At 53.4% G+C, this 115343-nt stretch carries 103 protein-coding genes, 2 pseudogenes and 1 riboswitch (2 of these 106 cut by a window edge); of the genes and pseudogenes, 49 read left to right on the top strand and 56 right to left on the bottom strand.

The genetic code is table 11. The annotated features are described in order from the left end of the window. The 3 genes from NYE92_RS00790 to NYE92_RS00780 all read left to right on the top strand — a co-directional run. Positions 1-113: the end of a flavin reductase family protein gene (locus tag NYE92_RS00790; protein WP_078829115.1), read on the top strand. Its footprint begins 472 nt before the window's first position; 113 of the gene's 585 nt are visible here — the last part of the coding sequence; its start codon lies beyond the left edge, outside the window; its stop codon occupies positions 111-113. Between the two features lie 12 nt (positions 114-125). Then, positions 126-1142, top strand: a complete 1017-nt coding sequence (locus NYE92_RS00785) for an NAD(P)-dependent alcohol dehydrogenase (RefSeq protein WP_078829116.1) — start codon at positions 126-128, stop codon at positions 1140-1142. A 112-nt stretch (positions 1143-1254) separates the two neighbouring features. Next, complete coding sequence (locus NYE92_RS00780; protein WP_013027996.1) at positions 1255-1782, top strand: sterol desaturase family protein; 528 nt, start codon at positions 1255-1257, stop codon at positions 1780-1782. Here the strand turns inward: NYE92_RS00780 and crtB are convergent. From crtB to NYE92_RS00750, 6 genes are all read right to left on the bottom strand, one after another. Further along, positions 1721-2650: a 15-cis-phytoene synthase CrtB gene (gene crtB, locus NYE92_RS00775; RefSeq protein WP_013027995.1), complete on the bottom strand. Its 930-nt coding sequence runs from the start codon at positions 2648-2650 to the stop codon at positions 1721-1723. The two genes, NYE92_RS00780 and crtB, sit on opposite strands and share 62 nt — an antisense overlap. Next, positions 2647-4125, bottom strand: coding sequence for a phytoene desaturase (locus NYE92_RS00770; protein ID WP_019105891.1), 1479 nt, complete (start codon positions 4123-4125; stop codon positions 2647-2649). The genes crtB and NYE92_RS00770 overlap by 4 nt, the downstream gene beginning before the upstream one ends. An 11-nt stretch (positions 4126-4136) precedes the next feature. Continuing rightward, on the bottom strand, positions 4137-5285 hold the full coding sequence (gene crtY / locus NYE92_RS00765) for a lycopene beta-cyclase CrtY (RefSeq protein WP_078829117.1): 1149 nt from the start codon (positions 5283-5285) through the stop codon (positions 4137-4139). After that, positions 5269-6564, bottom strand: coding sequence for a glycosyltransferase (locus NYE92_RS00760; protein ID WP_210487672.1), 1296 nt, complete (start codon positions 6562-6564; stop codon positions 5269-5271). Before NYE92_RS00760 ends, crtY begins: the two co-directional genes overlap by 17 nt. 9 nt (positions 6565-6573) lie before the next feature. Then, complete coding sequence (locus NYE92_RS00755; protein ID WP_014333254.1) at positions 6574-7482, bottom strand: polyprenyl synthetase family protein; 909 nt, start codon at positions 7480-7482, stop codon at positions 6574-6576. Positions 7483-7724: 242 nt separating this feature from the next. After that, positions 7725-8255 (bottom strand): YtfJ family protein, encoded by a 531-nt coding sequence (locus NYE92_RS00750; protein ID WP_072137422.1) that lies wholly within the window; start codon positions 8253-8255, stop codon positions 7725-7727. 167 nt (positions 8256-8422) lie between these two features. Between NYE92_RS00750 and NYE92_RS00745 the strand changes: the two genes are divergently transcribed. Next, the gene (locus tag NYE92_RS00745; RefSeq protein ID WP_259018375.1) at positions 8423-8641 is read left to right on the top strand and encodes a hypothetical protein; all 219 of its coding nucleotides are present in this window, start codon (positions 8423-8425) and stop codon (positions 8639-8641) included. Positions 8642-8701: 60 nt separating this feature from the next. Here the strand turns inward: NYE92_RS00745 and NYE92_RS00740 are convergent, their stop codons facing one another. Both NYE92_RS00740 and NYE92_RS00735 read right to left on the bottom strand, forming a co-directional pair. Then, on the bottom strand, positions 8702-10438 hold the full coding sequence (locus tag NYE92_RS00740; protein ID WP_259018374.1) for a DUF2534 family protein: 1737 nt from the start codon (positions 10436-10438) through the stop codon (positions 8702-8704). 63 nt (positions 10439-10501) lie between these two features. Beyond that, complete coding sequence (locus NYE92_RS00735) at positions 10502-10906, bottom strand: DUF2946 domain-containing protein (protein WP_259018373.1); 405 nt, start codon at positions 10904-10906, stop codon at positions 10502-10504. Between the two features lie 209 nt (positions 10907-11115). Here NYE92_RS00735 and NYE92_RS00730 point away from each other — a divergent pair, with 209 nt between their 5' ends. Then, on the top strand, positions 11116-12057 hold the full coding sequence (locus tag NYE92_RS00730) for a D-2-hydroxyacid dehydrogenase (protein ID WP_105083222.1): 942 nt from the start codon (positions 11116-11118) through the stop codon (positions 12055-12057). A gap of 1 nt (position 12058) precedes the next feature. On the opposite strand, the gene glsB is transcribed toward NYE92_RS00730, so the two are convergent. Next, positions 12059-12979 carry a glutaminase B gene (gene glsB, locus NYE92_RS00725; protein WP_014598235.1) on the bottom strand — a complete coding sequence of 307 codons (921 nt, stop codon included), beginning with the start codon at positions 12977-12979 and terminating at the stop codon, positions 12059-12061. 258 nt (positions 12980-13237) lie between these two features. Here glsB and clcA point away from each other — a divergent pair, with 258 nt between their 5' ends. Further along, on the top strand, positions 13238-14656 hold the full coding sequence (gene clcA / locus NYE92_RS00720) for a H(+)/Cl(-) exchange transporter ClcA (protein ID WP_024471503.1): 1419 nt from the start codon (positions 13238-13240) through the stop codon (positions 14654-14656). A gap of 77 nt (positions 14657-14733) precedes the next feature. Next, positions 14734-14931: pseudogene (locus NYE92_RS00715) on the top strand (VasL domain-containing protein); the annotation flags it as partial. A 326-nt stretch (positions 14932-15257) separates the two neighbouring features. Here NYE92_RS00715 and NYE92_RS00710 read toward each other — a convergent pair. Further along, positions 15258-15431 (bottom strand): GhoT/OrtT family toxin, encoded by a 174-nt coding sequence (locus tag NYE92_RS00710; RefSeq protein WP_014333244.1) that lies wholly within the window; start codon positions 15429-15431, stop codon positions 15258-15260. A gap of 368 nt (positions 15432-15799) precedes the next feature. Here NYE92_RS00710 and NYE92_RS00705 point away from each other — a divergent pair, with 368 nt between their 5' ends. After that, the gene (locus NYE92_RS00705; RefSeq protein ID WP_013027961.1) at positions 15800-16336 is read left to right on the top strand and encodes a YbhB/YbcL family Raf kinase inhibitor-like protein; all 537 of its coding nucleotides are present in this window, start codon (positions 15800-15802) and stop codon (positions 16334-16336) included. A gap of 60 nt (positions 16337-16396) precedes the next feature. Here NYE92_RS00705 and proP read toward each other — a convergent pair whose 3' ends face one another. Next, on the bottom strand, positions 16397-17872 hold the full coding sequence (proP, locus tag NYE92_RS00700) for a glycine betaine/L-proline transporter ProP (RefSeq protein ID WP_013027960.1): 1476 nt from the start codon (positions 17870-17872) through the stop codon (positions 16397-16399). 362 nt (positions 17873-18234) lie between these two features. Next, positions 18235-19437 (bottom strand): MFS transporter, encoded by a 1203-nt coding sequence (locus NYE92_RS00695; RefSeq protein WP_014598266.1) that lies wholly within the window; start codon positions 19435-19437, stop codon positions 18235-18237. A gap of 325 nt (positions 19438-19762) precedes the next feature. Here NYE92_RS00695 and NYE92_RS00690 point away from each other — a divergent pair, with 325 nt between their 5' ends. Further along, positions 19763-20272 carry a lysophospholipase gene (locus NYE92_RS00690; RefSeq protein ID WP_246871536.1) on the top strand — a complete coding sequence of 170 codons (510 nt, stop codon included), beginning with the start codon at positions 19763-19765 and terminating at the stop codon, positions 20270-20272. 21 nt (positions 20273-20293) lie between these two features. Continuing rightward, positions 20294-20473 carry a hypothetical protein gene (locus tag NYE92_RS00685; RefSeq protein WP_105079898.1) on the top strand — a complete coding sequence of 60 codons (180 nt, stop codon included), beginning with the start codon at positions 20294-20296 and terminating at the stop codon, positions 20471-20473. A 5-nt stretch (positions 20474-20478) separates the two neighbouring features. Here the strand turns inward: NYE92_RS00685 and NYE92_RS00680 are convergent, their stop codons facing one another. Together NYE92_RS00680 and NYE92_RS00675 are read right to left on the bottom strand one after the other, a co-directional pair. Next, complete coding sequence (locus NYE92_RS00680; protein WP_014604678.1) at positions 20479-21264, bottom strand: CDP-diacylglycerol diphosphatase; 786 nt, start codon at positions 21262-21264, stop codon at positions 20479-20481. Between the two features lie 296 nt (positions 21265-21560). Further along, positions 21561-22463 (bottom strand): LysR family transcriptional regulator, encoded by a 903-nt coding sequence (locus tag NYE92_RS00675; RefSeq protein ID WP_013027955.1) that lies wholly within the window; start codon positions 22461-22463, stop codon positions 21561-21563. A 99-nt stretch (positions 22464-22562) separates the two neighbouring features. Here NYE92_RS00675 and NYE92_RS00670 point away from each other — a divergent pair, with 99 nt between their 5' ends. Both NYE92_RS00670 and NYE92_RS00665 read left to right on the top strand, forming a co-directional pair. Next, on the top strand, positions 22563-23627 hold the full coding sequence (locus tag NYE92_RS00670) for an SDR family oxidoreductase (protein WP_014333237.1): 1065 nt from the start codon (positions 22563-22565) through the stop codon (positions 23625-23627). 87 nt (positions 23628-23714) lie between these two features. Continuing rightward, positions 23715-24368: an SDR family oxidoreductase gene (locus NYE92_RS00665; RefSeq protein WP_105082620.1), complete on the top strand. Its 654-nt coding sequence runs from the start codon at positions 23715-23717 to the stop codon at positions 24366-24368. A gap of 52 nt (positions 24369-24420) precedes the next feature. On the opposite strand, the gene fumA is transcribed toward NYE92_RS00665, so the two are convergent. Together fumA and NYE92_RS00655 are read right to left on the bottom strand one after the other, a co-directional pair. Next, positions 24421-26067: a class I fumarate hydratase FumA gene (fumA, locus tag NYE92_RS00660; protein WP_259018365.1), complete on the bottom strand. Its 1647-nt coding sequence runs from the start codon at positions 26065-26067 to the stop codon at positions 24421-24423. Between the two features lie 156 nt (positions 26068-26223). Next, positions 26224-27732 carry a DASS family sodium-coupled anion symporter gene (locus NYE92_RS00655; protein WP_116584854.1) on the bottom strand — a complete coding sequence of 503 codons (1509 nt, stop codon included), beginning with the start codon at positions 27730-27732 and terminating at the stop codon, positions 26224-26226. Positions 27733-28322: 590 nt separating this feature from the next. On the opposite strand from NYE92_RS00655, the gene NYE92_RS00650 reads away from it, so the two are divergent. Both NYE92_RS00650 and NYE92_RS00645 read left to right on the top strand, forming a co-directional pair. Next, positions 28323-31100: a flavocytochrome c gene (locus NYE92_RS00650; RefSeq protein ID WP_259018362.1), complete on the top strand. Its 2778-nt coding sequence runs from the start codon at positions 28323-28325 to the stop codon at positions 31098-31100. 66 nt (positions 31101-31166) lie between these two features. Further along, positions 31167-32135, top strand: a complete 969-nt coding sequence (locus NYE92_RS00645; protein ID WP_110286873.1) for an FAD:protein FMN transferase — start codon at positions 31167-31169, stop codon at positions 32133-32135. On the opposite strand, the gene dcuR is transcribed toward NYE92_RS00645, so the two are convergent. Together dcuR and NYE92_RS00635 are read right to left on the bottom strand one after the other, a co-directional pair. Further along, the gene (gene dcuR / locus NYE92_RS00640; RefSeq protein WP_013027948.1) at positions 32129-32848 is read right to left on the bottom strand and encodes a two-component system response regulator DcuR; all 720 of its coding nucleotides are present in this window, start codon (positions 32846-32848) and stop codon (positions 32129-32131) included. The two genes, NYE92_RS00645 and dcuR, sit on opposite strands and share 7 nt — an antisense overlap. Next, complete coding sequence (locus NYE92_RS00635; protein WP_259018359.1) at positions 32845-34485, bottom strand: sensor histidine kinase; 1641 nt, start codon at positions 34483-34485, stop codon at positions 32845-32847. The genes dcuR and NYE92_RS00635 overlap by 4 nt, the downstream gene beginning before the upstream one ends. A 259-nt stretch (positions 34486-34744) precedes the next feature. On the opposite strand from NYE92_RS00635, the gene NYE92_RS00630 reads away from it, so the two are divergent. Together NYE92_RS00630 and mqo are read left to right on the top strand one after the other, a co-directional pair. Beyond that, positions 34745-35677, top strand: a complete 933-nt coding sequence (locus tag NYE92_RS00630; RefSeq protein WP_110015511.1) for an Rpn family recombination-promoting nuclease/putative transposase — start codon at positions 34745-34747, stop codon at positions 35675-35677. Between the two features lie 380 nt (positions 35678-36057). Beyond that, positions 36058-37707: a malate dehydrogenase (quinone) gene (mqo, locus tag NYE92_RS00625; protein WP_014598277.1), complete on the top strand. Its 1650-nt coding sequence runs from the start codon at positions 36058-36060 to the stop codon at positions 37705-37707. A gap of 80 nt (positions 37708-37787) precedes the next feature. Here the strand turns inward: mqo and NYE92_RS00620 are convergent, their stop codons facing one another. The 5 genes from NYE92_RS00620 to NYE92_RS00600 all read right to left on the bottom strand — a co-directional run bounded on the left by NYE92_RS00620 (position 37788) and on the right by NYE92_RS00600 (position 42985). Further along, entirely contained in the window at positions 37788-38075 is a 288-nt protein-coding gene (locus tag NYE92_RS00620) for a VF530 family DNA-binding protein (RefSeq protein ID WP_064352076.1), read from the bottom strand. A 220-nt stretch (positions 38076-38295) separates the two neighbouring features. Further along, positions 38296-38766 (bottom strand): DUF1203 domain-containing protein, encoded by a 471-nt coding sequence (locus NYE92_RS00615; RefSeq protein ID WP_019105907.1) that lies wholly within the window; start codon positions 38764-38766, stop codon positions 38296-38298. A gap of 304 nt (positions 38767-39070) precedes the next feature. After that, positions 39071-40537: an aspartate aminotransferase family protein gene (locus NYE92_RS00610; RefSeq protein WP_259018358.1), complete on the bottom strand. Its 1467-nt coding sequence runs from the start codon at positions 40535-40537 to the stop codon at positions 39071-39073. A 14-nt stretch (positions 40538-40551) separates the two neighbouring features. Continuing rightward, the gene (locus NYE92_RS00605) at positions 40552-41934 is read right to left on the bottom strand and encodes a diaminobutyrate--2-oxoglutarate transaminase (protein WP_014598279.1); all 1383 of its coding nucleotides are present in this window, start codon (positions 41932-41934) and stop codon (positions 40552-40554) included. Positions 41935-42400: 466 nt separating this feature from the next. Beyond that, positions 42401-42985, bottom strand: a complete 585-nt coding sequence (locus NYE92_RS00600; protein WP_259018356.1) for a TetR/AcrR family transcriptional regulator — start codon at positions 42983-42985, stop codon at positions 42401-42403. Positions 42986-43079: 94 nt separating this feature from the next. Here NYE92_RS00600 and NYE92_RS00595 point away from each other — a divergent pair, with 94 nt between their 5' ends. After that, a complete protein-coding gene (locus tag NYE92_RS00595) occupies positions 43080-43970 on the top strand; it encodes an ABC transporter six-transmembrane domain-containing protein (RefSeq protein ID WP_259018354.1) in 891 nt (296 codons plus the stop codon). Positions 43971-44057: 87 nt separating this feature from the next. On the opposite strand, the gene NYE92_RS00590 is transcribed toward NYE92_RS00595, so the two are convergent. Next, on the bottom strand, positions 44058-45074 hold the full coding sequence (locus tag NYE92_RS00590; RefSeq protein WP_105077536.1) for a lipoate--protein ligase A: 1017 nt from the start codon (positions 45072-45074) through the stop codon (positions 44058-44060). Positions 45075-45540: 466 nt separating this feature from the next. On the opposite strand from NYE92_RS00590, the gene NYE92_RS00585 reads away from it, so the two are divergent. The 4 genes from NYE92_RS00585 (at position 45541) to NYE92_RS00570 (ending at position 50830) form a co-directional block, all read left to right on the top strand. Then, on the top strand, positions 45541-46044 hold the full coding sequence (locus NYE92_RS00585) for a sugar dehydrogenase complex small subunit (RefSeq protein ID WP_022622846.1): 504 nt from the start codon (positions 45541-45543) through the stop codon (positions 46042-46044). A gap of 24 nt (positions 46045-46068) precedes the next feature. Next, entirely contained in the window at positions 46069-47673 is a 1605-nt protein-coding gene (locus NYE92_RS00580) for a GMC family oxidoreductase (RefSeq protein ID WP_259018350.1), read from the top strand. Then, entirely contained in the window at positions 47666-49024 is a 1359-nt protein-coding gene (locus tag NYE92_RS00575; RefSeq protein WP_014333217.1) for a cytochrome c, read from the top strand. The genes NYE92_RS00580 and NYE92_RS00575 overlap by 8 nt, the downstream gene beginning before the upstream one ends. Positions 49025-49288: 264 nt before the next feature. Then, on the top strand, positions 49289-50830 hold the full coding sequence (locus tag NYE92_RS00570; protein WP_259018347.1) for a sensor domain-containing diguanylate cyclase: 1542 nt from the start codon (positions 49289-49291) through the stop codon (positions 50828-50830). Positions 50831-50890: 60 nt separating this feature from the next. On the opposite strand, the gene NYE92_RS00565 is transcribed toward NYE92_RS00570, so the two are convergent. Then, a complete protein-coding gene (locus NYE92_RS00565) occupies positions 50891-51631 on the bottom strand; it encodes a nitroreductase family protein (protein WP_029569646.1) in 741 nt (246 codons plus the stop codon). A gap of 317 nt (positions 51632-51948) precedes the next feature. Between NYE92_RS00565 and NYE92_RS00560 the strand changes: the two genes are divergently transcribed. After that, positions 51949-52581, top strand: a complete 633-nt coding sequence (locus tag NYE92_RS00560; protein ID WP_013027933.1) for a LysE family translocator — start codon at positions 51949-51951, stop codon at positions 52579-52581. 194 nt (positions 52582-52775) lie between these two features. Here the strand turns inward: NYE92_RS00560 and NYE92_RS00555 are convergent, their stop codons facing one another. Next, positions 52776-53333: a GNAT family N-acetyltransferase gene (locus tag NYE92_RS00555; protein ID WP_014333214.1), complete on the bottom strand. Its 558-nt coding sequence runs from the start codon at positions 53331-53333 to the stop codon at positions 52776-52778. A gap of 341 nt (positions 53334-53674) precedes the next feature. Here NYE92_RS00555 and NYE92_RS00550 point away from each other — a divergent pair, with 341 nt between their 5' ends. Beyond that, positions 53675-55339 (top strand): methyl-accepting chemotaxis protein, encoded by a 1665-nt coding sequence (locus NYE92_RS00550; protein WP_158150435.1) that lies wholly within the window; start codon positions 53675-53677, stop codon positions 55337-55339. Positions 55340-55790: 451 nt separating this feature from the next. Here NYE92_RS00550 and NYE92_RS00545 read toward each other — a convergent pair whose 3' ends face one another. Together NYE92_RS00545 and NYE92_RS00540 are read right to left on the bottom strand one after the other, a co-directional pair. Beyond that, positions 55791-56723, bottom strand: a complete 933-nt coding sequence (locus NYE92_RS00545; RefSeq protein ID WP_013027930.1) for a DMT family transporter — start codon at positions 56721-56723, stop codon at positions 55791-55793. Then, the gene (locus NYE92_RS00540) at positions 56723-57310 is read right to left on the bottom strand and encodes a TetR/AcrR family transcriptional regulator (RefSeq protein WP_013027929.1); all 588 of its coding nucleotides are present in this window, start codon (positions 57308-57310) and stop codon (positions 56723-56725) included. The genes NYE92_RS00545 and NYE92_RS00540 overlap by 1 nt, the downstream gene beginning before the upstream one ends. Positions 57311-57811: 501 nt before the next feature. On the opposite strand from NYE92_RS00540, the gene NYE92_RS00535 reads away from it, so the two are divergent. From NYE92_RS00535 to NYE92_RS00515, 5 genes are read left to right on the top strand one after another with little or no spacing between them, the layout of a single operon-like run. Then, positions 57812-58915 carry an ABC transporter ATP-binding protein gene (locus NYE92_RS00535; protein WP_014333208.1) on the top strand — a complete coding sequence of 368 codons (1104 nt, stop codon included), beginning with the start codon at positions 57812-57814 and terminating at the stop codon, positions 58913-58915. Between the two features lie 25 nt (positions 58916-58940). After that, positions 58941-60218 (top strand): ABC transporter substrate-binding protein, encoded by a 1278-nt coding sequence (locus NYE92_RS00530; RefSeq protein WP_072139163.1) that lies wholly within the window; start codon positions 58941-58943, stop codon positions 60216-60218. 4 nt (positions 60219-60222) lie between these two features. Beyond that, positions 60223-61140: a carbohydrate ABC transporter permease gene (locus NYE92_RS00525; protein WP_259018345.1), complete on the top strand. Its 918-nt coding sequence runs from the start codon at positions 60223-60225 to the stop codon at positions 61138-61140. Further along, complete coding sequence (locus NYE92_RS00520) at positions 61137-61955, top strand: carbohydrate ABC transporter permease (RefSeq protein WP_013027924.1); 819 nt, start codon at positions 61137-61139, stop codon at positions 61953-61955. Before NYE92_RS00525 ends, NYE92_RS00520 begins: the two co-directional genes overlap by 4 nt. Positions 61956-61966: 11 nt before the next feature. Next, a complete protein-coding gene (locus tag NYE92_RS00515; RefSeq protein WP_259018343.1) occupies positions 61967-62875 on the top strand; it encodes a metallophosphoesterase in 909 nt (302 codons plus the stop codon). A 280-nt stretch (positions 62876-63155) separates the two neighbouring features. Here NYE92_RS00515 and NYE92_RS00510 read toward each other — a convergent pair whose 3' ends face one another. Further along, positions 63156-64034, bottom strand: a complete 879-nt coding sequence (locus tag NYE92_RS00510) for a LysR substrate-binding domain-containing protein (RefSeq protein ID WP_110286865.1) — start codon at positions 64032-64034, stop codon at positions 63156-63158. 100 nt (positions 64035-64134) lie between these two features. On the opposite strand from NYE92_RS00510, the gene NYE92_RS00505 reads away from it, so the two are divergent. The 6 genes from NYE92_RS00505 (at position 64135) to NYE92_RS00480 (ending at position 68318) form a co-directional block, all read left to right on the top strand. Next, entirely contained in the window at positions 64135-64449 is a 315-nt protein-coding gene (locus NYE92_RS00505; RefSeq protein WP_013027921.1) for a carboxymuconolactone decarboxylase family protein, read from the top strand. Positions 64450-64458: 9 nt separating this feature from the next. Next, positions 64459-64866 (top strand): tautomerase family protein, encoded by a 408-nt coding sequence (locus NYE92_RS00500; RefSeq protein ID WP_259018340.1) that lies wholly within the window; start codon positions 64459-64461, stop codon positions 64864-64866. A 10-nt stretch (positions 64867-64876) separates the two neighbouring features. Continuing rightward, positions 64877-65413, top strand: coding sequence for a DUF4865 family protein (locus tag NYE92_RS00495; RefSeq protein WP_210487733.1), 537 nt, complete (start codon positions 64877-64879; stop codon positions 65411-65413). A 213-nt stretch (positions 65414-65626) separates the two neighbouring features. Then, complete coding sequence (locus NYE92_RS00490; protein ID WP_014333199.1) at positions 65627-66190, top strand: peroxiredoxin; 564 nt, start codon at positions 65627-65629, stop codon at positions 66188-66190. A gap of 23 nt (positions 66191-66213) precedes the next feature. Beyond that, positions 66214-67449, top strand: a complete 1236-nt coding sequence (locus tag NYE92_RS00485; protein WP_013027917.1) for a protein-disulfide reductase DsbD — start codon at positions 66214-66216, stop codon at positions 67447-67449. Between the two features lie 176 nt (positions 67450-67625). Beyond that, on the top strand, positions 67626-68318 hold the full coding sequence (locus NYE92_RS00480; RefSeq protein ID WP_014604652.1) for an aspartate/glutamate racemase: 693 nt from the start codon (positions 67626-67628) through the stop codon (positions 68316-68318). Between the two features lie 35 nt (positions 68319-68353). Here the strand turns inward: NYE92_RS00480 and NYE92_RS00475 are convergent, their stop codons facing one another. Continuing rightward, positions 68354-68710, bottom strand: coding sequence for a cupin domain-containing protein (locus NYE92_RS00475; protein ID WP_013027915.1), 357 nt, complete (start codon positions 68708-68710; stop codon positions 68354-68356). Between the two features lie 533 nt (positions 68711-69243). Here NYE92_RS00475 and NYE92_RS00470 point away from each other — a divergent pair. Together NYE92_RS00470 and NYE92_RS00465 are read left to right on the top strand one after the other, a co-directional pair. Next, the gene (locus NYE92_RS00470) at positions 69244-69507 is read left to right on the top strand and encodes a hypothetical protein (RefSeq protein ID WP_116584843.1); all 264 of its coding nucleotides are present in this window, start codon (positions 69244-69246) and stop codon (positions 69505-69507) included. Positions 69508-69844: 337 nt separating this feature from the next. Further along, positions 69845-70078 carry a hypothetical protein gene (locus tag NYE92_RS00465; protein ID WP_029569653.1) on the top strand — a complete coding sequence of 78 codons (234 nt, stop codon included), beginning with the start codon at positions 69845-69847 and terminating at the stop codon, positions 70076-70078. Between the two features lie 122 nt (positions 70079-70200). Here NYE92_RS00465 and NYE92_RS00460 read toward each other — a convergent pair whose 3' ends face one another. Continuing rightward, positions 70201-70860 carry a DUF1345 domain-containing protein gene (locus tag NYE92_RS00460; RefSeq protein WP_013027911.1) on the bottom strand — a complete coding sequence of 220 codons (660 nt, stop codon included), beginning with the start codon at positions 70858-70860 and terminating at the stop codon, positions 70201-70203. Positions 70861-71449: 589 nt separating this feature from the next. Next, positions 71450-71548: riboswitch (guanidine-I (ykkC/yxkD leader) on the top strand. Positions 71549-71603: 55 nt separating this feature from the next. On the opposite strand from NYE92_RS00460, the gene NYE92_RS00455 reads away from it, so the two are divergent. The 6 genes from NYE92_RS00455 to uca all read left to right on the top strand — a co-directional run bounded on the left by NYE92_RS00455 (position 71604) and on the right by uca (position 79369). Beyond that, positions 71604-72662 carry a putative urea ABC transporter substrate-binding protein gene (locus tag NYE92_RS00455; protein WP_014598306.1) on the top strand — a complete coding sequence of 353 codons (1059 nt, stop codon included), beginning with the start codon at positions 71604-71606 and terminating at the stop codon, positions 72660-72662. A gap of 24 nt (positions 72663-72686) precedes the next feature. Continuing rightward, entirely contained in the window at positions 72687-73502 is an 816-nt protein-coding gene (locus NYE92_RS00450) for an ABC transporter permease (protein ID WP_013027909.1), read from the top strand. After that, positions 73499-74281: an ABC transporter ATP-binding protein gene (locus NYE92_RS00445; RefSeq protein ID WP_041457892.1), complete on the top strand. Its 783-nt coding sequence runs from the start codon at positions 73499-73501 to the stop codon at positions 74279-74281. The genes NYE92_RS00450 and NYE92_RS00445 overlap by 4 nt, the downstream gene beginning before the upstream one ends. Then, positions 74278-75006 carry an urea amidolyase associated protein UAAP1 gene (locus tag NYE92_RS00440; protein WP_013027907.1) on the top strand — a complete coding sequence of 243 codons (729 nt, stop codon included), beginning with the start codon at positions 74278-74280 and terminating at the stop codon, positions 75004-75006. Before NYE92_RS00445 ends, NYE92_RS00440 begins: the two co-directional genes overlap by 4 nt. Positions 75007-75016: 10 nt before the next feature. Next, a complete protein-coding gene (locus NYE92_RS00435) occupies positions 75017-75652 on the top strand; it encodes an urea amidolyase associated protein UAAP2 (RefSeq protein ID WP_014333187.1) in 636 nt (211 codons plus the stop codon). A 111-nt stretch (positions 75653-75763) separates the two neighbouring features. After that, positions 75764-79369: an urea carboxylase gene (gene uca, locus NYE92_RS00430; protein ID WP_259018330.1), complete on the top strand. Its 3606-nt coding sequence runs from the start codon at positions 75764-75766 to the stop codon at positions 79367-79369. A 168-nt stretch (positions 79370-79537) separates the two neighbouring features. Here uca and NYE92_RS00425 read toward each other — a convergent pair whose 3' ends face one another. Beyond that, positions 79538-80683: a lactonase family protein gene (locus NYE92_RS00425; RefSeq protein WP_116584841.1), complete on the bottom strand. Its 1146-nt coding sequence runs from the start codon at positions 80681-80683 to the stop codon at positions 79538-79540. A 367-nt stretch (positions 80684-81050) separates the two neighbouring features. On the opposite strand from NYE92_RS00425, the pseudogene NYE92_RS00420 reads away from it, so the two are divergent. Continuing rightward, a pseudogene (locus NYE92_RS00420) lies at positions 81051-81197 on the top strand (hypothetical protein); the annotation flags it as partial. Positions 81198-81519: 322 nt separating this feature from the next. Here the strand turns inward: NYE92_RS00420 and NYE92_RS00415 are convergent. Further along, positions 81520-83184 (bottom strand): methyl-accepting chemotaxis protein, encoded by a 1665-nt coding sequence (locus NYE92_RS00415; protein WP_014333172.1) that lies wholly within the window; start codon positions 83182-83184, stop codon positions 81520-81522. Positions 83185-83465: 281 nt separating this feature from the next. Beyond that, positions 83466-84401 carry a flagellin gene (locus tag NYE92_RS00410; protein ID WP_013027894.1) on the bottom strand — a complete coding sequence of 312 codons (936 nt, stop codon included), beginning with the start codon at positions 84399-84401 and terminating at the stop codon, positions 83466-83468. 616 nt (positions 84402-85017) lie between these two features. Here NYE92_RS00410 and NYE92_RS00405 point away from each other — a divergent pair. Together NYE92_RS00405 and NYE92_RS00400 are read left to right on the top strand one after the other, a co-directional pair. After that, positions 85018-86562, top strand: a complete 1545-nt coding sequence (locus NYE92_RS00405; RefSeq protein ID WP_014333169.1) for a methyl-accepting chemotaxis protein — start codon at positions 85018-85020, stop codon at positions 86560-86562. Next, entirely contained in the window at positions 86555-86884 is a 330-nt protein-coding gene (locus NYE92_RS00400) for a hypothetical protein (RefSeq protein WP_024472083.1), read from the top strand. The genes NYE92_RS00405 and NYE92_RS00400 overlap by 8 nt, the downstream gene beginning before the upstream one ends. Positions 86885-87422: 538 nt before the next feature. Here NYE92_RS00400 and NYE92_RS00395 read toward each other — a convergent pair. Both NYE92_RS00395 and NYE92_RS00390 read right to left on the bottom strand, forming a co-directional pair. Continuing rightward, a complete protein-coding gene (locus NYE92_RS00395; RefSeq protein ID WP_014333167.1) occupies positions 87423-88169 on the bottom strand; it encodes an amino acid ABC transporter ATP-binding protein in 747 nt (248 codons plus the stop codon). A gap of 1 nt (position 88170) precedes the next feature. Beyond that, positions 88171-88821 (bottom strand): amino acid ABC transporter permease, encoded by a 651-nt coding sequence (locus tag NYE92_RS00390; protein WP_013027890.1) that lies wholly within the window; start codon positions 88819-88821, stop codon positions 88171-88173. Positions 88822-89091: 270 nt separating this feature from the next. Between NYE92_RS00390 and NYE92_RS00385 the strand changes: the two genes are divergently transcribed. Genes NYE92_RS00385 through NYE92_RS00375 form a run of 3 tightly spaced genes read left to right on the top strand, consistent with a single transcriptional unit; the run spans position 89092 to position 91838 of the window. After that, entirely contained in the window at positions 89092-89844 is a 753-nt protein-coding gene (locus NYE92_RS00385; protein WP_014333166.1) for an ABC transporter substrate-binding protein, read from the top strand. A 45-nt stretch (positions 89845-89889) separates the two neighbouring features. After that, positions 89890-90495, top strand: a complete 606-nt coding sequence (locus NYE92_RS00380) for a cupin domain-containing protein (protein ID WP_116584840.1) — start codon at positions 89890-89892, stop codon at positions 90493-90495. A gap of 14 nt (positions 90496-90509) precedes the next feature. Next, the gene (locus NYE92_RS00375; protein ID WP_116584839.1) at positions 90510-91838 is read left to right on the top strand and encodes an FAD-binding oxidoreductase; all 1329 of its coding nucleotides are present in this window, start codon (positions 90510-90512) and stop codon (positions 91836-91838) included. A gap of 401 nt (positions 91839-92239) precedes the next feature. Here NYE92_RS00375 and NYE92_RS00370 read toward each other — a convergent pair whose 3' ends face one another. The 4 genes from NYE92_RS00370 to NYE92_RS00355 all read right to left on the bottom strand — a co-directional run bounded on the left by NYE92_RS00370 (position 92240) and on the right by NYE92_RS00355 (position 96584). Then, on the bottom strand, positions 92240-93130 hold the full coding sequence (locus NYE92_RS00370) for a sugar phosphate isomerase/epimerase family protein (protein WP_022622872.1): 891 nt from the start codon (positions 93128-93130) through the stop codon (positions 92240-92242). A 129-nt stretch (positions 93131-93259) separates the two neighbouring features. Next, on the bottom strand, positions 93260-94429 hold the full coding sequence (locus tag NYE92_RS00365) for a Gfo/Idh/MocA family protein (protein ID WP_024472086.1): 1170 nt from the start codon (positions 94427-94429) through the stop codon (positions 93260-93262). Between the two features lie 11 nt (positions 94430-94440). Next, complete coding sequence (locus NYE92_RS00360) at positions 94441-95346, bottom strand: sugar phosphate isomerase/epimerase (protein WP_259018325.1); 906 nt, start codon at positions 95344-95346, stop codon at positions 94441-94443. A gap of 215 nt (positions 95347-95561) precedes the next feature. After that, complete coding sequence (locus NYE92_RS00355) at positions 95562-96584, bottom strand: LacI family DNA-binding transcriptional regulator (protein ID WP_259018323.1); 1023 nt, start codon at positions 96582-96584, stop codon at positions 95562-95564. Between the two features lie 398 nt (positions 96585-96982). On the opposite strand from NYE92_RS00355, the gene NYE92_RS00350 reads away from it, so the two are divergent. Continuing rightward, positions 96983-99040, top strand: coding sequence for a bifunctional diguanylate cyclase/phosphodiesterase (locus NYE92_RS00350; protein ID WP_013027882.1), 2058 nt, complete (start codon positions 96983-96985; stop codon positions 99038-99040). Positions 99041-99222: 182 nt separating this feature from the next. Here the strand turns inward: NYE92_RS00350 and NYE92_RS00345 are convergent, their stop codons facing one another. From NYE92_RS00345 to rutA, 16 genes are all read right to left on the bottom strand, one after another. Further along, positions 99223-100140, bottom strand: coding sequence for a LysR family transcriptional regulator (locus NYE92_RS00345; RefSeq protein ID WP_014333158.1), 918 nt, complete (start codon positions 100138-100140; stop codon positions 99223-99225). 474 nt (positions 100141-100614) lie between these two features. Continuing rightward, positions 100615-101439: a M55 family metallopeptidase gene (locus NYE92_RS00340; protein WP_259018319.1), complete on the bottom strand. Its 825-nt coding sequence runs from the start codon at positions 101437-101439 to the stop codon at positions 100615-100617. Next, positions 101436-102479: a P1 family peptidase gene (locus NYE92_RS00335; protein WP_029571358.1), complete on the bottom strand. Its 1044-nt coding sequence runs from the start codon at positions 102477-102479 to the stop codon at positions 101436-101438. Before NYE92_RS00335 ends, NYE92_RS00340 begins: the two co-directional genes overlap by 4 nt. A gap of 2 nt (positions 102480-102481) precedes the next feature. Beyond that, positions 102482-103366, bottom strand: coding sequence for an ABC transporter permease subunit (locus NYE92_RS00330; RefSeq protein WP_013027878.1), 885 nt, complete (start codon positions 103364-103366; stop codon positions 102482-102484). Next, a complete protein-coding gene (locus NYE92_RS00325; RefSeq protein WP_014333154.1) occupies positions 103363-104295 on the bottom strand; it encodes an ABC transporter permease in 933 nt (310 codons plus the stop codon). Before NYE92_RS00325 ends, NYE92_RS00330 begins: the two co-directional genes overlap by 4 nt. An 83-nt stretch (positions 104296-104378) precedes the next feature. Beyond that, complete coding sequence (locus tag NYE92_RS00320) at positions 104379-105920, bottom strand: glutathione ABC transporter substrate-binding protein (RefSeq protein ID WP_014333153.1); 1542 nt, start codon at positions 105918-105920, stop codon at positions 104379-104381. A gap of 21 nt (positions 105921-105941) precedes the next feature. Beyond that, a complete protein-coding gene (locus tag NYE92_RS00315) occupies positions 105942-107807 on the bottom strand; it encodes an ABC transporter ATP-binding protein (protein ID WP_013027875.1) in 1866 nt (621 codons plus the stop codon). Between the two features lie 15 nt (positions 107808-107822). Beyond that, a complete protein-coding gene (dgcA, locus tag NYE92_RS00310; RefSeq protein ID WP_072139151.1) occupies positions 107823-108788 on the bottom strand; it encodes an N-acetyl-D-Glu racemase DgcA in 966 nt (321 codons plus the stop codon). Between the two features lies 1 nt (position 108789). Beyond that, the gene (dgcN, locus tag NYE92_RS00305; protein WP_014333151.1) at positions 108790-109797 is read right to left on the bottom strand and encodes an N-acetyltransferase DgcN; all 1008 of its coding nucleotides are present in this window, start codon (positions 109795-109797) and stop codon (positions 108790-108792) included. Positions 109798-110094: 297 nt separating this feature from the next. After that, on the bottom strand, positions 110095-111441 hold the full coding sequence (rutG, locus tag NYE92_RS00300; RefSeq protein WP_014333150.1) for a pyrimidine utilization transport protein G: 1347 nt from the start codon (positions 111439-111441) through the stop codon (positions 110095-110097). A gap of 33 nt (positions 111442-111474) precedes the next feature. Beyond that, positions 111475-111990 carry an NADH-dependent FMN reductase RutF gene (rutF, locus tag NYE92_RS00295; protein WP_088900766.1) on the bottom strand — a complete coding sequence of 172 codons (516 nt, stop codon included), beginning with the start codon at positions 111988-111990 and terminating at the stop codon, positions 111475-111477. 69 nt (positions 111991-112059) lie between these two features. After that, positions 112060-112650: a malonic semialdehyde reductase gene (locus NYE92_RS00290; RefSeq protein WP_013027870.1), complete on the bottom strand. Its 591-nt coding sequence runs from the start codon at positions 112648-112650 to the stop codon at positions 112060-112062. Beyond that, positions 112647-113474, bottom strand: coding sequence for a pyrimidine utilization protein D (gene rutD, locus NYE92_RS00285; RefSeq protein WP_014604634.1), 828 nt, complete (start codon positions 113472-113474; stop codon positions 112647-112649). Before rutD ends, NYE92_RS00290 begins: the two co-directional genes overlap by 4 nt. 35 nt (positions 113475-113509) lie before the next feature. Then, on the bottom strand, positions 113510-113896 hold the full coding sequence (gene rutC, locus NYE92_RS00280; RefSeq protein ID WP_013027868.1) for a pyrimidine utilization protein C: 387 nt from the start codon (positions 113894-113896) through the stop codon (positions 113510-113512). A gap of 25 nt (positions 113897-113921) precedes the next feature. Further along, complete coding sequence (gene rutB / locus NYE92_RS00275) at positions 113922-114671, bottom strand: pyrimidine utilization protein B (RefSeq protein WP_014598332.1); 750 nt, start codon at positions 114669-114671, stop codon at positions 113922-113924. Further along, positions 114671-115343, bottom strand: the 3' portion of a protein-coding gene (rutA, locus tag NYE92_RS00270) for a pyrimidine utilization protein A (RefSeq protein ID WP_014604632.1). The gene runs 419 nt beyond the window's last position; 673 of the gene's 1092 nt are visible here — the last part of the coding sequence; its start codon lies off the right edge, out of view — the gene reads right to left on this strand; the stop codon is at positions 114671-114673. Before rutA ends, rutB begins: the two co-directional genes overlap by 1 nt.

Here is a 115343-nt window from a genome sequence, read left to right as displayed (position 1 = left end):
ACGGTCGCTGGCATTTCGATGACAGCAACTCAGCGCTACACACTTTACATCATCTTGGCGGCGGTCAGTTCGTGACAGTTGCAAATACGCTGACCGCCAAAACAACGCGTTAAATGAGGTACAGAATGACAATTAAGAGTTACGCAGCCATGCAGGCGGGACAAGCACTGGAGCGTTACGACTATGATCCCGGCCCGTTAGACGCTGAAGATGTAGAAGTTGAAGTTGAATACTGCGGCGTATGCCACTCAGATCTGTCGATGATCGATAACGAATGGGGAATTTCAGCATATCCCGTTGTTGCCGGTCATGAAGTAATTGGACGCGTGGCTGCGCTTGGCGAAAGTGCCAAAACGAAAGGCCTGAAAGTGGGACAGCGCGTGGGCATCGGCTGGACAGCCAAGAGCTGCCAGCATTGCGATCCCTGCATCAGCGGCGATCACGTCAACTGCGCCAATGGCACCACAACCACGATTGGCAACAATGGGGGCTTTGCTGACAAACTGCGCGCCAACTGGCAGTGGGTTATCCCATTACCTGAAAAGCTGGATGCGGCCACGGCCGGCCCTCTGCTGTGTGGTGGGATTACCGTCTTTAAACCCTTACTTATGCATAACATTACCGCGATGAGCCGCGTTGGCGTGATCGGTATTGGTGGTCTGGGCCACATCGCCATTAAGATTCTACACGCGATGGGCGCAGAAGTTACGGCGTTCAGTTCTTCAGCCAATAAGAAGCAGGCTATTCTGGACATGGGCGCCGATCATGTGGTGAACAGCCGCGATCCGGAAGCTTTAAAAAGCCTGGCGGGCCAGTTTGACCTGATTATCAGCACGGTCGCCGTCGATCTCGACTGGCAACCCTACTTTGCGGCCCTGGCGCCTCGCGGTAAGTTCCATACCGTGGGTGCCGTACTGAAGCCGTTTGATGTGCCGGCTTTCAGCCTGATTTTAGGCGACCGCGCCGTGACGGGTTCTTCAACCGGTTCACCTGCGCAGCTGCGTTCACTGCTGAAGCTGGCTGGCCGTAGAGATATTGCGCCGACAGTGGAGTACTTCCCGATGTCGAAAATCAATGATGCACTGGACCATGTTCGTGCAGGTAAAGCCAACTACCGTGTGGTTCTGAAAGCCGACTTCTAATCCCTGGCGCGCCTTTCTGGCGCGCCTTTTTCCCTTCCCGCCGCCAGATCGGCTAATCTCTGTTAAAATTGAATCCTTAAGCCTGCTGCCAGACGTCTCTACCGGAGAAATTATGTTGTGGATTTGGAATGCCCTGATCGTTTTCGTTACCGTGATTGGCATGGAAGTGGTTGCTGCACTGGCACACAAATACATCATGCACGGCTGGGGTTGGGGATGGCATCTTTCACATCATGAACCGCGTAAAGGTGCGTTTGAAGTTAACGATCTTTATGCCGTGGTTTTTGCTGCATTATCGATCCTGCTGATTTATCTGGGCAGTACAGGAATGTGGCCGCTCCAGTGGATTGGCGCAGGTATGACGGCGTATGGATTACTCTATTTTATGGTGCACGACGGGCTGGTGCATCAACGTTGGCCATTCCGCTATATTCCACGCAAGGGCTACCTCAAACGGTTGTATATGGCGCACCGTATGCATCACGCCGTCAGGGGCAAAGAAGGTTGTGTTTCTTTTGGCTTCCTCTATGCGCCGCCCCTGTCAAAACTTCAGGCGACGCTCCGGGAAAGACATGGCGCTAGAGCGGGCGCTGCCAGAGATGCGCAGGGCGGGGAGGATGAGCCCGCATCCGGGAAGTAAGGGCCTGACCAGAGGCGGCCAGCAGCAGCGTTAATTTTTCGGGCGTGGTCGTTGACTGCCGCTGATCCCAGGCTTGCTGACCGGCCTGTTCAACTTTTACACCTATTTTCCGGTAAACCTGCTTCGCCGTAGCGATTGCCCAGGCCGAACGCAGGGGCAACCCAGCCAGGCCCGCTGTGGCAGACAAATAGTAAGGTTCTGCTTCCTGCACCAAACGACGGGCGATACGGCTCAGCGCCTGTCGGTTTTCAGGTGCCGCATAATTCTCTTTGTTCAGACCTTCATGCTCCAGCCAGCTTGCCGGCAGATAACAGCGGCCCGCATGCGCATCGTCCACAATATCGCGAGCAATATTGGTCAACTGAAATGCCAGCCCAAGGTCACAGGCGCGGTCCAGCGTGGCGTTATCCCGCACGCCCATGATTTGCGCCATCATCAAGCCGACAACGCCTGCAACGTGATAGCAATAGCGCAGCGTATCGTCCAGTTGGCTGTATTGCGCTTCGCGTACATCCATGGCGAATCCTTCCAGATGATCAAACGCGTAAGCCGGGGCGATATCATGAGCCATAGCCACTTCCTGAAAAGCCGCAAACGCCGGTTCGTGCATCTGCGATCCTGCATAGGCCTGGCGCGTTTTCATCTCAAGTTGCATCAGACGTTGTTCGGGCGTTTGTAAGGCAGGCTGCCGGGCCTGGAAGCCCAGCGTCTGATCGTCAATAACATCGTCACAATGGCGGCACCAGGCGTAGAGCATCAGTACGCTGCGCCGGGTTTTTGCATCAAATAACTTTGAGGCTGTCGCAAAACTTTTCGAGCCAACTGCCATCGTTTCGACCGCATGATTGAGTAACGACGGATTATTCAAATCAGATCCTCCAGCATCAAACCTGCTGTCGCTTTTGCCGAGCCGATGACGCCAGGAATGCCTGCGCCGGGATGCGTGCCTGCGCCGACCAGGTAGAGATTAGTAATGGTTTTATCGCGGTTATGCGGCCGAAACCAGGCGCTCTGGGTAAGAACGGGCTCCACAGAAAAGGCTGAGCCCTGATAGGCATTAAGCTGGTCGCGAAAATCAAACGGCGTAAACATCCGGTGCGTGACCAGCTGACTCCGTAAGCCAGGCATGTAATGCTGCTCAAGGTACTCAAAAATACGGTCGCGTAGTTTTGGCCCCTCAACCGTCCAGTCGAGGTTCGCGGTGCCTAAATGCGGCACCGGCGCCAACACATAGTAACTGCCGCAACCTTCAGGCGCCAGTGACGAATCCGTGACACAGGGCGCGTGCAGATAAAGTGAGAAGTCCTCTGCGAGGCCATCGTGATTAAAAATCTCGTCAATCAGTTCGCGGTAACGCGGGCCGAAACAAACCGTGTGATGCGCGAGCTGATCATGATGGTGATTCAAACCAAAATAGAGCACAAACAGAGAGTTACTCATACGCTTAGTCTGCAGTTTGTTGGACTGCTTAACCGCGGCAGGGTGCTGGCTTAACAGGTCGCGATAGGTATGAACCACATCTGCATTTGACGCGACGGCTTGCGTCAGGAACCTGCGACCGTCCTCTAAATGCACGGCTTCAATCTTGTTTCCTGTCGTTTCCATATGGCTGACTCTGGCGTTTAACACGACTTCACCACCCAGATCCTGAAACAGCTTTATCATCCCCTCAACTAATGCGCCGGTGCCGCCACGCGGAAACCAGACGCCCCACTCACGCTCCAGCGCGTGTATCAACGTATAAATGGATGAGGTGGCGAAGGGATTGCCGCCCACCAACAGCGAGTGGAAAGAAAACGCCTGGCGCAGATGTTCATCTTCGATGTAACTGGCAACCTTACTGTAAACGCTTCTCCATGCCTGCAGTTTCGCCAGTTGAGGTGCGGCGCGAAGCATGTCTCTGAACGATAAAAAAGGGACAGTACCGAGCTTCAGATAGCCTTCTTTAAACACCGCGCGTGAATAGTCCAGAAACTGACGATAACCTTCGACATCGCGGGGATTAAACTGCTGAATCTGCGCTTCGAGCCGGGTTTGATCGTTATCGTAATTAAAGACCTTCCCTGACTCCCAACACAGGCGGTAAAACGGCGTAACCGGCAGCAGTTCGACATACTCTTTTAACTGTTTTCCTGCCAGTGCAAACAGTTCTTCAATGGCACTGGGATCGGTGATAACCGTCGGGCCTGCATCAAAGGTAAACCCCTGATCCTCGTAGACATAAGCCCGACCGCCGGGTTTATCGCGTTGTTCAAGCAGTAAGACGGGGATCCCCGCAGCCTGTAGACGAATTGCCAGTGCCAGGCCACCGAAGCCTGCACCAATTACCGTAGTTGGTTTCATGTAGTCGCTCTTTAACGATGAGTCGTCATAATGGCTCGCAATGCTGCTAATACCGGAACAGGCGGCTTGCCGCTCAGAATACGTAGCCGATCGGTCAGCGTGAGTTTTCCCGCATAAAAACGGGCAATTAAATCTTCAGGTAAACCATAAAAACGTTGCATAACCCGCCAGCGTGAATCGGCGGGTCCGGCTAAAAACAGCATGCGATTCAGCATGCGGAAAAAGCGCTGCTGCTGCCAGCGCTCGCGGGCAAAATGCGTAATGGCCTGGTGAATTGAGGCCGACGTAAAGACATCAAGTGCGCTCAGGCGGTCGGCCACGGCAACCGCCAGCGGCAGTGAATAGCCGGTGGTAGGATGGAACAGACCGGCACGTAATCCACTACAGGCCAGGGGGCGCTGCTGCCAGAATGCGTCGGCATTGCCCGACAGGGTGATGGGTAAGGCGCCCTGTTCTTCACGCAGCAGAGTCTGAAGCTGCCAACCCTGTTGCGCGGCATAGTCGCAAATATTTTGCCGCGCGCGTTCAGGATCTAATGTCGCATTATCGATATAGTGCGTGTCTTCAATTAACAATCTGGTCGGCGAGAGCGGCAGGCTGTACACGAAGCGATAACCATTTTGCTGATCGACCGTGGCATCCATGATAATGGGAGACGATAAACCATGCGGTTGGCTCAATCGCCATTCCTGGCCAATAAACGCCTGGAAGCCCACGCTCAGTGCTGAGTTTGCCGCATAACCCCGCCCGTCAATCACCGCGCGGGCACCGATAACCTGACCCTTTTTCAACCGAACAGATTCCGCATTAACCTCTGCGACCGCGGTATCCATCCACAAGTGCGGGCCAAACTGTCGCTGTAAAACCTCAGCGAAACGCTGAGAAGGAATACAGAAGTAGCCGCTGTTCAGCTTACGACGGCGTGTGGGAAAGCGCACCTGATAGTCGGGCCAGTGATGAACCACCAGCGGCGCTATCCAACGATGTTGGCTCTCAGTCAAATCATCGTGGTGAAATGACCACGTATGATTTCCGCCCGCCTGGGGTGCGGCGTCGATAAGCAAAATACGCATATCAGGTTGCTGCTGCTGAAGACGCAGGGCGATAAGGCCATTCGCGAGTCCAGCCCCCACGAGAATCAGATCATAATGCGGTTGCATAGCCGCTCCCACTTAAGACAGGCTGACCGGTGCGCATAACCTGCTCAATGATATCGGCAGCGGCCATGGTGCCCCCTGCCAAGCGAAGGGCGGTCTGGATCTTCGCCATGCGCTGCTGAAAGTCGACGTTGGTCAGCAATGAACGCATCTGACGAGCCAAAGCATGGCTGGTGGTAAAGCGGGAAGCACGCTTGCCGATGCCGTGATAAACGATGCGTGACGCGACGCCGGGCTGATCAAAGGCCAGTGGAAGCGCTAAAAGGGGCGTCCGGTAATTAATCGCGTCCAGTACCGTATTCATGCCGCCGTGGGTGATCGCCAGCTGCGCCTGTGACAGCGCGGCTGACTGATCGGCAAAATCCACCACCTGTGTATGACGGCTTCGCGCCAGTTCTTCACTCTGAGAGTCCGTAAGACGACCACAGTGGGCTAACAGGAGCTGACCGTCAATTTCTTCACAGGCTTTCACTATCGTTTTAAACAGCCCATAACGGTGTCCCTGGAGCGTGCCCAGCGAGGCGAAAATCCGGGGTTTTTCTGAGGATGTAAAATAACGGGATGAAGACGTTGATGGTGCGTACGTTTCGCGCAGAGGCCCGACGGCATGAAAACAAGCCGGTAACGCTTTGCGGGGAAAATCCAGTTCAGGAACAAGCTGGCTGATTTGCGCCAGTGGCGAAAAACACTGGTGAAGCTTTTGCCGGGGGGCTAAGCCCATTCTGTGGCTGTGTTCGGCAATGACGCGGTCATGACGACGCATTAGCCAGTCATAAATTTTTTCACTGGCGGCATAACGTTCGCGAGCCGCGTCGCTGGTCCCGTATTCGAAAGGCATAACCGCCAGGGGCATATCCGGTTCACGATTGAGAGGCAGCGCGCAGGCTACGGAGATAAACGGCAGTCCCAGTGCTTCAGCAACGAGCGCGCCTGCCGGTTCCATTTGATCAACAATGACGCCATCTATCGCCAGATCGTTAAATGCCTGGGGGAGTTCGCGGCACAGCATATCGGTGGTGCGCGCCATTTCATTGATGAGCTTCAGCATTGACGGCCCCAGAGGATGAGCCGCCAGGTGTAGCACGCGCGTTAACGCGCCGGGGGGATGGCTGTCTGTCCCGACGGCATGAAATCCAATGGTTTCGCTATCGATCAAGTGTTTAATATCGTATTGCTGAATAAAGGTCACCCGATGACCGCGCGCGACCAGTTCCTGAGCGAGATTCTGTAATGCGCGAACATGGCTGTAAAAAGGCGGTGCGATCGCCGCGAAATGGCTCATGCAGCATCCTTAACTGACGGCAGCGAGTTTTTTGTCAAACCAGGCCTGAATAAAATGTTGAGTGGCGTGCCCGTGTTGGCAGGCCGCAGAGAGATGCTCACTGGCAAGATGAAGATGTTGTCTCAGACGTTCTTCAACCGCCCTCGGGCCTAACAGATTGACCAGCGTCGATTTACCGGCGTCCTGATTGCTATCCTTACCGGTGTCGGTCATGCCATCGGTCAAATCGTCCAGCAGTTGAAATGCCTGACCAAGATCAAGTGAAAAACGATGCAGGCAATCACGCGCTTCGCTGGAGGCATTCGCAACAATCGAGGCCATCTGCATGGAGGCACAAAACAGCGTGCTGGTTTTAAAGTGATTCGTCATCAAAATAGCTTCAGCGCTGCGCGGCTTATCCCCTTCAGACAGGTCCTTGAACTGACCCTGAACCAATCCTTGCATGCCGATGGCGTTTGACAGTTCAGAAACCGCCCGATTTTTTGCCAGCGGCGTGAGGCCATCTGCATCGGCAATTACGCCAAAGGCTTTACTCAGCAAGGCAACCGCCGCCAGTATTGCCACATGCTCTCCGTAATGAGAATGAATGGTAGGGCGTCCGCGCCGCAGCTTCGCATCGTCCATGCAGGGCATATCGTCAAGGATCAGCGAAGCCGCGTGGACCATTTCCACCGCACAGGCCAAATCCAGTAATCCGTCATGGCTGACAGCGCAACCCAGATCGCGGGCGGTCAGCAACAGCAACATGGGGCGAATACGTTTTCCCGGTGCCAGCGCACCTTCACGCATCGCGGCACCCACAACATCCCGTTCTCCCTCCACGGGCAATAACTGATCAAGGCGTCGATCAATATCAGCCAGTAACTGCTCCGCAGCATCGCGAGTGAGATGAACGTGTTTTTTTGCGCAGACCGTCATTCGGGCTGTCCTTATAAACGGATACATTTACGGCAACGCGAAAGATGCGGTGCCCTTCAAAAAGACGCTTAATCTGCCATAACATGGTTGGCAGGCTTACCCGTTATTTTACATTTAGGGTTACAGGTTTTTTTTGCTAAATCCACATCGTTAATACTAGTTGAGCTTGTGGAAAAGGTGGAAAATTCATAAACCTCCGTCGGATTGGCAGACCGTGCGGTACCTTTACCGGGTTGCCAGGATCAGCCTGTCAGCGCACGTAATGTTGCAATGACCTGAGAAACATCATCCGCACTGAGCGCCGTGTCTTTCGCAAACTTTACCTGACCATAAGGGTCCAGCACGATGACAGCGGCACCTTCTGGCTTAAGCTGCCAGCGATGTTGTGCCACGCCGCTACTGTCGATAATAAATTGTTGCCATGGTGAGGCTTTTTTACTGGAGCGGATACTGTTAATCACAAACAGACTGCTGCCAGGCAAAGTATCATCTGTATTCACGATGGTTGTGGTCTGGAACCGGTCTTGTGGCAGGTTGGCGCGCTGCAGGGCCGCAATAAGCGGGGCGGATTGCTCTTTGGCCGACAATCGTCCTGCAACATGAATAACTAAACGTGTCCGACCCGGAAGAGACAGGCTGTTCCATTTTTGATAGTTAACCTTGCCGCTATCCAGCCGCATTTCACCTTTATCCGCAATAAAAACCGACGGAAGGGGCTGCCCGATGACGATGTCATGCGCGCTGGCCCAGCAGGAAACGAGCAAAAGCGCCATCAATCCATAACGTTGCACAGTCTTATCCCTGTTTTTAGGATCTGAGTTACCAGCTTAGCAACTTTATTCACTTTCAACTGTTTTATGCCCAATCCTGTTTGAGATCAATATAGCCGGGGGAGGGCTGAACAAAAATGCATCAGCAAGTGAAGATCAGGAGGTGAAAAATGCACTCAGATCGTATGACATTATCTGAAATGGCAGCCTATATAGGGGTTTCGCAGGCAACTCTGGTCAGGGCGCTTTGTAATGAGGGGGCGTTAGATGGTGTGCCGCTTCCCGAAGGATTGGATCATCTGCCTCTGGCGCAACGGCACTGGTTAAAAGAGGATGTCAGCCAGTTAAAACACGCGTTGCAACGCGTTCACGATATCCATCATGATTAAAGACACGGCTTAGCATGCATTTTGATTCATCAAACGCCCGCATAATGCGGGCATTTTTTATTACTTGCCCTGCTCGTCACTTTCACCCAGGAAAAAATACCAGAGTGGAATCGACATTAAGCCGGTAAATACGGTGGTATAAAGCAGAATCATCATGGCCTGAGTGATATACATCATTATCGTCCAGTCGCTGAACGGAATATTGTATTGCTCAATTACGCCACTCACCATGGCGCGTGCCATAACGGTTCCCACAATAATTGCCAAAATGACCACGCTACGCAGGAAATAACGCATCTCTTTACGCTTAACGGCAAATCGGGATTGAACAATCGCCAATGGAGACTGCTTATCCAGCGGCGTGACAACCTCCTGACGTGAAGCACGCTGTGCTTTCCGCCAGCGCTGGATATCAAGCAGTAAGAAGGCCAGTAAACTCACGCCCATCAACGGCAGCGCATAACCGAATGCGAGAGCCAGGATCAGGCTGGCCCCCTGCTGATAGCGCGGTAAGACCTGCCATGCTGCCAGCAGCGTTTGCGCGGGATTGGCCTGCGGTAATGCCGGGCGGCGAATCCACCACATGCGATAACCCAGAACGATCATCGCACATAACCCCGTACCAAACAGCGCCAGGATGAGTTGGTTCGGTAGGCCAAACAGCACGCCCATATGTGCATCTACGCCCCAGCGTGTCAGCTTCGCGACCAGCGGAAAATGGGCAAACTCCACGTGATCGACAATGCTGAAGTCATCAGGATTAACGGAAACCGAATCGACCTGACTTGGCCAGCGGCGATCGATCTCACTCACTGTCCATGCCTGACCGGCACTTTTCGGCTGGCGTAATTCAATTTTTGCCGCCTTGATACCTGCGCTACGTGCGGCCACCTCAACCCTGTCCCAGTCAGCATCAGGCTGATTAAGGATAACGGGTTTGTCGGTCTTATGACCCGGCATGCTGGGCAGGGTGCCGCCCATTGCCATACCGTCCATCGTGGCATGATGTTCGGCATGAGGATCGGCAGCCACCACCGGTGCATCGCCATTTAGCGCTGTTCTGACCTGAGGCGTCAACCAGCCAAAATCGCTGCGCATTTTATCAATATTACTGCCTGCCCACTGTGACCAGGTTAATCCCGTTACCGAGAAAAAGACCAGACCAAGGGACAGGACTAAGCCGAGCGTAATATGCCAGGAACGCGTTAATAAAAAGCCAGAACGCGGCTGTCTGACTTTGCGCCGCGGACGCGTCCCCAGCCACAGCAGAATGCCACCCAGTGCCGCAACCCATAACCATGACGCCGCCAGTTCGCTGTAATTACGGCCAACATCGCCCAGCAGCAGACCGCGATGAACCTGATCGAGCCACATGCGAAGAGGTAATACGCCGCTGGTGCCATAAACCGTCATGTCCCCTTTTACAGCGAGCGTATAAGGGTCGATAAAAACAGAACGTGATTCTGAAGGGCCTGACTGCGGCTCTGAAAACTGCACACGCGTCGTGTCGTGTTTGCCCGGAGCGGGCCTTACGGCATAAATCCGGGCATTACCGGCATAACGCCTAGCCGCACTAATTTGATCGGAAAGCGGCTTTGCAGTGCCCTGGGCGTTGGTGGTGAGTGCATCTTTATAAATCAGGTTCTCTAACTGCGGCGTAATGACATACAGCGTGCCGGTTAATGCCGCAACAAAAATAAAGGGCGCAATAAACAGGCCAATATAAAAATGTAAACGACGAAGAACATTCAACATCGCCCCGCGTTGAGGAAGATTGTTTTCCCGTGAAAAAGTCATAGCGATTCCATATTTTCAGAATACCGGGCTTTTCCTCCTGCGCCATGGCGTAAGAAGAAAAGATCACATCAAGGAAATAAACAACCGGGGCAACGGTGGTGCGCGGGGTCGATAAATACCGTTCAGGCGCGGTAACGCCAGGCGCGCAATGTGCCGGGGCGGAGGAGCGCGACAGGTCAGGCAGATCAACCAGATGAAGGGAATAAATACCCACAACATTAACGGAACATGCACCAGCAGATCGCAATAACCGCAGGCGAGGCCGTCGTTCATCATACTGTGATCGGTCATCGCCATATCGCTGTGATGATCCATCATCGGCATATCCGCACTCATGCCTGACATCGTCATCGCATCATGGCGTTCAGCAAGATTTTTTGATACCACAGGTGCAATAAACAACAGCATTACAGCCAGTATCGCAATACAGGCGCTCAGTCGTTGTTGTTTACAGCGGGTGGATTTCATTATCAGAACAGGATAGTTATTCACAATTTCAGGGCGGCAGTGTAACGCGACGGAGATAAAAGGGTTAAAAAAAATGGCATTTAAGCCATCGAAAGTCGCACCTTTTGAACACCTTCACTCAAATTGGCTTTGAAATTAACTTTATCGTTACTCATGCCGTACATTTGAATAACATTATTTGTCGGTGATATCGTAATAAAGGAGATCTAATGAAAATCGTAACACTCGATGGCGACACATTGCCCCTGCCACCGACTCAGCCCGCCTGGTGTAGTGACTGGCAATTTCGAACGGACACGGCCGAAGACGAGATCGTTACAGCGCTAAAGGGGGCGACCATTGCCATCACCAACAAGGTGCCCTTACGTGCGGCGACGCTGGCACAGCTCCCCGACCTGCGATACATCTGTGTCACGGCAACGGGCTATGACTGCATTGATATTGCAGCCTGCAAAGAACGTGGCATTGTGGTGAGCAACATTCCGGGTTACTCAACGCAAAGTGTTTCGGAAGGGGTGATAGCCTTTATTTTTGCCTTGCGGCGCCAGATCGTGGAATACGCCAACAGCACGCGTCACTCCTGGCCTGAATCCTCTCATTTTTGCCTGCACCGGGCGCCGATTCAGGATATTGCTGGCGCAACGCTGGGTATTGTTGGAAAGGGCGACATCGGCAGCGCAGTCGGCAGGCTGGCACAGGCCTTGGGAATGCGTGTGCTTTATGCCGAACGCAAAGACAGCAGCAGGATCCGTGACGGCTATGTCAGCTTTGATGCGATGCTGGCCTCCAGCGATATCATTTCACTGCACTGCCCTCTTAGCGAGCAAACCCGTCATCTGATCGATCGCGAGACGCTGGAAAAGATGAAACCCCAGGCGTTGCTGATTAACACCGCGCGGGGCGGCCTAATTCACGAGGCGCAACTGGCAGATGCCCTGCGGAATGGCACCCTTGCCGGTGCAGCGCTGGACGTTCTCAGCAGTGAACCCCCTGCGCGGGATCACCCTCTACTCCAGCCCGATATCCCCAATCTTCTCCTGACACCGCACATTGCCTGGGCGAGTAACAGCGGCATGCACAATCTGCTTCAGGGACTCATGGTGAACCTGGCGGGATTTGAGCAAAACCGGCCCGTGAATGTCGTGAGCTGAATCAGAATATCGAACGGCCGAGTTTGTCAGTCAGGCACTCCAGCGCGGCGGTGCCGGCTAACGAATTGCCCGCGCTATCCAATCCGGGTGACCAGACCGCGATGCTCATTTCACCGGGAATGACGGCAATGATACCGCCGCCAACCCCGGATTTGGCGGGCATGCCCACCCGCCAGGCAAATTCGCCAGCCCCGTCGTACATACCGCTGGTAATCATTAGCGCATTGATCTGCCGCGCCTGGCGGGACGAAATCAGGGACGCGCCATCCAGGGTTTTTCCCTGATTAGCCAGATAAATAAAACTGCGAGCCAGTTCAATACAGTTCATGGACAATGAGCAGTAGTGAAAATAAGTCTGCATAACGCTGGTGACGTCGTTGTCAAAATTACCAAATGACTTCATCAGCCAGGCGATAGCCGCGTTGCGGGCAGAGTGTTCGTATTCAGAACGGGCGACGTGACGATCGTACTGAATATCCGATTGCTGACTGAGCTGACGGATTATTTCCAGCATACGCTGACGCGGTGCTGTCAGCCGGGTTTCAAGCAAATCGCAGATCACCAGCGCCCCGGCGTTAATAAAGGGATTACGGGGTTTTCCCTGCTCCAGTTCAAGCTGAACCAGCGAATTAAAAGGCTGACCGGAGGGTTCTTTACCCACTCGCCGCCATATCTCCGCATCCTCATAACGCGTCAGCGCGACGGTGAGAGAGAGCACTTTCGAAATGGACTGGATCGAAAAACGTGTTTCAGCATCGCCTGCCTGAAAAACTGTGCCATCACGTAAACAGACCGCTATACCCAGATGGTCGGCCGCGACGTCAGCCAGCGCCGGAATGTAATTAGCGACTTTGCCCTGATGAACTAACGGACGGACCTGCTCAAGAACGGCTTCAAGCAGTGAATTACTGAGAGTGGTCACACACGCGTCTCCAGAAAGATCGTTGATGGCGCAGGATGATGAGCGTCCTCAGGCTGCAAATCAATGGCTTGCAGATAAAATTGCCAGACGAGGCCTGAAATTTTATCAGGCATGATGATTACCCCACATCATCCCTTATGCAGCAGCAGGTTGCTGATTTAGTAAAATTCGGAGATAAATAAAAGCGAGGAATTATGGCGGGGATGCGATAACCTCTGGATTTAATTTGCATTGTTGGTGCTGTTCAGCACGCTAATTTTGAGGTCAGGCATGCGCGCTTTTGTCTCAAACCGACCCGGTCTTTTTCGCCCCCGTCGGCTACGGTTGTTACAATATCTTATTCGGCGAGATAAAACGCCGGTTGCCTTATTACTGCTCGCCGCGCTGGTGGGCGTATTAACAGGCCTGACGGCGGTGGCATTCGACAGAGCGGTAAGCTGGGTCATACATTCCCGCCTCCACTGGCTGAGCCAGTTTGAAAACAATGCCTTGTTAATGGGCTTGTTTGCCTTTATTTTTTCCGCAGGGCTGGCAGCGTCAGGCTATTTTCTTGTCAGGCGATTTGCGCCTGAAGCGGGTGGATCGGGCATTCCTGAAATAGAAGGTGCGCTGGAGGAGTTAAGGCCCGTACGCTGGTGGCGAGTTTTACCGGTGAAGTTCGTTGGGGGGCTGGGCGCGCTGGGCTCGGGCATGGTGCTTGGGCGAGAAGGGCCGACAGTTCAGATTGGCGGTAACATTGGACGCATGTGTCTGGATATCTTCCGCATGCGGTCTTCTGAATCCCGTCATACTATTCTGGCTACCGGTGCTGCTTCAGGCCTGGCCGCCGCCTTTAATGCCCCGCTGGCAGGCATTCTGTTCATCATTGAAGAAATGCGCCTGCAGTTTCGCTTTAGCCTTATTTCTATCAAAGCCGTGTTTGTTGGGGTCATTACCTCAAGCATTGTTTTTCGCGCGCTGAACGGTAACGAACCCATCATTAACATCGGGCAACTGAAAGATGCGCCGATACAAACCCTGTGGTTATATTTGCTGTTAGGGATTCTATTTGGTGGCTGCGGTGTGGCCTTTAATCGTCTGATATTCACGCTGCAGGATCTGTTTCAGACTCTTCACAAGGGCCAAACCTCGCGTTGGGTGCTGGGCGGTGCAGTGTTGGGCGGATTATGCGGTCTGCTGGGGCTGGTACTGCCTCAGGCCGTCACTGGCGGTATTACGTTAATTCCCGACTTTTCAGCCGGTACATATACCTCCGCCGCTTTACTCTCCCTGTTTTTTCTTCGCGCGCTGACCACCTTGCTGTGTTTCGCATCCGGGGCGCCAGGCGGTATTTTCGCGCCGATGCTGACGCTCGGCACATTACTCGGCATCAGCGTCGGTCAACTCTGTGTTGCGATGTTTCCGGCGTATCATCTTGAAGCGGCAACCTTTGCCGTTGCGGGCATGGGGGCGTTATTTGCGGCCTCGGTACGCGCACCCTTGACCGGCATTATTCTGGTGCTGGAGATGACGAATAATTATCAGCTTATTCTGCCAATGATTATTACCTGTCTTGGGGCTACCCTGTCCGCGCAATATTTCGGCGGAACGCCGTTGTATTCAACGCTTCTCGCCCGGACTCTGGCAAAGCAGCAACAAAGTGAGGCGGAGGCCAATGCAACGCACGATCGGGCCTGAGTGAGCAGGGCGAAATTGCGCAGATATTAACGCTAGGAATCTGGCCTGAGGTCGGACGGCAATCATTCTTGAAACGGGTCAGCGAGCTGAAATCAGTGGTTTTTTCCACTATGCAGTCCTTTAACCAATCCATACCGGTTGAAGAGCAACTGCGGGCATTGTCACAACATCCTGCGGGCGAACCTTTACCTGCCGCTGCCCGGTCTCAACTGGAAATGCACCTGAAGCAACTGACGGCCCGTTATGCTGAAATAACACACCAGGGTTCACAATAAAGGTGGGGTAAAAACTTCACGAGGTTCAGTCTGTTACCCTACGATTTTCCCTTTCGGTAGCGGGCGATCGCGCGCTGCCAAAACAGGTATCTTGCGACGTCAGCAAGTCAGTGAGTGCGGTGTATGACAAAAGGCGTCTATCGGAACGGCACGCTGTGGCGATGATTGCAGCCATCGCTTGCAAGAAAAAGCGGGTTTTGCAGAACAGTACAGGGCAGCGGTTGCGCCAAGGGAAGGTTATGCAAAATTGTCTGGTGAAGGTGTCTTATTGCAGTGTGAAGACCGCCCAGCAGGTAGCGATGTATCTGACCTACAGGAGAGAAATTTCAAAATAGCGCGAACATTAATGCTACCGGAAAACTCATAGGCCAGGTTGCACCAACCAGAAAAGCACTCAACAGTTTGATGCTGAGCTTGTCTTTGGCGATAAAGAAGGTGATGAGTGCCGCTACCGAGGCAACAATGCCATAGAAGACCAGCATGTGTTGATAAAGTGTCATTTTTGCCTCAATACCTGTTTAAATGTTTGATGCAGATCATGCGGATTTTTGTGATTCAGATCAAGTATCAGGCCTTTTGTGTAAATAAAAAAAAGGCGTCAGACCGGTTTGCTACCGGCAATCTGGCGCTAAATACTGGCGATTTCACCCTGAAAGATGACAGTAAAATAAGCCTTATTCCCCTTCACAGGCCGATCCTTAAGGCCTGTCGCCCCTGGCGAACTGCCGTTTTTATTTCTCTTCTCCTCTCTTCTGTGGGCTCCTGTCTCACTTCTCTGTCGGGTTTTGAGACATATACTGTTTCACTGTGGATTGGATGAATTTCGCTCTCGTCCCAGGATAACCTCTCGATAACACAGGAGTATCAGGTGAAAAAATTTCCTTATCTGTTGTTAATCTTTTTATGTCCTGCTGCATTGGCTTTAACCCTGCAGTCGAAAGACTTCAGCGATAATGGCTTGTTAGATAAAAAATTTGCCGGTGCGAATAAAAGTAATGCGGCCTGTACCGGCGAAAACGTATCACCCGAACTTAACTGGTCAGAGAGTCCGGCCGGTACCAAAAGCTTTGCCTTACTGATGACCGATCCCGTGGGGGCTAAAGGTCTCGGGGTGAGTCATATGGTGGCTTACAACATTGCTTCTGAACGCAGTGCTTTTGCTCAGGGTGAACTGACAACGGGGAAAGGTTACACGGGTGGGAAAAACTCACCGGGCACCGCCCATTACTACGGCCCCTGTCCGCCTGTCGGTTCAGGCATTCACCACTATAACTTCGTGCTGATTGCCACGGATCTTGCACCCTCTGCGCTTGAACCGGGTTTGACTCATGACGAGCTGTTGAAGAAACTCAAAGGACATGCCCTGGGTGCGGCCAGCACGGTGGCCCGGTTTGGTAATGACTAGACTGAATGTACACATAAAAAAACACCCTGCGGACAGGGTGTTTTGGATGAAAACGGCGGGTTATTTCGCGTCAGCTGGCGCGGGTCGATCGGATTCAGCCTTTCTGTCCATTTTATTAATCAGGCTTTGGGCTTCGGCTTCGCTTGCGACAGCAGGAGAAGAGCCGGTTAAGGGCTTACGGGCCGTTTCACGTACCGTCAGAATCGTCAGTAATCCCACCACCCCTGCAACCATCATGTAGTACGCCGGCATCATGGTATTTTGCGTGGTATCAACCAGCCATGCGGTAAGTAAAGGCGTGGTGCCGCCAAACAGTGAAACCGAAAGATTGAAGCCGATCGCCAGTGCACTGTAACGAATATCAGTGGCAAAAAGCGCGGGTAGCGTTGAGGGCATGGTGCCACTGAAGCAGGTGTGCAGAATACCCAGTATGAGCAGGCCGGCAAAGACTGCCCACATATTATGTGAACCGATCAACATAAAGCTGGGGATAGCGAGCAGGATCAGGCCCACTGCACCGAAACCAATCACCGGGCGACGACCAATTCGATCGGTCCAGCGGCCCCACATCAGCGTTAACGGCATCATGACAAACATCACGATCATTACCAGCAGCAGCCCGCTGAGCTCAGGTAAACCCAGTACGCCGGTAAGATAGCTGGGCATATACGAGGTCAGCATGTAGTTGGAAACGTTAAACAATAAGACCAGCCCGATACACTTCATCATGGGCACGCGGTGCTTACTTAACATCTTGAAGAGCGTCAGGCGCGGTTTACTCTGCTCCAGCTCCTCCTGCTTCTGCATATGTTGTTTAAAAGCCGGTGTTTCCTCGAGTTTCAAACGCACATACAGGCCGAACAAGCCAAGGGGCGCGGCAATAAAGAAGGGCACGCGCCAGCCCCAGGACATCATGGCTTCTGATGAGATAAAGCTCGTCATTACGGTCACCAGACAGGCACCCAGCAGGTAGCCGCCTAATGTACCGAACTCCAGAAAGCTTCCCATAAAACCACGACGTTTATCTGTCGAATACTCTGCGATGAAGGTTGCTGCACCGCCATATTCGCCACCGGTAGAGAATCCCTGAACGAGTCGGGCCACCAGCAGCAGGATGGGTGCCATGATGCCGATTGAGGCATAGGATGGAATGATGCCGATGCAAAATGTGCCTATCGACATCATGATCATGGTGATGGCCAGCACTTTCTGACGTCCGATTCGGTCACCCAGCGGACCGAATACCAGACCGCCCAGTGGGCGGACTAAAAACGCCGCTGCAAAGGTACCAAAGGTCGCGATCAACTGAATTGCCGTATTGGCATCGGGGAAAAAGACCTTACCAATGATAACAGCCAGGTAGCTGTAGACGCCAAAGTCAAACCACTCCATGGCATTACCCAATGCGGCGGCACCGACAGCGCGTTTTAACATGTCATTATCGATAACGGTTATGTCATCAACCGTGAGTTTTTTTTGCTTTTTATTCCAGAAATGTTTTTTAGGCCTGGGTGACGATGAACGGTTTGTATCCATATTTTCCTCAAACTACTTAAATGAAGACGACCTATAGCTTTCGCAGCCAGTCAGCGAGGTTAACGGAAATAAAGGAAGAGAAAGCTATAAGAGGCCAGTGACATTAATGATAGAGCGTTCTTAACCGCAGCGAGAAAACATAGTACATGAATGTAATTTTTTGCAAGTAATCAGGAAAAAAGAGTGATTAATAAGTGAGATAGACATAAATCATTTTTTACCTTTGTTTACATTTTGGCACATTTGATGGTGCCTGAGTCCCTTTTAAACGGTATTCAGGATGGCGGATTCGCCTATTGCATGCGGTATTCAGGGGCAAACCAGAATCCGCCAGCGTGAGATTGCTGGCAGATTACCCTTAATTATGCCGGTTCAGCCGCCGGCGTTCGTCCGGTGCTCCACCACAGCAGTAAGGCCACCAGGGCGATACAACCCAATGCGCTAAAGGCAATACTGTAGGAATAGCGAGCCACAATCAGCCCCGTCATCGCCGGGCTCATGGAGGCACCTACGCCTTGCATTAGCATCACCACACTCTGGCCCGCATTAACGTGCCCGCTGCCGCGCAGCAGGGAGACAATGTAGCCAGGCACGGCAACGCCCAGTATTCCTGCCGCAATGCCATCAAGCACCTGGACTGGAATAACGAATAGCGTCTCTGGAAATTCTGCCGCAATAAGCGCCCGAAGCGGCATCATTAACAGGGCCGTCATGATCAAATAGCGATAGCCAATTTTATCCACACGGCGTGAAACGTAAATCGCGACAGGGATCATCACCAGCTGAGAAATAACAACCGTTGCCGCAGCATACAAACCGGGATCGACCGCATCTGGCCCGGTTGATGAGGCAACGCGCATACTCAGCATGGGCAACAGTGCGGCGTTGGCCAGATGAAACAGCAGTAAAGTCAGACCGGTTACCAGCAGTGCGGGTTTGCGCGCCAGGATCCACAGGCTCAGAGTCGGCTTTTGAGACTGATTGTCTTCTAATCCGCGGGCAACCTCATGATTGATATCCTCTCCACGTATCGCCAACGTCGCGATGGCGGCAAAGACGGCCATTATCATCATTAAAATGAAAACGGCGCCGAGCCCCCATTTCCAGGCTGCGAATCCTGCCAGTACAGCCGCCAGGGTGTTTCCGGCATGGTTGTAAGCCTCGTTCCGCCCCATCTGGTGGTTGAACCCTTTTTGCCCCGTCAGGCCCAGCGTTATCCCTGCTACGGTCGGGCCAATAAAGGCGGCAGCAATACCGGCAACGATCTGTGAAATGATCGCCGTCCAGGACTGGTTGCTGTACCAGAGTAATAAGGTCGCAACGGTAATCACGATGCATCCTGTCAGGATGACAAGACGTTTATAGCGCGTTGCATCCGCCACCACGCCTGCGGGCAACGTTGAGAGGAGCCCTGCAATGCCGCCTGAGGTCATGACCAGGCCTATTTCATCCGGGCTCCAGTGGCGTTCTGTCAGAAAAATACCTAAAAACGGTCCCAGACCGTCTCTGACGTCGGCCAGAAAAAAACTCATCAGACACAGTGCCTGAAGTGACCGTTGTGACATGTGATTTTCCCTGTAGCAATAGTAAGGTTTGGGTGACCAACACATTTCAATAAGTAACGCAATGAATCATGGCAGCAAAAATACCAAGTAACACAACGTTAAAGTTACAAAATGAAAAAATTCACTTTTTATGTAATCTGGTCTAGCGGCGGTGAGGTCTTAAGGCCGTTCTGTGGTGAGAGGTATCCATGCAGGGCCACACTGTTGTCCACATTCTCTGGCGGTGTCGACAACTGTCCCGTTTAAGACTTTCCAGAATCAAAATTTTCTGCTGTGAGCCCGGTTAGACTCAGAGGACGTGAGAGGCTGAAGAAGGCGAAGCCCTATGTTAAACACACGAAGCCATGTGCAGGGCATTCCTTGCGTTCACTGGGGTAATCGGGCAGGCGGTAAGCTTATCCTTGCCGTACATGGCTATTTTTCCCATAAAGAAGATCAGTGCATTGAGATTCTGGCATCTGAGGCTGTGAAAGCGGGATATAGCATACTGAGTTTCGATCTTCCTGCTCATGGTGAAAGGCGTCATGTAGAGTCTGAATGCCATGTAGCACAAGCCGTTGATGACATTAAAATCATGCTTGCTTATGCTCAGAAACGATTCAGTGCAACGGCACTATTTGCCTGCAGCATTGGTGCCAGTTTTAGCATGATTGCAGCTCAGAAAATAAAAATATTTCAGGCATTATTTCTCTCGCCTGTTATCGATCTCGACAGTCTCATCAGAAAAATGATGGTCAAGGCTGATGTTGATGAAACCCGGCTCAATCGCGAGAAGGTCATCATTGCTTCTGACGGCACGGTTTTTCGAGCCGATTATCTTGCGTATGTCCAATAGCACCGGGTTTCGGGAGAAAACTTGTCCCTGAATATTATGGTTGCAAGCCAGGACCAGATTGCCGATTTCAGTGCGGTTGTCACCTTTGCACACCGCCACAAAGCGGTACTGACGACGGTGCAAGGAGCCGAACACTATTTTCATCATCCTCGGGAACATCAGGCGTTGAGGGCGTTGGTTCAGCGCATTTTACATAAGTGAGTTAATTATCTAAAGCGTAAGGGTTTTGCGGATCCCGAACCCAGAATGTCACATCGCTTATCCAGTAAAGACTCAACGGAGGCGCGATTGCCTTTATCCCAGCCGCGACGGGTTGCCAGCAGGATGAACCCTTTTTCACCCGAGAACGTTGTCGGCACTAACGCGACGCCATATTCAGCCAGCATAGGCGGCGTCAGGCGAAAGTAGTGAGCAACGGATGCGATAGGGTAAATGCCCATCGCTGTAGGTTGAAGGACACGGCGAGCGTAATAAGTATGCGTTAAGAGCTTATCGGGCAGGGGATGCCACGCATCTTGAATATAGGGACGTTCAGCCCTTAACTGCCTGTAAACATCTTCTCGCAGGCAGGTGAGGTGGATATGTAGCTGATTCTGACTGCGGCCCCAGGCCGAGTTGATTGCCATGCCCAGCATGTCCTCCGGCACAGGCCTGCCGTATTGAGACATCAACTGATAACGCATCAGCCAGGCGTAGCCGAAATAATCTGGACGGCCAGGCATGAATAGCCACGGGCTTTCAATACCGGATACCGGAATCGTGGGAACCAGAATGAAATGATAGGGATAACGAGGGTTTTGAATAATGCTAAAACCCTGCCGTTTGCCCTCTGGAATATAGATTTGCTGACAGGGTGACGGGTGGCCAGTGTAGTGATAGTTCACCATGCAAACGTTGTCTGTCACCGCCCATAATGCATCTGAGCGTGCGCATCCCGCCAGCGTAAGTGCCATTATAGTCAGTACCATCAGGCGAAAGAGCAGACTTAGCATAAACGCAGCCGTTCACTTTCAGGTACCGGCAACGTTTCACAACCTTTGATTTTTTTAACGCTCACCGCCCTTGCTGCCATATCGCCTTTGTCCCTACGCCTGAGCGGATTGGAATGCCTCTACGTTAGCGCCACTCCGTTATAAACACCATTGGGTTGACCAGAAAGTACTGAAATATTATGACCTAACCTGCCCATCCGATTCTGGCAGCACAGGCATAAACGTTATAATGACGTTATATTATCCGCCATATTCCATTACTCACCCTGTGAAAAAGCGATTAAATTCTCTCGCAATCAACGAATGGTTAACTGCGTTAGCGTGGTTAATAAAACATCCACTTTAGGCAGAAGCTGCTTACGCCGGGGCCAAATCACACTGAGTGGCAGCCCCTCGGGTTGCTGCTGCGGCAGTAAGATTTCCAGTTCACCACTGTCAACGGCGTTCTGTACCAGCCACGAGGGCATTTGTGCAACGCCTAATCCGGCAATTACTGCCTGTAGTTGTGCATCCACATCAGCCAGCGCCATGCGAAAGGGAACGTCCCGCCAGTACGAATGACCGTCTTTACCACTAAATAACCAGGGTTTTGGCGTGTTATCGGCCCGTTCATACAGAATGGCCCGATGCTGCATGAGTGCCTGTTCATTTTGCGGCCTTCCTTCGCGTTCCAGCCACGCTGGCGAGGCACAAAACACCATGCGTTCACGACCAATATGACGGCAGCCCATTGATGCGGGTAAATCATCTGAGCCGCCAATTCTGACCGCAACGTCAATGCCTTCATCAAACAGATCGATGAAGCGATCTGAAAAACTCATTCTCAATTCAAGCTCGGGATGCTGCTGACAAAACGGAATCAGCAACGGCATCACGTTCAGCCGACCATAAGTATGCGGCACGGCCAGTCTCAGACGGCCGGAAGGAATAATCCGTTGCGCAGCCAGGACGGCTTCTGCTTCGGCCAGCTCTTCCATGATGCGTAAGCAGGTTTGGTAATAGGCGCTGCCCGCATCCGTCAGTTGCAGTTTTCGCGTTGTGCGTTCGAGCAGGCGCGAGCCCAGTCGCATCTCCAGTCGGCTAACGCTTTTACTGATGGCAGAACCCGTGACATGTAAACGGGCAGCCGCAGCGGTAAAACTCCCGCTTTCTACACTGGCCACAAAAGGAACAATGTCTTTAAGACGCTGATCGTGCATGATTGATGAACTCAGGTTGATAATGATGTGAATTATTACCCAAAATAGGAATGAAATTCTCTATTACGCTTAGCATTACGCAAAAAGAGGAGAATTAACATGCAAAAGCAGGCTTTGATTGTTGGAATCAGTGGTGTGATTGGTCGAGCGTTAGCAGAAAGGCTAAATAACGAAGGCTGGCAGGTCAGCGGGTTGTCACGTGGCCGCAGCGCGGTACCTGAGGGCTGCAGCAACCTCACCGCAGATTTAACCGATCCTGAAGCGGTAAAAACGGCATTGAAAGCGGTCAAACCTGATGCAGTATTCTTCAGCGTCTGGGCGCGCCAGGACAGTGAAAAAGAGAATATCCGCGTCAATGGCGGCATGATCCGCAACGTTATTGAAGCGCTTGGCGAACGCCTCCAGGGCGCACATGTGGCGCTGGTGACGGGCCTTAAGCACTATCTGGGGCCATTTGAAGCTTACGGCAAAGGCGCTGTGCCGGTCACGCCCTTCCGCGAAGAGCAGGGTCGTCAGCCGGTAGACAACTTCTATTATGCCCAGGAGGATGAAGTCTTCGCTGGTGCCGAAAAATATGGCTATCGCTGGAGCGTCCACCGTCCGCATACCATCATTGGTTATGCGCTCGGAAATGCCATGAACATGGGGCAGACTCTGGCCGTTTACGCCACCTTATGTAAAGAAAAAGGCTGGCCGTTTATCTTCCCAGGCTCACCCGAGCAATGGAATGGCGTGGTGGATATGACCGACGCCGGTCTTCTGGCTGAGCAACTTGAGTGGGCGGCGACCAGCCCGGCCGCGGCAAATCAGGACTTCAACGCGGTAAACGGTGACGTTTTCCGCTGGAACTGGATGTGGCCAAAACTGGCGGCATATTTTGGTCTTGAGGCTGCCGCTTATCCGGCGAAAATGATGCCGCTTGACGGGCGTATGCAGGAGGCGGCCAGCGTATGGCAGGCGCTTGCTCAGCGTGAAAACCTGCGTGAACAGGATATCACGCGTCTGGCCTCATGGTGGCACACCGACGCGGATCTGGGGCGACCCATGGAAGCCTTCACCGATATGAGTAAAAGTCGCAAGGCGGGCTTTACCGGCTACCGGAGCACTCTGGATTCCTTCACTCAGCTTTTCGATAAGCTGAAGCATGAGAAAATCATTCCTTAATCATGTCCTGGAGCGCCCCGACGGGCGCTCATTACCGCTGCGCTTAATGTCTATACTGATATCTGACTTTTTCAAAGGAGCAGGACGATGACGACATGTTTTATTATTGGCGCGGCGGGCAACGTTGGCTCTCATTTGACGAAACAGCTCAGCGCTAAGCAACATGCGGTTTCTGCACTGCATCGTAAATCTGAGCAGGCCGAAGCACTTAAATCCGCCGGAGCGGTTCCCGTGGCGGGGGATCTCCAGCAGCTGACCGTGGATCAACTGGCGCAGGAAATGGCCGGCCACGATGTGGTGATTTTTAGCGCTGGTGCGGGAGGCGCGGGTATTGAGCTGACCAACGCCATTGACGGCGAGGGGTTGTCCCTGGCGGTTGCCGCAGCCGAAAAGGCCGGTGTGAAGCGGTTTTTGCTGGTTTCAGTCTTCCCGGATGCCGCACGTGGCGAAGAGACATCTGAAGGTTTCGAAAATTACATGCGCGTGAAGCGGCTGGCTGATGTTCGCCTGGTCGAAAGCCAACTCGACTGGGTGATTCTTCGTCCCGGTACGCTAACCAATGTGGCGGGGCGCGGCACCGTACGTGCAGATTTTGCCATTCCTTACGGGTCGGTCCCGCGTGAGGATGTGGCCGCCACGCTGGTGGCTCTGGTCGAAACACCGCAAATTTCGCGCAAAATTATTGAGCTGACCGAAGGCGACGAAAGCATAAGCGACGCCATGTTCCGTCTGCAACGATGATAAAAAACGGCCCCTGTAACGGGGCCGTTTCATCATGTTTACCGCCGCGTGTTTATTTCACACAGCGCGAGCAGTGCTCACGTTCGATATGCTGGAAGAAGTCATTTCCTTTGTCATCCACCAGGATAAAGGCCGGGAAATTTTCGACCTCTATTTTCCAGATAGCTTCCATCCCCAGTTCGGCATACTCCACGCACTCCAGACTCTTGATGCTCTGCTGCGCCAGAACGGCAGCCGGACCACCAATGCTGCCTAAGTAAAAACCGCCGTGCTTGTGGCAGGCATCGGTGACCTGCTGGCTACGGTTACCTTTTGCCAGCATGACTTTGCTGCCGCCATTTGCCTGCAGAAGATCGACATACGAATCCATGCGGCCTGCCGTCGTCGGGCCCAGTGAGCCAGATGCGTAACCCTCCGGTGTTTTGGCCGGACCCGCATAATAGACAGGGTGATCTTTAATGTACAGCGGCAAGCCTTCGCCGTTATCAATGCGTTCTTTTAGTTTGGCATGGGCAATGTCACGCGCAACGATGATGGTCCCGGTCAGGGACAAACGTGTCGAAACCGGGTATTCCGAAAGCTGGGCAAGGATGTCATTCATCGGGCGATTCAGGTCGATGTGAACCACTTCGCCTTCACCTTGCTTGCGCAGTGCTTCAGGGATATAACGCCCAGGATTGGCTTCCAGTTTTTCAATCCAGATACCCTCGCGGTTGATTTTAGCTTTGATATTGCGGTCAGCGGAGCACGAAACCCCCATGCCAACCGGGCAGGATGCGCCGTGGCGAGGCAAACGCACTACGCGGATATCATGTGCAAAATATTTGCCGCCGAACTGTGCTCCCAGCCCAAGCTGCTGCGCCGCTTCCAGTAACTCCTGCTCAAGCTGAACATCACGGAACGCCTGACCATGCTCGTTACCTTCTGTAGGTAAACCATCATAGTAGTGAGTCGATGCCAGCTTGACGGTTTTCAGTGTACTTTCGGCAGAGGTGCCGCCAATGACAAAGGCGATATGGTAGGGAGGACAAGCCGCAGTACCCAGCGTACGCATTTTATCGACCAGATAATTTTTCAGCTTGCCGGGGCTGAGCAGTGCTTTGGTTTCCTGATACAAATAGGTTTTATTGGCGGAACCGCCGCCTTTGGCGATGCAAAGGAATTTGTATTCATCACCGTCCACGCTGTAGAGGTCAATCTGCGCCGGAAGATTGGTGCCGGTGTTCACTTCTTTATACATATCCAGCGCGGCATTTTGGGAGTAACGCAGGTTATCTTCAATATAGGTATTGTAGATACCTTGCGACAGCGCGGCTTCGTCACCGCCACCGGTCCACACTCGCTGGCCTTTTTTGCCCATGATGATGGCGGTGCCGGTGTCCTGGCAGGTTGGCAAGACACCTTTAGCGGCGATCTCGGAGTTTCGTAAGAACTGCAGTGCGACGTATTTATCGTTATCGCTGGCTTCAGGGTCAGCCAGAATTGACGCAACCTGCTGCTGGTGGGCCGGGCGCAACATAAAAGACGCATCATGAAAGGCCTGCTGGGCCAGCAGCGTCAATGCCTGTGGGTCTACTTTTAATATGGACTGGCCGTCAAACTCAGCCACGGAAACGTGGTCGGGGCTAAGCAAATAGTATTCGGTGTCCTCGTGGGCAAGAGGAAAGGGGTTCTGATAAAAAAAAGGTTTGTTCGACATAGTATCTCACTTAATGACGTGCTGGCTCCGTTAACGCAGGCTGACAGGAGCAACATCAAAGGCGAATGAGTTGTTTATTATGCTTGCCAGCCATAAGCACAGGCTGGCAAGTGTTGGCATGTTATCGTATGACGCGTCGAATTGCATTTGACACAATCAGAACATCCACACCATCCAGGGGTAGGCGATGAGCATCATAGCAATCAGGAAGATAGCGCCAAAGATGGTGCCCAGACGCCAGTAATCTTTCGTAGGTAAATAGCCGCTGCCGTAATAAATAGGGCTTGGGCCGGTACCGTAAGGGGTGATAATCCCCATCACACCCAGTGAAGTACACAGCATCAGGCAAAACACGGGCATGTTAATACCTGGAATGGAAGCGGCAATGGTTAACATCGCAGGCAGCAAGGCGGTCGTATGCGCAGTGGTACTGGCAAACAGGTAGTGCAGCAGGAAGAAGGCAATCAACAGCACCACAGCCGACACTTGAGGATCGTATCCCTGCAGTAACATTCCCCCTTCTTTGCCCAGCCAGGCGATAAAGCCTACGCGGGCTAAACCATCGGCCAGCGCAACCAGTGTGGCAAACCAGGCAAAGGTGTTCCAGGCGGCTTTATTGCTGGTGATGTCGTTCCAGTTAAGTACCCCGGTCCACAGCATCAGAATAATCACCAGCAGAGCGGCCATGGCCGGTTCGATCCAGGCAGTGGCAAAAATCCACATCAGTAGCGCACAGACAACAAACACCAGTAACAGGATTTCATTGCGGGTCAACTTACCCAGTTTTTCCAGCTCAGCAATCGCCCAGCGAGGCACTTCATCATTCACCTTCACTTCAGGCGGATAGAACCAGTACGCCAGCAGCGGCATGGTCAGAATCAACAGCAGGCCCAGTGGCAAAAAGGCAAGGAACCAAATTCCCCATGAAATATCAAAACCAATGACGCTTTTAACCAGCGCAAGGGCGAGCAGGTTGGGCGCCAGGGCGGACAGGAACATGGAGCTGGTGATACAGGCAGCGGTGATAGCAACCCACATCAGATAAGATCCAATTTTACGCGCGCTGGGGTCATTGGGTTTTGAACCATAAAGCGGCGGCAGATTGGCAATGATGGGATAAATGGTACCGCCACTGCGGGCCGTGTTCGACGGGGTGAAAGGGGCCAGCAGCAAATCCGCGAAGGTGATGGCATAGCCGAGGGTTAAACTCCGGCGGCCCAGGTATTTCACCAGAATTAATGCCAGACGGCGGCCGAACTGGGTCTTGTCATAGCCCGCAGCGAACATGAATGCGCCAAAAATCAGCCAGACGGTTGAGTTACCGAAGCCGCTGACCGCCCATTTAAATGACTCACTCGCCACTTTAAATTTGGGGTTGGCCAGTTCTGCCGGGCTAAAGAGCAGGAACTGGCTGAACAGGGCGATGACGACGACGCCGGTCAGACCAATCACTGCGCCGGGCAAGGGTTCAAAAATCAGCCCGACGATGACGCCGACGAAGATGGCAAAGAAGTGCCATGCATAAGGTTCAAGACCCGCTGGCACGGGGACGAGTAACAACAGGACGGCGACCAAAACCGTCAAAAGGAGCATAAGTGCTTTATTTTTGCCCGCAGCTGCAGGGGCTGCTTTTGGAGGCTCTTTGACGTTTGAGAGTGTTTTCATAGTATTTTTCTACGTGTTAAGGATAATTCGAGCAGCGTCCCGGCAATTCGTCCATAGGGACTTCTTTATTCTAAATTATGAGAATAAACCGTGATGCCTTATAATTTTTTAACTTGTCCTCTGGTGCGATGGAGGCATTTATAAAAGATCATGTGGATATGATGCGATTAATTAAAAACAGAATATTGATCCAGATCAAGTAAGTTAAAATATACGATTAAATTTTTAACAACTAAATTATTAATAACCTAGAGCCAAATATTTAAACTGCAAGAATAAGGGTTTTAAGCTTCACTTTGGGAAGGGCGAGCAACAAAATTATATGTTTAAGCTATTGTTTTTATTGTATTATTTTTAATTTCCCAATTCTCATTGATTTTCTTTAACTATTGATTAACAATAAATATACATCACGATCCTGCTTTAATCAAATAGTAAACCTGAAATATTTAAAAGTTAAAAAACTAAAATTAAAACTTATGAAACTAAAATAATTGGTATATTAGCGTTATGACATCGGACCACTTATTTATTAATAAAAAAGCGTCCGCACAGAATTCCCGAGTTTTGAATTTTTGGAGTTAATCGCAATGAATACACTCACCCCCATTCTCAATCCCATTACGTTGCCGCGTGGCGCGGTTTTAAAAAATCGCCTGATCATGGCACCCATGACAACCTGCACCGGTTTTTATGACGGAACGGTCACCAGTGAACTGGTTGAATATTATCGTGCCCGTGCTGGCAGCATCGGAACGGTCATTGTTGAATGCTGTTTTATCGATCCAAAAGGTCCCGCGTTTCCAGGGGCTATAGCCATCGACAGCGACAACAAAATTCCGGGCCTAAAGCGAATTGCTGACGCCATCAAGCAGGAAGGTTCGACAGCGATTTTGCAGATCTATCACGGCGGCCGCATGGTTGAGCCTGAGCTGATAGGGGGAAAAACCCCTGTCGCCCCAAGCGCCATTGCCGCACCTCGTGAAGGTGCCACGACGCCGCGCGCGCTAACGGCAGAAGAAGTGGATACCATGATCACTAAATTTGGTGACGCCGTTAACCGCGCCATTAAAGCCGGATTTGATGGCGTTGAAATTCATGGCGCAAACACCTATCTGATACAGCAATTTTACTCACCCAATTCCAATCAACGCGATGACAAATGGGGCGGCAGTCGCGATAACCGTGCCCGCTTTCCGCTGGAAGTCCTCGAAATTACCCATAAAATGGCCGCGCGATTTGCACATAACGGGTTCATCATCGGCTATCGTTTTTCCCCTGAAGAACTTGAAGTCCCGGGCATCCGTTTCGATGACACCCTGTACCTACTGGAAAAGCTGGCGGCACGCGGGCTCGATTATGTCCACTTTTCTGTTGGGCAGCTTATGCGCCCCTCTATCGTTGATACCACCGATCCAACCCCGCTGATTGAGAAGTTTATTAACATGCGGTCCCCAACGCTGGCGAAAGTGCCGGTCATTGGCGTTGGCGGTGTGGTAAACAAAGAAGATGCGGAAAAAGCGCTGGAAAAAGGCTATGACCTGGTTGCGATTGGTAAAGCCTGCATCGCTTATCCCGACTGGACAGATCGCATTATCAATAATGAGCATCTTAAACTTTACATCGACAGTAACCAGCGTGAAGCGTTATTGATCCCTGAACCGCTGTGGCGTTTCTCGCTGGTTGACGCCATGATTCGCGATATGAGTGAGTCGGGACGCAAATACAAAGCCGGTGTTTATCAGGAAAAAGTTGAGGCTGAAGCGCTTAAGCTGAAGATCAACGTCACGCTGGATACCGACCGTATTACAGATATCTCGCTGGTACCGGACGACACGCTGGACGTTGACTTCACTACCACCTTCGAAAGCCTGCGTAATCGTATTCTGGTGGCTAACAGCCCACACGTTGATGCTATCACCGGCGCGACCACGCAGAGTGAGGCCCTGAAAAAAGCAGTATCGCGTGCAATGACCACTTCAAATAAAGCCCATGTGATTGAAGAGGGCGGTAATCCCAATGCACCGCAACAGTATGATGTGGTGGTCGTGGGAAGCGGCGGTGCCGGTCTGGCCGCGGCCATTCAGGCGCATGATGAAGGTGCCAAAGTGGTTGTCATTGAGAAAATGCCCACTATCGGCGGTAACACGATCAAAGCATCCGTAGGGATGAACGCCGCCGAGACGCGTTTTCAGAAACTGAAAGGTATCGAAGACAGCAAAGAACTGTTTTATGAGGAAACGCTCAAGGGCGGTAAGTACAAAAACAACCCGACCCTGCTGCGCGAGTTCGTTGATTTGGCGCCTGAAGCCATTGACTGGCTGGCCAATCACGGTATCGAACTGAATGACATCACCATCACCGGCGGCATGAGCATTGATCGTACGCACCGTCCTGCCGACCGCTCGGCCGTTGGCGGCTTCCTGATCAGTGGGTTAGTGAAAAATATCAATAACCGTAATATTGACGTCCTGCTTGAAACCGCCGTAGAGGAAATTTTGTTCGACAACGGCGCGGTCAGCGGTGTCAAAGTGGTGGATGAATACAACGACAGCCGTATTCTCAATGCGAAAAGCGTCATCGTCGCAACAGGTGGCTTCAGCGCCAACCGGGAAATGGTGGTGAAATACCGCCCTGAGCTGGATGGCTTTGTCACCACCAACCATAAAGGGGCCACTGGCGCAGGCATTGCGATGCTGCAAAAAATTGGTGCAGATACCGTGGATATGGGCGAGATTCAGATTCACCCAACGGTTGAGCAAACCACATCCTATCTGGTGTCAGAGTCTATTCGTGGCGGTGGGGCCATTCTGGTCAGCCAGGCGGGACAGCGCTTCTGTAATGAGATGGAAACCCGCGATAAAGTTTCTGCGCAGATTATTGCACTGCCGGAGAAAAGCGCCTGGATTGTCTTCGATGAGCAGGTTCGTATGAATAACAAAGCGGCCGATGAGTATATTGCCAAAGGATTTGTCATCAGCGCGCCAACCGTAGGCGAGCTGGCGGTGAAACTGAATATGGAACACCGGACGCTGGAAGAAACGCTGCATCGCTATAACGGCTTTGTGATACAGCAGAAAGACGCGGACTTCGATCGTCAGACCGCGCTGCGTCATCCGTTGAACGAGGGCCCTTTCCATGCGATCCGCATCGCGCCCGGTGTTCACCACACAATGGGTGGCGTCACCATTGATACCACCACAGCCGTGCTCGACAGCCATAAACAGCCAATCCACGGTGCCTGGGCGTGCGGTGAAGTTGTCGGCGGGATCCACGGTGCAAACCGTATCGGTGGTAACGCGGTTGCGGACATCATCATCTTTGGTATTCTGGCAGGTGCCAACGCTGCGGCGTTAGCCAAACGCTAGTCGTCACCGCCGGCATCTGCCCGCATGCAGGTGCCGGTTTTATTCCCTCCCAGAGCGGTGTCGCTTATGCAAACCGAGTCGCAAGTCTTTGCTTATTCCGCCGTCCTGATGGGATCGCCCATTCTGCTTAAGCTATTCGAGCACGACGAAAAGCTTGCGGCACAGGCTTTCAGATTAATCAAACAGTACGAAAATCTGCTGACGGTTAACCGGACGCACTCCGAAGTGATGGCGATTAACCATGCTGCCGGTCAGCATCCCGTGAGCGTCAGTCAACCCGTCTTTGATTTAATTCAGCGCGCACTTAACGTCAGTCTGTTACCAGACAGCAGTTTTAATCTCACGATTGGCCCGCTGGTGAAATGCTGGAAAATTGGCTTTCAGGGTGACTGCGTTCCTGCGCGGGAGACAATACTGGCAACGTTGCCCTTAACCTGTCCTGAAAATGTCCAGCTTGATGCGGACACGCGTTCGGTGTTTCTGAACAAAACGGGGATGGAAATTGATCTGGGTGCCATCGCCAAAGGCTACATTGCCGATCGGGTGCAGGCTTTTTTGCAGCAGCAGGGCGTCGATAGCGCGTTGATTAACCTTGGCGGCAACGTGCAAACGTTAGGCGCACCTCGTGATGCGCCGCAGCAGGGATGGGCAATCGGTCTGAAAACCCCTTTTGCGGCCCAGGATGCCCTGATTGGGGTCATTCATGTTGTGAACAAATCCGTTGTGACGTCCGGGATCTACGAACGTTACTTCGAACAGGATGGCGTCTGTTATCACCATATTCTTGACAGACATACCGGCTATCCGCTGGATAATGAGCTGTATAGCGTGACTATTATTTCCGACCAGTCGATCGACGGTGATATTTATACCACGCTGATTTATGGCATGGGCGTTGAGAAGGGCATTGCGTATCTGAAAAGCCATCCTGATATTGAGGCTGTCTTCGTGACGCGCGACAAGCAGGTCATTTGCTCGTCACAACGTCACTTTCACTTCACCTTACTGGATAACCGCTTTCAGCTCCGTCATTGACAGTACTGGCGTAAAAGCGTGTGGTACTCCGGCTGCAGACGATAGCGATACACCGGACGTCCCGTGACGCCGTAGTGAATACTGGTAAACAAAATATTGCTCTGCGCTAGCCAAATCAGGTATTTACGGCACGATACGCGAGAAATATTCACCTCAGTGGCCAGCTCATCGGTAGAAAACTCGGTACCGGGGTGCGCATCAATCCACAAACACAGCGTACGTAATGTCTGCGGCGTCAGCCCTTTTGGCAGGCGTTTTGTCTCGCTGGCATTGGCCTGATTACCATGCAGCAGTTGATCCACATCGGCCTGCTGATAAAACTGATGATTATCCATCAGCCGTTTTTTCTGACGCCATCCGGTCAGCGCCTCTTCAAAGCGGGAAAACTGAAAGGGTTTTATCAGATAATCCACAACGCCGTAGTTCAGCGACGTTTTAATGGTCGCCGCATCGGCAGCGGATGAGATGATAATGACGTCAACCGGACGCCCCGCACTGCGCAGCTCTGGCAACAGGTCCAGTCCGTTTTCCTGCTGCATATAGATATCCAGCAAAATAAGATCAACGGGCGGATCTGTCTGCAACAGGCGCTCTTTGGCTTGCTGTAAGGTGGACGCGGTACCACAGCAGGTAAAACCGTCAATCTGCCCGATATAGCATCGGTTCAGTTCGGCCACCATGGCATCATCGTCTACGACTAACACATTGATCATTCGCTAATATTCCCTCTTTCCCACGGAAGCTGAACCAGAAACTGGGTATAAACGCCCGGTTCTGATTCCACGCTGACGTTACCGCCCAGACTTTCCGTTTGTTGCTTGAGTAAAAACAGTCCAACGCCACGATCTTCACCTTTGGTAGAGACGCCGCGTTCGAAAATGGCGGCGAGCTGATCGGCAGGAATACCGGGGCCATCGTCACTGACCTCGCACGACAGCCAGCCGTTTTGATAATGCAGCATGACATGGATTTCCCCTTCCATCTCCGGATCAAGCGCTTCCAGCGCGTTTTCAATCAGATTGCCCAGTACCGTGATAAGTGCTGCGATTTGCTGTTCACTGCCGTTGTCGGGCAGATAGCTGGCTTCGCTCAGGATCAGCTGGTGGCCTTCATCTGTTACGCGGTTAATTTTGCTCAACAGGAAGCCTGCAATAACAGGCGACTTAATCTTCTGTAGCAGCGAACCTATTTCCGTTTGATAGTTATTGGCCGTTTTAAGGATGTACTCTTCCATCTGCGCATAGTTTTTCATGTGCAGCAGACCAAGAATCACATGCAGCTTGTTCATGAATTCATGGGATCGCTCCCGCAGTGCATCGACATAGTTTACCATGCCGTCGAGACGCTGCATTAGCTGGCTGATTTCTGTTTTATCCCTGAATGTGCTCACTGCCCCAATAATACTGTCACGACTGCGCACCGGCACGGTGTTACTGATCAGTATTTTGCCACGTACGTTGAGCTCTTCGTCATAAGAGGTTTTGCCTTCGTGCAATGCATCGCGTAAATGCGTCAGCATCTGTGCATTTTCCGGCACGCGGTCACCGCTCAGAAACGCTTCGCGGGTGGTTTCTTTTAACAGCTGCTGCGCAGCCTGATTAATAAGGCTGACGCGGGATTGATCGTCAACCGCAATCACACCTTCTTTAATCGAATCGAGAATAGCCTGACGCTCTTCAAACAAGCTGGAAATCTCATACGGCTCTAATCCCAGTAAAATGTGCTTTAAGCGTTTCACTAAGATTAATATGCCGAGCATGCCAACCAGTCCGCCAAACAGCACGGTCCAGAGAATATTCCAGCGGCTTTTCGCAATTTGCGCCGCGACGTCATTCACCGAGATCCCAATTGCCACCACGCCAATTTGCTGATGCGCCTGATTGAAAACGGGCGTAAATACCCTGAGCGCCTCAACCAGTACGCCATGATTCACCGCGACATTCTCCCTGCCGCGTAACGCCGGTTTAATATCGTCCCCGACAAAGTGCTGATTAACCACTTCAGGGTTCGGGTGAGACAAGCGAATACCGCGCATGTCGGTGACGACGACAAACAGCAAATCGTTACGTTTTCGCGTTGCCTGCGCGATCGGCTGAATGATGGTGCTTCCGTCTGGCCGCGTCAGGGCCTGCTGAATCTCCGGGCTGTCGGCCAGAGTGCGCGCCACTGCCATCGCTTTATCTTTCAAATGCGAACGGGTGAAGTTATCGATCTGGATGTAATAAAGCAGATGGACGCTTAATATTACGGTCATCAGCACGGCCGCCATCATCAATGACGACAGGGTGCTGAGCTTCATTGGGCGCTTCTTTAACGATCGTTGTGGCCGGGAGTCATTCATAGTCAGCATCAGATGTGTTGAGGTACGCGTTGCAACATACGCGAAGTCGTCGCACCAGTACAGTTTGCGCCTGAAATCCAGTAAATTAAGCAGGTTAGCGTGCTTTTAACCGTTGATATCTGGCATGATGACGGACAACGCCTGTAAATCATACTGACAGCATGGCAGGTAAATCAGAGAGTGCTGGACAAAATGTATGTGTGAATCGACATATTCGTTTTCGCGCCGGTAAGCATTACGCCAGGTTGCGCTTGCAGAGTCAGGACAGATGAAGAAAAAAAACAGTACACCCACGCCTCACGATGCCACCTTCCGCCAGTTTCTTACGCAGCCAGAGATTGCGCGTGATTTTATGGAATTGCACCTGCCTGCGGAATTACGGGCCGTGTGCGATCTCAGCACGTTAAAACTCGAATCCGGATCTTTCGTTGAAGATGATCTTCGCCAATATTTCAGCGACGTGTTGTACAGCCTGAAAACCGCACAAGGCGATGACGGCTATGTTCACGTCCTGATTGAACATCAGTCCTCACCGGATAAGCACATGGCATTCAGGCTGCTGCGTTATGCCGTGGCGGCGATGCAGCGCCACCTTGAAGCCGGCCATAAAAAATTGCCGCTGGTCATCCCTGTCTTGTTCTATACCGGGAAACGTCGTCCTTATCCTTATTCCACGCGCTGGCTGGATGAATTTACCGATCCTGCGCTGGCCAACCGGCTCTATAGCACGGCTTTTCCGCTGGTGGATGTCACGATTATTCCTGACGAGGAGATTGCAGAGCACCGCAGTATGGCCGCGTTAACCCTGCTTCAGAAACATATCCACCAGCGCGATTTAGCGGAGTTGGTTGATAAGCTTGTCCCGGTCTTACTGGCGGGCTATCTTTCTTCATCACAGGTCGTATCGCTGATACACTATATCGTGCAGGCGGGAGAAACCGCCGACGCCGAAGCATTGGTAAGAGAACTGGCACATCGCGTGCCGCAACACGGAGACGCACTGATGACCATTGCGCAGCAACTCGAACAAAAAGGCATGGAAAAAGGCATCCAACTGGGTCGCGAAGAAGGCCGCTCAGAGGGAGAGCGCGAAGCGACGCTGAAAATCGCCCGTACTATGCTTCAAAGCGGTCTTGACCGTGAGACGGTTATGAAGATGACCGGCCTGAGTGAAGACGAACTGGCGCTGATTCGCCACTAATCCGTGTCCCTGAAGGCGTATCGTTCAGGGACGTCAGGTTGCGTGTACTGCCCATACTTTTTCGCCAACCGCCTCATCCTGTTCCGTGCATGTTAATGCACGTTTGCCGCAGTAAATAACCCCACTTTCCGGTCAGGCGCCGCCATTTCCGTTTATTCATCGCACAGAGAATATTTGTGTTAGGGCATTGTATATTTCGAAACGCCCCTTTATTGTGTGGTTAAAATATATCGATAACAAAGTTAATCTTTTGTAACTAAATTAACTGCTAAACCCTGTCTTTTAATTTTTTAACTATTTTCATATTAACTACGAAATAACAATATTTTAAAGTTTCGGAACTTTTTTTAACTAGTTCTCCACGAAATCGTAGATCCCTAATGATTAAATCAACTAAATTTGTACCTGCACTGTCGCTTGCAGCGTTACTCGTTTCTTCAGTGACCCACGCTGAAAATTCACCAGAAAAAACAGATGTTCTGCTGATTGGCGGCGGTATCATGAGCGCCTCTCTGGGCACCCTGCTGGAAGAGCTGCAACCGGGCTGGAAACAGATCATGGTTGAGAAACTTGATGGCGTAGCGCTGGAATCGTCCAACGGCTGGAACAACGCCGGTACCGGCCACTCAGCCAACATGGAACTGAACTACACGCCAGAGCGTGCAGACGGTTCTATTGACGTGACCAAAGCGCTGGAAATCAACGAAGCCTTCATGATTTCTCGTCAGTTCTGGAGCTCTCAGGTTAAAGACGGCGTGTTAAATAATCCGCGTTCGTTCATTAACTCAACGCCGCACATGAGCTTTGTCTGGGGCGATAACGTTGATTATCTGACGAAACGCTATGCCGCACTGCAGAAAACTGTGCTGTTCCAGGGCATGAAGTTCTCAACCGATCACAAGCAGATCGCGCAGTGGGCGCCGCTGGTTATGGAAGGTCGCGATCCACAACAAAAAGTGGCTGCTACCTGGACGCCAGTAGGAACCGACGTTAACTATGGTGAAATCACCCGTCAGTTAATTGGCAGCCTGAAGAAGAACGATAATTTCCGCCTGGAAACCTCTTCGGAAGTGACCGATTTTAAACGTAACAGTGATAATTCCTGGCACGTTACCATTAAAGACGCCAAAAATGGCGGCGAACGTACCGTAGACGCGAAATACGTCTTTATCGGTGCAGGTGGCGGTGCGCTTAAACTGCTGCAAAAAACCGGTATTCCGGAAGCCGACAATTACGCAGGTTTCCCGGTAGGGGGATCCTTCCTGGTGACAGAGAATAGCGCCATTGCCGATCGCCATCTGGCAAAAGTGTATGGTCAGGCTTCCGTGGGTGCGCCACCGATGTCGGTTCCGCATCTGGATACCCGTTACCTTGATGGTAAGCGTGTCGTGCTGTTTGGACCTTTCGCAACGTTCTCAACCAAGTTCCTGAAAAATGGTTCGTTGTTTGATTTACTGAGCACAACGACCACGCACAACTTTATGCCGATGACCCACGTAGGCATGGATAACTTTGACCTAGTCAAATACCTGATCGGTCAGGTTATGTTGAGCGATGATGACCGTTTTGCCGCGCTGAAAGAGTACTATCCTGAAGCGAAGAAAGAAGACTGGAAACTGATTCAGGCCGGTCAGCGCGTGCAGATCATCAAAAAGGATGCGGATAAAGGCGGCGTGCTGAAACTGGGTACGGAAATTGTGACCGATCAGCAGAAAACCGTTGCCGCATTGCTGGGTGCATCGCCTGGCGCATCCACGGCTGCACCTATCGCAATCAATGTGATGCAGAAACTGTTCCCTGAACAATTCAAGTCAGCAGAATGGCAGGAAAAAATCCGTAAAATCGTTCCTGCTTACGGCCAGAAACTGAACGACAACCCTGCGCTCACGCAGCAGGTCTGGGATGAAACGGCAGCAACGCTGCAGCTGACCAAGCCGCCGGTTATTCAGATGGGCAATCAGCCAACTGAAGCGCCCGCTGCTAACAGCGAAAAAGCCCCAGCCTCGGCGAAGCACGATATGGCGCTGTAATACGGTCATCTGAACGAAACTAAGCCCGCGCCATCCGTGACGCGGGCTTTTTTTTTGTTTAGAAGGGCGTTAACACGTTTTCAGGTTTTATCTTCGCGCCAGTTAGCCCAGGGATCATCACTGGGTGGGGGCGCAGAATCCGGCTGAGATTCACTCAGCGAAGTCAGATAGAGCGCTTCCACTTCTGCCCGCGCCCACGGCGTACGGCGTAAAAACTTCAGGCTGGACTTCACGCTGGGGTCGTTTTTAAAACAGTTAATATTGATGCGCTTACTCAGTTCAGGCCAGCCATACTGTGCGACAAGGCTGTTGACCTGCATTTCAAGCGTAACGCCATGCAGGGGATCTTTAGAGGCGTGAACGGTCATAGTCTTTCCGATAAATGCGGTAAAAAACCGATCCTGCAGTATGGTGCCTCAGGGTGCAAGCGCTGACTGAACATATTCGCTGTCTGTTCTGAAAATCTGCTGCACGCATTCCTGGGCTATCTGAGCGCGCTGTATCATTTCACTCTCTGCGCCTCACCGACTTCGGGAACAAAACAGACGAAGCGCACCTTTCGCCTTCCCCCGGTCACTGCCGGGCCCGTTACTCACAACGATCTACCCGGCAGGAATAACATCCCTGCCTGGCGTTATGGACCTGGATATAGCGCACCGTCGGGTGGCTAAAAAAGTGCGTTATCATTTCGTCTGCTGCTTTTCCTTCGCAGACGTCTGCCTGGATCAGTAAATCTTGCGCATCAAAGCCCCGTAACGAAAGAAGCCGGTGCGTCATGACCGGGGGTAATGCATTAATGTAAATGCCCTGTTGGGTACAGTGCTCCCAGAGGTAGATCGCATGAGAACCATAATAAGGCGTTCGGGCCGGTTGATAGAGATGATTAATCAGCAGCGCGGTTTCACCCGCCGGGATATCACGCAGTGAAATTCTGTCGGGATAGCCAGGAGCGTTTTCTACTTTCAGTCTCATTACGCCATGTTGTTTTAAATAGCGCTCATTCTGTCCGTAAAGGTGAGTGAAAGCATCGGCTTTCAGGCCTGAGATTTGATAGGTCATTGTGATCCTCCGGTTATCAACAGAAGGACGATAACGTTTCTGCGTCAGCCGTTCTCGCTGTTTTTGGCCACGGAGATGATCACGCCAGTGCTGCGCGATATCCCATAGGTGCTGCGCTTTTCTTCGCCTTTAAGAGACCTGCAAACGGCAAGTCCAGCAACGCCGTGACGTCCAAACAGATGATAACCTGTTGATTAAAGGGGCAGGGAGGCATTCAGAGGGAAGGTGCAGCGGACTCATACGCCAGCAGCATGGGGAATAAGAGCGCCATGCCGGTGACACTGTCACCGGCATGATGAAGCATTTAGCGTAATGACTGAGCTGTTTTCTCAAGCAGTGCCAGCAGGACGGTAATATCTTCCAGCGTCACGGTTGGATTTAACAACGTCATTTTCAGACAGGTAACGCCGTTATGCTCGGTCACGCCAACGTTGGCGCGACCTGATTCCAGCAGAGCATCGCCAATACGCTGATTGAACAGCGCAACGTCGGCATCGCTCCACTCCGCCATCTGTTGTGGACGATAACGGAACAGGACGCTTGCCAGTTGAGGTTTCATAACCAGTTCCAAGGCGTCGTGCTGCTCAACAAACTGCGCCACCTGCTGAGCCAGCGTTACGCCATGGTCGATAATGGCGGCGTACTGCTTCTGACCGAGGGCTTCCAGTCCCATCCACAGTTTCAGCGCATCAAAACGACGGGTGGTCTGCAACGATTTCGAAACCAGATTCGGCACGCCCTGTGCTTCATCAAACTCAGAGTTCAGGTATGCCGCCTGATAGCGCATCAGCTCATAGTGACGGGCTTCTTTTAACAGAAAAGCACCGCAGCTGATGGTCTGGAAAAACTGTTTGTGGAAGTCCAGCGTAACGGAATCCACCAGGTCCAGCCCGTCCAGATAATGACGATACTTCTCTGACAGCAGCAATGCACCGCCCCAGGCCGCGTCAACGTGCACCCAGATTTTCTGCTCTGCGGCCAGTTTGACGATATCACGCAGCGGATCGATAGCACCGGCGTCGGTGGTGCCTGCTGTCGCGACAATGGCCAGCACCTGTTCATTATTGGCTTTCGACTGTGCCAGTTTGTCAGCCAGATCGGTCATGTCCATGCGTGCAAACTCATCGCATTTCACTAACGTCACGGACTGGTAGCCCAGGCCGAGGAGCGCCATGTTCTTCTGCACGGAGAAGTGGGCATTCTCTGAACAAAAGACTTTGATCTTTCTGAGATCGCCGATCAGTCCGTCCTGCTGAACAGAATGGCCCTGACGGGCAAAGAAGGCATCACGCGCCAGCATCAGCCCCATCAGATTGCTCTGGGTGCCGCCGCTGGTGAACACACCAGCATCGCCTGCCTGATAACCCACCTGTGAACGCAGCCATTCAATCAGCTTCATTTCAATCAGGGTGGCAGAAGGCGCCTGATCCCAGGAATCCATACTCTGGTTCGTCGCGTTAATCAGCACCTCGGCAGCCTGGCTAATGACCAGACTCGGGCAGTGCAAATGCGCCACACACTGTGGGTGATGGACCGACAGACTGTCTTTCAGGAAATACTCAATCGCGCGCTCAATGGCGGCCTGGTTGCCCAGGCCATCGGGATTAAAGTCCAATTGGATACGTTCGCGCAGTTCAGCAACTGTTTTACCCTGATACATTTCAGGCTGTTCAAGCCACTTAACCACTGCCGCACTGCTTTGTGCGATAGCCTGCTGGTAAGCCTCAGTGCTTTGCGCTGAGGACGCCAGAATCGGATTTGACCGTGACATCGAATTTACTCCACTCAAACTGCTTCGACGCCAGCGGCAAGCAGGGCGCTTTCGAACTTATCCAGGAAAACCTGCATTTCGTCATGATTGATCAACAGGGAAGGCAGCAGACGCAATACGCAACCGTGACGTCCCCCGCGCTCAAGGATCAGACCGTTTTCAAAGCATTTCTTCTGAACCAGAGCCGATAAATCGCCATCGGCCGGGTAGCAGCCCATATGATCCTGCGCTTCGTTCGGCTTGACCATTTCAATACCGATCATCAGGCCAAGACCGCGAACGTTACCGATGGCAGGATAACGTTTCTGCAGTTCGGCAAGTTTGCCTTTCAGCCACTCACCTTTTTCAGCGACGCTGCCAGCGATGTTGTTTTCTTTCAGCAGCTTCAGCGTGGTCAGGCCGGTTGCCATGGCCAGTTGGTTGCCACGGAATGTCCCGGTGTGGTGGCCAGGTGACCAGGCATCAAACTGCTTTTTGATCCCCAGCACGGCAAGCGGCAAACCGCCGCCGACGGCTTTTGACATTACAATGATATCGGGCTCAATACCGGCATGCTCGAACGCAAAGAATTTACCAGTGCGGGCAAAACCTGCCTGAACTTCATCCAGAATCAGCAGAATACCGTGTTCTTGGGTAACTTTACGGATGCGCTGCAGCCATTCAGCCGGGGCAGGGTTCACGCCGCCTTCACCCTGAACTGCTTCGAGGATCACGGCCGCAGGTTTGCGCACACCACTTTCAACGTCGTTGATCAGGTTTTCGAAGTAGTAGGTCAGCGCTTTTACGCCCGCGTCACCACCAATGCCCAGCGGGCAACGGTACAGGTGCGGATAAGGCATAAACTGCACTTCAGGCATCATGCCGTTAACGGCTTCTTTCGGTGACAGGTTACCGGTGACAGAAAGCGCACCGTGCGTCATGCCGTGATAACCCCCAGAGAAGCTGATCACCCCTGAACGGCCAGTATGTTTCTTCGCCAGCTTGATAGCGGCTTCAACGGCATCCGCGCCGGAAGGACCGGTGAATTGCAGGCAGTATTCTTTGCCCTGACCCGGTAACAGGGAGAGCAGGTATTCTGAAAACGCATCTTTGAGTGGCGTGGTCAGATCCAGAGTATGTAACGGCAAGCCGCTGGTAATGACATTTTGGATGCTTTGCAGTACGTCAGGGTGATTATGACCTAACGCAAGCGTTCCGGCACCGGCAAGACAGTCAAGATACTGTTTGTTCTCGACGTCTGTGATCCAGACACCATTAGCTTTGGCAATCGCTAATGGTAATTTACGCGGATAACTTCGAACATTTGATTCAAACTCGGCCTGGCGGGCCAGATAAGACTCATTGTTACCGTTTAATGTATTCGCATTCAAACTATCAATACGGACTTTATCCGTCATCATATCTCTCCTACAACCGGGCGTGGCATCACGCTGCAGTTGGATAAGTGAATAAAATTTAGAGCTAGTGTTAAAAACGCGGCCAATATATTGGTTTTTATCACAGGACTCAATGATTAATTTTATGAGGATTTGTTAATGTATTTACTTTATAAACCAGCGACTTAGACCCAAATTAACGGCCAGGGCAGCCACTTATATCAAAACCTGTAAACAATAAAGCGCCAAAAAACACCTGCTTATCGCATTTCAGCATCAGTCTGGGCGAGAAAAATAAAGTGTGTTAGCAAGCATTTCTGCGCGAATAAGCGATAAAATTTGAGATTAATCAAGCCACAAAATGTAAAGCGCGCGCCATTTGAATGACACATTTAAAGCGTACTGCACATCATTCGTATAACTTCTATTTAACATTTAATTAATGGCAATAAAGAAGAAAACGGCGCTTTACTGACTTCCCGCTCCGTTAACGCATAAATTGCACAAAGTGGTGAATGTCGGCCAGCGCCTGCTCAATTCGCGCGGGTGAAGACGTAATACTCAGCAGATCGGCGTAGCCGTTGAGCAAGGCGTTAAGCTGGCGTGCGCTGCGTGCCACATCATCCGTATGCAAGCACCCTTGTTCAACGCCCGCGCGAATAATCTTGCAGAGCAACGCATCCCAACCGGCGATAATCTTGGCGGCCAGTTCAGCGTAATCGGCATTATGGCTGGCCATTTGCCAGAAGGAAGCATAAAGCCGCCAGACTGAATCTGATGTGTCAGGAATGTGGCCTTCAATCATAGAGTGTAGTTGCTGCACAGGATCCAGCGCGGCCAGCTCAAGGGTGAAATCATCCAACTCGCGCTGCATAAAGTGCTCCAGCGCAGTCAGGGTGAGCGTGTGCCAGTCAGGAAAGTAGTGATAAATATGGCTGCGTGAAATACCCAGCGATTCCGTTAAGTCACGTGTCGTGGTTTTTTCAATTCCCTTCTCGATAAACAGCGCGATGGCGCCCGCAATAATCGTCTCTTTGCGTGTTTCTCCAGATGTTGCCGTTGATGCTTTCATTGTGACTCCTGGATTGACTTTGAGCAATCGCTCAAATACGATGCGCCGGCTATTGAGCGACCGCTCAATTTTAACCGTTTACCAAAAGAAAATCATGTGTTCTCACAAAACAATAACGCCGGAGACGGCGCCGCAAAATGCCATTGCCACCCTCAAGATGCTGGGACGTCGTCACAGTAAAAAGCTCTTTCTTACCCTGCTGTTAGTGGTGGCGGAAAACGTTACCTACCTGCTTTATCCGCTGTTAGCCGGGTTTGCCATTAACGCCATTGTCACCGGGCAGGCGCTTCATGCTGTGCTTTATGCGGTCATGGTCTTTGCAATGTGGGCAATAGGCGCCGCAAGACGCAGCGTTGATACCCGCACCTTCGCCCGTATTTATGCCGAACTGGCCGTGCCGGTTATCGTGGCACAACGTCACGAGAAGCAAAATGCTTCCACTATCGCCGCTCGCGTGACATTGTCACGTGAGTTTGTCGATTTTTTTGAGCTGCATCTGCCAACGCTGATCACCTCTCTGGCATCGATTAGCGGCGCAGCCATTATGCTTCTGGTAATTGAGTTCTGGACGGGCGTGGGCTGTCTGATCATTTTGTTGATACTTGCCTGCTTTCTGCCGGGCTTCTCGCGCAAGAACGAAGCGCTGTTTGGCCGTCTGAATAACCGGCTTGAAAAAGAGGTTAGCCTGGTCACCGTTGCCCAGGCACCCGCTCTGGCGAAACACTACGGCGTACTGGCGCGATTACGCATAGGGCTATCCGATCGCGAGGCGCTAGGTTTTATAACGATAGGTACAGCAGCGGCGCTGCTGTTTGCCTCTACCATCCTGTCCATGACCCGTAAAGGGATGGGTGACGCAGGGCACATCTATTCGGTCATGACCTATCTGTGGATGTTTGCCATGAGCCTGGATGACGGACCGCGATTGCTTGAAAAATATTCGCAACTGAAAGATATCGGCAAACGCGTCAATACGGGAAGCTAAGTTGAACCTGGGCAGCCGCAGGCAATCGTCTGACGCGGCACATTTCTGCTGCTGGGCCGGGCAAACGCTACCTCGCTCACTGGACTGTCAGCGGAGACTTGTCACCAGCCATTGTGCAAGCTCATCCAGTTCGTGCTGCTGCAGCGGATAGTCCGTTTTCAACGTTTCTACATGCTGAGCCATAACGTCAGGCTGATAGGCTGCACCCTGTAAGCGGGAGGCCAGCACCTCCAGTGGCGCAGGGTTCAGGCTGTCGCTAAATATCTGACAGCGGCTAATAGCGCCCCGTTCAACATCAAAATGTATCTCCACGCCGCCCCATACAAAGCGATGATCCAGAAGATGCGAAAAGTCTGGCGCCTGGCCAAAATTCCACGCCCAACTGCTTTGACGGGCAAACTGTTGTTCAAAGCCCGGCAGATCCGGCAGGTTATCAGGAGAAATAACATCGGGTTCACAGCGAGTGGCAAAGTGTTCAAAACAGGCTTCCGTGATGGCATGGCAAAGGCGTTCGTAGCTGATATTGGGCACCAGCGTTTGCAGGTTTGTCACGCGTGCTCGCACGGAGGCGATGCCTTTCGCCTGTAACTTTTTCACGTCGGGATTAAGATAATCAGCCAGGCGCGACAGATCGGCATTAATTAGAACTGTGCCGTGATGAAAGCCACGGTCGGGCGTTTCGCGATAAGCAGAGCCGGATATTTTGCGCACGCCGTCACCGGTGTCGATCACCAGATCGTTTCGTCCTGAAGCCTGCGCATTGACGCCCAGCGTTGCCAGTGCCTGCAGGATGATAGCGGTTGAGACACTTTTATCGTAACCTGGCTTGCCCGCCATAAAGGTAAAGCAGCAGTTGCCCAGATCGTGAAACACCGCGCCGCCTCCACTGCTGCGTCGCGCCAGCTTAATACCGTCCTCTGCCATACGACGTGTATTGCACTCTTTCCACGGGTTCTGCGCCCGACCAATGACCACCGTTTCCGCATTACGCCACAAAAACAGTACGCGCTGGTTAGCCGGCATCTGGCGAAAAATACACTCTTCTACCGCCAGGTTAAACCAGGGATCGCTCGATTCTGATAACAGTAAACGTAATGGGGGCATGATCAACTCCGTTTGCTTGAGAACGTATGCCGCTGCAGCAGGGCAGAATGGCAGTTTACTTCACTCCGCTTCAAAGACAACGATCGCCCTCCATAGCCTGAAAATGCCACATGGGCCAGCGCGCTCTGAGTTCCGCTTCGTATCAAATTTGTTTAATATCGATTTAATATATTTATAACCCAAGCAACTATCTGGTTTATCCTCAGCGGATTGTTAACATTTAGTTAATTACCAGTGGATCATTGAGAAAGAGACGTTCATGATCCCGCAGACTGAAAGCGGCAGATGGCAGACTGATCAACCATTATGCTGTTGAATTGGCGCTTAACCAGCGGCTTCAGGTGCGAACGCGGCAGGGAATTGCTGTGAATCCTGGCCCAAATATTATGCGCGCTGCCAGCATAATAATCCGTATTACGCAGGCTGATTTGCTGCCAGCGACAGGTGGCTTTTACTGGAAGATATGATGAATCACTATTCACGCCGACGCGTGCTGAAGATGGTCGGTCTGGTTGCTGTAACCAGCGCTGCCGGACATCTGCTCCCTCTTGCTCGCCTCAACGCCGCCCAACCCGATGCCCAGACAGATGAGCTGGATATCTTTATGCAGGTTTCTCAGCAGCTTACCCAGCAGGATGAACTTAACGAAACCGTGGGTGCTGCGCTGTATGACACGTTGAGTCAGACCCAAAAGAATTTCTCCTCTGCGCTTTTGCGTTTGAGTAACCTGCTGACCCATCAGCCCGATCTGTTGCAACAGGAACGCCTGCCGTTTGCTGAGAGTGACGCAGGTAGCGCGAAGCTCGCGGGCACTATCCTGAGCGGCTGGTACACCGGGGTTGTGGGCAAAGGCAAAAATGCACGCTACATCACCTACATTAACACGCTCGCGAATCAAATTGTGAATGACAAACTGGTACCGCCGAGCTTCTCCTATGGCGTCTGCGGCAGCTGGTCGAGTCAACCGTGATCCTTTTTATGAGTAATGTCATCAATGAAGAAGAATGAGTCGGCGGATGTCGTTGTGATAGGCGCGGGCGTAAATGGCGCTTTGCTGGCCACCCGACTGGCCAAAGCGGGTAAATCCGTTGTATTACTTGAGTCCGGGCCGAAAATTGGGCGCGATGAACTGGTCGAGCGCTTTCGCAGTTCCGCCTTTAAGTCTGACTTTATGTCACCTTATCCCTTTTCTCCCATGGCACCTCAGCCACGCTATACGCCTGAGCCTAATGATTATCTGCAACAGCTCGGTCCGCAGGCGTTTAATGCGCAGTACATCCGTATTTTTGGCGGCACCAGCTGGCACTGGGCTGCTCAGCTGTGGCGCTTTGTGCCAAATGATTTTCAGCAGCATACCCTTTATGGCGTGGGCAAAGACTGGCCGATCGGCTATCAGGATTTGGAGCCCTATTACTATGAGGCGGAGGTCATTGCCGGCGTCGGCGGTTCACCTGATAACGGCTCGCCACGCAGTAAACCGTTTCCGATGGCGCGCGTGCCGGCTTCATGGCTTCAGCAACGCGTCACGGCCAGACTGGCACCCGACTTCAGCGTGCTGGACGACAGCACGGGACGCAACAGTCGCAGTTACGATGGTCGCCCGGCCTGCTGCGGTAACAACAACTGTATGCCGGTGTGTCCGATTGATGCTCAGTATCACGGCGGTCTGGCCGCTCAGCAGGCTGAGGACACAGGCGTTCAGGTGATCACCGAGGCGGTCGTGTATAAGCTTGAGCATGACGCGCAGGGCAGGATTGTTGCCGCCCACTATTATGACTGGAATAAAACCAGCCATCGCATTACGGCACAGACATTTGTTCTGGCGGCCAATGCGATTGAAACGCCAAAGCTTTTACTGATGTCGACCAGCGATAAATTTCCGCACGGGATTGGCAATGCCCGTGACAATGTTGGTCGTAATCTCTGCGACCATCCCGCCATTGGCATCACCTTCGACGTGGATGAAGAGATTTGGCCCGGACGCGGACCTGTCAGTCCCTGTTCAATAGGGCAGTTCAGAGACGGCGAATTCCGCCGCGAACATGCGCCATTCCGTCTGGATATCTCCAATGCATCACAGGTGGCGGCGGTGACGAAGGAAGTGCTGGAAGAGGGGTACTTTGGTAAAAAACTCCAGGAGCAGGTTCGTTTTCGTGCGGCCCGCCGACTGAGCATTAAAAATGCGCTGGAACAGCTCCCCAATCCCGATAACCGCGTGACCCTGAGCAGCAATAAAGATGCATTAGGATTATCCACGCCTGCGCTCTTCTGGGATGTGGATGACTATGTGCAGAAGGGCACGGAAAAAACGCGAGAGTGCTACGATGCGATAGCGGCAAAACTGGGTGCGACCAATATCCGACACAGCAAAAGCGGTAAATTTTCGAACCGTCAACATATCATCGGTACGTTGTCGATGGGACTCGATCCGGCAACCAGCGTAACCGATGTCTGGGGACGGGCGCACGATCATGAAAACCTGTTTATGGTCGGTACCGGCGTGATGCCAACGGTCGGCACCTGTAATGTCACGCTCACCGCCATGGCACTTGCGCTGCGTACCGCTGATAAGATTTTGCAGGAGACACAGCATGGGTAAGCGATTGAGCCGATTGCTGCCCGCCACGCTGCTAATGCTGACTGCAACTCAGAGTAGCGCGTGGGCGGAAAGCCAGACTGACCTCATAAAACGAGGGGAATATCTTGCCGTGGCTGGGGATTGTGCGGCCTGCCACACAGAGGAAGGCAAAGCGCCGTTCAGCGGCGGCCATGCCATCGGTAGCCCTTTAGGCATTATTTTTAGCACCAATATCACGCCCTCGAAAACAGCCGGTATTGGTCACTACACTGAAAAACAGTTTGCCGATGCGCTACGCAGGGGCATTCGTGCCGATGGCAGTCATTTGTATCCGGCTATGCCTTACACCGCCTATGCCAAAGTGAGTGATAGCGATGTGTCTGCGCTTTATGCTTACTTTATGCATGGTGTGAAAGCGGTCGATAGCCAGCCAGAAAAAACCGATTTGCCGTTTCCGTTTAATCTTCGCTTTAGTATGGCGGCGTGGAATTTCCTCTTCCTGGACACAAAACCCTTCAAGCCCGATCCCAGCCAGTCCGCGGAATGGAACAGGGGGGCTTACCTGGTCGAAGGGCTAACGCACTGCAGCACCTGCCATACGCCGCGCAATTTTTTAATGGCTGAGCAGCAGAGCAAATCGTTACAGGGCGCCTCTTTAGGGACGTGGTTTGCGCCTGACATCACCGCCAATACCTTACAGAGTGACGATCAGTGGTCACGGGAATCGCTGGCAGCTTATCTGGCGAGCGGTCACGCCGATAACGGTGCGACGGCGGCGGGGCCGATGCTTGAAGCGATAGACAAGAGTTTTTCGCGTATGACGCCGGAAGATCGGGCGGCCATAGCAACCTACCTGATGCCTGCCGCCGATCAGGAAGAAGGCGAGGCTGACGCGGATTCAGATGTTCAGGAACCGGCTAGCGGACTCACGCCGGTGACCGGAGATGATACGCCAGACATGCTGTCCGATTTAACGGATGGCGAGCGCGTATACCGCAACAACTGTGCCGCCTGCCATAACCTTGAGGGACAGGGCCTGAATGGTTTACCTGCCCTGAGTAAACATCCGATCCTGGAAAAGCCTACGGCCGATAACGTTGCCATGGCCGTGCTTGAAGGTGTCTGGCCCGCAAACGGTCAGGGCATGATTGGTTTTGCCCATACGCTGGATAATACGCAAATTGCCGACGTCACGAATTATGTCATGCAGGATATAGGCAACAGTGCCGTGCGCATTACCCCGGAACGGGTGAAATCACTGCGTCAGGGCGGCGAGCCGTCACTGCTTTTACCGATAGCCCGCGCAGGGTTGGCAGTAGTTGTGCTGACGATCGGACTGCTGCTGTTTTGGTGGTGGCGCCGCCGACGTTAACCTCTCCTTCTCCATGTCATGGATGACGTGGAGGCTGCCGCGACATCTGCGAGTTCCCCGATACGCCCGACCGGTGAGGCTGGCACCATCAGACTGCTATCAGAGCCTGCTGCCTGTACTCTGAACAGGCGCAAGGCGAGGCTGGCGTTCCTGTCTTAATCTAAACTGAAAACAGCAGATATAAATGGCCTGTCAGGATGTTATTGATAACACGTTGTTTCTGATATGTTGCATTATCCCGTGGCGAGAGAAGGGTTAACCAGCATGGAATTACGTCGAAAAAAAGATGCGGCGATGATGCGCCTTTCACCACTGCTCAGAAGCATTACCCTGGCGGGAAGTTTATTGACGATTGGCGTTATTGTGATCAATGTCTGGACGCTTTACCAGGACTGGCAAAGAACGGTTCGTATCACTGAAGAACGCGCCATTGATCTTTCTTTGGCTCAGGCCCGTCAGGCCGAAGATACTTTTCTGCAAACGGAACTGTCGCTGCGTGAAGTCCAGCGTGAAATCGAGTCTCAGGCAGAGACGGGCGGAGATGTCTCAACCCTCAACGACATCATGCGGACGTTACAGAGCCGCCTGCCGCAGCTGGAGGGTATTTTCTATTACGATGCGCAGGGGCGATGGGTCGCCAGTTCGTTAATGCACTCGTTTTCAGGAAATAACGCCGACCGGGAGTATTTCAGCTATCATCGCAACAATCCACGCAACAGCCTGCACGTGGGGCCTGCATTACGAAGCCGCAGTTCGGGCCGCTACGTTATTCCTGTTTCGCTGCGCGTCAGTGATAACTACCAGGGATTCCGTGGTGTACTCCTTGCCACGGTGAGCATCGATTACTTTCGTCACTACTACGATTATTTTGTTATTGGTCCAAAGGACTTACTGGCGCTGATGCTGGCAGACAGCACCGTGCTCTATGCTCGTCCTTTGTCGAACAGCTACATCGGTAAAAATCTCTCCTCCAGCCCGCTTTTTCACCAGCTGTTAGCCAATGCCGAACGCGGCAGCGGCCAGTGGAAAGCGAAGGTTGACGGCGTAACCCGCATTTTTGGTTTCGCCAGTTCTAGCCGTTACCCCTTGGTTGTCGCTGCAGGATTTGACAAAGATGGGCTTTTGATTAGCTGGGCCGAAAGCCGGGTTCAGGGCGTAGTATTAAGCATGGTGCTTCTGATGGCGATCATTCTGCTGTGGATGTTGATACGGCATGAAGCCAAACGTAGCTTACGCTATCAAATTGAATTAACCCATCTCAGGGATGAACTGACCGAAGCGAATCATTCACTGGAGAATCTGGCAAACGGCGATGGGCTCACGGGGCTGGCTAACCGCCGGTACTTTGACCACTTTCTGATAAAAAGCCTGCTGCACGGCCGCAGTAGCGGTGGGCCGGTATCATTAATCCTTTTCGATATCGATTATTTCAAACGCTACAACGATACCTACGGCCATGTCGCGGGTGACGCCTGTTTACAACAAGTAGGACGCTTACTGAAGACGTTTGCCCAGCGCCGCATCGATATCGCCGCACGCTATGGCGGAGAAGAATTTGCCATCGTGTTAGCCGACACCTGCGCCGCGGATGCGTTAAAAATAGCCTCAAGCGTGGTTGAGGCCGTCAGGAAGTTAGCGATACCGCACAGCTCGACAGGGCTGGAAACCGGGTGCGTCACGCTGAGTGCCGGCGTGGCAACAACGGTGGCAGGGGAAGGGCCAGAAAGGGCGGAACGATTAATTAAACGGGCGGATGAAGCGCTCTATCGTGCTAAACACGAGGGGCGAAACGGGGCAAGGGGTTAGCCTGTGAGAGTTGAGCCAGAGGGAAAGACATCGCCCGGGCATTGCCCGGACGAATGACGGTTATTTGTCGCTACCAAATCCCTGTTTGTGCAGTGCAGGCAGGACTTTTGGGAAATAGATGTGCTGATAGTATCCGCTCACGCTGTCGCTCCAGCTTTCGCCGTCAGCTCGCCCGGTGGCTTGCCAGTGCTGAACCATTTCGGCATTGTAAGCGGCGATCTGCTGTTCCAGACCTTCGGTGTGATAGCTTTCTTCGTGACGGAAGGTCTGCAGAGGCAGGCGCGGCTTCTGGAAAGCGGGCTGGTCGACGTAACCGATAACGACGCCCGCGACAGGGAAAGTATATTCCGGCAAATTAAGCAGTTCGATCATCGCGTCCGGGTCGCGGCGAATTCCCCCGATGGGCACGATGCCTAAACCTTCCGCCCGCGCAGCGGCCATAATACTGCCTAGTGCAATGCCTACGTCAGTCGCGCCAGAAACAATACTTTCAATGCTGTCCTGAGCAACCTGCTCTTTGCCCACAGCCGCCATGGCGACCCGGGATTTATGCATATCGAGAACGACGGTGATAAAAACGGGCGCTTTGGCAATCCAGGGCTGTCCACCGGCAATCTCTGAAATGGCCTGACGTTGAGCGGCATCCCGCGTAACGACCAGTGAAACCTGTTGTGAGTTAACGGAGGTAGGGGCGCGATAGGCGGTGCTGATAATGCGATCAAGGATGGCATCGTCAACAGGTTTATCGGTAAAGCTGCGCTCACTTTTATGGCTGGTGAACAGATTAATAATATCGCTCATTATTGCTCCAAAAAGGGTAACCCAAGAATTCGTTTCCCAAGGATAGCAAATACAGACTGGCACCTCTTTAACCGCACTGGCTTTAAGCTGCCGATTAATAACAAATTTAACAGGTGAGTCAGGCTGTTCGTGGGTAACCAGCAAAGGTATTAAACAGATGCACCTGGGTGGTGAGCGATGAACGATGGTGACGAGCAAGAAGCTGCTTCAGCGGGCCTGTTTCGTTTTCGAATCCCGGAGACAACACAATCCACCCTGTGAAAACGGATCATTTCCTTTAGAATAGCCGCTCTGATTATTCCCTACCGAGGTCCAGGATGTTGATTTCAAGCCTTATGGCAATTGCTGCCGTTCTGATTATGGGGGTGATAAGCCCTGGCCCAAGCTTTATCTATGTTGCCAGAAATGCTGTTGTGCATTCTCGTCTTCACGGAATCGTGACCGCTTTAGGCACTGGCGTTGGTGCTGCGATTTTTGCCCTGGTCGCGATGCTTGGGCTACAGAGGCTGCTACTTTTGGTGCCGGAACTGTTTGTGGTTATGAAGGTGGCGGGCGGGTTTTACTTATTATGGCTGGCTTTTAACATCTTCAAAGGTGCATCTCAGCCTGTACACCTCGCGTTGAATGGACAAAATGGGCACAGCAAGACATGGCTAAAAACATTCAGAGATGGGTTGTTAACACAACTGAGCAATCCCAAAACAGCCATTATCTTTGCCTCTATTTTTAGTGCCCTTTTGCCTAAAAATATCCCGCTACTGTTTTATGTCGTCATCCCTCTGATGAGCTTTTTGATCGATTTTGTCTGGTACTCCATCGTTTCTGTCGCGCTGTCTGCCGAGAAACCGCGTCAGGTATATTTACGTATCAAGACGTCAGTTGATCGCGTCTCCTCAGCGGTTCTGGGCATACTGGGTATCAAACTAATCTCCTCATCATTCACCAAATAAGCAGCCTGACTGTTTACCCTGGGCGCGCTTAATCATCCGTTCTTTCTTCTGTGGCTCGCCGGAGAGGGAAACCGTGGGTGAGAGGACACAGATGGGTTGATTTGAGGGTAACGACCCGTCCCGGCATAAAGCGGACATGCGTAACAGTCTAGAGCCGCGCTCAGCGAAAGGCTGACTTCACAGGATGGGGAGAGTCAACCGCCATATCTGTAGATCAAGGTATCGTCAGTCATTCCCATGCTGTCGAGGCGCTCGTTAACCAGTCTGGCTTCCAGTTTGAAACCGCATTTTAATGCAACGGACTGACTCCGCACATTACGTCCCGCGACACGAATTTCAATTCTCTTTGCGTGCAAAAAATCGGAGGCTATTTTAGTGGCCAGTTTGCACGCTTCGGGCATGATGCCTTTGCCCAGTGCATTGGTTGCAAGCCAGTAGCCGATTTCGACGTAAGGGATAGCCTGATTGCGGATGAACAAGCTTATGCAGCCTAAGAGTTCATCTGACTTGCGTTCAATGATTAAAAACTTATATTCGTCTCTGTCATTCAGGAAGTTATCTGCGGCATCTGCCATGTTTTTCTCAACTGAATCAATAGAGTGAAAACCCGGAGACCAGAGTAAGAACTCATGATGAAGTGAGCTGAACGCATTCAGTTTTCGTTGCATTTCTTCTGCACGGCCCAGGTCAGGCGCTGTCAGATAAAGCATGTCATGCTGCCGAAAAGAAGAAGGAATATCATCCAGATACATAAAAACCTCCTTAGTGCGGGTTATCTTTTTTATCATAAGCGATGAAAAGCTGCATTAGCCTAACTGAGTGAAAAGGGTGAGCCGTGCCCATTCAGGCAAAAAACAGCCAGCTTATTGCGCAATGTCCACATTCAGCAGAAAGCGAAACTTGAGCAGCCTTTCGCGGCTTTGTTAGCCCTGGGTTTTACGCGATATTCACGTTTATGTTCAGGCCCTGCACATTCTCACTCTACTCATCTCCATAACTCACCAGCCTCTCTCTAAAAAAATCAAATTTTCGTTGATTTCGACGATTTACTAAGCGTTGGTTTTTTATTTTTTAAATACACACAGGGTGAGTTATGACAATTTCACAGCGACTTTATCTTACGTTTTCTCTGCTCTCAGCTTCTCTCGTTTCTATGGTTATTATTTCCATCGTGGTCGTTACTGGCTTCCAGTATCGCTTTCACTATGTTCAGATTAACGCCATACCTTCGATCATCGACTTAAACGTACTGATTGATGAGAACAATGAACTTCTCATTAAGCTATACGACTATCAGGGCGCAAAAGACCCTGCCAGGCAGGGGCAAATTGAATCAGAAATGAACAAAACGGTTGAGCGCCTTAATACCCTCAATCAGCATTATCTTGAGAATGATATATCCAGCGACGAAGATCTGCGGCTGACCAAAGAGGCGTTCGTCATGATTAAAAACATTCATGACAGGCTGCTGCCTTTCCTGCAGACCAACAGGATTCCCCAGTCATCATCGACGGCGAACTCAGATGAAAGCAGTAAAAATCTGAGTGAAGCCATTCGCACGCTTACAAGCAGTTACCGTAAGCAACTGCAGATAAATATTGATATCGGCACTCAACTGGATGAAACCAATACCCATATCTACTATACGACTCTATGGGGACTGATTGCCGGCTCTGGCGCCGTCATCCTTGTATTGGGTTTTTTCACGATCAAAACCATCATGTCTATACGCCGTCAGTTGAACGGCATGCGTCAGACCATGGAAGAGGCCAGTGAAAAACTCGACCTGACTCTCAGGGTTGATGAGTCACGTCATGATGAAATCGGCCTGACGGCAAGGGCCTTCAACCATCTGATTGAGAATGTTTCAGATTCACTGTCTAAGGTGGAAGCTTCTGCTCAGTCGGTAAGCTCTGCTTCTGCACAGATTTCGGCGGGTAATGAAGACCTGTCCTCCCGTACGGAAGAGCAGGCGGCCTCCCTGGAGCAGACAGCAGCGAGTATGTCCGAGCTTAGCGAAACCGTCCGTCAGACCGCTGAAAATACGCGTCTTGCCAGTCAGTTGGCGAAAAACGCCCGGGATATCTCAGAAGACAGTGCTGGTCGTGTCCGCACACTACTGTCCACTATGAGTGACATCAGGGCAAGCTCAGCCAAAATCACTGACATCATTGCACTCATTGAAGGGATTGCCTTCCAGACCAACATCCTGGCGCTGAATGCCGCCGTTGAGGCTGCACGTGCTGGTGAGCAGGGGCGGGGATTTGCGGTGGTGGCGGGTGAGGTTCGTAATCTTGCACAGCGCTCATCCTCTTCAGCTCGTGAAATCAAGGAGTTGATTGAGTCATCAATGGGCTTTGTCGAGGCCGGTTCTGAGCAGGCGGAAGGGGTAGGCTCTAACATGTCACGCATGAATGATGCGGTGCGGCAGGTCACTGATCTGGTGGATGAAATATCCGTAGCCGCCGGAGAACAGTCGCAAGGCATCAGCCAGGTCCATCAGGCCGTAAATCAGATGGACGGTGCGACACAGCAAAACGCCGCACTGGTTGAGCAGGCCTCCGCAGCATCGCGTTCTCTGATAGATCAGGCCTCCACGCTGGGTCATTTAGTGGGTGCCTTCACGATTACGCTTGCGGGTCAGTTATCCAGTAATAATCGGGAGCAAAACCGCGCCGCAGCGGTATCGTCGCCGGTTTTTAAGAAACCGCAGACCGCAGTGGTTGGCGGACAGGATCAAAACTGGGAGCAGTTCTGATAAAAGTAGGCCATAAAAGGTTCTGATAAGGATCGAAATCTGGCAGCTTTTAAACGCCTGATGCCTTGCAACAGGCGTTTTATATTTGATAAGGGCAGACCGAGAGGGCTGAGACATCGCTGCTGATGTTGGTAATGTCAGCCATGAGCAAAAAGCGAAAGGTATCGTCCCGCCTGAACCCTCGGAGACGCCAGGCAGCAGAACATTCGATTTCTCTGGTCCTGTCTTCATCGTATCCGGATTGACTATGCAGATTACCCTGGGGCCCTGTAAATCCTGGGCGTTATCGTTGATACAGGCGCCACAGGACACCTCTGCTCAGGTTCAGGGACGGAGTCAGTTATCAAGGCGGGTTTTGCTTTCCTCAAGCTTAATGAGAGCGCCCGTGCGTATGTCGAGAGCCCAGAATGCATCGAAGGCCGCTTTTTCCTTCCTTTTTCCTGTCCCCAGATTAAAGGTTATCAGCCCGGCGCTGGGCTGAAGGGGAGGCGCGCTTGCCCGCTGGAAAGGTGATCACACCCAGGCAGGCAATAATGAGTCCTACACCGGCCCAACCTGAAAGCGGCAGCCTTTCCCCGACAAGCAGAATGGCCAGCAGAGCGGCGACGACCGGCTCCAGCAGCGTGATCGTGGTTGCCATGCTGGCCGGGATGCGCGCCAGTCCGTAGCCATAGCAGAGATATCCCAGAAACATTGGAACCAGCGCCATATAAATCCCGACGGCGGCATTATTCCAGGTTTCCAGAAGCGGTGCGCCGGTCATCAGAAGGACAGGGACAAGCAGGATACCGCCCGCTCCAAAGGTCGCCCCCATTGCCGCGCGTGGAGCTATGCCGCCCTGCATTAACCGCCGCGCAGACCACGAATAAAGGGCATAGGTAAAACCAGCCAGCAGCCCCAGCGTAATGCCCGTCATTGCAGAACCTTGTCCAGTACTGTGCCCACCGCTTTCCGCAAGGCAAAGCAGGATCATGCCGGCAAGCCCTGTAGCGGCACCGCCTGCCCACTGCTTTGTGAGGCGTACGCCTTCAAGACGGTACTCAATGAGGGCTGACAGTAGCGGGGCAGAGCCGATGGAAATGACAGTGCCGACAGTGACCCCGGCATAGCGCATAGACGCATAAAAAGCGAGCGGATAAACCGCCACTGCGAGGGCGCCCGTCAGCAGAAAAGGCCAATGTCGAAAAATCAGTCGCCGCTGTCGAATAAGCGGGGTTGCAGCGATAAGTCCCTGGAACAGTCCACCGATACCCATTGCCACCGAGCCCACGGCTAGCGGGCTTAAAGCCGGGGCAAAGGTGGCTGCTGTACCGGTCGTTCCCCAGAGCACAGCCGCGATAATGACGGCCGTTGCGCCACCCGTTTGGTGTCCGGATGCAGGCATCAGTATGCCTCCATCAGTTGTTCAGCAATCATACCGGCCTGACTCACGCAGTCGCTGTTACCTTCCAGCCCGGCTCGTGAAATACTGCCTTCCAGTAGAAAAGCGAAGTGCCGTGCCATCTTGCGCGCGCTTTCTGCATCACCCATCATCAGGTCTGTCAGATGCGCGGTCAGAATCGCCTCCACTTCCTCCTTGTGCTCACGAACGGCCTGTCGTCCCGGCGCGCTGGCGGGCAACTCTGCCGCTGCGTTCAGCAGGCCACATCCGCGAAACCCGTTTTCATAGGCAAATTCAGCATGGTCCTCATAAGCCGCGAATACGGCCAGTACCCGTTCTTTCGGCGTCATGGCAAGGTCCAGACGATTTTTGTACAAGGCAAGCCATTCCTCGTGACGAACCCTGAGATAAATCGCGACCAGCTCATCTTTAGAGGCAAAGTTGTTATATAAGCTTTTTTTGGCGACCCCGGCCCGCTTTACGATGGCATCGATACCTGTCCCGTTAATGCCGTGGTTGTAAAACAGCACGCGCGCCGCACTGAGCAACTTATCATAAGCAGTTTCTGCGCTGGCAGATTGAGTTGGCATGACGATAACCTTTGTTAGTGGTGTGTATGTATACCAGTCTACCTACTAAGCGGAAATATTCAACCTGTGTCTGTTTCCGGCAGTGAACAGTCGTTGCAGCCCTTTCTCTGTGGCTGCAGCGAGGATTCCGAGACGTTGTGTGAGTCTCTGGCGCTTTGCACGCGTCTGGTCATTTCTTATAGCATCCGGGGTGCCGCCGAACGTATTACGTTAGCCCTGGCCCTGTCGTGCAGCAGAATCGCATGCAGTCTCGGCTGGTCAATCAAGACGTTCAACGTCACTTATGGGCACGACAGGTTGTCAGGATGCCGCTTTCTGCGTTCATTCGCTGTCAGGAACAAGAGGAAAAGCTCGGTCGCGACGGCGGCCTGGTAAGGCAGGGAAGGATAAGCCCGCATGATTAATCAATGGGTGCATCTTTTTTCTGTCATTTTTCAGCCATAAATCGTTCATTTTTCTCGGCTAGCTTACTGCAATTCTTATTTGCAAAGCGGCGCATGTATGAGCCATCTGGCGCTTCATCACATCACCAAGAGCTGGGGCGAGAAAATCGCACTGGATAATATCCATTTTGACGCCGCCGAAGGGACGTTCGTTGCTCTGTTGGGGCCTTCAGGCTGTGGTAAATCGACGCTGCTGCGCACTATTGCCGGCCTGGAGACGGCCGACACGGGTTCGGTGAGTTTCAATCATGTGGATATCACCCATTTGCCCCCCTCCCAACGCAAGCTCTCCATGGTGTTTCAGTCTTATGCGCTTTTTCCTCACCTGAGCGTTAAAGAAAATTTGTTATTTGGCTTAAAAGCCCGCGGTGAAGATAAGCTCACGTTTGCCGATCGTCTGAGTCGGGTCAGTAAGTTGATGGAACTGGAGGCGTTGCTGGATCGCTTGCCGTCCCAGTTGTCCGGTGGTCAACAACAGCGGGTGGCACTGGGGCGAGCCGTTATCGCCAACAATACGCTCTGCCTGATGGATGAACCCCTTTCTAACCTTGATGCCAAGCTACGCCAAAGCATGCGCCGTGAGATCCGTGCCTTACAGAAGAAGTTGGGTCTGACAATGATCTATGTCACCCACGATCAGACAGAAGCCATGAGCATGGCGGACAGCATTATTTTGCTGAACGCGGGACGAATTGAGCAGCACGACACACCTGATAATCTCTACAACAACCCTGCCAGCGTGTTCGCGGCACAGTTTATTGGCGCACCGCCCATGAACATCCTGCCGCTCGCCTGCCACAACGCGAACCACTATCTGAGTCCGCTCAGGGAGCCTGTCGTCGAAGGTTTCACCGCCGGCGCACTCAGTCTGGGCATTCGGGCTGAAGATATTCAGCTTATTAACGCTGATGGCGCGGTGCTGACGGCCAGCGTGGTGAGTTACGAATATATGGGGGCTGATACCTTATTAATGTGCCAGCTTGCTCACAGCCACGAAACATTAACGGTGACGGTAGCAGGAATGAAACGGTTCAGTGAGGGAAGCCTGGTGGGGCTGCAATGGCCTGCTGATAAGCAATACCTGTTTTCCACCGATAGCGGTAAACGCTGTTTGCATGCAGAACAGCTGATGTCTGTTTCGTCCAAAAAATACGCGGTTTAACGATCTTTTTACCTAAGGGAAAATCATGTCTGCTATTCGTCTGTCACATCTGCTTCCTGCATTGCTTATCGCAACCAGCGCGTCAGTTTTTGCTGCCGATCCGGTAAAACTGCAAATGTATTATCCCATCGCAGTGGGAGGCGCGATCAGCCACACCGTTGAAGCACTGGTTGCCGATTTCGAAAAAATTCATCCCGAAGTCAGTATTCAGCCGGTCTATACCGGTGACTACGCCACGACGGTGACCAAAGCATTGACCGCTTTTCGTGGCGGTAATGCGCCACAAATGGCCGTTATTGGCGATATCGAAGCTTATTCACTGATGGATGCGGGGGCGATTGTCGCGGCCAGCGATCTGGCCAAAGACGATGAGGGTAAAAAATGGATCGACAGTTTCTATCCTGCTTTCTTACGCCATATCAATGGAAAAGTCTGGGGCGTTCCTTTTCAGCGCTCGACCGTGGTGCTGTACTGGAATAAGCAGGCGTTTGAAAAAGCGGGTCTGGATGCTGATACGCCGCCTGCGAACTGGCAGCAGGTGGTGGACTTTGGCAAAAAGCTGGTCGTGAAAGACGGGCAAAACGTCAGCCAGTGGGGCATCGAAATCCCGACTACGCCAAATGGCTATTGGGTGTTTCAGGGGTTTGCTGCGACCAATGGCGCGCATCTTGATAATGGCAAGGGCACGGCCGTGTATTTTAATACGCCCGGGAACATTGAAACGCTACAGTGGCTAACCGATCTCGGTCAGAAAGAGGGCGTTTCACCTAAAGGCGCCGTGGCATGGGGCACCACGCCACAAGATTTTTTGAGTGGCAAAACCGCGATGATGGTGACCACCACGGGTAATCTGAGCGTGGTGCGTAAAAATGCGACGTTCCCGTTTGGTGTCGCGATGCTTCCTGAAAAGACACAGCGTGGAAGCCCGACCGGTGGCGGTAATCTGTATGTCTTCAAAAATGCATCTCCGGCACAGCAGAAAGCCGCCATGGCGTTTATCCGTTGGGTCACCGCCCCTGAACAGGCTGCTCGCTGGAGTATTGCTACCGGTTATGTCGCGACTTCACCCGCCGCCTGGGAAACGCCAGCCATGAAAGACTATGTGAAACAGGTTCCGCAGGCGCTGGTGGCACGTGAGCAACTTAACTATGCCCAGCCAGAACTCTCGACCTATAACAGCGTGCAAATTCAGGAGGCGCTGAACCACGCCATTGAAGCCGCGATAACCCAGACGAAAACACCGGCAGAAGCACTGGAAGCCGCCCAGAAGCAGGCCGATCGTTTGCTGAAGGCTTACCAGTAATACGATGGCGATGAACACACTTGCAACAGCATCCCCTGCTTTACGTTCAGGCGTCGGATCATTACAGCTGTGCGGCTATTTGCTGATCTTACCGGCACTGGGTTTTTTATTGCTGTTTACCCATTATCCTGCTCTGGCGACGGTGTGGGAAAGTCTGTTCAGCGCCTCACGTAACGGTCATCCGGCCCAGTTTGTTGGGCTGGATAACTACGCTGCGCTGCTGGATGACGATGTGTTTATCCGGTCGTTGTGGAACAATCTGCTCTATGCCCTGGTCACTATCCCTTTGGCGGTGATGCTGGCTCTGCTCATGGCATTGGCCGTTAACCGACGACTGGCGGCTAACGCCGTGATACGTGCGGCTTTTTTTATTCCCTCTCTTCTGCCAATGATTGCGATTGCTAACCTGTGGCTGTTTTTTTACACGCCACAGTTGGGCTTACTGAACAAACTTCTGTCGCTGTTTTCCATTGATCCGGTTAACTGGCTTGGCGAGCCGGGCACCTCCCTGTGGTGCCTGATGGCGGTCTCCGTCTGGCGTGAGGCCGGTTTCTTTATGATTTTCTATCTTGCTGCCCTGCAGCAGATTGATCCGCGCCTGCGTGAAGCGGCGGAAATCGAAGGGGCATCAAAGGGCTATTTCTTCCGGCGCGTCCAGTGGCCATTGCTGATGCCGACCACGTTATTTGTCTTGATCAATGCATCCATGAATGCGTTTCGCATCGTCGATCAGGTTATTGCGATGACGAACGGCGGCCCGGACAACAGCAGTAGCCTGCTGCTGTTTTACATCTATCGCACAGCATTCAGTTACTGGGATTTACCGGCAGCGGCGGCCATGACCGTGGTGTTGCTGCTGATTTTGGCGGCGATTGCGCTAGTTAAATTTAAGTTGATGGATAAACGAGCCCATTATCAATGAAGCCTTCCTTTTCTGTTGGCCGCCTCGGCCTGAATCTGATTATCTGGTTAGCGGCGCTGCTATGGCTGCTCCCTATCCTGGTGGCGCTGTGGGTTGCGGTGCATCCCGCGGCAGAGCAGGGCAGCTTCCGGCTTTTTGCGCCGCTGACGCTGCAAAATTTTATTAACGCCTGGCATGCTGCCCCCTTTGCCCGTTACTTCATGAATACGATTTTGCTGGTGATGATGATCGTTACAGTCCAACTGGTGTTGGCCACGATGGCGGCTTACGCACTGGTCCGTTTTCGCCTGAAGTATTCGGGCATGTTGTTTGCCCTTATCCTGTTGCAGCTCATGATCAGCCCCGATGTGCTGATCCTGAATAACTATAAAACCATTGGCGCACTGGGCCTGCGCGATACATTGACCGGCATTGCCTTACCGTATTTTGCGTCTGCCTTTGCCATCTTCCTGCTGCGCCAGACGTTTAAAAGCATCCCCTTAGTGCTGGAAGAGGCGGCGATCGTGGAAGGCGCCAGCCGGTTTTATATCTTACGTAAGATCTACATCCCGCTGGCCAGACCGATTTATATCGCCTTTGCGTTAGTCTCTGTCAGCTTTCACTGGAATGATTTTCTCTGGCCGCTGGTGATTACCGACTCGGTTAAGGTACGGCCCTTAACCGTCGGGCTGCAGCTATTTTCCGCGCCAGAGCAGGGCGTGCAGTGGGCGCTTATTGGTGCAGCAACATTGATGACAACGCTGCCGCTTTTGCTGCTCTTTCTGATATTTCAGCGTCAGTTTATTCAGTCTTTCATGCGTGCCGGTATACGTTAAGGTGAACGCCAATGTTAACGCCTCACTCGCTTAGCCTGCAGCAGCGCGAACTGCTGGCGGAGGTCGTACCGCTGTATCAACCGCCGTTGCTGCGTCCCTTAGCTGCGCGGAACAACTTTGTTCGTTTTGGTTTGATCGCCGACCCGCAATATGCGGATATCGAACCGGATGTTGACAACCATCTTTACTATCGCAACGGACTACAAAAACTGCACCAGGCCATCACGGCGCTCAACGCGCAGCCGCTCGATTTTGTGGTGACCCTGGGCGATCTCGTCGATCGCGACTGGTACAGCTATGCTGCGGTATTGCCGGTATATCAAGAATTAAAGCATCCCCATGCCGTGGTGCTGGGTAATCATGATGCGCAGACGATTGCCACACGACTTGAAGGTAAGGTTCCCCTACCCAAGAGCTATTACGCTTTCCGTTTTAACGGCTGGCGCTTCATTGTCTACGATGGCAATGATATGAGTCTTTACTGCAATGCGCTCAACGGCACCGATCGCCAACAGGCGGCAGCGTTGCTGGCCCGGCTGCAACATGAGCATCAACCCCACGCGCAGCCCTGGAACGGTGCCGTGGGCGCGCAACAGTTGGTGTGGATAGAGCAGCAGTTACAGGCGGCACAGCAGTGCGGAGAAAGCATCGTGGTATTCGGGCATTATCCGCTGGCTCCCGGGAATACGCATATGTTAATGAACGCCGACGCGCTGGTGAATTTATTCACCCGCTACCGGGTGCGCGCCTGTTTTGCCGGACACGATCATCGCGGAGGCTATGCCCGTATTTTGGACACCGACTTTTTTATCATGAAGGGCATGCTCGACGGCCCTCTAGACGTGCCCTTCGCGTGGGTGGAAGCAGACGGTGATACGCTCAGCGTACAAGGCTATGGTGGAGAGATAAGCCGGGGGTAAACAGCAGTGGCGATGAATGTCACAAAAGTGTGAGCACAGTATCTTCTGTAACGATTTTAGTTACATCATCCTGTAAGTGATCTTACTCAGGTGCCCGCGACAGGATTAGCGCAGCAAGCAGGAGAGGTGCCAAAGCCGGGCCGGACAAAAAGCAGGGCGTTGCTTAAACGACCACAATCTGACAGCCCTGTGCTCAGCCTCAACCGCCAGAAATACCTGCCTGTCCGGTCATCGATTGATGCTGTCTGTTGGCTGGATTTCTTCAGTCGCGGTAGTTGGCTTATGTGCCATGAAAGTGCGTTTTTATCATCTGGCAAAGCGAGGCTGCTGCGGCTGATACTTTTTTTTCAGACTGATGCAGACGAACGCCAATCGCGCCAGTATCTGGCAATTTTTGCTGGTCAAATATCGCGAGTGATGACGGCATGCCCGTTTGTGTTCGCAACGTCATTCCGAGCCCGGCCGCCGCGGCCGCCCATATCCCACTCAGGCTTCTGCTGGTAAACGCAATGCGCCAGGGGATATTCATGCTGTCCAGGGCCGCTGTCGCCGCGCTACGCATCAGACAGGGTGCTTCAAAAACCAGTAACGGCAGAGGTCGGTTCCGATCGATAAATGCGCCGATATCGAAATCTTTTGCGCCAATCCAGCAGAGTGGTAATGAACCGAGCGACTCGCTGTAGGCGGTGCTCTCGTCACCCTGCCAGCTCAGGGCAACATCAAGTTCATTGTGACGTATTGCATCCAGCAGAGGCTTGTTGCGGGTCACGGTCGCGGAGACCTGTACGTCGGGGTGCGCACGTGAAAATTGCCCAAGAAGAGAGGGGAGAAGTGATTCTCCAAAATCTTCCTGCAATCCCAGCCGAACCTCGCCACGGATGCCCACCGATTTCACTGCCTGGTAAGCTTCGTCGTTGAGACTCATCAGCCTGCGCGCATAGGCAAGCATCATTTCCCCCTGGGCAGTAAGGACCAGATGTCGTCCTGACTTTTGCACCAGCGCGGCGCCTGCCTGCTGCTCAAGCTTTTTAAGCTGAGCGCTTACCGCCGATGTTGAACGCCCCAGGCGCTCTGCAGCAGCAGCAAAACTACCCAACTCAATACCGGTGACAAAGGTTCGTAATGTTTCAGCATCGAACGTAACGGGTCTTTTCGCCATTTTTCATCCCGTTTTATGGGATTCAGGGTCCCAATATTTCTGATTTTATAGATCGTCAAAGCATCCTATCTTTCTACCACATCCTCAAGGAGAAACAAAAATGAACACGATAAAGGTGAGTCGGGAGAATATGGCCGGGATAGCACCGAAGCTGGCACGTCTCAGTGAAGAGGTCTTATTTGGCGATATCTGGCAGCGGGACGGGCTTTCACCGCGGGACAGAAGTCTGATTACGGTCAGCGCCCTCGTTGCACTGTATCGAAATGAACAGCTGGGCTGGCATCTGGAATTTGCTCGCCAAAATGGCATTTCAGACGATGAAATTATCGAAGTAATAACGCATCTTGCCTTTTATTGCGGCTGGCCCAACGCCGTTTCCGCGTTGACCGTCTTCAAAAACACACAGCCTGAGTGAGGGATACCGATGCCTGTAAGCCATATAGCCATCTCAACAGCGCGTTTTCAGCAGTGGCGAGAGAAAATTTCTGCTGCGTTACAGCAATCGCTTGAAGCTTCATTTTCCGTTCCGCGCGGAGACTGCTTTCAGTTTTTTGATTGTTATGACGCGCACAGCCGGATTTTTGATCGGCATTATCTTTGTGGTGCTGAGGCGGGCCGCAGCAATGACTTTCTTCTGTTTACCATTACCGCAGGTAAAGCGCGTAATACGCAGCAGAAACAGGCCTTTTATCAGGATCTCACCCGCCGTCTTGAAAAATCGATGGGTATAAAACCCCATGATGTCATGATCGTTCTTCATTTCACTCAGTCAGAAGACTGGTCTTTTAGTCATGGGAAGATGTTTGACCTGGCGGATATTCCCCAACTTTAAGGAGAAAACCATGCTTGCTATGCAATACCGTTTTGTTCTTCCCGCCGATTACGACATGACGATTATTCAACGCCGGATTGATGACAACGGATATAAGATGGCGGGATTTCCTGGTCTCATATTCAAAGCCTGGCTTTATGCGTGCAAAGCCAAAGGTCCCACAAACACGGATGAAAATGTGTATGCGCCCTTTTATCTTTGGCAGGACGCAGAGAGCATGCACTGTTTTTTGTCTGGGGCAGGTTTTAAAAAGCTTACTGAGGATTTTGGCTGGCCGCAGGTGCATACCTTCCCGGTCTTATCGGCCAGGCTGTCGCCAGAGATGGGTCAAGCCGGTTTTGCTTCCCTGAACGTCAGCACCGTTCCTGCTTACGCCGATCTCGCCGGGTTAACACAGCCCCCAAAACAAGCCGGGGCGTTAGCACGCGTATCGGCTCTGGATACCTTTCACTGGCGCCACATAGATTTTTGTCTCTGGACAACGGCGCCCGCGCAAGATTCGGGCCATTTTCAGCGTTATCAGGTAGGGCATCTCTCTGTTCCCTGAATATTTACCGTCTGACACAAAATTATCGCCTAACCGCATATCTAAATGATCGGTTGTAAGACTATCTTACTGTAGATGCCAGACACGTTTGCATTAACGCTCTGGTGACGCTATCGCGTTATTCCATGACGCAAACTTTTTCATTTTTAGTGAATGAACCTAGTATTAACGTGCAAGGGGCACTTATGCCTGCTTGTTGACGGAGAAAAGAGAATGCGTATCAAGAATCACCTGAAAATGCTGACGGCTGCATCATTACTGGCACTGAGCCTTCCAATGACCTCCGCGTTCGCGGCACTGCCGGTGGGTGCAAAGGCGCCGGATTTCAAACTGGAAGCCGCACTGGCAGGTAAAGAAACCACCTTCTCTTTACAGCAGGCACTGCAAAAAGGCCCGGTCGTTCTATATTTTTTCCCGGCGGCGTTTAGTGCAGGCTGTACCTTAGAGGCGCATGCCTTTGCAGAAGCGACAGATGACTTTAAAAAAGAGGGCGCAACGGTAATCGGCGTCACCGCAGGTAATACTGACCAGATTGAGAAATTTTCTAAACTTGAATGCCGCGATAAATTCACCGTTGCTGCCGATCCGGGCGCAAAAGTGGCTGCAGAATACAAAAGTACGATGGAGATGAAAGGTAAAACGCTTTCCGATCGTACGTCTTATGTTATTGCACCGGATGGCAAAATCCTGCTGAGTTATACGGATAAAAATCCAGAATCACACATTCAGAAAACGCTGGATGCCGTGAAAAAATACCGCCAGGCCAACCCGGCTTAATTCCCGATCTGGACAGATAAATCATGTTGACTGCTATCGCCGCCGCTTTTCTGGGCGGCATCATACTTAATCTCATGCCCTGTGTGTTCCCGGTCATTTCGCTCAAGGCATTGAGTCTGATACGGCATCACGCCAGGCCCGCACAGGCTCGTGCAGAAGGGCTCGCTTTTCTGGCTGGCGTAGTGGTCACCATGATGTTACTGGTTGGTCTGCTGTTGCTGGCGAGATTCGGTGGGTCATCAGTGGGCTGGGGTTTTCAACTGCAGTCACCGCTGGTGATTGCGTTGCTGGTTCTGGTGATGCTGGCATCCGCACTTAATCTGTTTGGCCTGTTCGAGGTGGGATTATCACTTCAGCGGGCCGGCGAAGTCGGGGGCGAGCGGGGGGGATTGACCGGGTCCGCGTTAACGGGGGCGCTGGCGATTGTTGTTGCTACCCCGTGTAGCGCGCCCTTTATGGCCAGCGCCATAGGTTATGCGCTTGTACAGCCCCCCGTTATCAGCTTTATTATCTTTCTTTCTCTGGCGTTGGGCTTTGCTGCGCCTTTCACCTTGATTTCCTTTTTCCCTGTCGTTGCCCGAATACTGCCGTCGCCGGGTGCCTGGATGATCACCCTAAAACATGGCCTGGCGTTTCCGATGCTGGGTGCGGCGGGTTGGTTAATCTGGGTGCTGGAACGGCAGGCTGGCTCGACGGCGCTGGCAGCGATACTGACCTGTTGCCTGCTGCTGGGTTTTGCCGCCTGGCTGTATGGCCTGGCTCAGAAGCGGCAGATGATGGGAAGGCGGCACTGGGCTCTGCACATCGCCACAGCTGTTGTAATTATCCTGTTGGTACCACCGTTATTTACGCTGAAAACCTCGACGGCAGCCCCTGATTCTTCGGATGTTGTGGCAGCGGCTGCGGTGGCATGGTCTCCCCAAAATGTGGACGCTATAAAAGGCCAGGGTAAACCGGTTCTGGTGAATTTTACCGCCTCCTGGTGCATTACCTGTCAGGTTAATGAACGTACCTCGCTGTCAACCCAGGCAGTAAAGACGGCTATGGCGCGCACCAACACCATTTATATGATTGCTGACTCAACAAAGTACAATCCTGACGTTGAGCAGGCACTCAGTGATTTTGGCCGTGGCGGTTTGCCGCTGTATGTGGTTTATCCTGCTGACGGCGGAAAACCCGTTGTCCTGCCTCAGGTGTTAACGCCGGGCATCGTCATCACGGCATTACAGCAGGCGAGTGAAAAAGGCAATAAAACGTGATGGTAGATCCCTGCCGGGCATTGGATTTCCGCTGCCCGGCGGCGGCCAGAACTCGGCGGTAACGGGTTAGCGCAACGCCTGAAAACACGCGGCTAACCCGTCATAATTCTTTCAGGCAACGCGCAGTTTTATTATCCTCGACAGGCTTTGGCAGTGATGTATTTCAAAGGAGAGTGATGAAAACAATCGGCCTTATAGGCGGCATGAGCTGGGAATCAACGCTTCCTTACTATCGGTTGATCAATGAGGGAATCAGAAGCAAATTAGGCGGTTTACACTCGGCAAAGCTGCTTCTGCACAGCGTGGATTTTCATGAAATTGAAGCCTGCCAGCGCAGTGGCGACTGGGATCGGGCTGGTGAACTACTGGCTGAGGCGGCCGTGGGTCTGGCGGGTGCCGGTGCAGACGCAATCGTCTTATGTACCAACACGATGCACAAGGTTGCCGGGGCGATTGAATCTCGCTGTCATTTGCCTTTTTTACATATCGCGGATGCGACGGGCAGGGCGATAACGAGCAAAGGCATGACCCGAGTAGCCTTGCTGGGCACGCGTTATACCATGGAGCAGGACTTCTATCTGGGCCGCCTGAATAAACAATTCTCAATTGCTACCCTGGTACCACCTGCAGAACAGCGTAACGTCATCAACCAAATCATTTTTGATGAACTCTGCATGGGGAAATTTACGGAAGGCTCCCGCCAGTTTTATCTTGAGGTGATACAGGAACTGGCTTCACAAGGTGCAGAAGGAGTCATATTTGGCTGCACGGAAATTGGTTTGCTGGTTTCAGAAGCACAAAGCGCGCTACCGGTATTCGATACAACGCGCATTCATGCGAACGATGCCGTCGATTTTATGCTGTCCTGATTCATCCTCAGTGGGATGAATCAGTGATCGAACTTTTACAGGGTGTCGAAAATCACATAAAGCTTGCGCATGGTGGTCTCCATGACCCATGTCCCTTCTGTATTCGCTTCAAAGAACAAGGTATCGCCAGGTTTGAAATGCTGTGGTGCTTCGCCATCCGCTGTGAAGGAACCCGTTCCTGACAGGAAATGCATCATCTCTGCTTGCTTAACGCCGCGACGATAACTGCCCGCCGTACATTCAAAAATGCCCATATCTGTATTCTCATGACCGGGGATCACCGTCTGCAGCCCGGCCAGTGCAATCTCGGGCGATCCCGGAAGGCCCTCAACGGTCCCCCATGATTCCAGCGTCTTGATTGAAGCGGGTTGATCAAGTTTTTGTACTTTCATTTCATGCTTCCTGAGCAGTCGTTAACGATGCAGCGTGGTCTGAATTGATACGTCAGCGTATACAAAAACAGAAAAACAAAGCGCGTCTTAAACGCTTCGGCATGAAAGTTATGCGCAGAATACATTGCCCTAAAAGCATGAAATTTCTGGCCGCAGCCTGCACAGGTTTTTGAGTATGGTGCTATCGATGCCAGGTTTAGACAGTTTGAGAGAAAGTGCAGCCAGTTACCACTCATCCGCTCGTCATTGGTTAATGCTCTGCTCAGTCAGGATCTGAAAAATGTGTAAGTAAGGGGGGATGTTGCAATATCAACGAGCAGAATGAGGTAAATAAGATAATGATTTTAATCTTTATTATTTCCCTACGCCTGGAGTTCTCTGCATCAGGCTGGCAAGGGTTAATCTGATTTATCAGGTCCGTATTAAAATGGAAATATAAAGATTCTATTTTCACACTGCTGAGTTTGAATACAGCACAGAGCAGAACGGCTAACCGTTCTGTCCTTCCTGGCGTAATCTCTAAAGGGCAAGTTATGAAAATGTTATCCGTAAAAGTGGCACTGCAAACAACGGCGTTCACCATCGCGACCTTGATTACCTTTCAGAATGCGGCACTGGCTGTATCTGTACATGAACAACAGTCAGCTTCTACGCTGCCAAAGAACAATGCGGGCAGTGCGGGGAACATCAAACTTGCTGCTCATCAAAAGCCTTCAGGCGGTTTGCGCATTAATCCTGCCTGTGATGACACCGGCGAACCTTGCCCACACGATGAAACTCAGGATGATATGTCCTGAACCTGCTCGGTTTTACATCCTGAACTGATTGTTTAGCCTTTTAATTATGCTCAACCCCCTCAAAGAACTGCACCTCAAAAGCTGGACGTCTTACTGAGTAAGGTGCAGTTTTTTATATTCTCTTACATCTCCTTCCCGTCGTTATCGATAAGCGTTAAGGACTGAATATTGTGCTAAAAAGCGCCTGTTATGATATCGCTATCACTCCCGGAACGTTAAATGCTTAACGGCGGGTAAACGGTTTCAAGATTTACTGACTTCGGCCAGCAGAAGCGACCTGATTAACTATGCTCAGTAGACATTAATGCGTATTCGCTATTTATCAGGGAGTCATTCGATGAAAAAATTGTCAGTTGTTCTTGTTACCGCGGGTCTGCTCATGGCGATGAGTTCACAAGCTGAAGCCAAAGGCTGTCTAAAGGGCGCGGCCGTGGGCGGCGTGGCAGGGCATGTTAAACATCACGGTGTCGCTGGGGCCGCAGCAGGCTGCGCTGTTGGACATCATATGGCCAAAAAGAAACAGAAAGAAGCGGCCAGTCAACAGCAAGGGCAACAGCAGCAGGGCGGTTAATTTTTCTCGCAGTCTCTGCACCCTCTCAAAGAGGGTGCAGCTTCCCGTCGCACAGGCTTTAAGCGGTAAATTCCCGTAACAGTCAATGCGCTTCTCTGCTGGCTATCGTCGCAGGCAGACTCTCAACTTAACAAACTGGCTGCCACATTCACGGACAGTCCCAGAATCGCCAGATTAAAAATAAAAGAGATAACCGACTGCAACAAGGCGATCTTGCGCATTTCTGTCGTGCCCGTCGCCACATCCGCCGTCTGGGATGCCACCGCGATGGTGAAAGAGAAGTAGAGAAAATCCCAGTAACCCGGATGCGTCGGTTTCTCCGGAAAGATCATCGGCGTGATACTGTTGCTGCGAAGCAGGTAATGCTGATGGGCATAATGCATGGCAAATGCGCTGGGTAGTAAGGCCCATGAGGCGATGAGCGTCATGGCAGTCAAAAGCAGATGCAGGGCCCGCGACGAGCCCGTCAGGCTTTTTAACGTGGGAAGCTCGCTCATGATGGCCACCATACTGATCATACAGGCCACGATGACCAGCCCCAGCACCAGCGCGGCACTTTGATCCTGCATCTGGGCGATTCGTTTAATCTCATCTGGCGCGGTACGCAACATGCGAAACCAGATAAACCACAGATAGAGCCATGCCAGCACGTTCCAACTGATTAACAGTCTCTGCATTTGCCCCAGATGCTCAGGCAGTAAAACATAGCAGACGAGACCTGCCACCACAGAGATCAGCAGGCGCAACCGGGCAAACAGATTTGAGCGAAGGGAAGAGGACATGGTTATGTTTTTGCTGGTTACTGAGTCAGTTAACTGTAGTGCAGGCCGGATGACCCTGCTGCAAAAAACGCGCGACGTTTATGGTGGGTTAAAGAACCGGCAGAACGCGAAGCCAGTCTCTGTGTAGCACGCCACTGCCATACCCGCGTGCGGGCATCTAAAGCAGTAATGGAGGGTCAACAAACGAGAAGTGCGGATGGTCACCGTTAAAAGCGTGTACGTTCCCTTAAGCTACAAGGATGGCTATCGCGTAATAGTGGCTCCCCTTTGGCCGCGCGACATCTACAGGATTAAAGCACCTCGCGCCGTCAGCGGTATTGCGTCAGGCGTTATACCGTTACGCCTCGTCAGGATGGACACTACCGCTGCAACGTCGCCCAGAAACCGCGCTGATGCTTATGATGTAAGGACTGCACAGCATATTTCGTGTTCCAGTCGGCACTGATTGTGTGCAATGCCCCTCGGTCACTCATCATTCTGGTGCTTCGTCACCAGGAATAATGCTAAATCACTGATTTTTATTGTCATTAATTCTGGCACGTCAATTGCAAAAACCTGATCGGTAAGCAGCGCAACACATAATCTGAATTAAATAGCTGGCTAGGGTTCCGGTTCACGCAGGTGAATGTCTGGTCCGAGAGCTGGCGACCTCTGAGAGGTTACACGGCGGGACAAAAGCCCGGGAGACAGCAGCACCGTCAGGTGTCGCGCTGCTCCTTTTTTGTGCCAACCAGAGGTTAACCATGAAAACAACGCCGTTCATCCGCACGCTTTTGCTGTCACTCACCTTGCTGATCAGCTTTTCTTCCTTCGCCACGGTTAAAAAAGAGTTCAACATCTGCTGGACGATCTATGCGGGCTGGATGCCTTGGGGCACCATCAGCAATGAAAAAATTATTGATAAATGGGCCAGCAAATACGGCATCAAAATCAATATTGTTCAACTCAACGACTACATCGAATCCATCAACCAGTACACGGCAGGGCAGTTTGACGGCTGCACCATGACCAACATGGATGCGCTGACTATCCCGGCGGCAGGTGGGGTAGATTCGACAGCACTCATTACCGGCAGCTATTCCGATGGCAACGACGGCGTCGTGCTAAAAGGGGTGAATAAAAAACTCAGCGATCTGAAAGGTATGTCGGTTTATCTGCCCGAACTCTCGGTATCGCACTATCTCCTGGTTCGCGGGCTGGAAAAAGCCGGACTGCAGGAAAAAGATGTGAAAGTGGTTAATACCTCCGATGCGGATATCGTCTCGGCCTTTGGCACCAGCAATGTGCGGGCAGCGGTAGCCTGGAACCCGCAGTTGTCCGTCATCAAAAAGACGCCACAAACCACCGAAGTGTTTAGCTCCACCCAAGTGCCCGGCGAACTCATCGACATGATGGTCGTGAACACCCAAACGCTGAAAGATAACCCCGCCCTCGGCAAAGCGCTGACCGGTGCGTGGTTTGAAATGATGGCAAAAATGCAGGCGGGTGATAAACAAGCGCTGAGTGCAATGGCGGCAGATTCCGGTACCGACCTCGCGGGCTATCAGGCTCAGCTTAAAACAACGCATCTGTTCTGGACGCCTGCTGAGACATTGGCCTTTATTTCTTCGCCTGATCTGCCAAAGACCATGCAACGCGTGGCGAACTTCTCGTTTGACAAAGGTCTGCTGGGTCAGGGCGCACAGAGCGCTGATTTTATCGGCATGACATTCCCGGGCAACGTCACCGTTGGCGATAGGGCTAACAGCAAACTGCGCTTTGACGACAGCTATCTTAAGCTGGCCGCTGCGGGCAAGTTGTAACCACTGACCACGGGAGTTCATGTCATGCGCTACATCAACCGCTATCCCCGCCAGGGCATGCGCCTGACGCTAATGCTGCTGCCCTTCGTGCTGATCATCGCCGCCTGGTTTATCGGATCAGCGGTGCGGCTGGAGGCCAATCCGCAGGACAAACTGCTGCCCGGACTGTCGCAGATGATTGAGGCGATTGATCGGATGGCCTTCACGCCAGATAAGCGCAGTGGTGAATACCTGCTGTGGGCCGATACGTTTATCAGCCTGAGCCGTCTGCTCATGGGGCTGGCGCTCTCCTCGCTGATTGGTCTGTGCCTCGGCATTGCCGCGGGCGTTTTTCCGATGTCCCGCGCCGCACTGTCACCCCTGATGACGGTTGTCTCAATGGTGCCGCCGCTGGCGATTCTGCCCGTGCTGTTTATTGTTTTCGGCCTGGATGAGCTGTCGAAGGTCATGCTCATCGTCATTGGCATTACGCCGATGCTGGCACGCGATCTTGAACAGCGGGCACGGGAAATTCCGGCGGAACTGTTAATCAAAGCGCAAACCCTGGGAGCCAATAGCTGGACGGTCGTGCTGCGGGTCGTGCTGCCGCAGCTGTTATCACGGCTTATCACCTCGGTACGGCTGCTTCTGGGATCGGCCTGGCTGTTTTTAATTTCCTCCGAAGCGATTTCGGCGACCGCCGGGCTGGGCTATCGCATTTTCCTGGTGCGTCGCTACATGGCGATGGATGTGATTATCCCCTATGTCATCTGGATCACGCTGCTGGCCTGGCTGATGGATCTGGGCCTGCGCAAGCTGCACAACGCCTGTTTCCCATGGGCGGAAGGAGGCCGGGAATGAGTTTTATCAGTATCAACAATATCTGGCAGGAGTACGGCGACCACGTGGTGCTGGAACGCATCAATTTGCAGGTTAAGGCGGGCGAGTTCTGCTCTATGGTCGGTGCATCGGGCTGCGGGAAGTCGACGTTTTTGCGCCTGCTGCTGGGTCAGGAAAAACCCACCCGGGGAGAGATCACCCTGGATGGTAAGGCACTGGCGACAGAACCCAACCGCAGCCGCGGCGTCGTGTTTCAACGCTATTCCGTGTTTCCCCATCTCAATGTACTGGATAACGTCGCGATAGGGCTTGAACTGCCTGCTTCGCCCTTGTCGGGTCGCCTGTTCGGCGCCCGAAAACGCGCGGCCCGGCAGCAGGCACGACAGATGCTGGACAAAGTGGGGCTGGGAAATGCGCTGGATAAATATCCGGCACAGCTCTCCGGCGGAATGCAGCAAAGGCTGGCAATTGCCCAGGCTTTTATCATGCAACCGCGAGTGCTGTTGTTGGATGAGCCCTTTGGCGCACTGGATCCCGGTATCCGCAAAGACATGCACGCGCTGCTGCTTCAACTGTGGAGTGAAACCCGAATGACGGTCTTTATGGTCACCCACGATCTTACCGAAGGCTTCAACCTGGGTACGCGGCTACTGGTATTTGACAAAGTCCGCCACGATCCCCAGGCCCCTCATGCCTGGGGGGCGCGTATCACCTATGACATTCCGCTGAATGAGGCGCGAATGGCACAGCTGATGACAGACAGTAAAGACAACGTTTATGCATTAAGGAGACAGCAATGACGGCACGTTTTCACTCAGCGCCCAGCCTGCGCGAAGAGCGGCTTCCCGGCGGGGCGCACACCTCATTCATTCTGCGCAAAGGGCACATCCTGCGCCTGACCGATATTGATGGCGGCGCGAACGTCAGCATGATGATGCTCAATCCGCATGAGAAAAGTGAACGCCTTAATCTACCGGATACGCTGAAGGGCCAGCATACGGCCCGGCTCACTACCGGCCACTGTTTTTATTCCGATATGGGCCGCGTACTCGCCGGGATCGTGGCGGACAGTTGTGGCTGGCACGACCCGTTTGGTGGCGTACTTAACGCGGCGGAAACGCGCGAAAAATATGGCGCAGGGCGCTATCAGGAGCTGCGGAATGGGTTTTACCGCAATGGAGTCGATAATCTGCTGGTCGAGATGGGCAAATGGGATTTGGGTCTTGAAGATCTGCTCATGGTCGTTAACTTCTTTAGCAAAGTCACCGTCGATGAAGATGGCCGCTTCCGCTTCGATACCGAACATAGCCGCGCAGGGGATGTTGTTGAGCTGTTTGCCCCAATGGACGTGCTGATCGTCCTGACCGCGCTCCCCCATCCAATGGATCCTGCCCCTGACTATGCACCGCGTCCCATCCAGCTGAGCTGGTATCAGGCCGATGACGCACAGGCTACCACCGAAGCGCTGTTCATCCGCGATGAAAATCAGCGCGCAATACATAACACCCAACTTTTTGCCCTGTAAGGAGTCAGCGATGATGATTATTTCCAGCGACCGCCGCCCAGAGGATGCGGTTTACCGTCATGTGATTCCGGCGGGCGAACCCTGGCTGTTTGAGGTCAAACAAGGGCAAACATTGCGTCTGCTCGACCTGGAAGGGAATCAGGCGATCGATACGCTGTTCTACAACGCAGATAATCCGCGCGAGCGTTACGATCCCCAGCGTACGCTGCGCCGTCAGGGTAATGCTTACCTGACCACCGGCAGCGTACTTTACTCGAATATGGGCAATCCGCTGCTGACTATTGTCGCCGATACCTGTGGCCGCCACGATACGTTGGGCGGTGCCTGCGCGCAGGAAAGTAACACCGTACGTTATGCTCACGACAAGCGCTATATGCACAGCTGCCGGGATAATTTTCTTTGTGCCTGCCTGCATGACGGTCGCCTGCATAAACGCGATATCGGCGCCAATATCAACTTTTTTATGAACGTTCCCGTCACGCCGCAGGGTGGACTGACCTTTGAAGACGGTATTTCCGCCGCCGGCAAATATGTTGAACTGCGCGCCGAGTGTAATGCGGTGGTCTTAATCTCAAACTGTCCGCAGCTGAATAACCCCTGTAACGGCTGGAATCCCACGCCCGCCGAGGTATTGGTATGGAACTGAGCCTGGTGCGACTGAACAATACGCACGCCTGAAAAGGAGAAGCCCCGGGGACGGCCCCAGGGGACATGTCGACTTTCTGCGGGACGACCCGCTTTCCTGAGAGTTCCGCTTATGTTTGATACCTTACTGATTGCTAACCGCGGTGCGATCGCCTGCCGCATCTTGCGCACCCTGCGCGCCATGCAGGTCAAGGGGGTGGCTGTCTATGCCGAGGCCGATCTGGGCAGCCTGCATATTCGTGATGCCGATGAAGCGTTGTCCCTTGGCGACGGCCCGGCGGCACAAACGTATCTGGCCGCTGAAAAAATTATTGCCGCAGCGCAGCAAAGCGGTGCACAGGCGATTCACCCGGGCTACGGTTTTCTCTCTGAAAACGCCGGGTTCGCTGAGGCCTGCGAGGCCGCAGGGCTGATTTTTGTTGGCCCAACGCCACAGCAGTTGCGGACTTTTGGTCTGAAGCACACGGCCCGTGCTCTGGCGAAAGCTGAAGGTGTGCCCTTGCTGGAAGGCAGCGAATTACTGGCCGATGCCGCCGAAGCCTGCCGCGTCGCCGAGACCGTTGGTTATCCGGTGATGCTGAAAAGTACGGCGGGTGGCGGCGGGATTGGCATGCGCGTTTGTCGCGATTCGCATGAACTGACGGAAGCGTTTGATACCGTGCAGCGGCTGGGGCAGAACAACTTTAGTGATGCCGGCGTGTTTCTTGAGAACTATATCGAACGCGCACGTCATCTTGAGGTGCAGATCTTTGGTGACGGGCAAGGAGACGTTATCGCGCTGGGCGTGCGTGACTGCTCGGTGCAGCGGCGTAACCAGAAGGTCATCGAAGAAACACCTGCCCCCAATTTGCCTGAAGGCATGGCACAGGCGCTCTGCGAGGCGGCAGTTGCGCTGGGTAAAGCAGTGAACTATCGCAGCGCGGGCACCGTGGAGTTTGTCTATGACAGCCTGAACCAACAATTTTACTTCCTGGAGGTCAACACTCGCCTTCAGGTCGAGCATGGCGTAACAGAACAGGTCTGGGGCGTTGACCTGGTGAAATGGATGATTGAACTGGCTGCGGACACCTTGCCGCCCCTGCGCGAGCTGGCTGCCGGGCTTGCGCCACAAGGCCATGCTATCCAGGCACGCATTTATGCGGAAGATCCGGGACGGCAGTTTCAGCCTTCACCGGGCCTGCTGACAGACGTTGCCTTTCCCGACCAACAGGATGCTCGCCTGCGCATTGATCACTGGATTGAAGCCGGTTGCGAAGTGCCGCCCTTTTTTGATCCGCTGCTGGCGAAAACGATCGCCTGGCGGCCCAGCCGCCCGGAGGCCATTGCCACACTGGCGCAGGCGCTGGCAGAAACGCGTTTATACGGTGTTGAAACCAACCGCCTCTATCTGCAGCAAATTTTAGCGTTTGCGCCCTTTGTTCAGGGAGAACCCTGGACCCGTTGTCTGGAACAGCTGAGCTATCAGGCAGCGACGGTTGAGGTGCTAGGCGCCGGTACGCAAACCAGCGTGCAGGATTATCCGGGCCGTCTGGGCTACTGGGCGGTCGGCGTACCGCCATCGGGGCCGATGGACGACCGCGCCCTGCGTTCAGGCAATCGGCTGCTGGGCAATGACGAGGGGGAAGCCGCACTGGAAATGACCCTCACCGGACCCACTCTGAAATTCAATACCGCCATCCAGGCCGTCATCTGCGGTGCACCACTGAGCGCTACCCTGGATGGCCAGCCCGTGCCGATGGATTGTGTTTTTACCCTTTCCGCCGGGGCGACGTTAAAGCTGGGTGCTGTGAGTGGGGCGGGCGTGCGAAGCTATCTCTGCCTGAGCGGCGGCATTCAGGTGCCAACGTATTTAGGCAGTAAAAGCACCTTTACGCTTGGCCAGTTTGGCGGCCACGCCGGACGCGCACTGCGTAGCGGCGATGTGCTGCACCTGGCCCCACAGACAGCAACGGAAGCTGGCGCGGCACTTTCTGAGGCATTGCGCACGGATCTCCCGCAGATCCGCACCCTACGGGTAATTTATGGTCCACACGGTGCGCCGGAGTTCTTCGCGCCGGACTATATCGCCACTTTTTTTGCCACGGAATGGGAAGTGCATTTTAACTCCAGCCGCACGGGCGTCCGCCTGATTGGGCCCAAGCCCATCTGGAGCCGAGACAGCGGGGGCGAAGCCGGACTGCATCCGTCAAACATTCACGACAATCCGTACGCGGTAGGTGCGGTTGATTTTACCGGCGATATGCCGGTGATTCTGGGCCCGGATGGACCCAGCCTCGGGGGATTCGTTTGTCCGGTCACAGTCATCGAAGCCGATCTCTGGCAGTTAGGGCAGTTGAAAGCCGGTGATAAAGTGCGCTTTACCTCGGTGGATTTAACCACCGCGCGCCAGTTGGCTAAAGCGCGAGGCCAGGAGCTGGCAACGCTCTGTGGCCAGGCGACAGCCTGGCAACCTGCGCCGCTGACCTCGCCGATCGTGATGACCTGCGGTGAGGCCGATAAGCGCCTGGTCGCGCGACTTTCTGGCGATACGCATCTGCTACTCGAAGCCGGGGAGCCGGAGCTGGATCTGGTTCTGCGTTTTCGCATTCATGCCCTGATGCAGGCGCTGGAAGCGCATGCAAAAGACGGGGTGATTGATATCACGCCCGGGATTCGTTCGTTGCAGATCCATTTTCAGCCTGAAATCCTCACCCATGACGCGCTGCTGGACTGGGTACGCGGCGAGTGGCTCAGGGTTTGCCTGAGTGATGATCTGCAGGTGCCAACTCGCGTAGTACATCTGCCGCTTTCCTGGGACGATCCCGCCTGTCGCCAGGCGATTGAAAAGTACATGACGACGGTACGCCCTGATGCACCGTGGTGCCCCAGTAACCTTGAATTCATTCGCCGCATTAACGATCTGCCTGACGAACAGGCGGTCTGGGAGACGGTGTTTGAGGCCAGCTATCTGGTTATGGGGCTGGGCGATGTCTATCTGGGGGCACCGGTTGCGACACCGCTGGATCCGCGCCATCGCCTGGTCACCACAAAATACAACCCGGCGCGCACCTGGACGGCAGAGAACTCGGTGGGTATCGGCGGCGCTTACCTCTGCGTTTACGGCATGGAAGGACCTGGCGGCTATCAGTTTGTGGGGCGCACGCTTCAGATGTGGAATCGCTATCGAGAGGTTGCTGATTTTGCGGGGAAACCCTGGCTGCTGCGCTTCTTTGATCAACTGCGGTTCTACCCTGTATCCGCCGAGGAACTGGTGCAAATCCGCCGCGATTTCCCGCTGGGGCGTTATCCGCTGCGCATTGAGCCCAGTACGCTGCGGTTGAGTGATTATCAGCAGTTTCTCGCTCATGAGGCGCAAAGCATCGCGGCGTTTCGTGACCACCAGCAACAGGCGTTCAATGCGGAACGCGATCGCTGGATCGCCAGTGGTCAGGCCCATTTCGACAGCCAGGAGAACGTGGCAGAAGAGGGCGGTGATGCACCGCTACAGCAGGGCGAGCAGGGTGTCGAAAGCCCGGTTTCCGGCAACCTTTGGCAAGTGCAAACCACGGTGGGAAGTCGGGTTCAGGCGGGGGATGTTCTGGTGGTGCTGGAATCCATGAAAATGGAGATTCCGTTGCTGGCACCCTGCGATGGGATCATCCAGCAGGTTAACGTACAGCCAGGCAGTGCCGTGCGCGCCGGACAGCGGGTTGCGGTGATTGTGGAGGATAACACTTGATTTTGCGTTGGCACTGGCAGCGATAATCGCTGGGCCTGAGTGCTTATCGATCATGCCCGTTAGTGATCTTGAACGGGCAGGTGCGCGAGACTGACCTTCTCGTGCACCTGCACGCTGCGTCGGTAACACGCACCACAGCGTGACGTGCATGTTATCTGCATCAATGTTTCAGGGAACAATAACCATCTGTGAAGGCGCGCCTACGGCAACATAGTTCCCGGTAAAGCTGATGGCACCACTCGCTTTCTCCACCCTGAAGCTGGTGATGTTATCGCTACGCTGATTCATCACGTAAATCATGCTGCCATCAGGGGATAATGTCAGCGTTCGGGGGTAATCCCCGCGCGTCCACACATCATCTTTATGTGTCAGTGTGCCGTTAGCATTGACCTCAAAGTGCGCAATGCTGTCATGCAGACGGTTGGCGACGTAAAGATTTTTCCCGCCCTTATCAATGACTAACCCGGCTGCAAAACTGGTGCCTTTATAACCGGAAGGCAGCGTAGAAACCGTGGCCTTTTCCTGCAAAGCACCGCTTTGCGGATTAATGAGGTAATGTGTGAGCGTGGAGGCTTCTTCATTCACTAACCAGAGCGCATGACCCTCAGCGCTAAAAACGAAATGGCGGGGGCCTGCACCGGCAGACGAGGCGTTTATCCATGCGGGTTTGCCGGGCGTCAGCGTACCGTCTTTATTCAGGTGGTATTGGTAAATGCGGTCCAGCCCCAAATCCGTCGAGTAAACAAACTGGCCCGTGGGATCGCTGGCGACCATATGTGCATGCGGACCATTGTGATCGCTGATGGCAAAGCTGCCGTCTACCGCTGCGGCCGGTTTGCCTGCGCCAGCCGGGCCGCTGTCCTGATGATGATCGACAGCCTCACTCAGCTTGCCTTCTGGCGTCACCGCAAACACTGTAATACTGCCGCTGACATAATTTGCGACCAACAGGTAACGCTGATCGGGTGTCAGGGACAGGTACACCGGTCCTTTGCCTTGCGTGTCGACCTGATTTAATGCCGTGAGCGAACCGTCCGTACCAATCTGATAAGCGGTGATGCTACCTTTCTCGGTCTCACTCGCCACATAAAGATGTTTACCATCCGCTGACGCCACCATCTGTGCCTGGTTGGGCAGTTGACTCACCAATGTTTTTCCCGACAGTTCACCCTGCGCATTGACGATAAATCGATAAACCCCTTCGCCATTGGGATTATAGGTTCCCACATACGCGTAAGATGCCTGAGCCATCAGCGGCACAATGGCCGAAGCACTTGCAACGGCGGCTAGCGCCAGAATCGTTTTATTCATCATTTTTCCCTACTCGTCAGTGTGGTTAATTTTTACGGTCGCCTGAACATCCGGGCAATGAATACTTAGTAAGCAAAAGGGCAGAGCGTCGCGTTTCAGTAATACGTTCTTTCTTCACGTCGAAACGGTTGCCAGAAAAGGGAGATGAGCGGTATTCGTTTGCTGTTAGTCGTGTCGCTTTTTGAAATGTCAGAAACGGCCCCTCGTGGCACGAAGCCTTACGTTGATGCTGTTCGTTTTCTGATGCGTCCGTTAAGCGTTGTGTCAGCTATGTTAAACCAGAGTCTGGACAAATTATCAGCAATGTCTGGCCGGATACAGAGAGTATTTTTCCAGTACTAAACGGAAATGTTTTGGCAGGGGGAGAGAGATGTCACAGGAGAGGCAAGTACTCCAACTACCCGTTAGCCAGTTGGCATGGATAAGTAATGTCTACATCCTGGGCCTGATGTTGGTCATACCGCTTAGCAGCTGGCTGGCAAGACGTATGGGGGCCAAACGTCTGTTCATGCTCTCAGCACTCCGAATCCTAAGCCGTTATCAGTTGCGTCCTCAGCCGGGAAACCCTGGAAAAAGGACGATAATGCGGACATCTCAATATAGCCAGAGGCGGACATCTGAATTTAGCCGTTACATTAAAGTGCGCATAATACTAATTATGTTAAATAATACATCCCGCCACGTACCCGGTTACGAACCGGGACCTCACCTTCGTCCCCTCTGGACCTGAAGCCCGTTAATCACCAGGCGCGCTACGTGAAAACTGGCGCACAGAACCCCTGCGGGTTATACAGAATTCACGTAGCGTTGCCTGCTTACCCCCTCACATCGGGGCATGCTCAGAATGTTGTCCAGTTTTCTTCCAGCGTTGTCTCTTTTGATCGCATGGAATTGTCATGCGTCGTCGGGGATGCGGTAACCGTTACGGGCGCAACAAGTGCTGTTTTAACGGCGGAGGATGAATGATCTGAAAGTGTAAAAACGGATACAGACTGCATTAGCAGATCGGCCTGTTCACGCAGGCTTGCTGCCGCAGAGGCAGACTCTTCCACAAGTGAAGCATTCTGCTGCGTGACGTCATCTATTTCTGTCACCGCTATGCTGACCTGTTCAATGCCGCGCGCCTGTTCAGCAGTAGCGGCGGTAATTTCCTCTACCCTGTCAGTGAGTTGGCCCACCGAAGAAACAACGGCAGACATCGTGCCAGCAGATCGCGCTACCAGCGTTGAGCCTTCACTGACGCGCTGAGCGTTGGCCTCAATGAGCTGACGAATCTCACCCGCAGCAGTCGCACTGCGCTGCGCCAGTGAACGAACTTCACCAGCGACAACGGCAAAGCCGCGACCCTGCTCACCCGCGCGGGCAGCTTCGACGGCGGCATTGAGCGCCAGAATGTTGGTCTGGAAAGCGATGCTGTCTATCACTGAAGTGATATCCGCAATGCGCCCTGAACTTTCGCCTATGCCCTTCATGGTATCGGTGATATCTGAAGTGATGTCATTACCCTGCCGGGCAATCTCACGTACCGTAACGGCCAGCGTGGCGGCCTGGCTGGCATTATCTGCGTTATTCCTGACCGTGACACCCAGTTCACCCATCGTGGCAGCGGTCTGTTCCAGCGCGCTGGCTTGTTCTTCAGTGCGCTGTGACAGATCGGTGTTTCCCTGAGCTATCTGAAGGCTTGCTGCGGCAACGCTTTCCGCATTCGCCCGAACGGCACTCACGGTTTGCACCAGGGAATGCTGCATGCCACGAATAGCTTCAAGCAGTTTCCCGGTTTCGTCTCGTCCGCTCACCGGCACCTCTGCAGTGAGATCACCTTCAGCAACCCTTACCGCCGCTTCAAGTGCGATATTGACGGGCCTGACGATACTGCGGGTAATAAACCAGGCGAGCGTTGCTGCCAGTACAATGGCAGCCAGGCTGAGTGAAACGAGTAACGTTACGGCGTTGCGCTGCTCTGACGCGGCTTTAGCTCCCGCGGTCTTCATCTGCTCCCCCTGGAAGTTGGCGAGGTCCGTGATGGCCGTTGTGTATTCATCCTGAGCCTGATAAGCCGGCCCGGTGAGTAGTTGCGTCACCTCATCCCGCTTGCCTTCCATACCCAGTTTTACCGCCTGCTCAGAATAAGATAGATACTGTTTCCCTGCTTTTTTCATGACGTCAATCAGCTCGCGACTTCTGGGAGCGTGCAGTATGTGATCGACTTTGTTGAAAGCCGTTTCAAGCCGGGTGCGGGCCTGCTCATAATTTTGTTTCAGTCTTTCTTTTTGCGCCGGATCGTCGACAAGCGCGATGCTGCGAACCATACGACTCATATCAGTAACGTAAAAGCGAAGATTACTGGCAGCGGTAGCCTTGTCAAAACGATCGCCGGCCAGTTTATCCACGGTGTCGCCCAGTGAGTCGATACGCATTAAACCGGCCAGGGTAATAACGATGAGAAGAAGCAGGATAAAGCCAAATCCGGCACCGAGACGGACGCCGATTTTAATATTGTTCATTATCTTTCCTCGGTTAACACTCGAAAATGAAACAGTAAAGAAAACGGCTTCGTGCCGGGAGCCGATAATACGGGCGTTTGGCAAGATGGTGTTCTTAAATCAGTCCATAGCCCTGCTTAAGCATCTTGATGGCGTGTTCAGAGTGCTACTCCGCCCCACATCCCATGTTCAACCTGACATTTCCACCGCGACGAGAATCAGGGTTTTGCCCGCTTCTGGTTACAGAGCGGGACGAAATCGTGAGGAACTGCATCAGACAGCATCCAGTTCCTCAGCGTTTATTAGCGGAGCAGTGACAGCATGGTCTGTGGCACCTGGTTGGCCTGGGCCAGTACAGAAGAGCCCGCCTGCTGCAGGATCTGCGCGCGGGACATGTTCGACACTTCCGTCGCGTAATCCGCATCCTGAATACGGCTGCGGGCCGCGGTCAGGTTTGTCACGGTATTGTTCAGGTTGCTGATGGTGGACTCGAAACGGTTTTGCGAGGCACCCAGCAGGCTGCGCTGGTTATCGACCGCTTTGATGGCTTTATCAATGTCGGCCAGCGGCGTGGTACCTGACGCTGTGCCGCCTGAACCGCCGGTGACAGCCCCTTTCAGCACGTCGAAGCCGATGGCTGACGTGGTGCGGGCATTGCCGTTGACCGTCTGGCCTGTCGTAGAACTGGTATTCTGAGTGGTGCCTGTAGAAGCATTGCCCGCTGCAGCCAGGTCAAAACCGTCGCTTGAGCTCAGCGCAATACCAATAGTTTCGCCGTCTTTTGCGCCCACCTGGAAATTGTAGGTGGTGCTGCCGGAGCCGGTGTTCAGCACTTTAATACCGTTGAAATCAGTCTGTTTCGTAACGCGGTCGATTTCCTGCATGCGCTGGTTAACTTCAGCCTGAATCGAGTCGACATCCGAGGCTGAGTTAGAGCTGTTCTGCGCCTGAACGGTCAGGTCACGAACTCGCTGCAGATTATTGTTAATTTCAGTCAGCGCGCCCTCGGCGGTCTGCGACAGCGAAATACCGTCGTTGGCATTGCGGGCGGCAACGGTCATCCCGTTGATGTTGGAGGTGAAACGGTTAGCGATGGCCTCACCGGCTGCATCATCTTTTGCGCTGTTGATGCGCAGACCGGAAGACAGGCGCTCAATCGCCGTGCCTAGTGAAGACTGTGACTTTGTCAGGTTATTCTGCGTAACCAGTGACAGCGTATTTGTGTTGATAACGGCCATGTTGACTCCCTGTAGTCAAAGCGTGCAAATCACGCCCTAACGTTATCGTCACGATAGTTGCTTTCTTTAATTGTGACGCAGGTCGATCATTTATCACTGGAATCAATTTGACATACTAACGACGTGTCATGTTGACCATGCAACAGGCCTCTTTTTACTGACCACCTGTCAATCAGCCCAGATGGACTGCGCCTCCTAAAAAGGGGCATTCATTTCACGTCAAGCCGGGATTGTCTGGTCACGGACTCAGGTAAGTCGAGTAATGGCACGGATAATCGCGGCTTTTCGATCGGGGAGAGATGTTTGTTGGAAAAGGATGTTGAGTCTCTTAATCAACTTTTTTTGCGTGACGGATTTCTCATCATAAGGGTTTTCTGAAGGCAATCCCATCAGTGGGGCAGGACGTGACTGAGATGACAGATTCCGACGTCAGGCAAAGCCGTTGCGCAGGCAATTGAAGTACGCAGAAACAATTTTTTTCAGATTATTCTCAGTAATGTTGGAGCGAAATAAGCACTAAATGCAAAAACCCATCTAGGATTAATCTGGTCGGACTGCTCTTGACGTCCGGCAAAGATTAACCAACACCAGAACGCCCTATATAACGAGAAAAGACATGAAAATATCGACTCGCCTTGCTGCAGGTTTCGGCCTGCTTATCTTCCTGTTCATCATCTGCACCGGTACTGCGCTGAATGCGCTCTATAAAGCCCGGGAAGGAATGGACAGGATCGTAAACATCAAAATGAAAAAGTACCAAATTGCGCAGGACATGCTCGGTGAACTGAGAGAGATGTCCATAGACGTCAGAACGCTTGGGCTGCTGAGCGATCCTGTGGCAATGAAACCCGTAGCAGAGCGCATGCAGAAAACTCAGGCGCAATATAGCGCTAACCGCCAGGCTCTTGGTGACTTGCTGAAGATCGATTCTCTTCCGGCAGGACGGAACGCTTTCAAGAGACTGACCGATACAGAGGCCTCTTTTTTTGCCATTTTTGCAAAGGCCAGTCAGCTTGGCCTGGCCAATCGCGATAAAGACTTCTTTGAGTGTCTGACAAAAGAGGTCCAGCCCGTGCAGGATAAAATGCTCAGCGATTTGCAGGTTGTGACAGGGATACAGCAGAAGACAAGCTTTGCTGAGGTGAAGGAGAACAGCACTTCAACTTCACGCTCATCTCTCATCCTGATCCTTCTGGCCGGTGCATCCATTTTCATCAGTGTCGGGGCCTGTGTATTGGTTGTCCGTGTACTAATGCGCCAGCTGGGCGGTGAGCCTGCCCAGGCGCAGGCACTGGCCGCCACCATTGCGGCCGGCGACCTCACATCGCCGGTCGTGCTTCGCCGCAACGACACGACCAGCCTGCTGGCGTCGCTTGACAGCATGCAGGCCAACCTGCGCGGCCTGGTGTCGCAGATTAAAGAGACCTCTGCCTCTGTGGCCCTCGCCTCGGACGAAATCGCGCAGGGTAATACTGAACTGTCATCCCGCACCGAACAGCAGGCGGCTGCGCTGCAGGAAACGGCCGCCAGCATGGAGCAGCTGACCGCCACGGTGAAGAGCAACGCGGCCAGTGCGCAGCAGACAGCAGAGTCCGCCCGTGGGACCGCGCAGCTGGCTCACGCAGGCGGGTCGGACGTACAGCGCATGTCAGCGACCATGCAGGACATCTCAGCGAGTGCCGCAAAAGTCCGCGACATCACGTCAGTGATTGAGAGCATCGCGTTCCAGACTAACATCCTGGCACTGAACGCCGCGGTGGAAGCGGCCCGCGCAGGTGAAGAGGGCCGCGGATTTGCCGTGGTAGCCGGAGAGGTGCGTACGCTGGCACAGCGCAGCGCGACGGCCGCAAAGGACATCAAGACGCTGATTGAGCAGGCCGTCGATCAGATTGAAAGCGGCGTCGGCGTAGCTTCATCGACCGGACAGAGTATCCAGAAGGTGGTCGGCCTGGTCGGTGAGCTCGCTGAGGCGATGGATAACATCTCCCTGGCGTCCGCAGAGCAGATGCAGGGCATTTCGCAGGTGAGTGTTGCCGTGAGTCAGATGGACGGCGTGACGCAGAACAACGCGGCGCTGGTCGAGGAGTCATCCTCGGCTTCGCAGTCACTGTCTGAGCAGGCGCATGCGCTGAGAGGTATGGTGGAAACGTTCCGTGTCTGATGAAAACCAGCCCACTTACGAGGAAAGACTGATTAAGGCCGTCAGGCTAATGAAAGCGGATGTTGACGCGATTTACACGCAACTGAGGGATGGAACCTATGCTGACCCGGACACCTTTATCAATAACTGGACACATCTGATGGACCGGGTAAAAAATATGAAGCCGGTCCTCAGCAAGCCCGGCGTCATGGAGACGCTGATGCGTATGGATGTCCGGCTCACGGCAGAGTTGCTGGCCATAACTTACTCTGTGCAGATAATAGAGAATTTTATAAGATGCCTGGAGCACCAGGCCAGAGAGAATGGCAGCAAGCCCCGATAAACTCTCCCTGCAGCTGAAATACGTCTTTCACAGAATATTGGTTAACGTTACTCCGTTGTGATGTGTCTGTTGTCAGAAATATTTTCGTCGCCTCCGTGCTGGCCCGTCGCGTTCATGCTGACGGGCCTTTTTTTGTCCGACGACTGATGCCGGGTAAATGCATCATCCGGAAGCTGCACGGTTATCCTTCTCCGGACACGCTTTCCCCGTACCTGACGGGCCTCACGCACACGCGGCCATCCTTTCGGTCTGGTAGCGTGTCTTCAAAGAGAATGTCAGGAAAGTTTCTGTTTGAGCCTGTCGTTGACCGAATATAACCGGATTCAGACAGGGAACCGACAATGCTAAAGGCGCTTGTGACAGGAAAATTAAGTCTGGCGAAAACATTCTGGGGATGGGGGTTCGGCGGAACCGCGCTGATTGTGGCCATCAGCAAGGCGGGTGTATCTGCACGGTAACGTCATCAATCCGCTATTTGCGCCTCATGCGCTTTCTTGAGGCGCTAAAAAGTCTCAGGAGTGACAGAATTGCTCCCGTCTCATCCTGTTCCGGACGCAGATGTTCCCAGAACCCGCCGCAGAAAATCTTGCGTGCGCGCCTCCTGAGGGCGCAGCAGCACCTGTTCAGCGTGGCCCTGCTCCACAATTTGTCCGCTGTGCAGGAAACAGACGCGATCGGCGACCTCTCTTGCAAACTGCATCTCATGCGTGACCACGATCATGGTCATTCCCTGCTGTGCCAGGTTGCGCATGACCTGCAGAACCTCGCCGACTAACTCCGGATCCAGTGCTGATGTCGGTTCGTCGAAAAGAATGGCTTTCGGCTGCAATGCCAGCGTTCGGGCGATGGCCACGCGCTGCTGCTGACCACCGGAAAGCTGCGACGGCCAGGCGGAGACTTTGTCGGCCAGCCCTACTCTTTCCAGTAACTCTTTGGCTATCTTTTCGGCTTTACTGCGCGATTCACCGTTAACGTAAATCGGACCTTCCATCACGTTTTCCAGCACGCTACGGTGCGGAAAGAGGTTAAATCGTTGGAAAACCATTCCTATCTGGCGACGAAGCGAATTGATATTTTTACTTTTACTGTCAACATGCTGGTCGAGCACGCGAATGGTGCCGCTTTCATAGGTTTCAAGCCCGTTAATACAGCGCAGCACAGTCGATTTTCCGGAACCGGAGGGCCCCACCAGGCATACCACTTCGCCCTCATCGACGCGGAAACTTACCCCTTTCAGCACTTCGACAGCACCGAACCGCTTATGGACATCGCGAATTTCAATCATCTCAGGCTCCTTTTTTCTGACGATTTTCAAGGTGCTTAGTGAAAGCCAGCAGTGGCATGCACAACGTCAGATAAAGTAACGCCACCAGCGTATATACGGTGGTGTTATCAAAGGTTGAGGCGGCCAGAAGCTGTCCCTGCCGGGTCATTTCGGTAACCGCAATCGTTGAAGCCAGCGCAGAATCTTTCAGCATCATCACCAGCGTATTGCTATACGGCGGCAGCGCGACATGAAAAGCCTGAGGCAGGATGACGCGCCGCATCGCTTTAAAGAAGCTCATGCCCATCGAGCGCGCCGCTTCAAGCTGACCACGATCGACCGATTCAATACCCGAGCGAAAAATCTCTGCGAGGAAGGTAGAAAAGCAGAAAGCGATACCGACCACGCTGGCCTGAAACGATGTCAGGGTAATGCCGATATCGGGGAAAACGAAATAGATATAAAACAGCACCACAATCATCGGTAAGGCACGCGTGATATTGATGATGACGCTCACGGGCCAGGAGATGATTTTAAAAGGACACATTTTTGCGGCAGCAAACACCAGACCTAACGGCGTGCTGATGAGCAAGGACAAGATCGTGATATAAATTGTCATTTCCGCCCCTTGCAAAAGAAAGGGAAGGTAAACGTGAATACTGCTCCAGTCCATGATGCGCTCCCGCCGGTGTTAAGTGTGAGGCTAAAATTCATTTTAATGAATATGGCTACCCGTAAATATTGTCAAACTTTTCATCTGATGACGTCATAGCATTAACTTATTCATGTAACAAAATGGATTGAAGGCTCACTTTGCCCCGAAATCAAAGGGTTTTGTGTTAATTTGTGAGGCGCAGCATTTTTAAAAAGAAAAGATTGACAGGGGGGGATTTAATTTCATTATAGTGAAGTTAATTGTTCGCATGTTAATCAGGAGTGAGTGATGTCTATTCGGTCGCACGTTACTATGGCTTTATTGTCTGTTGCCCTCGGCGTCACTTACAGTGCGCACGCTGCCACACTAACGGCAGGCTCGCCGCCCTCCAGTGCGCCAACGACATTTCTGGATACGAAAACCGGTAAGATTGAAGGCTTCATGCCGGATGTGGCTGCCGAAGTGGCTAAACGTCAGCACCTGGATGTTAACTTTACGGCTGTGCCCTTCTCTACGCTTATTCAGTCTGTGATTGCTGGCAAAATTGACATGATCGTGGCCGGGATGACACCAACACCTGAGCGTGAAAAACGTATCTCGTTCTCACAGCCGGTCACCGCATTCGGACCCGGATTGGTCGTGCGTGATGACAACAAAAAAGTCTATCGCTCTCAGCAGGATCTGAAAGGTGACATCGTTGGCACCATGACAGGCACCGATTACACGCAGGCTCTGATCAAGAGCGGTATCCCGAAAGAGGTGAAAGTGTACGACAGTCCGGCAGACATGATGCGTGATCTGTCGCTGGGTCGTATCGCGGCGGGCATGAACGATTACCCGATCATGAAATATCAGGAAAAATCAGGTGCGTACAAAGGCATGCATGTGGTGGATGGTTACAAGCCCGAGCATATCGCGCCCATGGCCTTTGGTGTGAAAAAAGGCAACGATAAGCTGCTTGCCGATATCAATACCGCCCTGACGGCGATGAAAGCGGATGGCACTTTGCAAAAAATCAAAGCTAAGTGGGGAATGCCCTAATCGCGCTTTCATGCACGGAGGCACGAAACCTTAAGGAACATGGTGATGAAAACAGCGTTAATGCACTCTGAGGATCTGAGTGCCGTCGAGATCAATATTGGCGTACGGTTAAAATTAATACGCAAGTCTCGCAATATGACTATTAAAGAACTGGCGCAACAGGCAAATGTGTCGGCAGGGGCAATTAGCCAGATTGAACGTAATCTGGCTAACCCGACGGTACGGGTACTGGAGCAGCTTCGGGTGGTCTTGAATGTCCCCTTGACCGCTTTTCTTGAACAACATGAGGTGATGCGGCCAGGTGCTGAACACTATGTTCGTCGCTGGCGTGAGCGACCGCATTTTCAGGTTGGCAAGCAGGGCATTAGCAAAGAGATGTTATCGCCGTCCGGCGAACACGATATCCAGTTCATGTATATCAGCATCCCTCCCCGCACGCGCTCTGAAGAAATGCTGACGGGGATAGGTGAAAAAGCAGGTGTGGTCATGGAGGGTCGGCTTGCGCTTGAGGTGAATGGTGAAACGACCTTCGTCGAAGCGGGCGACAGCTTTCAGTTTAAAAGCCATCTGCCGCATAACATTTTTAACGACAGCGACACCGAAGCCCGTGTGTTGTGGATTATGCATATTCCGCCCCGACATCATATTTGAAACAAGGTTAACTCATGCGAATTAAGGTCGATAGCGTTAATGACAGTTCCGTCTTCCCCACCTCTGTCGATGTTGTTGTGATAGGCGGTGGCATTGTTGGGACGTCAACGGCATATGAACTGGCGAAACAAGGCGTTTCTGTTGCGTTGTTTGAAAAAGGCGTGATTGCCGGTGAGCAGTCAGGTAGAAACTGGGGCTGGGTGCGCCAACAGAACCGTGATTTGCATGAGTTGCCGATGGCGATACGAAGCCTGCAGCGCTGGGATGAACTCAGTACTGAAATCGGGATGGATCTGGGCTTCAGGCGCAGCGGCATCCTGTATGGCACGCTAAATGACGCTGACCTGGCGCGTTGGGAAAAATGGGGCCAGCAGGCAAAGCAGATTGGCTTTACCAGCCAGTTGTTGTCCGCGCGTGAGGCCCAGGAACGCATTGGTGACAAAACAGCCTGGCGTGGCGGCGTGTGGTCACCGACGGATGGTCGCGCGGAACCGTCACAGGCCGCACCGGCCATCGCGAAAGGTGCGCAAAACCTGGGCGCCAGCATTTTTCAGCGTTGCGCGGTGCGGGCACTGGATATCAGCGCCGGTCGTGTTTCTGGCGTCTGGACAGAACGCGGATTAGTCAAAGCCAGCCGGGTGATCTGTTGCGGCGGTGCATGGAATTCGCGTTTCTGCAGGCAATATGGGATTGAACTCCCTGCCGCCAATATTCTGGGCACGGTGTTTAAAACAACCGCCGCCCCGGAAATTGTAAAAGGTTGTCTGAGCACGCCGCAACTCTGTGTTCGTCGCCGTCTGGATGGCAGTTATACCGTTGCCGTTCCGGGCCTGGGCCAGATCGATTTGGCGCCGCAGAACATCCGATATGCCGCAAAGTTTTATCCTATGTTCCGCAGTAAAGTAGCAAAAAAACTGACATTACGGCTGAATAGCTCATTCTTTTCAGGTCCTGAAGCCTCGGGGAGTTGGTCTCATGGCACGCCTTCCCCTTTTGAAAAAATCCGGGTTCTCGATCCCACGCCCAACAAACGCATCATTGATGATGGTCTGGCAGAGCTAATCCGCTTATTTCCCGCGCTGGAGGGGACAAAAGTCGATTATGCCTGGGCGGGCTGGATTGATACCACACCGGATTTGGTGCCGGTTATTGATGAAGTGAACCAGATCCCCGGCATGTTTATTGCCTCTGGCTTTAGTGGTCATGGTTTTGCCATCGGGCCGGGTGCGGGACTGCTGTGTGCACAGATGATGACGAATAAGCCCGTTTATACCGACCTTGCCCCCTACCGGCTCTCACGCTTTGATAAAGGTAACGTTATTCGCCAGCCACAAATGATGTAGCGGTGCAGACCACAGAGACAGGTTATGCGAAAGCGCATGGCCTGCATTGGCCTGTCTCGTCAACATAACGACGATCTGTTAGTGATCTACCGGGCGGTTGCACCCTTCTGAGCCAGCTTAATTTGCACAGTGTAAAAATCAGCCCTCATTCCCTGATTCTGATTAAGCCTTCTGTGGTGAGGCGTGAGAGAAAAGGTCATCCGTCATTACCGGAGAGAAAGGCGTAAAATCGCTGAACGCAGCGGCAAGCAGGCGAGTACGACAAAGGGGCACCCGACCTTTGTGCGGCACCGACGGTGCTGATTATGGCCTGTTCTACAGGAAGACGCTGGCATGCAAATACTGGGAAGGCATATTTTAAAAAGCCCGGCAGCAATTTTACATGTCACCGGGCACATCACTCATGGATGAGGCGTAAGCAATTCTCGCTCTATCCGCTCGCGGGTTTCCACGGCCTGATACTTCATTTTTTCCGGATAACCAAAAAGCGATGCGGCCACAATAGGCTCTCCCCCTACTTTGAACGTCTGCTCTGCAAACTTCATGTCCCGCAAGGTTCGGAACAGCGTGTCAAAATCTACTTCGCCTTCGCCGATGCCAACGTGCTGATGAATAGTGGCATCCACGCCTGGTGGGTTAACGATGTAACGGCAATGCTTTGTGTGGTTCATGGTATCGGCAATAAGAACATGGGACAGATCGTGTCCGGCATGACGGAGCATCTTCTCTACGTCGCCTTTTCCTTTATCATAGAAAAAGGTATGAGGAACGCTGTAGACATATTTAACGTTATCACTCCTGAACGACCTGACCATATTGACAGTCTCATCGCTCTCTTCACAGAAGTCCCACGGGTGCGCCTGAATTTCAACACGGATACCCTCACGTTCGAACAGCGGAAGCAGCGTTTCCATTGAGCGGTAAAACATTTCATCGCAGATTTCGGGTTGATTAGGATCGCCCGCCAGTTCGGTATTGATGACCTGTACGCCCATTTCGACGGCGATCTCCACCATACGTTTCCAGTTTTTAACGGCCGCCTGTCGGCGCAGTTCATCGGGACCAGACCAGCGATAAACACAGATAAACGATGAAATTTCCACACCTGTTTCGCGCAGCGCCTTTTTATACTCAGCCATGATCTCGCGGCTGGCACGAGGATGCTTATAGAAAGGGTTAATTTCCGGATGTGGAGACTGCTCAATGTAGTTGTATCCCCATTCCGACACCTGTTGGACCATTTTGGTGATGCCCAGATCTTTGATTACATCTACATCGAAAGCGATTTTCATTGATGCCACCTTTGCGTTGTCTCTTGCTGCCTGAGTCGGGTTCAGGCAGCGAAAATCATTAAACGGATCGAATGTCAGGCGTTCTCAACCCTGTGTGACAGGCTGAGTCCGGTTCTCACGACCAGGACCTCAGCATTCCACCCACACCGAGCCGGAGTCGGCTGAACGGACACAGTTTTCCACCCATCTGACGCCAGCCAGGCCGGCATGGACATCGGGATACCAGAAGTTTTTCAGGAATGCGTCGTCGCCCCGATCGGTTGCATCCATTGCCAGCGCGAAACGTCGGTAGAGATTCGACCAGGCTTCGAAAAGTCCTTCCGGATGACCGCCGCCTATCCGGTCATCTTCACGAGCAGCCGGGTGCAGATAGTCCATGCCTCTTTCCAGAATGCGCACCGGCTCACCCTGAATTTCGAAACGCAGCTGGTTTGGCTGCTCATCCCACCACTCAATACTGGCTCTGGAGCCCACGATGCGGACTTTCTGCCCATGCATTGATCCGCAGTTGACGGCAGAGGCCCACAGATTTCCCACTGCGCCGTTCTCGTATTCCATCAGAACAAATGCGTTGTCTTCGAGAGGCGCCCGACTTTTCACAAAGCTCTGGCGTGAGCAAAGCAGCCGTCTGATTTTCAGTTCAGGTGCCATGGTTTCAGCGATACACAGCGGATGGGTCGCCAAATCACCCAGAACATAACTGGGTCCGACAAAGCGCGGGTCGACGCGCCAGCTGGTGCTGGCGTTATTCTGTTCAACGGCTTCGTGATGAAAACCGTGTGCAAACTGCATGTTGACGATGCGGATGTCACCCAGTAATCCCTGCGCGATCATCTCCCTGGCCTGAAGGATGAGCTGATGACCGGTGTAACCGTAGGTCACGCCGACGATCTTCTTTTTCTCCCGGCTCAGCTTCGCCAGATGTTCAGCTTCTTCCACCGTAAAGCACAGCGGTTTCTCACATATCACATGGAGACCGGCTTCAAGCGCTGCGCAGCAGACCGCAAAGTGCGTGTTGTTGGGTGTGGCGATCGAGACAGCCTGAATGCCATCATCGCGTTTTGCTTCTGATGCAAACAGGGTTTCATAGTCGGCATAGCACCGGTCCGGGGAAAGGCCCAGAGCTTCACCAAAGGCGCGTCCGCGTGCCGCATCAATATCGAACGCCCCGGCAACTAAGGTAAATGTGTTATCGCGGAGTGCTGATGAACGGTGAATGTAGCCAATCTGACTGGTACCGCCGCCGCCCACCATGCCCCACCGCAGTGAATTTTTAAGCGGTTTAATGCCGTTAATCATGACCTTTCTCCTTAAAAACCGACTGAGTGCAGATAGTGCAGACTTGCTGTGACGTCACGCAGGCTGGTGTCTGCATCACGCGGATCCCTTTCCTGTTCAATAGTGATCCAGCCTTGATAATGGCGCTGGCGCAGAAATGCGTGGACATCGGGATAATTGATAGCGCCGCTGCCAAGTGGGCACATGACGCCCTGGGCACAGGCGGTGAAATAATCCAGCCCTTGTTTGATGGCCTGACGCCAGACAACCTCGTTGACGTCTTTGAAATGAAGGTAATCAATCCGGTCCCAGTAACGTTCCAGCGCAGCAACAGGATCCATGCCGGCGTAATACAAATGGCCGCTATCCAGACAAAGGCCGGCAACGCTATGAGGAATATCGCGAACCAGCCTTTCCAGTTCATCGGCAAACTCAATGCAGCCGCCTGCATGGGGATGAATGACCGGTCTGACACCGTACTCTTTCCAGGCGATCTCACTCAGAACGGTGATATGTCTCATCATGGTCTGCCAGTCGCTGTCGTTCAGTCGTGGCGCTTTTTCAGACTGGCCCGCTGTGGCTGCCCGTTCAGGATCGCCGAAATCGATGATGACGAGATAAGGTGTAGGTTTGCCCTGTTCGGAAAGGAAGCTCAGGTTGTGACAGATTTTATGGGTCAGCGCGATCATGGCCGGAAAGTTCTCTTCACTCACCAAATCGTCGAAAAGGGTGCCAGCAACGATCGACAGCTGGAATTCGGCAAGCGCAGCTTTTAGCGCATCCGGCTGGACGGGCAAATATCCCCACGGCCCCAGTTCCAGGCTTTTATAACCTGCAAGCGCGGCTTCTTTAAGCACGCTCTGCCAGGGGGGAAGAAAAGGATTCTTCGGGTCATCCACTCCCCAGCTGCAGGGCGCAGTCGCGATGGAAATCGTCATGATGTTTTTTCTCCGGATGCGGCAACACTGATGAACACTGAGCGCCCCGACGGCAATCGTCTGGCTCAATGCGCGCAGTATTGCGCCGGTTTTTTAACACCGGCAACCCTTCGAAGTGAGTTATTTGATAGCGATCATGATTTTTTTATATCATTTATTTGATTGTTTTACATCAAATGCAGTCTGCGCAAGCCTTCGGCAGAAGCCGGAGTGATTCAGATATTTTCCCGAGTGATGAGATCGAAAGGCAGGGTAACGTAAACCGGATTGCGATCGTTCTCTTGATATCTGCTGATAAAAACAGAGACGATCTTTTCAGCCACGGCATCAATGCGGTGACGTATCATGATGTCGATCTGTCCCTCAATCAGCGCCATTTCATCGCCGATAAAGGGGCCATGACAGAGAATTTTTATATCATCCCGCGGGCTTTCAGAAACGGCTTTAATCACCCCTTCCACACCACCACATGGCGCATAAATCATTGTTATGATTGGGTTGTCTTTCAGCAGTTGCGTCGCGGCCAGATAGCCCCCATTGATACATTCAAGCGTCTGGAGAGGCTCCAGAACCACGGCATCTTTTCTGTTTTCACGCAGGTATGAACGAAAGCTTATTTCACAGCTTTCCTGGCAGTTGAAACGGTGGTCACCCAGTAGGACGCCAATCACACTTTCTTTTTCTGTCATGCGTTCAGCAAACCATCCCGCCGTACGTCCTGCTTTGAGGTTATCCAGCCCGATATAGCCCGCCTGACCACAGGGGGAGAGATCAGAAAACAACGTGAAAATTTGCACACCTGAGGCGGAAAGCTGCTTAATCGTATGTCGTATAAGGGGATGATCCAGAGCAACAAGCCCGATGATATCAACGCGTTCTGCCAGCGCTTCCAGAGACGATACGACGTTCTCCACATCGTGAATATCGGCCCACATAAACGCCGGTTTCGTCGCCAGTTTTCCCTCTGCGCATCGACTGATTTCTTCTGAAAGTACCTGATAAAAAGAATAATTATTGGGCAGCAGAATGAACCCGATGCGCACGGGGATGTTGGCCGCTGTCACGTCCGGCGTCATGACCTTAATGAGGTCTTCACGGTAGCCTAAGGCTTCAGCGGCGCGCAGGACCCGTTGCCGGGTTTCCTGTTTAACAGAAGCTCTGTTGTTAAGCACGCGATCCACGGTAGCGACGCCCACGCTGGCTGCTCGTGCCACCGCTGACATAGAGATTTTTTTCATTACTCAGCCTGGTGATGATAGATTTCTATCAATCTAAACACATAAACAGGATAGCGGCAAAAGGCTTCCGCGCTTTTTGCGGGATGATAACCGTATTGGTGAGATCGGTGCCTCCGGAATGCGTACAGCAGATAGCGCTGTTTGGATTTGCATTAAGTCACTTGCGGCAGACTTTTAAAAAATTAATTGTGCGTGAAACGACTGACTCTACAGCGAAAAGCGAACGCTGCTAAGTCCCGTGTGCATTATGATTGGGCTGGTCCAGACAGGTGGCGTAATATGGCCTCTAACTAAATTTTTACAAATTTTTGTCTCTGTTTCTGGCTAACGGCGCCGATAATCGTTTTTAACGCCAGATCATCTCCGAACAGGTCGATGAACTCATCAAGGATAGCCACATGAAATCCGTAACCAATGACCAACTGGGGGCCGCCGTGGCCAGAACGTCTCTTTGTGCGATATATCTGCTGTCTTCCACCGGAGAAGTGATGAGCTGGAATCTTGGATGCCGTGAGATCAAGGGATGGGATAGCCGCGATATCCGAGGGCAGCATATTTCGGTTTTTTATGATGAAGATGAGCAGGCCAGGAATATCCCTGAGGCCAACCTGAGGGAGGCCCGTGAGCGCGGCAAGTTCACAGGAGAGGGCTGGCGCCTGCGCAAAAACGGCAGCGCGTTTCGGGCATCAGTTGAAATAGAATTTCTCAATCCGTCCGATGAAGATAATGCGGCCTTTATCAAAATCGTGCGGGACGTTTCACAAGGCTATCAGGAAAGGGCGGCGCTCCGCATCGCTCAAAAAGTTATCCTGAAAAGGGAAACCGAGTTATCAGACACAAATAAGGTGCTCGACGCCGTATTCAGCCACACGCCTTGCGCGCTCATCCTGTGTGACGTTGCATCGGGGGACATCATACGCGCGAACCCGACGGCCATGAATTTGTCCTGTCTGCAAGAACGGGTACGCAGTGGGAATACCCGAACCGCCCTGCCTGCGGGCCTGCCAGACAATCTCGCGGCTGTGTTCAGGCAGGCATTTGACCTTCTTCCCGACCAGGGCTTTAGTGAAACGGTTTCTTCGGGCGATAATGAGCCGGAATTTTCACTACGGATTTCCGCCGAAAGGCTGAATTCGGGCGGCGGAGATGACTATCTCCTGTATACCATACTGGACGTCACGGCGGAGTATCAGGCTGCGGTCAGAGCGAACCATCTGGCCCTTCATGATCCGCTGACAGGGCTTCTCAACCGCCGTGGCCTGATGCCTGAGCTTGAAACGCTTCTGGACGGTGACGAACCCTTTGCGGTCATGGTGTCTGACATAGACCGGTTTAAAAGCGTCAACGACGTTCTGGGTCACGCGGCGGGCGATACCTTGCTCATTGAGGTTTCAGCACGGCTGCTGTCAGTCCTGCGCCCGGGCGACATTCTGGCCCGCACGGGCGGTGACGAGTTCGTTGCCGTTTTGCCCGGCATTAGCTCGGCAGAAGACGCAAGCGAAACAGCATCGCGCCTGACGATGGTCCTGAAGGAGCCCTTCATGCTGAAAGGGCGGAAAGTCACCTCGGGTTGCAGCTTCGGGGTTTGCCTCTTTCCGGGCTATGCGCGAGATGCCGAAAGCATGTTATCGGCAGCCGATATCGCCCTCTACGCTGCCAAGTCAGCCGGGCGCAAAGGCTGGGTAATTTTTACCGATGAGCTAGCCAGTTCGGCGGCAGAGCGCTTTAGCCTGGAAAATGACCTGCGTGGCGCGCTCGAGAACGGTGAGCTGCAGATTTTTTATCAGCCCGTCGTCTGCAGCATCAGTGAGGAAGTGGTTTCCTATGAAGCCCTGCTGCGCTGGAATCATCCTGTAAGGGGAAATGTTTCGCCTGACGTGTTCATCCCGCTCGCTGAAAAAACCGGGCTTATTCATGATATTGGCGCATTCGCGCTTGAGCGAGCCTGCAACGATATGGCGGAGTGGTCAGGGCACGAACGCGTGGCAGTTAATATCTCGCCCCGTCAGTTTCGTGATCCACAGCTGGCCAACAGGGTGAAAACGGTTCTTATTGAGAGTGGGCTGCACCCAAACCGGCTGGAGCTCGAAATCACCGAGTCGGCGCTGTTCGACAACCCCGAAGGCAGTTACGAAATGATTCGCAGGTTCAGGGATACCGGAATTCATATCGTACTGGATGATTTTGGTACGGGCTTTTCTTCACTGAACCACCTCAGTTCCGGACTGTTCAGCAGGATAAAAATAGACAGGTCGTTTATCAACGATTTGCACCTGGACTCCGGAGCGGCTGCCATCGTCAGCTCCGTTCTTTCACTCTGCCGTCAACTCCAGGTTGAAGTGACCGCAGAGGGCGTGGAAACGCCTGCCCAGGCAGAGTGGCTAAAGACGAATGAGTGTCCGTTACTGCAGGGATACCTCTTTGGCAGGCCGGGCCCTTGCTGGATTCAGAAGTAAAGTGTGTGCCCTTCTCAGTCCCTGCCGGAACGACTGACGGGGACAGAAAGCGCCGGATGTCTTTAAAAGAAATAAGTATCCCTGACTGCACCGGGGCGACCAGAACAGGTTTGAAAAGGCAAAACAGTGACGCAAACCTTTGCCGATAGCAGGTGTACCACCAGATTCACCAGAAGCCGTTTTTAGCTTGCTTTCTCAACCAGAAACTGTGCTTCGCACTGTCGGGCAATCTCCCACAGCCTGTTACGTATTACCTGCTTAAGTTGCAGAGTGGACTGTGACTGGGGTTTATCACGACGGCTGATCAGCATTACTTCAAACGGCAACGGTTGCGCGACGGGGAGCAATTTTAGCTGGTCGGCATAGCGGCATGCCGTGAACAGATCCACGACGCCCACGCCGCCGCCTGCCAGGACCATATCCGCAATGACCGAATAGGTTTTAATCGACAGTGACACAGCGGGATTCAGCTTTTTATCGCGCAGCGCGCGGTGTAATACGCGCCCAAGCGGATCCTGGGTCTGCATCATCAGCAGATTATTGCTGCATAACCACTCCAGCGAAACGGGTTCATGCTGGGGATGATTGAGCGGCAGCAGCGCCACCATGGAAGACTGGAACAGCGGTTCAGCCAAAAGGTCTGCATCCACCTGTTGACCAAACACCAGGGCGAAATCAAGCTGATTTTCCAGAATCATTTGGCACAAAGTCTTGAAGTGCTCCGTGACCAGTTCGACACTGACCGAGGCCACCTGTTGTCGCCAGGTGACCAATGCGGGTGCCAGCACCATTTGACCGAACGCGTGAGCCGCACCCACGCGGACTATCTGCCCTTCGCCGCGTCGAAGTTGTTCGGTGAGTTGAGTAATGGATTGCAAACGTTGATAAAGATCTTCTACTTCGGGCAGCAGGCGTCGCCCTTCCGCCGTGACGCTCATTCCCTGTATCCGTCGCTCAAACAGTGCAAAACCCAATTGCTGTTCCGCATGATTCAGCACGCGGCTGATATTCGGCTGGGACACATTCAGCAAGCGCGCTGCAGCGCTGATGCTACCGGTCTGTACGATGGCCTGAAATACCTCTATGTGACGGAGCCGCATTATTATTCACCTTAACTGGATTCACCTGACCGCAGGCCGTTGTCACCACCCTTTTACAGCAGTGCCTGCATGAGACTGCCAACACCGCAACTTTACGGGAAAGCCTGCAACCGCTTTCCGGCAGAGCCCAAACCCCGGGTTATTACATGGCAATCCCTGCTCTCTTGCAAAATTTGTACCGTAAAGCTGACGGTGGCTGAGTCGTCGACCTTCATCTGGCTATCGGTATGAGTCGATGACTGCGTCTGAAGAGAGGAGATGAAATGGGCTCTGCCGCGCTGGTTTTTGCACCTCCGGGCCGGACAGAATGGAAACGCTGTCAGGACAGGCGTTCGCCCCATCGTGGTGCAACGGAAGCGACATCGCTGGATGGCCAGCCGCGCGGCTGGCCGATGGGTAATCCTGAATGGCAGCGGTGTTTCAGGGCAGCAGAACAGGCGCGCCAACTTTGCCGCTGCCGATACGCACATCCTCTTATGACGATTGGGTACTCGCCAGATAGGAAAAGGCACTGAGCAAGCCGATCAACGTCCCCATCCGCTCCGCCTGATACTCCACGGTAACCGCATCGATGCGCGTGACATCGGGAATCAGGCTAAACAGATCGGCCAGCACGGGTTTGCTGGCCTGGAGCTGCATGCGATAAGGCGCGGCCAGTCGAGTCGTGCTTGCCTGATGTGGATGCTGCAGTGCGGCGCTTGCCGCGGCGCATATTGCGCGCTGTGCCGCTTTGGGGCTGATGGATTCCGCGCAGGTGTGGGAAATGGCGCGTTTTACACAGACGTAATCAACCGTGGGATAATATTCTGCTATCCAACTCTGGAGCTGATCGTCGCCGGTGACCAACAACAGAGGCGTACCCTGTTCAGCGGCAGCGGCGGCATAAATGTCGGTTTCCCCCATCACAAGGCCATTGATATGGATACGCCAGAATGCGCGGCCGTTAATGGTGTGCGCCAGTACGCCAGGTTCGCCTGCTGCGCTGTGATAGCCCACCAGAAATAATCCGTCGAACGTCTGCTGCTCGATCCCTTCAACCATAGACAGACCGCGAGGTTTACCCTGCACCAGTCGGGCGCGTGGATCAATATTTTCCGCACGTAAATTGGTCATTTGCGCATGGCTGTCGGCGACCACCACCTCCGTTGCGCCCCCCGCGAACGCCCCCTCAATCGCGGCATTGACTTCCTGTCCCATCAGCCCCCGGGCCATCTGATATTCCGGGTTGCCTGGTGTGCAGTGCTCCGGACGCATGACGCCCGCGATACCTTCAATATCGGCAGAGATAAAAATTTTCATACGGTTAATTTGTCCAGAATCTGAGTCAGTGAGGGCCGATGGTGACCACGAAAGCCGGTGACGGCCTCCGCGCTCAACAAGGCATCCAGAACAGCCTGTTCGGTTGCATCTGCCGCGGCGGCAAGCAGCGGCTCCAGCTGGTCATCCTGAGGGGGTTGCGGCAGGGGTTGCGTTGAGAACGCCACGGCAATATCGCCTGAACCGTGGCCCCAGTAGCTGCCCAGCCGTCCAAGGCCGGCGCCGGCACGCCTTGCGATGCGTTTCAACTGACGCGCATCCAGTGGCGCATCCGTGGCCATCACGATGATGACAGAGCCGGCATCACGCTGCGGCGGTTGCCCGGCCAGCAGCGGCGCTATCATGTCGCCGAGTCGCACACCGTCAAGCGTTAGTGCGCTTAGCGAACCAAAATTTGCCAGCACCAGCACCCCGAGCGTGGCGTTGAGCGAGGGAATAACACGAGAAGCCGTGCCGATCCCGCCCTTCAGGCTAAAACAGCTCATCCCGCGCCCTGCCCCGACGCTGCCGCGTGCAAAATCGGCGGCGGCCGTGCGCAATGCCGCCTGCGCCATCGCCTCGCTGATGGACAACGACTGGATATCATTAAGCCAGCCATCGTTGCACTCTAGTGCCAGCGGATTTACCGTGGGCAATGTCCGCCCCAGCTCCGGATTACGACGGATGGCATCCCGGACTAGCGTGGTAAACAGCGTGCCCACCGCCAGCGTGTTGCTGAGCAGAATCGGCGTCTGTAACACGCCAAGCTCTTCGACCTGTACCAGCCCGACCGGTTTTGCAAAGCCATTGAGGACTTCCGCGCCACACGGCAGCGGCGTGAGAAACACATTGTCGCCCGGCGGAACGATAGCGGTGACGCCAGTCTGCCTTTCTCCATCATTCAGCGTGTAATGTCCGACGCGCACGCCGGCAACATCGCTGATTCGATTGCCGGGCCCGCAAGCGCCGCGCGGCTGTCCCAACGTACGCGCGTGACGCCAGTGGTTTAGCAGCAGATCGCGCTGCAATTGTTGAAAATCCATGGTCAGCTCTTCAGTTTCGGGTCGAGCGTATCGCGCAGCGCGTCGCCGAGCAGGTTGAACGCCAGCACCGTGATAAAAATCGCCAGCCCCGGAAACACGCTCATGTGCCATGCGCCAGCCATCATCATGCTCCGGCTCATCGCCAGAATATTACCCCATTCAGGCACATCCGGCTCCGGCCCCAGGCCAATAAAGCTTAAGCCCGCTGCGGTGAGAATACTGGTGCCGATGCGCATAGTGAAGTAGACAATCACGCTGGAAAGCGTACCGGGCAAAATATGTCGCAGGATAATGATGCGATCGGGTGCACCGGCACAGCGAACGGCTTCCACATAGGCGGCCTGTCTCAATGACAGCGTCGAGGCGCGCACAATACGGGCAAAAACGGGTACGCTGAACACCGCGACCGCGATGATCACATTGTTCAGGCCGGTTCCAAGTAGCGCGACAACCGCAATGGCCAGTAACATGCCGGGAAAAGCGAATAACACGTCGGCGCCGCGCATGATCAGCATATCGACCCAGCCGCCGTAATAGCCTGCCAGTAAACCCAACACCACACCGACAATCATGCCGAGCGTTACGGACAGCACGCCGACATAGAGCGAGATACGCGCGCCATAGATAATGCGACTGAGCAGATCACGCCCCAGCTCGTCGGTTCCCATCCAGTGTGCCGCGCTGGGCGGTGACGACAACGCCATCCAGTCTGGTGCCATCGGATCCCAGGGGGCTAGCCAGGGCGCAAAGATCGCCACCACGATCAACAACAGTACAAATCCGCCTGAGACCAGCGCCAGAGGATTACGCACAAAGGCATGCAGGAAATCGCGCCACGGCGAACGGATGACCTGAGGCGGGTTTTCAGTCAGCGATTGAATACTCATCTCGGCTCCTGTCGCAGACGAATCGCCGGATTGACGACCGCGTAAAGCAGATCGACCAGCAGATTAATGACAATAAATTCAAACACGAACAGCATCACCAGCGCCTGAATAACCGGCTGATCCTGCGCTTTTATCGACTCAATCAACAACCAGCCTAATCCCGGCCAGTTGAAGACGCTCTCCACGACGATGGAGCCGCCCAGCAGAAAACCGAACTGCAAACCGAGCATGGTAATCACCGGAATGAGTGCATTACGCATCACATGTTTCCACGTCACGAGGCGGTTACGCAGTCCTTTGGCTTTCGCGGTCCGCACGTAATCTTCCTGCGCCACCTCCAGGAAGGCTGAGCGGGTAAACCGAGCCATCACTGCCGCCACTGACGAACCCAGCGTGATGGCGGGCAGGACAATATCACCGGCTTTGTTGAAACCGCTGACTGAGAACAGCCCAAAAGGCATCGCGACGAACTGGATCAGCAACAGACCCAGCCAGAAAGCAGGCATTGAGATACCGCCCACCGCCATGCTCATCAGCGTCCAGTCTTGCCATTTTCCTCGCTTCAGTGCCGCGAGAACGCCAAGTACGAGGCCGAGAATCACGGACCAGGCAAACCCCGCTAAGGCGAGCCAAAGCGTTGGCATGAAGCCCTGTTTAATCACCTGCAGCACCGGTTGCTGGGTGCGGTAGGTGGTGCCAAGATCGCCGTGTAACAGGCTATCGATCCAGTGGACGTACTGCTGTGGCAGCGAATCGTTAAGCCCAAGGTGCTGACGCGCCGCTTCAACCGCCTCAATGGGCGCATCCGGTCCAGCATAGATGCGCGCCGGGTCGCCCGGCAGCAGCTTGATAAAACCGAAAACCAGCAGCGAGACCACCAGCAAAACCGGGATCATCTCCAGTAATCGGCGAAGGATGTATGCAAACATGCCATTCCTTGAAATGCACTGTGACGGGTGCCCTCACGTCCTTTTGCCCTGCGAGAGAAAGGGACGTGAGAGCAATCCGCGTCTTATTTAAACGACGCCTGAGTGAAGAGCAAATTGCCATCAGGCAGCATGGAAACACCATTCAGGGTGCGGCGTTTGCCAACGAGATTGTCTGGCGTACCAAGGAATGCCACCGGTGAATCCTGCCATATGAGTTTCTGTGCTTGCGCATAGGCGATACCACGCTTTGCCGGATCGGCCGTTGCCAGCCCGGCGGCAATGGCTTTGTCTACATCAGGATTGCTGAAATAGGAGACATTGTAGGAGGTGGGTACCCAGGATTCGGTGGCAAACAGCGGACGCAGCGCCCAGTCGGCATCGCCTGTGGACGTCGACCAGCCACCATAGTACAGGTCAAATTCCGCCTTTTTCGGGTCCTGTACGCCCCATAACTTAGCGTTGCGCGTGCCGGAATCCATCGGAGTTACCGTGGCACGAATGCCCACCGTGCCCAGCTGCGCTTTCAGTACCTGAGCGGCGCGCACGCTGGCCGTTGCATTCGTAACCCAGAGTTTGAGATCCAGACCATTCGGATAGCCCGCCGCTTTCAGCAGCGCTTTGGCTTTATCCGGCGCATAGTGATAATCAGGATCGTTTTGTTTCTGATAAAACTGGACACCTTCGGGCATGGCGGATGTGGCAGGTTTACCTAAACCGGCAAAAGCCACCTTCAGCCACAGATTACGGTCAATCGCATAGTTGATTGCCTGACGCACGCGAACATCTGCCAGTGGCTTGTGCTGCGTATTAATCGCCATGTAATAAAGATAAATGCTGGGATCGCGCTGAACAGAGAGGTTGCTGTCTTGCTTCACGGCAGCAATCAGATCCGAAGGCAATGGCCAGATTGCGTCAACCTGACCCGACTTCAACGCGGCTACGCGTGTTGCATCTTCCGGGCTGGGTGAGAAGATAACATGATCGACTTTTGGCCATCCCTGCTGCCAGTAACCGTCATACTTCGCCAGCGTGACCGCTTTGCCCGGTGTCCAGTCAACAAATTTAAACGGACCGGTACCCACAGGATGCAACCGGAGTTGGGCTTCGTCTGGATATTGCTTGAGAATGGACGGGCTCCACATCACTGCGGAAGGATGTGCCAGCGTGTTAATAAAGGCACCAAACGACTGGTTAAGATCGATTTTTACCTGATCGGGTGCCAGCACCGTAACCTTATCGATCATTTTGTACAGGCTGTTACGCTTTAGCCCTTTTTTCTGGTCTGCCAGGCGATCAAGGTTGGCTTTGACGGCTTCCGCATCAAAAGGTGTGCCATCCTGGAAGGTGACGCCTTTGCGCAACGTCAGCGTAAACTCCGTTGCATTTTCATTTGAGGTATAACCGGTGGCCAGCCAAGGCTGGAGCTTCATGTGTGGATCGAACTGAAACAGTCGTTCAAAGATACCACTCTGCACCGAATAGCTGACATTGTCTGAGGTATCGTGCGGATCCAGCCCCGTAATATCGGCATACATTGAAATACGCAGATCCTGTGCCTGTGCAGTCATGACCAGCGTCGTCGTCAATGCGAGGGCGAGTGAAGTACGGCGAAACAGCGTTTTCATAAAAATCTCCTGGTCGTTGAATTATCGCAATGCAATGCCGTCAGCGACCCAGTGCTGAGGCGCAACCTGTCGATAACGGGGTTTAGTGACCGTTTCGCCCACTTTTCTTAACGGCGAAGGGATTTCGCTGTCATCGATAATACGGGGCTGACGGTTCTCGGGATCCGCCACCGGCACGGAGGCCAGCAGGCGTTGGGTATAAGGATGTTGCGGCTGATTAAATACCGACTGACGCGGCCCAAGCTCCACAATCTGGCCGAGGTACATCACCGCCACACGGTTGGCAATGCGCTCGACGACCGCCATATCGTGAGAGATGAAAATCCACGCCACGCCCGTTTGCTGCTGCAGATCCATCATCAGGTTCACCACCTGCGCCTGAATGGAGACGTCAAGGGCCGATACCGCTTCATCAGCAATAATCACTTTGGGCTTCAGGGCCATGGCGCGGGCAATGGCAATACGCTGGCGCTGACCACCTGAAAATTCATGTGGATACCGACGCGCGTGCTCGGGCAGCAGACCAACGCTCTTCAGCAACGCATCTATCTGTGGCGAAGCCTGTTCCAGTGAGGACACCATGCCATGTAACAGCAAGGGCTCGGCAATGGTGAAACCCACGGTAAGCCGAGGGTTCAGTGAGGCGTAGGGATCCTGAAACACCATCTGAATTTCACGGCGGAGCGGCTGGAATGCTGCCTCTTTCAGGTGAGAGATTTCTTTCCCTTCGAAGTGAATGCTTTCGGCGTCACTGTTGATCAGGCGCATCAGCGCACGGCCGGTCGTCGATTTGCCGCAGCCGCTTTCGCCCACGATCGCCAGGGTTTCACCTGGCCACAGACTGAAATCAATCTGCTCAACCGCATGGACATGATGCGTGAGCGTCGAAAAGATGCCGCTGCGGATGGGATAGTAGACTTTCAACCCACGCACATCGAGCAACGGCGCGGTGTCGTAGCGCGCGGTATGCTGTTCATTTTCGACGGTATTCTGTGTGCCGAGCAGCGGAAAGCGTTGCGGCCACGCATATTCGCGCATGTCGCCCAGTCTCGGCACCGCCGCCAGCAAAGCCTGGGTATACGGGTGCTGCGGGGCGGCAAAAACCGCTGCGACGCTGCCCTGTTCGACGACTTCGCCACGCAGCATGACCACGACACGATCGGCGATTTCAGCCACGACGCCCATATCGTGAGTGATAAACAGCACCGCCATCTGTTTCTCGCGTTGCAGCTCACGCAGAATGTGCAGAATGCGCGCCTGCACGGTAACATCCAGCGCCGTTGTAGGTTCGTCAGCAATCAGAAGTTGCGGATCACAGGCCAGCGCCTGCGCAATCATCACCCGCTGGCGCATACCGCCTGAGAGCGCGTGCGGATAGCTTTTCATGACACGATCCACATCGGCAATACGCACCTGTCGAAGCAATTCACGCACGCGCGCATGCGCTTCTTTCTTGTCGCACTGTTGATGATCGCGTAACGCTTCAGTGAGCTGGTCATCGACGCGCAGCACCGGATTCAGCGAGGTCATGGGCTCCTGAAAGATCATCGCCATTTCACGACCACGCAACGTGCGGCGCTGATTTTCATCCAGTGTTTCCAGCGCATGTACTTTTCCGCCACGATCGCGAAACTGCATGCTGCCGCGATCGATACGGCCGCTGTTCGCCAGTAAGCCCATTACGGCCAAAGAAGTGACTGATTTCCCTGAGCCACTCTCACCCACTACGGCGACAATTTCGCCCGGATTAATGGCAAAACTGATGCCTTTTAGTGCCTGATTCTCGCCGCTGCGCCCACGAAATGAGACGCTGAGATCCCGAATATCAAGCACGGGTGATGAACCGGCGGCACTGTTGGCAGAAGAAGTGAGTCGTGTGTCCGTCATCGTCGCCTCGTAGAGTTATAGCCAGATACGGCCTTCGGAGTAGGTCAAAAAAGGAGAACTGTCGGCAGCAAGCCAGATAGGGCCATCTAAATCGACGTGCTCTGCGTTAACCGCCACCGGCAATGCGGCTTCCATCGCCAGTGATGAGCCCAGCATGCAGCCGACCATGATGCGCATATTCTGCTTTTGTGCTTCTTCTACCATCGCCAGCGCTTCCGTCAGGCCACCGCACTTATCCAGCTTGATGTTGATCATCTCGTAGCGGTTCCGCAGTCCGGCAATATCCTGGCGCGTATGGCAACTCTCATCAGCACAAACGGGAACCGGATGATGAAAACGTTGCAGGTCCTGATCCTGACCGGCGGGAAGCGGTTGCTCGACCATAGCAATGTTATAGCCCTGAAGTGCGGCCAGCAGGCTTTCCAGGTCCATTCCCGACCAGGCCTCATTAGCGTCGATAATCAGCGTGGCGCGCGGTGCCGCAGCGCGAATGGCCGCCACCTTTTCCAGAACCGCATCACGATTGAGCTTAATTTTGAGCAGGATGGCGCCACGCGATACGGCATCCGCCGCCGCCAGCGCCATATTTTCCAGCGTATCGAGGCTGAGGGTTTCCGCCGTGATCACCGAGCGTGGCTGAGGACGTGCACTTTTCTGCCATAGCGTTTGACTGGCGCGGGCGGCATCCAGTCGCCACAGCGCACAGTCCAGCACGTTGCGCGCGGAACCGGCGGGTAAGCGGTGTTGCAGATCATGACGGCTCAGGCCGGCTTCAACGTCAGCGCGCACTGCCTCAAGCTCGGCCTGAACGCTGTCTGGCGTTTCATCGTAGCGCGCCGTGGGCGTACATTCGCCTCGCCCAATGAAACCGTTTTGCTCCAGCGTGACCCGGATAACCGTGACGGCGGTACGCGTACCGCGCGAAATAGCAAAGGGCCGTGCCAGCGGCAGTTCCACCACGTCAATCTGCAACTGTCTCATTTCACCCCCGCGCCTGAAGCAGTGCGGCGATCTCGTCGATGCCAAAACGCACAGGATCCGTAGCCGGTAAACCAAACTCTGCGCTGACTTCGGCGCAATAGGCGCGCGCTTCGTCTTCCGTGTAATTTGAGGTGTTAATGGCAAACCCCGCCAGCTGGACGGACGCGCTGGTCACCTGGGCAGCGCGCAGATTGGCTTCAACGCAGTCTTTCAGGCTGACCATTGGCTGATGAGGTAAATGGCGCATATGGGGGCGCCCCATTTCATGGCACATCACCAACCAGTGAGGTTGCGCACCGTGCATGAGCCCCATACTGACGCCTGCGTAAGAGGGGTGGAACAGTGACCCCTGCCCTTCAACGATGTCCCAGTGATCCTCATCATTCGCGGGTGACAGCGCTTCGGCCGCACCGGCAATAAAATCCGCGATGACCGCATCCACGGCAATCCCTTCGCCCGCCACCAGAATCCCTGTCTGACCTGTAGCGCGAAAATCCGCTTTCATTCCGCGCTCACGCATCGCCGCTTCCAGCGCCAGTGAGGTGTACATCTTGCCCACGGAGCAGTCAGTGCCAACAGTCAGTATCCGTTTGCCTGTCCGCTTCTTACCACTGCCAACGCTCAGCGTCGGACGCATATGACGTAAGTCAAAAAGCTCAACACCAAACGTCTGGGCAAGCGTCACCAGTTCGGGCTCGTCCACCAGACGGTGATGCAGTCCGCTGGCAACGTTCATGCCTGCTTTGATGGCACTTTTCACCGTATCCAGCCAGTGTTCTGGCAGATAGCCCCCTGCGTTAGCAGTACCGAGCACCAGCGTTTTCGCGCCGCGTGCTTTGGCGCTGATGATGTCAAGTTCATCCAGACCCAGGCTGACAGTACAGCCCGGGAGTTTAATTTCGCCCACGCACTGCTCCGGCCGCCAGATATGAATACCGCGCGCCGTTTTTGCCGCGAGTGGATCGGTGACATCGCCAAGAAAAAGTAAATAGGGTTGTGGAATTAGCATGATATTTCTCGTTTCAGACAAAGGTAAGTTTCTGAACCCACTATTTCATGCGCTTCAAAAGGTGACGAATGCTTGTTTAGTTGGAGGATATAACCGCAGGCTATAGTCAGATGAAAAGGTTATGGCACCCACGTTAATTCAGGGATCAGGGCGAAAATCAGCCCAGTTTGCGGGGGAATGCATAGGAAAAGATAATATGTCAGGCGCGCAAAGGCGGTGAAAAATGCCTGGTTAGTGTTATGCAACGATCACCAGGCACCCTTAACACCCACAGACAACAGACGCAGCAATAAAAGGTTACGGCTCTCTCAGCGCCGCTTCTGTGGCTGCCTTAATCTCAGGCGGCGTCTTTGCCATTTTGCTGCGGCTCAGGAAAGCATTGAGTAAAATCGCCCCAAAGGTCGCGGTGCCGATGCCGCCCATGCTGAAGCCGCCCAGGCTCAGGGTGAAGTTGCCCGCGCCCAGTACCAGCGTAACTGCCACCATGATGAGATTGCCATTCAGGCCCAAATCAACGTGGTTTTGTACCCAAATGCGGGCGCCAGCTACGGCAATCAAGCCAAATACCACGATGGATGCTCCACCGAGCACCGGGCCAGGAATGGTGTGGATCAAGGCACCAAATTTAGGCGAAAAACCCAACACAATGGCCATGATTGCGGCGGCGACAAAAATCAGCGTGGAGTAAATTTTAGTGACGGCCATGACGCCGATATTTTCGGCATAGGTTGTCACGCCGGTGCCGCCCGCCGAAGCCGAAAGCAAGGTCGCCAGGCCATCCCCGATAAAGGCGCGGCCCATGTAGGGATCGAGATTTTTACCGGTCATCCCCGCCACGGCTTTAATATGGCCAAGGTTTTCCGCAACCAGGATCACCGCCACCGGCGCAATCATCAGCATAGCGTGCGTGCTGAATACCGGCGTAGTGACGGTGGGCACGCCGAACCAGGGCGCCTGCGCCACGGCGCTGAAATTCACCGGCGTGCCCAGCCCGAGGCCGTTGGTGATCGCCATATAAATCAGGTACGCCGCCACCAGACCCAGCAACAGTAACAGTCGCTGTACCAGACCGCGTGTAAACACCGCCACCGATCCGATACACAGCACCGTCATCACCGCCATCCAGCTGTCAAACGATGAAGCGGATACGCTGTTTATGGCAATCGGCGCCAGATTGAGTCCAATCGCCATAACTACCGCGCCGGTCACCACCGGCGGCATCAGGCGCTCAATCCAGCGAGTGCCGACCGCCATGACGACAAAACCGATCAGCATGTAAATCAGGCCACAGGCGATAATCCCGCCCAGCGCGACGCCGATATTCGGGTTCGTGCCGTGGCCGCTGTAGCCGGTCACGGCAATCACTAACCCGACAAATGCAGCACTGGAACCGAGATAACTCGGCACGCGCCCGCCTACGACCAGGAAGAACAGCAGCGTGCCGATGCCCGACATCAGGATCGCCATATTGGCGTCAAACCCCATCAGCAATGGCATGAGTACCGTGGCACCAAACATCGCCACCGTGTGTTGCAGTCCCATGATCACCGTCGCGCCAAACGGTAGCCGTTCATCCGGCGCGATCACCGCGCCATCCAGATTACCTTCTCTTTTACGCCATTGCGGAAACCAGGAATGTGCCATGTACGATCCTTACTAAGTTGAATGCGGATTGAGTTAACAGGCTATCTGACGCATCAGCGGATGATAGCGTCGGTCGAAATACGCCAGTCCGTGGCAGTCATCGTTGCAACGGAGTGCAACAACTTCACAAAACATAATATCGTGGGTACCGACCCGGGTGATCTGCGTGACCTTGCAGTCAAATGACACCAGCGCGTTAGTGAGGATCGGGGAGCCGGTGGCGAGATCTGTCCATTCGGCGGCGTCGAAGCGTTGTTCCATCGGCGTTTTTCCGCCGAATAAATTAGAAAGTGATTCGTGGCTGTCGGCCAGCGTGTTTACGCACAGCACCTGATTTTGTATAAACGCCGGATGTACCGACGCAGAACGGTTCAGGCACACCAGCAGTGTCGGTGGCGTATCGGTGACGCTGCACACAGCAGAGGCGGTGAAACCTGCCCGACCGCCGGGGCCGTCAGTGGTGATGATATTGACGGCAGAGCCAAGGCGCGCCATGGCATTGCGGTATTCCTGTTTCTCAACGGCAGCCTCTTTTTCAGCAAGGGGCATGTCGGTCGCGGGCAGTGTGGCGTTCAGGGTTGATTGCATGCTCGTGTCCTCAGTCATGATCGGTGATGCTTACAGCACGCGACAGGCGCGGTCAAAGTCCAGGCGCGGTGCGCGCGGATAGACTTTGCTGCTGTCGCCGTAACCAATGTTAATCAGAAAATTCGATTTCCAGCCTTCCTGCGCCAGAAAGGTTTCATCAACTTTGGCATTGTCGAAACCGGACATCGGTCCGGTATCCAGGCCGATCGCGCGACAGGCCATAATCAGATACGCAGCCTGTAAACTGCTGTTGCGGAACGCGGTATCCTGTGCCAGCTGTGGGCTGGAGGTGAACCATGAACGGGCATCGCCGGACGGAAACAGTTCAGGCAGCAGCTCATAGAATTCCGGATCCCAGGCAATAATCGCCGTCACCGGAGCGGTCATCGTTTTCTTCAGATTGCCACTGGAAAGTGCCGGTGCCAGTTGTTGTTTCGCTTCCTGGCTCTGAATAAATACGATGCGCACCGGGCTGCAGTTCGCCGAGGTCGGCCCCATGCGCGCCAGTTCGTAAATCGTTTTCAGTTGTTCGCCTGTTACCGGTTTATTCAGCCAGCCGTTATGGGTGCGGGCTTCGGTGAACAACGTGGCCAGCGCGCTGGCGGTTAATGCTTCGGTCATGGCATCTCCACAGGTATGAAATCAGACGGTGTTCCGGATGGATGCGAAGCCTGCCGCTGCAGCCAGTCCAGTAAAATCGGGTTAAACGTATCGGGGTCCGTTACGCTCATGGCATGTCCGCCGTAGCCCATTTGCAGGTGCTCGCCATGGGGAAGACGCGAGGCGAGATCGGCTGAACAGGACCAGGGCACCAGCAAATCATCTTTAGCGCTCAACGCCAGGGTCGGCGCGATGACGCCTTTGAGCGAGGTGGTCAGATCGGAGTCCATCAGCGCCTGCAGGCGATGCAGCAGGTTTTCCATCCCCTGAAAGTTCGTCACCTGATGCTGGCGCTCTTCCTGCAGGAAAGCTTCATGTTCAGAAAGCCAGTCACCCGGGTACAGAAACAGCGGCTGCGCCTGCACGTAGGCATCTACGCCGCTGTTAAGCAGCAGGTTCCGACGGACGTCGAAGCAGCGGCGCGTCTGGCTGTTAAGGACTGTCCAGCCATTAATTACCACCAGACTTTGCAGCAGCGCGGGATAACGCAGGGCAAGATGCAGACCCATAATGCCGCCCAGTGCGTGACCGACCAGATGACAGCGGCTGATATTCAGCGCGTTAAGTAAGCCTGCCAGCTCATCGGCCATATCCTCCATCCGGTAACCGGCGGGTACGCTACCCTGACTGGCGCCGGTGCCGTACTGGTCATAGACCACCACCCGAAAATGCGCCGAGAGCATCGCCAGCTGAGGCTGCCAGAATCCCCCGGAACCGCCGAGACCCGAGGAGAGCACGACGGTTTCTGCATCAGCGTTTTGCTGACCCAATACCTTGTAATACATACTGTTTCCTCAGATGAAATACATCACCGAACAGATTATTTGCCAAGGTGGGCAATCGATGCGATTTCGATCAACGCATCCGGTTTCACCAGCCCACACTGAATGCAGAACCTTGCCGGTTTTTCACCCGGGAAATACTCCGCATAGACCTGATTCACTGCCCCGTAATTCGCCCAGTCGGTGATAAAAATCGAGTTCATGGTGACGTCATCCATGCTGCCGCCTGCGGTTTCGATCACGCTTTTGATGATCTCCAGTACATGGCGGGTTTGTGCTGCCGCATCGCCCACATGTACGACGTTGTTGTCTTTATCAAAAGGCAAAGTACCGGAAACGTACAGGACCCCATCGGCAAGCGTACCGGGAACAAATGGCGCCAGCGGAACACCGCTGCCGGCTGGAATAATGGCGCGTTTAGGCATCGTTAATTGTCCTTTTCACAAGCGGTCAGGCCGCGTTTTGTTCAGTTTTGTAACCCACCGCGTCGCAGAAATGGCTTACGCTGGAGACCCAACCAAAAAACGTTTCGATGTTATAAATCGCGGCTTTTTGCGCAAACTCGGGGCCCGCTTGGTGTGTCGCGTCTTCCAGTACGACGCCAAAATATTCTAGAAAGAAGCCGTCACGCAGGGTGGATTCGACGCACACGTTGGTGGCAATGCCGGTAAAAACCAGATGATGAATGCCGTAGCTGCGCAGCAGGCTATCCAACTGGGTATTAAAGAAGCCGCTGTAGCGTGGTTTTGGCAGCACAATATCGCCTGGCTGGGGCTGCAGTTCATCGACCAGTTCGTAATCCCAGTCCCCTTTCGCCAGCAGTTTGCCCATCAGCTCGGGACGTTTGCGCATTGTTTTCAGCGCATTGGATTTATGGAAGTTGGGCGAGCCCGCGCCCCCGGCTTCGACATACTGATTGTCCCAGCCGTTCTGGAAAAAAATCACTTTTATGCCTGCCGCGCGAGCAGCGGCAATCGCCACTTTGATATTGGCAATGACCGGCGCGGTGGCAGACACGTCAAAGCCTGCCAGATCAAGATAACCGCCCTGTGAGGCGTAAGCGTTTTGCATATCCACCACAATAAGCGCCGTCTGCTGCGGGGTGAAACCAATGGCTTCAGGACGCGCGGCCAGCACCCTTTCCTCGCCAGCATTATCGGGCGCGCGGCGAACCACGGTTTGATTTTCAACAATGTTCATCATGCGACCTCTTTCTGCTCAATGCCGATGTGCTGGCGCGTTTTCATTAACGGCTGGATGTAACGACCAAAGTTTTCAATACCTTCGACGAAATCGTCAAAAGTCAGCAATACGCCGCCCGCACCGGGAACCGTATCGATCTCATCAAGCATTCTGGCGACGCTGGCCCAGGAGCCGACCAGCGTCCCCATGTTGATGTTGACCGCTGACGTGGGATCGGCCATCTGGCGAACATTGGTATCGCTGCCGGAGCGGGTATCTTTACTGCTCTGGTCGGTGAGCCATGACAGGGCTTCCGCATCAGCACCGGCTTTGTACAGCTCCCATTTGGCGCGCGCGGCCTCGTCGGTTTCATCGGCAATCACCATGAACAACACGTAAGAGGACACGTCACGGTTTTCAGCGTCAGCCGCTGTTTTCATGCGGGCTGCGGTAGGTGCAAAAGCGGTTGGCGTGTTGACGCCTTTGCCAAAGCAGAAGTTAAAATCGGCGTGTTTGGCGGAAAACGCCATGCCGGCGTCACTTTGTCCGGCGCAGATGACTTTCATTTCGCTTTGCGGGCGTGGACTGACGCGACAGTCATCCATTTTGAAAAATTCGCCGTCAAGCGTGCAGTGCCCTGTTCCCCACAGATCGCGCAGTACGCTGACATATTCGGTCAGGTAATCGTAG

The sequence above is a fragment of the Pantoea sp. B566 genome (assembly GCF_024793925.1).
Classification (GTDB): domain Bacteria; phylum Pseudomonadota; class Gammaproteobacteria; order Enterobacterales; family Enterobacteriaceae; genus Pantoea; species Pantoea ananatis.
This window is presented reverse-complemented; position numbering and strand designations above follow the sequence as displayed.

Bases quoted from the DNA above. Each gene is read 5' to 3' on its own strand.
- rutF (WP_088900766.1), bottom strand. From the start codon at position 111,990: ATGCCCCTTGCTGAAAAAGAGGCTGCCGTTGAGAAACAGGAATACCGC.
- NYE92_RS00735 (WP_259018373.1), bottom strand. From the start codon at position 10,906: ATGAAATCCACCCGCTGTAAACAACAACGACTGAGCGCCTGTATTGCG.
- NYE92_RS00675 (WP_013027955.1), bottom strand. From the start codon at position 22,463: ATGCACGATCAGCGTCTTAAAGACATTGTTCCTTTTGTGGCCAGTGTA.
- NYE92_RS00540 (WP_013027929.1), bottom strand. From the start codon at position 57,310: ATGCCAACTCAATCTGCCAGCGCAGAAACTGCTTATGATAAGTTGCTC.
- NYE92_RS00610 (WP_259018358.1), bottom strand. From the start codon at position 40,537: ATGTCACGGTCAAATCCGATTCTGGCGTCCTCAGCGCAAAGCACTGAG.
- NYE92_RS00365 (WP_024472086.1), bottom strand. From the start codon at position 94,429: ATGATTAACGGCATTAAACCGCTTAAAAATTCACTGCGGTGGGGCATG.
- NYE92_RS00785 (WP_078829116.1), top strand. From the start codon at position 126: ATGACAATTAAGAGTTACGCAGCCATGCAGGCGGGACAAGCACTGGAG.
- NYE92_RS00505 (WP_013027921.1), top strand. From the start codon at position 64,135: ATGAACACGATAAAGGTGAGTCGGGAGAATATGGCCGGGATAGCACCG.
- NYE92_RS00695 (WP_014598266.1), bottom strand. From the start codon at position 19,437: ATGTCACAACGGTCACTTCAGGCACTGTGTCTGATGAGTTTTTTTCTG.
- NYE92_RS00385 (WP_014333166.1), top strand. From the start codon at position 89,092: ATGTCTATTCGGTCGCACGTTACTATGGCTTTATTGTCTGTTGCCCTC.
- NYE92_RS00780 (WP_013027996.1), top strand. From the start codon at position 1,255: ATGTTGTGGATTTGGAATGCCCTGATCGTTTTCGTTACCGTGATTGGC.
- NYE92_RS00315 (WP_013027875.1), bottom strand. From the start codon at position 107,807: ATGACGGACACACGACTCACTTCTTCTGCCAACAGTGCCGCCGGTTCA.
- dgcA (WP_072139151.1), bottom strand. From the start codon at position 108,788: ATGAGACAGTTGCAGATTGACGTGGTGGAACTGCCGCTGGCACGGCCC.
- NYE92_RS00650 (WP_259018362.1), top strand. From the start codon at position 28,323: ATGAATACACTCACCCCCATTCTCAATCCCATTACGTTGCCGCGTGGC.
- NYE92_RS00590 (WP_105077536.1), bottom strand. From the start codon at position 45,074: ATGCCCCCATTACGTTTACTGTTATCAGAATCGAGCGATCCCTGGTTT.
- NYE92_RS00350 (WP_013027882.1), top strand. From the start codon at position 96,983: ATGAAATCCGTAACCAATGACCAACTGGGGGCCGCCGTGGCCAGAACG.
- NYE92_RS00475 (WP_013027915.1), bottom strand. From the start codon at position 68,710: ATGAAAGTACAAAAACTTGATCAACCCGCTTCAATCAAGACGCTGGAA.
- dcuR (WP_013027948.1), bottom strand. From the start codon at position 32,848: ATGATCAATGTGTTAGTCGTAGACGATGATGCCATGGTGGCCGAACTG.
- NYE92_RS00770 (WP_019105891.1), bottom strand. From the start codon at position 4,125: ATGAAACCAACTACGGTAATTGGTGCAGGCTTCGGTGGCCTGGCACTG.
- NYE92_RS00620 (WP_064352076.1), bottom strand. From the start codon at position 38,075: ATGACCGTTCACGCCTCTAAAGATCCCCTGCATGGCGTTACGCTTGAA.
- NYE92_RS00680 (WP_014604678.1), bottom strand. From the start codon at position 21,264: ATGCTAAGTCTGCTCTTTCGCCTGATGGTACTGACTATAATGGCACTT.
- NYE92_RS00570 (WP_259018347.1), top strand. From the start codon at position 49,289: ATGGAATTACGTCGAAAAAAAGATGCGGCGATGATGCGCCTTTCACCA.
- NYE92_RS00395 (WP_014333167.1), bottom strand. From the start codon at position 88,169: ATGATTGAAATTCGCGATGTCCATAAGCGGTTCGGTGCTGTCGAAGTG.
- NYE92_RS00605 (WP_014598279.1), bottom strand. From the start codon at position 41,934: ATGACGGATAAAGTCCGTATTGATAGTTTGAATGCGAATACATTAAAC.
- NYE92_RS00710 (WP_014333244.1), bottom strand. From the start codon at position 15,431: ATGACACTTTATCAACACATGCTGGTCTTCTATGGCATTGTTGCCTCG.
- NYE92_RS00575 (WP_014333217.1), top strand. From the start codon at position 47,666: ATGGGTAAGCGATTGAGCCGATTGCTGCCCGCCACGCTGCTAATGCTG.
- NYE92_RS00760 (WP_210487672.1), bottom strand. From the start codon at position 6,564: ATGAGCCATTTCGCGGCGATCGCACCGCCTTTTTACAGCCATGTTCGC.
- proP (WP_013027960.1), bottom strand. From the start codon at position 17,872: ATGGATACAAACCGTTCATCGTCACCCAGGCCTAAAAAACATTTCTGG.
- NYE92_RS00560 (WP_013027933.1), top strand. From the start codon at position 51,949: ATGTTGATTTCAAGCCTTATGGCAATTGCTGCCGTTCTGATTATGGGG.
- NYE92_RS00380 (WP_116584840.1), top strand. From the start codon at position 89,890: ATGAAAACAGCGTTAATGCACTCTGAGGATCTGAGTGCCGTCGAGATC.
- NYE92_RS00535 (WP_014333208.1), top strand. From the start codon at position 57,812: ATGAGCCATCTGGCGCTTCATCACATCACCAAGAGCTGGGGCGAGAAA.
- rutB (WP_014598332.1), bottom strand. From the start codon at position 114,671: ATGAACATTGTTGAAAATCAAACCGTGGTTCGCCGCGCGCCCGATAAT.
- crtY (WP_078829117.1), bottom strand. From the start codon at position 5,285: ATGCAACCGCATTATGATCTGATTCTCGTGGGGGCTGGACTCGCGAAT.
- NYE92_RS00745 (WP_259018375.1), top strand. From the start codon at position 8,423: ATGCACTCAGATCGTATGACATTATCTGAAATGGCAGCCTATATAGGG.
- fumA (WP_259018365.1), bottom strand. From the start codon at position 26,067: ATGTCGAACAAACCTTTTTTTTATCAGAACCCCTTTCCTCTTGCCCAC.
- NYE92_RS00520 (WP_013027924.1), top strand. From the start codon at position 61,137: ATGAAGCCTTCCTTTTCTGTTGGCCGCCTCGGCCTGAATCTGATTATC.
- NYE92_RS00345 (WP_014333158.1), bottom strand. From the start codon at position 100,140: ATGCGGCTCCGTCACATAGAGGTATTTCAGGCCATCGTACAGACCGGT.
- NYE92_RS00515 (WP_259018343.1), top strand. From the start codon at position 61,967: ATGTTAACGCCTCACTCGCTTAGCCTGCAGCAGCGCGAACTGCTGGCG.
- NYE92_RS00340 (WP_259018319.1), bottom strand. From the start codon at position 101,439: ATGAAAATTTTTATCTCTGCCGATATTGAAGGTATCGCGGGCGTCATG.
- NYE92_RS00730 (WP_105083222.1), top strand. From the start codon at position 11,116: ATGAAAATCGTAACACTCGATGGCGACACATTGCCCCTGCCACCGACT.
- NYE92_RS00565 (WP_029569646.1), bottom strand. From the start codon at position 51,631: ATGAGCGATATTATTAATCTGTTCACCAGCCATAAAAGTGAGCGCAGC.
- mqo (WP_014598277.1), top strand. From the start codon at position 36,058: ATGATTAAATCAACTAAATTTGTACCTGCACTGTCGCTTGCAGCGTTA.
- NYE92_RS00525 (WP_259018345.1), top strand. From the start codon at position 60,223: ATGGCGATGAACACACTTGCAACAGCATCCCCTGCTTTACGTTCAGGC.
- NYE92_RS00370 (WP_022622872.1), bottom strand. From the start codon at position 93,130: ATGAAAATCGCTTTCGATGTAGATGTAATCAAAGATCTGGGCATCACC.
- NYE92_RS00615 (WP_019105907.1), bottom strand. From the start codon at position 38,766: ATGACCTATCAAATCTCAGGCCTGAAAGCCGATGCTTTCACTCACCTT.
- NYE92_RS00415 (WP_014333172.1), bottom strand. From the start codon at position 83,184: ATGAACAATATTAAAATCGGCGTCCGTCTCGGTGCCGGATTTGGCTTT.
- NYE92_RS00455 (WP_014598306.1), top strand. From the start codon at position 71,604: ATGAAAACAACGCCGTTCATCCGCACGCTTTTGCTGTCACTCACCTTG.
- NYE92_RS00375 (WP_116584839.1), top strand. From the start codon at position 90,510: ATGCGAATTAAGGTCGATAGCGTTAATGACAGTTCCGTCTTCCCCACC.
- NYE92_RS00595 (WP_259018354.1), top strand. From the start codon at position 43,080: ATGTGTTCTCACAAAACAATAACGCCGGAGACGGCGCCGCAAAATGCC.
- dgcN (WP_014333151.1), bottom strand. From the start codon at position 109,797: ATGCTAATTCCACAACCCTATTTACTTTTTCTTGGCGATGTCACCGAT.
- NYE92_RS00635 (WP_259018359.1), bottom strand. From the start codon at position 34,485: ATGCTGACTATGAATGACTCCCGGCCACAACGATCGTTAAAGAAGCGC.
- NYE92_RS00360 (WP_259018325.1), bottom strand. From the start codon at position 95,346: ATGACGATTTCCATCGCGACTGCGCCCTGCAGCTGGGGAGTGGATGAC.
- NYE92_RS00450 (WP_013027909.1), top strand. From the start codon at position 72,687: ATGCGCTACATCAACCGCTATCCCCGCCAGGGCATGCGCCTGACGCTA.
- NYE92_RS00460 (WP_013027911.1), bottom strand. From the start codon at position 70,860: ATGTCCTCTTCCCTTCGCTCAAATCTGTTTGCCCGGTTGCGCCTGCTG.
- NYE92_RS00600 (WP_259018356.1), bottom strand. From the start codon at position 42,985: ATGAAAGCATCAACGGCAACATCTGGAGAAACACGCAAAGAGACGATT.
- NYE92_RS00390 (WP_013027890.1), bottom strand. From the start codon at position 88,821: ATGGACTGGAGCAGTATTCACGTTTACCTTCCCTTTCTTTTGCAAGGG.
- NYE92_RS00440 (WP_013027907.1), top strand. From the start codon at position 74,278: ATGACGGCACGTTTTCACTCAGCGCCCAGCCTGCGCGAAGAGCGGCTT.
- NYE92_RS00495 (WP_210487733.1), top strand. From the start codon at position 64,877: ATGCTTGCTATGCAATACCGTTTTGTTCTTCCCGCCGATTACGACATG.
- NYE92_RS00335 (WP_029571358.1), bottom strand. From the start codon at position 102,479: ATGGATTTTCAACAATTGCAGCGCGATCTGCTGCTAAACCACTGGCGT.
- NYE92_RS00405 (WP_014333169.1), top strand. From the start codon at position 85,018: ATGAAAATATCGACTCGCCTTGCTGCAGGTTTCGGCCTGCTTATCTTC.
- NYE92_RS00555 (WP_014333214.1), bottom strand. From the start codon at position 53,333: ATGTATCTGGATGATATTCCTTCTTCTTTTCGGCAGCATGACATGCTT.
- NYE92_RS00670 (WP_014333237.1), top strand. From the start codon at position 22,563: ATGCAAAAGCAGGCTTTGATTGTTGGAATCAGTGGTGTGATTGGTCGA.
- NYE92_RS00425 (WP_116584841.1), bottom strand. From the start codon at position 80,683: ATGATGAATAAAACGATTCTGGCGCTAGCCGCCGTTGCAAGTGCTTCG.
- NYE92_RS00755 (WP_014333254.1), bottom strand. From the start codon at position 7,482: ATGACGGTCTGCGCAAAAAAACACGTTCATCTCACTCGCGATGCTGCG.
- NYE92_RS00410 (WP_013027894.1), bottom strand. From the start codon at position 84,401: ATGGCCGTTATCAACACAAATACGCTGTCACTGGTTACGCAGAATAAC.
- NYE92_RS00580 (WP_259018350.1), top strand. From the start codon at position 46,069: ATGAAGAAGAATGAGTCGGCGGATGTCGTTGTGATAGGCGCGGGCGTA.
- uca (WP_259018330.1), top strand. From the start codon at position 75,764: ATGTTTGATACCTTACTGATTGCTAACCGCGGTGCGATCGCCTGCCGC.
- NYE92_RS00480 (WP_014604652.1), top strand. From the start codon at position 67,626: ATGAAAACAATCGGCCTTATAGGCGGCATGAGCTGGGAATCAACGCTT.
- NYE92_RS00740 (WP_259018374.1), bottom strand. From the start codon at position 10,438: ATGACTTTTTCACGGGAAAACAATCTTCCTCAACGCGGGGCGATGTTG.
- NYE92_RS00665 (WP_105082620.1), top strand. From the start codon at position 23,715: ATGACGACATGTTTTATTATTGGCGCGGCGGGCAACGTTGGCTCTCAT.
- NYE92_RS00645 (WP_110286873.1), top strand. From the start codon at position 31,167: ATGCAAACCGAGTCGCAAGTCTTTGCTTATTCCGCCGTCCTGATGGGA.
- NYE92_RS00545 (WP_013027930.1), bottom strand. From the start codon at position 56,723: ATGCCTGCATCCGGACACCAAACGGGTGGCGCAACGGCCGTCATTATC.
- NYE92_RS00320 (WP_014333153.1), bottom strand. From the start codon at position 105,920: ATGAAAACGCTGTTTCGCCGTACTTCACTCGCCCTCGCATTGACGACG.
- NYE92_RS00500 (WP_259018340.1), top strand. From the start codon at position 64,459: ATGCCTGTAAGCCATATAGCCATCTCAACAGCGCGTTTTCAGCAGTGG.
- NYE92_RS00290 (WP_013027870.1), bottom strand. From the start codon at position 112,650: ATGACCGAAGCATTAACCGCCAGCGCGCTGGCCACGTTGTTCACCGAA.
- NYE92_RS00435 (WP_014333187.1), top strand. From the start codon at position 75,017: ATGATGATTATTTCCAGCGACCGCCGCCCAGAGGATGCGGTTTACCGT.
- NYE92_RS00585 (WP_022622846.1), top strand. From the start codon at position 45,541: ATGAATCACTATTCACGCCGACGCGTGCTGAAGATGGTCGGTCTGGTT.
- NYE92_RS00655 (WP_116584854.1), bottom strand. From the start codon at position 27,732: ATGAAAACACTCTCAAACGTCAAAGAGCCTCCAAAAGCAGCCCCTGCA.
- rutD (WP_014604634.1), bottom strand. From the start codon at position 113,474: ATGTATTACAAGGTATTGGGTCAGCAAAACGCTGATGCAGAAACCGTC.
- NYE92_RS00485 (WP_013027917.1), top strand. From the start codon at position 66,214: ATGTTGACTGCTATCGCCGCCGCTTTTCTGGGCGGCATCATACTTAAT.
- NYE92_RS00470 (WP_116584843.1), top strand. From the start codon at position 69,244: ATGAAAATGTTATCCGTAAAAGTGGCACTGCAAACAACGGCGTTCACC.
- NYE92_RS00355 (WP_259018323.1), bottom strand. From the start codon at position 96,584: ATGAAAAAAATCTCTATGTCAGCGGTGGCACGAGCAGCCAGCGTGGGC.
- NYE92_RS00465 (WP_029569653.1), top strand. From the start codon at position 69,845: ATGAAAAAATTGTCAGTTGTTCTTGTTACCGCGGGTCTGCTCATGGCG.
- NYE92_RS00510 (WP_110286865.1), bottom strand. From the start codon at position 64,034: ATGGCGAAAAGACCCGTTACGTTCGATGCTGAAACATTACGAACCTTT.
- NYE92_RS00530 (WP_072139163.1), top strand. From the start codon at position 58,941: ATGTCTGCTATTCGTCTGTCACATCTGCTTCCTGCATTGCTTATCGCA.
- NYE92_RS00490 (WP_014333199.1), top strand. From the start codon at position 65,627: ATGCGTATCAAGAATCACCTGAAAATGCTGACGGCTGCATCATTACTG.
- NYE92_RS00550 (WP_158150435.1), top strand. From the start codon at position 53,675: ATGACAATTTCACAGCGACTTTATCTTACGTTTTCTCTGCTCTCAGCT.
- NYE92_RS00690 (WP_246871536.1), top strand. From the start codon at position 19,763: ATGTTAAACACACGAAGCCATGTGCAGGGCATTCCTTGCGTTCACTGG.
- NYE92_RS00750 (WP_072137422.1), bottom strand. From the start codon at position 8,255: ATGGCGCTTTTGCTCGTTTCCTGCTGGGCCAGCGCGCATGACATCGTC.
- NYE92_RS00445 (WP_041457892.1), top strand. From the start codon at position 73,499: ATGAGTTTTATCAGTATCAACAATATCTGGCAGGAGTACGGCGACCAC.
- rutG (WP_014333150.1), bottom strand. From the start codon at position 111,441: ATGGCACATTCCTGGTTTCCGCAATGGCGTAAAAGAGAAGGTAATCTG.
- NYE92_RS00325 (WP_014333154.1), bottom strand. From the start codon at position 104,295: ATGTTTGCATACATCCTTCGCCGATTACTGGAGATGATCCCGGTTTTG.
- rutC (WP_013027868.1), bottom strand. From the start codon at position 113,896: ATGCCTAAACGCGCCATTATTCCAGCCGGCAGCGGTGTTCCGCTGGCG.
- NYE92_RS00330 (WP_013027878.1), bottom strand. From the start codon at position 103,366: ATGAGTATTCAATCGCTGACTGAAAACCCGCCTCAGGTCATCCGTTCG.
- NYE92_RS00630 (WP_110015511.1), top strand. From the start codon at position 34,745: ATGAAGAAAAAAAACAGTACACCCACGCCTCACGATGCCACCTTCCGC.